The following is a 108539-nucleotide window of genomic DNA, read 5'->3' on the forward strand; positions in this document are numbered from 1 at the left end:
CATCGTCGTGCACCTTGGTGGCAAAGCCGTTCCTGTCGAGGTGCTTCACCCAGTCTTGGCAGCAGCCGCAGTTCGGGTCTTTCCAGATCTCGACCATCGGCGCGGCGGCCATGGCGGCCAGCGGCAGGCCGGCGGTGGATGCGAGCGCCAGCAGCGGGCCGGCGCGCTTCATGAAGTTTCGTCGTTGCATGAGGATCTCCTTGTTGAACCGATCAGGGCTTGGACGTGGCCGCCAGCACGCGGATGCGGCCGGCCATGCCGAGTTCGAAGTGGTCTTTCACCAGGCACGCGAAGTCGAAGTCGCCCGCGCGGTTGAAGGTCCAGACCATGTCGCCGGTCTTGCCGGCGGGCACGTGCACCATCCATGGCTCGTCGTGTTCCATCTCCGGGTGCTTCTTCATCAGGGCCGCGTGGTTCGCGATCTCTGCCTCGGTGCCGAGCACGAGCTCGTGCAGCTCTTTGCCCTTGTTCTTCAGACGCAGGCGGATGGTGTCGCCCTCGCGCACTTCGATGACCGAAGGCGTGAAGCTCATGTCGTCGGCCATCGCGATATCGATGGTGCGGCGCACGGCGCCGGGCTTGCCTGCGATGCCCCAGGGCTTTTGCTCGGGCGCGGCCGTGGCGGCGGCCTTCGGTTTCGCGCCGTGCTTTTCGTGGGCGTGCGAGCCGGTTGAGAAGGCCGCCAGCGCGAGGCAGACGGCGGCGAGCGTGGGTGTCTTGTTCATGGGTTGAACTCCGGAAAAAGAATTGAAGTGAATGGGTTCAGTGCTTGTGCGCGCCGCTGCCCGAGGGCTTGCGCACGGTCGCGTCGGTGCTGCTGCTGGCAGATGGCGCACCAGAAGATGAATTGCGCTCAGCCGGCGGCACCGAGGCCCCGGGCACTTCGCGCGCCACCGTTCCGGCCGGATGCTTGAACCAACCCGGGTCCTTGTAGTCCCCCGGCTGCTGGTCGCGCCGCACCTTCAGCAGCGTGAACATGCCGCCCATCTCGGCCGCACCGAACGGGCCGGTGCCGGTCATCATCGGCATGGTGTTGTCGGGCAGGGGCATTTCCATGGCGCCCATGTCGGCCATGCCCTTGTCGCCCATCACCATGTAGTCGGGCACGAGCTTCCGGATCTTGTCGGCCACGCCCTTGTGGTCCACGCCGATCATGGTCGGCACGTCATGGCCCATCGGTCCCATCGTGTGGTGCGACTTGTGGCAGTGCAGCGCCCAGTCGCCTTCCTCGTCGGCGATGAATTCCATCTGCCGCATCTGGCCCACCGCCACGTCCACCGACACCTCGGGCCAGCGCGCGGTGCGCGGCACGGGGCCGCCATCGGTGCCGGTCACCTCGAACTCATGGCCGTGGATGTGGATCGGGTGGTTGGTCATCGTGAGGTTGCCCACGCGGATGCGCACCCGGTCTCCACGGCGCACGTTGAGCGTGTCGATGCCCGGGAACACGCGGCTGTTGAAGCTCCAGATGTTGAAGTCGGTCATGGTGTTGACCTTGGGCGTGGCGCTGCCGGGTTCCACGTCGAAGCTGCCGAGCAGGAAGCAGAAGTCGCGCTGCACCGGCTCGATGAGCGGATGGTTTTGCTTTGGGTGCGTGACCCAGAAGCCCATCATCCCCATCGCCATCTGCACCATCTCGTCGGCATGCGGGTGGTACATGAAGGTGCCGGGCCGGCGCGCGGTGAACTCGTAGACGAAGGTCTTGCCCGGCGGAATGTGCGGCTGCGTGATGCCGCCCACGCCGTCCATGCCGTTGGGCAGGCGCTGGCCGTGCCAGTGCACGGTGGTGTGCTCGGGCAGCCGGTTGGTCACGTAGATGCGTACGCGGTCGCCCTCGACCACCTCGATGGTCGGGCCGGGCGACTGGCCGTTGTAGCCCCACATGTTGACCTTGAAGCCGGGCGCCATCTCGCGCACCACCGGCTCGGCGACAAGGTGGAATTCCTTGACGCCGGCGTTCATGCGCCAAGGCAGCGTCCAGCCGTTGAGGGTGACGACGGGGTTGTAGGGGCGGCCGGTCGGCGGTGTGAGCGGCGGTGCGGTGGCGGTGGAGCCTTGCATCACCGGCTCGGGCAGCGCGGCCATGGAGACGCGGCTGACTGTGGTGGCGGCCACGGCCGTGGCGGCGCCTGCGAAGAAGTTGCGGCGGTTCATCTCAGTGTCCTCCCGCCGCAGGCGCATCGCTGGCCGTTGCGGTTTGCAGCGCCGTCATGCCACCCGGCGAAGTGCCGGTGAGCGCGAGCTGCAGGTCCGTATCGGCCAGCCAGAAATCGCGCTGCGCCTCCATGCCCGCGTTGACGACGAGCATGCTCGCGCGGGTTTCGGCGAGCAGCTCCCACACGCTCGCGAGCATGCCGTTGTAGCGAAGCACCATCTCCTCGTTCACTTTCTTGCGCAGCGGCAGCACCTCGTCGCGGTAGCGGCGTGCCAGCGCATAGGCGGTGTTCCAGCCCTGCCAGGCCTCGCGCGCTTCGCTCGTGGCCAGCACGCCCACGTCGCGCACGCGGGCGGCCGACTGCATGTACTGCGCCTCGGCGCGGCCGGTGCGGGCCTGGCCCCAGTCGAACAGCGGCAGCGGCAGGTCGAGTTCGAAGCCGCGCTGGGTCGAGCGCGATCGGTCGGCGTCGTTGGCGAAGGTGGTGTTGCGGACACCGCCGATTTCCATCGCGTTGATGACGCTGGTGGCACGCGTGAGGCCGAGCGAATCGGCCACCGCCGTGTTCTGCGCCTGGGCCGAACGCACGTCGAGCCGGTCGCGCAGCGCGCGGGCCTGCACGTCGCCGAGCTCGGGCGCGGACTGCGGCAGCGGGGGCAGGCGATCGGGCAGGGTGTAGCCGGCGCGCTCGCCGCCGAGGCCGAGCAATCGGTTGAGTTGCTCGCGCGTGGCGACGGCTGTCTGCTCGGCGCGCGCGAGCTGTGCCGCGGCATCGGCCAGCAGCAGCTGTTCGCGTGTGCGCTGCAGCGCGCTCCAGTTGCCGGCCTGTGCCATGCGGTGTGCAAGCTCGGCGCCGGCTTCGGCGGCCTCCTTGGCATCGCGCAGGTACGCCACGCTCTGCTGCGCCGAGACTGCGCGCACCCATGCGCGGCGCGTGTCGGCAGCCAGCATCAGCACGCTCTGCGCGGCCTGCAGCTTGGCGGCCTCGTGCCGCTGGCCGGCCCATCGGGCCTGCCACGGCAGCGTGACCAGGCCGATCACGTTGAAGCTCAGCATCCGCTCGAATTCGCGCTCGCGGCCCTCTGCCAGGCGGCTGAACGACAGCACCGGGTTCGGCAGGCTCGACGCCTGCACGCGGTCGGCATCGCTCAGCTGCAGCGTGGCAAAGGCGTCCTGCACACGCGGGCTGTTGATCAGTGCGATGCGCACGGCCGCCTCGGCGTCGAGGGGCTTGGCGAGCAGGGCATCGACGCTCTTCTGCGAGGCTTCATCGGGCACGCGCTGCGCGGTGTTGCCCGCCATCAGCGGATTGCCCGCGACCAGCGCCTGCACGTCGGCAGCGCCGCCGTCGGGCGACAGGCTGGCGCACCCGGCCAGCGTCAGGGCGCTGGCGAGTGCGGCGGCGCGCTGGAGCAGCGCGCTACTTCTTCGATAGCGAGGGGGGCCGGCAAGCTGCCGGCGAACAATGGGGTTCACGCTCGATCTCCATGAGCAATACGACGGACGCCGCGAGCCGGCAAAGGCTCACCGCGGACGGACTACGGGCAGGGAGATCAGGAAATGGGCGGCTTCAGGCCCGGCACGGGCTCTGCGCTCGCGAAGCGGGCCGCGCGGGCCGCCGGTGGCGCCTGGGGGGCGCTGTGTGCGATGTCGACGAGGGGTGTGCCACCGAGGGCCACCGTGTGGCAGACCTGGCAGGCGGTGCAAGTGCCGCAGTCCTGGTGGTCGGCACCGTGGTCGTTGCTGCTGCTGCCATCGTCGTGGTGCGCCATGGTGTCCGTGCCGTGGTCGGCAGCGTCCATGGCTTCATGGCAATGCGCGTCCGCCGCCACCGAGGCCGAGGCGGCCGGCATCGAATGCCGCACCATCTCGACCGCCATGGCATCGCCCAGCCAGCCGCGGATGGGCAGCAGGGCGATCATGAGGGCGAGCAGCAGCGTGCGCATGGAGAGCGATGATAAACCTGCGTCCTAAGACACCAGCTGCCCGCGGGCCTTGTCCACCCACACCTGCAGGTTGTCGAGCAGGTCCTTCTGGCTGAACGAGCAGCTCTCCTCGCTGAAGAGCGCACTCGACTCCAGCCGGTCGAGCAGGTTCAGCAGCACCTCGCCGTAGCGCGGAGGCAGGGCGCCCAGCAGCTCGGTGCTGGCGCGGGCATCGTTCGAGAGCAAGGTGACCGAGTCCCCGCCGCCGTTCTTCAGCCCTTCGATGCGGCCGCCGAGGACCGCCAGTTGCTGCTGTGCGACGGTGCTGCTCATGACGGGACCTTGCCGGAGGGCGGCAGCGACAGGCCGCGTTCGCGCACCAGGTCGCGCAGCGTGTCGGGGTAGTCGGTGATCAGGCCGTCCACGCCCCAGTCCATCAGCCGCTGCATGTCGGCGCGCTGGTTCACGGTCCAGGGCAGCACCTTCATGCCGAGCTTCTGGGCTTCCTTGATGACGGCGGGCGTGAGGTCGGCGTAGGCGGGCGACCAGATCACCGGGCCGGGCCCGTTGCTCGCGGCGGCTTTCACCATCAGCGGCACCGACGGGAAACCGGCCGCATCGAGCCCGGCGGTCCAGCGGCTGTCCTTCAGCGTGCGGGCGGTGGTGAGGTAGGCGCGCGGCAGTTGCGGCGCGTACTGGCCGACCAGCGCCAGCGTGCGCCAGTCGAAGCTTTGCACGGTCACGCGGCCGGCCATGCCCGCCTTGTCGATGTCGGCGAGCAGCGCGCGCACCATGGGTTCGGGCGCGGCGGTTTCGCCCGGTTTGTTCGGGTCGATCTTGGTTTCGATGTTGAAGCGCACCGTGGCCGCCGCGGCGCCGCGCGCCTGCACCATGGCGAACAGCGCGGCCAGCGTGGGAATGCGTTCGCCGTCGCTCGGCTGCTGCAGCGCGAACTGCCTGCCGTAGTTGCTGTCATGGTTCAGGCGGCCCACGTCGTAGGTCTGCAGTTGCGCGAGCGTGAGCGAACGGATGGCCGCGCCGCTTTTCGGCGCGAGCCAGTTGCCGCTGGCGTCGCGCGTGTGGTCGGGGTTGAGCGTGGTGTCGTGCGAGATCACGACCACGTTGTCGGCCGTGAGGCCGATGTCCAGTTCGAGCGTGGTCACGCCCAGGTCGATGGCTCTGGAGAACGCGGCCAGCGTGTTCTCGGGCGCCAGGCCCCTTCCGCCGCGGTGGGCCTGCAGGTCGAAGTGCTGCTTGGGTGTGGGCGCCAGGGCGGCGCAACCCGCGATCAGCAGCGCGGCGACGAACAGGTGGTATTTCATTTGAGCTGTACCTTGATGCCGGTTTCTTGCACCGTGATGTCACCGATTTCGTAAGTCTTGCGGCCCATCGTGAGCTCGTCGGCGCTGAAGCTGCGCAGCACCTGGCCTTGCAGCAGCTCCTGCGCGACGATGGCGCCCACCTTCTGCAGCCGCTCCGCATCGCGGCCTTCCACGCCCTGCAGTTCCAGGCGCTCGGCCTTGGGCTGGTCCAGCCGCAGGGTGCGCGTGGCGGCGTCGTAGCGCAGCGCGCTGCTCATCGACACCACGCCCTGCACCGGCGAGGCAGCCAGCAGGGGGCTGGCAATGGTCAGCGTGGCGGTGAGGGCGGCGCGGTTGGCGCCCGCATCCAGGCCCAGCTGCGGATCGCGAAGGCCGACCATGAAGATCTCCGCATAGCGCTCGGCCACGGGGAAGCGCCTGGCGATCATCGCCTGCAGCTCGTCGCGGGTGGCGGTGTATTCGCTGGTGAAGAAGTTGAAGCCGGCCAGCGCCGCGAAGGGGGCTTGCAGGGCTGCGGCGCCCAGCAGTGCGTGCAGCACCCGGCGGCGGGAGGTAAGGGGCGGTGAGCAGAGGTTCATGGCGGCGCTAGCTTGCCACAGGCGGATGGGGTCCTGCCAGCGCCGGGTGGCGACGCCGCATGTCGGACAGTCGGCGAGAAGCCGAAGCGCTCGTAGAGCCCCCGCAGCGGGGGGCGGTCGGCCACGCGCTCCTGCCGCAGCAGCAGCCGGCCTACTCCGGCCCGGCTTGTTCGATCTGCATCGTGCCGTAGCAGATCGGCGGCCTCTGGCTGCTATTGCCAGCGATAGCGCGCCGTCAACGTTGCCGAGCGACGGATGCCCTCGTAGCACTCGCCGTGGTAGCAGATCGAGTTGTACTTCTTGTCCGCCAGGTTGGAGATGTTCAGCGCGAAACGCCAAGGGCCGCGCTCGTAGTGCGCGGCCGCATCCACGAGCGTCACGCCACGCTCGAAGGTGGAGTTGGACTCGTCGTTCTGCCGCTTGCCGATGTAGCGCACGCCGCCGCCGAAGCCCAGGCCGTTGCCCAGCGTGTAGTCGAGCCACACCGAAGCGGACTGCCGGGGCACCAGCGGCGGGATCTTGCCAACCTCGCCCGGATCGGCGCTGTCGAGCACCTTCATGTCCAGCCAGGTGTAGGCAGCCGCGAGGTTCAGGCCCGGCACGAGCTCGCCCTTGGCTTCGAGTTCGATGCCGCGCGAGCGCTGCCTGCCGACCTGGCGTCCCTCGCCGGTTCCCGGGTCGTAGGTCACCACGTTGGTCTTGCGCAGGTCGAAGGCCGCGGCGGTGAACAGGGTTCGCGTGCCCGCGGGCTGGAACTTGATGCCGACCTCGATCTGCTTGCCGCGGCTGGGCTTGAAGGGCTCGCTGTTCGCGTCCACGCCGCTGTTGGGCAGGAAGGATGTGACATGGCTGATGTAGGGCGCCCAGCCATTGCCCAGCAGGTAGGTCAGGCCGGCTCGGCCGCTGAACGCGCTGTCCGATTGCCGGGTGTGGCTCGCGTCCAGGTAGTCGTCGGTGAGCTGACGCACGTGATCCTGGCGGCCGCCGAGGGTAGCGACCCAGTTCTCGCCGAACTTGATCTGGTCCTGGACGTAGAAGCCGGTCTGTCGCGTCGACTGGGCCAGGTTGCTCAGCGGGTCGGTGGGCATCGTCACGGCCTGGCCGTAGACGGGCGCGAACAGGTCGAGGTCGGGCGCCGGGCCGATGAAGCGCCGCTGCTTGCCCTTTTGGTCGCTGTAGTCGACGCCCAGCAGCACCGTGTGCTGGACCGAGCCGTACTGCAGCTTGCCCTGCACGCTGGTATCCAGTGCTGTCAGGTTCACGGGGTCGTTCCAGGTCCTCGCGCTGCGAGAGAGCGTGTGCTGGTCTTCGCCGAGCGAACCGGCCCAGACCGCGCGCCGGGCCATGTCGATCTGGCTGTAGCGGAAGTTCTGGCGCAAGGTCCAAGCGTCGTTCAGGGCCGTTTCGAAGCGATAGCCTATGGCGCTGGACGTCTGCTTCAGCTGGCCGAAGCTATGGTCGCCCACCTTGATGGGGTAGCGAACGTAGTTCTGGGTCAGGTAGTAGGGGTCTTCGGCCGTGTTGTTCCTGAGGAATTCTCCGAAGACAGTCAACGAGGTTGTTGCATTGGGCTGCCAGCGCACGGAAGGCGCGATGTAGCTGCGCGTGTGGTTCAGCTTGCGTCCGTCGGGGTACCGGTCCTGGTCGTTGCTGTCCAGGCCCACGCCGATCAGGCGGTAGCTCAGGTCTGTGTTGTTGCCGATCTGGTCGCCGAGGTCGAACGCCAACTGTTTTCGCTGGAAGCTGCCGTACTGGACTTCGATTTCGCGGATCCGCTCGCCGGGCTGCTTGCTCACGCGATTGACGATGCCGCCTGCATCCCCCTTGCCGAAGACCATCGACGAAGGGCCGCGCAGCACCTCCACGCGCTCCAGGCCGTAGGGCTCGGTCAGATAGTAGGTGGGCAGGAACGCCGGTTGGCCGAGCCCGTCCCGGTAGATGCCGGTGACGCCGGCATCGAAACCCCGCAACAGGATGTACTCCCAGCCGCGGTTGTCGGGGCCGTAGGTGCTCGTCGTGACGCCGGGCGTGTAGCGCACGGCATCCATGACGTCCTGCGCGCCGCGCGCTTCCATTTCCTCGCGGCCGATGACGGAGATCGACTGCGGCACCTCAATGAGCGGCGTGTCGGTCTTGGTGGCCGTGGCGCTGATCCGCGCGGCGTAGCCCGGCACCGGGCCGGTAGCGGTCTCGCGTTCGGCGGTCGCCGTCACCCGCACCGCAGGGAGGACGCGTGCGTCGGCGGCAGGCGCGGGATCGGCAGGCGCGGGCTGGCTGCGCAGCACATAACCGCCGCTGTCCAGTCGCACGGCCAGCAGGCCGGAGCCGGCGAGCAGGGCGGCCAGCGCCTCCTGCTGCGTGAACTGCCCGCGCACGCCGGCAGTGCGCTTGCCTTCGGTCTGCTCCGGGACGAAGCTCAGCGGCAGGTTGGCCGCGCTGGCGAAGCCGCGCAGCGCCGGGGCCAGCGGGCCCTCAGGAACGTCGTAGTTGCGGCGGCCGGCCTGCTGCGCTTGCGAGCCGGTGTCTGCGGTTGCCTGGGCGTGGCCTGTGCCCACCATGCCGGCCTGTGCGGCCACGAGCGCAAGGCCGCAGAGTGCGGACGCGGAAATTCCCTGAGCTGGATGCTTGTTTTTGTGTCTGCGCTGGCGCCCGTTGGTCGGCATGGTGGTCTCTCGAAGTGGTTGCTGAAAAGAAGCCCTCACTTGACAGGTGCCGCGAGAAATGAAATCGGGCAGGCGAAAACGAAAGAATCTTCAAAAAAGTCTGTCGAGCCTCTATCGCGCCGGTTCCACGCTCGCCCAGTAGCGGGTGCGGAGGCGCACCTGCACCGGCAGCACGCTGGGCAGCATCGCGAGGATGCGGTCGGTATCGCCCAGTGGAAACACGCCCGACAGACGCAGCCCGGCCACCGCCGGGTCGCAGCGCACGAGGCCCGGCCGGTAGCGGGCGAGCTCGTCGAGGAAATCGCTCAGCCGCATGTCGTCGGCAATGATCTGGCCGAGCGACCAAGCGGAGGTCTGCTCGTCCACCGGCACGGGTGCGGCGATGTCGCCGATGCCGAACGAAGTGCGCTCGCCGGCGCGAAGCAGCAGCGGCGGGCCCGAGGCTGCGAGCGGCGTGATCTCGACCGCGCTTTCGAGCACGGCGACGCGAGTGCGGCCGTTGTCCTGCCGCACGGTGAACCGGGTGCCAAGTGCGTGGATGCGGCCTTCGGCGGTGTCGACCACGAAGGGTGGGTTTTCGGCCAGGGCGTGGCCGGTGACGATCATCACTTCGCCTGCCACCAGTCGCACCTGCCGGCGCTGACTGTCGAATCGCACATCGACGGCGCTGGCTGTGTTGAGCACGATGCGCGTGCCGTCGTCCAGCGACACGCTGCGTTGTTCGCCGGTGCCGGTGCGGAAGTCGGCCACCGACTGCTGCCAGGTCTGGGTACGCGAGGCGAGCACGCCGGTGGCGCCTAGCCAGAGGAGGGCGCGCATCGCCTTGCGCCGGGCGGGCGCTTGACGCGCAGTCGAGAGCGCGACATGGGCGGCCGCTGGATTCAAGCCTTTGAGGCGCGCAGCGAAGCTCTCGACGTGCTGCCACGCGCGCTCGTGGTCGGGGTGGCTGCATCGCCATTGCTGCCAGCGCTGGCGGTCTTCCTCGGTGGCCTCGCCGGACATCAGCACGGTGAGCCAATCGGAGGCTTCGTCGGCAATGCGGTCGCTGAAGGATCGCGCCGCGACGCTGTTCGGTGTCACCGGCATCTCAAGGGGGCGTGCCGAAAAAACATTGCCGGTTCGCGCGCGACAGGTACTGCTTGACCGAACTGGCCGACACGCCGAGCCGTCCAGCGATCTCCGCGTAGCTCAGTCCTTCGAGATGGGCCAGCAAGAAGGCCTCCTTCACGGCGGGCGGCAGACTGTCCAGCACAAGGTCCACCTGGTGCAGTGCCTCGATGGCCAGCAACTGCACTTCGGGCGAAGGCGCCATGTCGGGCCCGATGACGGCCAGCGCCTCAAGGTAGCTCACCTCCAGGACCTGCCGGCGATGCCGGTGGGCCATGAGCCTGCGGGCGATCGTGGCAAGGAAGGGGCGCGGTTCCCGGATGTCACCCGGCCCACCGCCTGTGATCACGCTGACAAAGGTGTCTTGAGCCAGGTCGGCCGCGGCGAACGAGTCGCCCAGCTTGCGGCGCAGCCACGTCTGGAGCCAGCCGTGGTGATCGCAATAGAGCGCCCGCACCTCTTGTTGCATGGCGGACTCGGCGGCAGACATAGCATCCCTCTCGGCCAGCTGCCTGGCGCGGGTTAATTAATGAGAACGTTTCTCATTCATTTTAAATGTGCCTGAATGCCAGAGGCAACATGTGTGTCGCCGCCGTGCCGAATGACCTGGAAACTTGCCGCTTCGGAGGGCGCGGGAATGGCTGCGGGTCAAATCGAGGTCGTCGGCGGAAAAAACAGGCCTGGATGATCAGTCGTGCAACGAGGAAAGAAACTGCTTCAACTCCGCCGTCTGCGGATTCCCGAACAGCTCCCCCGGCGGCCCCATCTCGTGCACGCGTCCCTGGTGCATGAAGATCACCCGGTCGCTCACCTTGCGCGCAAAGCTCATCTCGTGCGTGACCATCAGGAGCGTCATGCCTTCGTCGGCCAGCGACTCCACCACGCGCAGCACCTCGCCCACCAGTTCGGGGTCGAGCGCGGAGGTGATCTCGTCGCACAGCAGCACGGCCGGCTCCATGGCGAGTGCGCGGGCAATGGCCACGCGCTGTTGCTGGCCGCCCGACAGCTGGTCGGGCATGGCATCGAACTTCTCGGCCAGGCCCACGCGTTCGAGCAGCTTGCGCGCCTGCGAGGCGGCTTCCAGCGACGAGCGCTTCTTCACCAGCGTGGGCGCGAGCATCACGTTCTTGCCGACCGTGAGATGCGGAAACAGGTTGAAGCCCTGAAAGATCATGCCCACGCGCTGGCGCAGCTCGCGCATGGCCATGGCGCTCTCGTGCAGCAGCGGCTTGCCGTCGACGGTGAGCGCGCCGTCCTGGAACACTTCGAGCCCGTTGATGCAGCGCAGCAGCGTGCTCTTGCCCGAGCCGCTCTTGCCGATGATGGCGATCACCTCGCCGCGCTTGACGTCCAGGTCGATGCCCTTCAGGACCTCGTTGGTGCCGTACGACTTGCGCAGCGCGGTGATGCGCACGATGGGAGCACCCACCGAGGTGGCGGGTTGTTGGGGTTCAAGCACGGCGGCCATGGGTCTTCCTCTCGAGGTTCTTGGCGTACAGGCTCACGGGGAAGCACAGCACGAAGTAAAGCAGGGCCACGCAGCTGAACACCACGAAGGGCTTGAAGGTGGCGTTCGAAATCATGCTGCCGGCCTTGGTGAGTTCGACGAAGCCGATCACCGACGCGAGCGCCGTGCCCTTGATCACCTGCACCAGAAAACCGACCGTCGGCGCAATGGCGATCTTCACGGCCTGCGGCAAGATGACGTGGCGCATCTGCTCGCCGAAGCTCAGGGCGAGGCTGCCCGAAGCTTCCCACTGGCCCTTGGGAATCGAGGCCACGCAGCCGCGCCAGATCTCGGTGAGAAAGGCGCTGGTGTAGAGCGTGAGCGCCACGCTCGCGGCGGTCCATGCCGACACGTCGATGCCGAACAGCGCAATGCCGAAGTAGGCAAGAAACAGCTGCATCAGCAGCGGCGTGCCCTGGAAGAGCTGCACGTACACGCCCACCGCCCTGTCGGCGATCTTGCCGCCCTGCAGCCGCAGGAACAGCAGCAACCCGCCCACGATGCCGCCGCCGATGAAGGCGATCAGCGAGAGCGCGACGGTCCAGCGCAGCGCCATCAGCAGGTTGCGCACGATGTCCCAAAGAGAGAAATCATTCATGACGATGGGTTCCTGCGTTCAGCGGCCGAAGAAGAACTTCGGCCCCGCCCAGTTGAGCAAACGCCGCAGCGCCACCGACAGCGCAAGGTAGATCAGCGTGGCGATGATGAAGGCCTCGAAGGCGCGGAAGTTGCGGCTCTGGATCAGGTTGGCCGCATAGCTCAGCTCCTCGGTGGAGATCTGTCCGCACACCGCCGAGCCCAGCATCACGATGATGATCTGGCTCACCATCGCGGGCCACACCTTCTTGAGCGCGGGCGGCAGCACCACGCGCAGGAACACCTGCGCCTTGCTGAGCGCCAGGCTTACCGCCGCCTCGATCTGCCCCTTGGGCGTGGCTTCGATGCCGGCGCGGATGATCTCGGTGGAATACGCGCCCAGGTTCATCACCATCGCGATCACCGACGCCACCTCGGGCGAGAGCTTCACGCCCGCGGCCGGCAGGCCGAAGAAGATGAAGAACAGCTGCACGATGAAGGGCGTGTTGCGGATCAGCTCCACATAGGTGCCCACGATGGCGCGCAGCCATGTGGGCCCGCTGGCACGCGCCCACGCGCAGAGCGTGCCCACGGCCATGCCGAGCACGGTGCCGACGGCTGTGAGGCCGATGGTCCAGGCCACGCCGCGCAGCAGCAGCGGCCATTCGGCAAGAACCGCTCCGAAATCGAATTCGATGCCCATGGCCGTGTCGGCCGATCAGACCGGCAGGTCGCCCGCGGGGCGGCCGAGCCACTTCTTGGACATGGCGTCGATGGTGCCGTCCTTGCGCGCGGCCGCGATGATTTCGTTCACCTTGGCCTTGAGCTTGTCCTCGCCCTTGGCGATGCCGACGAAGCACGGGCTGTCTTTGAGCAGCAGCTTGTATTCGGCATTGAGCTGCGGGTTCTTGACCATCATGTCGCCGGCGACGGCGGCGCTGGCGGCCAGCGTCTGCGTCTGGCCCGAGACGAAGGCGGCGATGGTGGCGTTGTTGTCCTCGAAGCGCTTGTAGTCGAGCGTGGAGGGCGCCACCTTGGCCAGTTCCTGGTCTTCCATGGCGCCGCGGGTCACGGCCACGGTCTTGCCGGCCATGTCGGCAAAGCTCTTGATGTTCATGCTCTTGGCGGCGAACACGGCCTGGAAGAAGGGCGCATAGGCCGAGGAGAAATCGATCACCTTCTCGCGCTCGGCGTTCTTGCCGAGCGTGGAGATCACCAGGTCTGCCTTGCGCGTCTGCAGGTACGGGATGCGGTTGGCGCTGGTCACGGGCACCAGCTCGATCTTCACGCCGAGCTTGGCGGCGATGAGTTCGGCCATTTCCACATCGAGGCCCTGGGGCTTCATGTTCTTGTCGACCGAGCCATAGGGCGGATAGTCGGTGGGCACAGCGATCTTGATGGTCTTGGCCTTGAGCACGTTGTCCAGGGCGTTCTGGGCATGGGCGCCGCCGGCCGCGGCCAGCATGGCGACGGAAGCGAGCGCAAGGGCGAGGTGGCGTTTGGATGCAGAGAAAGTCATAGCAGGGCTCCTAGGTAAGTCGATGAATCGGGGATGTCGTCGGGGGTGTTTTCGTGGGAAAGCGCGGCAGGTTTGCGGCGCCTGGATTTGGGCGCCGCGCTGTTCTGCAGCGGCGCCAGCGCATCGCGCAACTGCGCCAACGGATCGGTGGGCGCCTGCACGCGCAGCGCCGACTGCACCGTGCCGATGTGCGCGGCCATCAGCGCCTCGGCGGCGGCGTGGTCGCCGCGCTCGAGAGCCGCGACGATCTGCACGTGGTCTTCGCACGACTGCACCGCATCGTGCGTGCTTTGGTAGAGCATCGCGATCAGCGTGGTGCGCGCGGTGAAGTCGCGCAGCGTGTCCGCCAGGAGGGTGTTGCCCAGGCACTCGGCCAGGCACACATGAAAGTCGCCCAAAAGAAAGCTGCGGTTGCCGACGTCGCTTTCCTTCAGTGCGCTTTTTTCACGCTGAAGGTGCGCCTTCAATTGGCGCAGGGCCGCCTTGTCGAGCTTGCCGGTGCTGCCCGCGCTGCGGATCAGGCCCAGCTCGATGACGCGCCGCGCCTCGAAGGCCTCGCGCGCCTCGTCCTGCGAGGGCTCGATCACGAACCAGCCGCGCCGCGCGCTCACCGTGACGATGCCGCGCGCCGCCAGCCGGGTGAGCGCTTCGCGCACGATGGTGCGGCTGCAGTCGAAGAGCATGGCCAGCTGCTGCTCGCCCAGGCGCGAACCGGGCGCGAGCTTTTGCGCCATCACCGCTTCGACGATGCGTGCACTGATTTCGCATGCGGACGTAGACATTGGCCTGCATACCAGCAGCTTTTGTGCCAACTGGTATGCAAGATCTGTGCACCGAAATGGACCGGCGAGGTGCGCCGGTGGTGCGCACCACCACCTGCTTAGCGCCTGGCCAGGGCGCTGGCCGGCAAGGCCAGCAGCATGAGCAACGCCGACAGCACCAGCGCCCCGCTCAGCACATAGAGGCTGGCAGTGAAGCCGCCCGTCAGCGTCTTGAGCGCACCGACCATCATCGGCGCCACCAGCCCCGCGCTGCCGCCGATGGTGCTGATGAGCGCGATGCCTGCGGCCGCGGCGCTCCTGGACATGAAATTGCCCGGAATGGCCCAGAGCACGGTGAAGGCGCTGGAGATTCCCATGGATGCCAGCGAGAGGCACAGCACCGCGGCGAGGGGGCTGTGCATGAACAGCGTGGTCAGCGCGAGGCCCGCCGCACCCGCGAGCGCGCCGAGCGCAAAGTGCCACCGCCGCTCCTCGCGCCGATCGGAATGCCGCCCCACGACGATGTTGGCCGCGATGCCCGCAATCGCGGGAATCACCGCATAGAAGCCGATCTGCAGCACGCTGAGTCCCATCGACTTCAGGATGGTGGGCTGCCAGAACGACAGCGCATAGATGCCCAGGATGATCAAGAAGGACATGAAGCCGATCAGCCACACCCGTCCGTCGCGCATCGCCGCGCCGAAGGTATGGCGCCCGGTGGCGCCGTGTGCGGCCTGGTCATCGGCCAGCAGGCGCGCGATGCGCTGCTTTTCCGCCTCGGTGAGCCACGGCGCCTCCGAAGGTCTGTTCGACAGCAAGCGAAAGGCCGCGATACCCAGCCCCACGCTGGGCAGCCCTTCGAGCAGGAACAGCCACTGCCAGCCGCGCAGCGAGGCCACGCCGTCGAGGTAGGTCATCGTGAGTCCGGCGATCGGCCCCGCGACGATCGGCGCCGCCCCGAAGGCCATGAAGAAAAGCGCCGTTGCCTGTGCGCGGCGGTGCGAGGGAAACCACAGCGTCAGGTAGAACAGCACGCCCGGCGCAAAGCCGGCCTCGAACACGCCGATCAGAAACCGCAGCACGTAAAACTGTGTCGGCGTGGTCGCGAACATCATCGCCGCCGAGGCCAGCCCCCACAGGCCCATGATGCGCAACAGTGTGGCGCGCACGCCGATCTTTGCGAGCATCAGGTTGCTCGGAATCTCGAACACCGCATAGCCGATGAAGAAGATGCCCGCGCCCAGGCCGAACACCGCATCGCTGAAGCCCAGCTGGTCCTTCATCTGCAGCTGCGCATAGCCGACGTTGGTGCGGTCCAGGTAGTTCAGCACATAGCAGGCGCACAGCAGCGGCATCAGCCGCCAGGTGATCTTGCGGAAGAGCGCGGCGTCGTCGCGCGCATCGGCCGAGGCGGGCCTGCGCGCTTCGGCGGCGTCAAGGGTGGCGGTGTTCATCGGTTGTCTCCTTCTTTTTTCTTCTCAGGGCCGGGCCAGCGCGCCGAAGCTCGTCTCGCCCCAGAGGTGACTGGTCGGCGCGCCCGGGAACAGCCAGTGCGGCGAGCATTCGCTCGACGGCACGACGTTGCTGAACCCGTGCGATGCCGAAACGCCCGCCAGCGTCTTCTCCAGCACCATCGACAGGTACTGGTCGTTGCTGCTCTCCTGCGTGTTGCCGTTCAGGATCACCTCCGCGCCCGTCGCCTTCGCATAGCGGCGGATGCCGTTGTGGCGCGACTGCAGCGGCGCCCAGCTGTCGGCCGCCACGCCGTTCTCGCTGCTCACACGCAGCCCGTCGCCGGCGCGATAGACCAGCGAGTGGTTGCCTTCGGTGTGGCCCGGCGTGTGCACCAGTGCGAGTCCGGGGCCGAGCTGGATGCTCCCCTCGAAGCCGACGATGCGTTCGGCCGGAACGCCGTCAAGGCCATGCGGGCAGTACCACTCGGCCTGCACCGGCAGCAGTCCCTGCAGGTTCGCGAGTTCCTGCCGGTGCACGAGCAGCTTCGCGTTCGGCAGCAGGCCAGGCGCATCCGCGCTGCCCAGCCAACGGCGCACGTCCTGCGTGTGCAGGTGGTCGTAGGTGATGTAGTCGATCTGTTCAGGCGCCACCCCGCAGCTCGCCAGCGCCTGCGGCACGGTCTGGTAGACCGGGGCAATCGCTTTGTGCAGGAACCTGGGCGTCTGGTCGCTCAGGCGCTTGAAGTAGGGCGTTTCATTGCCCGCCTCGAAGTCGGCCGGCGTGAAGAGCAGCGTGCGGAGGCTCCCTTCGAAGTCGTCGTACTGGATCAGCACGGTGCGCGCCAGCAGGTGGACCATGTGCGGCTTGAGCAACTGCTGCGAATACACGCCGGTGAAGGCGAACCACGCGGGGTACGGAATGCGCAGCAGGTTGAAGCTGCGCGCAAAGCGCACCGGCGGCGCGTCGAGCAATTGCTCGCGGAGGGCCTCTGCACCATGGCGGATGGCGCGCAGGCGGTCTTGCGGCATCGCGGCGCTGCGCGCACCGTCGAATTGCGTCAGCTGTGCGAAGCCCGTGGGGTCGGGGTCTCGGATCATGGTCGTCTCCTGGAAATGAGGACTTGTTTTTCGATTCGATGCAGGTTGGTCGATCGCCCAGTACCCGGCGGCCTGTGCATGCGCCCTGAAAAAAGATCAGTACATGGACCTCCCGCCCGAGATATCGAACACCGCCCCGGTACTGAAAGAACAGTCATCCGAAGCCAGCCAGGCAGCCATCGCAGCCACTTCTTCGACCTCGACGAAGCGCCCCATCGGCACCCGCGCAAGCAGGGCGGTGCGCAGCTGTTCGCGATGCTCGGCGGGAATATCTGCGAACACCGCCGTATCGGCCGCCGACGGCGTGATGCTGTTCACCAGCACCCCGGACGACGCGAGCTCCTTGCCCAGCGACTTGGTCAATGCGATCAGCCCCGCCTTGGAGGCCGAGTACGCGGCGTTGAACCCGTTGCCCTCCTTGCCCGCGACCGAGGCGATGTTGACGATGCGGCCACGTTGCCGCGTCAGCATCATCGGCACGATGGCGCGGCAGCACAGCCATGCGCCGGTGAGGTTGGTGTCGAGTACGTTGCGCCACTGCGCGGGCGTGTGTTCCCACGCGAGCACCGTCGGGCCGAGCACGCCGGCGTTGTTGACGAGGATGTCGATGCCGCCGAAGTTCTCCTGCGCCTCAGAGGCCGCGCGTGCGATCTGGTCTTCGTCGCGCACGTCGACGAGTGCCGAGACCACGGTGCCCAGCGCGGCGAGTTGCCGCACTGCCTCTGCCAGCGATGCAGCTTCCACATCCCACAACGTCACGCTCGCACCGCTCGCGATGTAGCGCTGCGCAATGGCGAGGCCGATGCCGCGCGCGCCGCCCGTCACGACGGCGTGGCGGCCTTCGAGCGGCCGCGCGGTGGTCATGCGACGGCGGCCTCGGCCTCGGGCGTTGCGGCGGGCTGGCCGAGCAGCCCGGCGACCAGCGCGCCGACCATCTCGGGAGGCACGCCGACCAGCAATTGCCGCAGCATCGTCAGCGTGTCGAAGTACACGCGTTCGCACACCAGCCGTTCGCCCTCGAAGATGAAGAAGGCGTTCATGCGGCAGCGGAAGGCGTTGCCCGTAGGCGGAATGCCCTTGAGCGGGCCGCGGTGCGTGCCCAGCAGCCAGAACTCGACGATCACCGAATCGTGGGCGTGCCGCAGCTGGATGATCTCGTGCCGCTGGTCGGGGAAGGCGCGGCGCGATTCGGCGTAGTACCGGCGCACGTCGTCGGTGCCGTCATGCACTTCGCCGCTGGGAATCAGCTCGTAGTGCGGGTGCGGAAAGGTGCCGAGCACCGCGTCGAAGTCCTGTCGGGTTTCGTCGGCGAAATGGTCGAGCACCAGGCGCTCGCGGTGGGCCTGAAGTGCGGTCTGTTCAGTTTGTTCGGTCTGGTTTTTCATCGGGGTGTGCTCCATGTGACAGCAGACATCGGGTTGCCGCGATTGCGGCAATCCGGGCTCGCTGCGTACTATCGGCACCCCCTTGCACCAAGACTGTCCGTTGTTGGCATTCGCCACCCCGGACAAACCCCCGATGCCCAGCAGCGCCCGCCTACCCAGCCCAGCCGCAACCGAAGCGGCATCCATGCCGCCGCAAGCCAGCGACATGCGGCTGGCCGAAGACGTGCAGCAGCGGCTGCTCGCGGTGGCACACCGGCGCACTCTGGCGCGCGGCGAGTCGCTGTTCCACAAGGGCTCGTCGCCCGACGCGCTGTTCGGCGTGGTGAGTGGATCGCTGCGCGTGAGCGTGGTCGCGCCGGGCGGGCGCGAAGCGGTGATCGCGATGCTCGAGCCGGGGCACTGGTTCGGCGAGGTCTCGCTGCTGGTGGGGCGCGAGCGCGTCTACGACACCTTCGCGGTCGATGCGACCGAGATGGCCGTGGTGGCCGCGGCCGACTTCCACCGGCTGATCGCCGAGCACCCCGATGTGCACATGGCCTTCACGCGGCTGGTGTGCCTGCGGCTGCGGCAGGCGCTGGCCTGGATCGACGACGTGATCCTGATGCCGCTCCCCGTGCGGCTCGCGCACCGGCTGCTGACGCTGGATGTGCGGGCCGCCGTGCCGGGCGATGCGAGCGGCAGCACGCTGCTGGGCGTCTCGCAGGAAGACCTGTCGTTCATGCTTGGCGTGTCCCGCCAGAGCGTGAACCGGCAGTTGAAGCTGTGGGAGGAAGACGGCACGCTGCGCGTGGGCTACCGCAGCATCGAGCTCCTGCGTCGCGAACAGCTGGAGCGGCATGCGGCCACGCCGCGCTGAACGCCGGAAGGTCTCAATCCATCCGCGCGCCCGACGCCTTCACCGCCTTGTCCCAGCGCGGCGTTTCCGTCGCAAGAAAGCGCGCGAAGTCTTCGCTGCCCAGATAGGCCGGGTCCGCGCCCTGGCTCACCATGCGCTCGCGCACCTCGGGGCTGGTCAGCACCTGCCTGAACGCATCGCTGAGCTTGGCGACCACGTCCTTGGGCGTGTCCTTCGGTGCGAGAAAACCGTAGAAGCCCACCACCTCGAAGCCCTTGACGCCCGATTCGATGACCGTCGGCACGTCGGGCAGGGCGGGGTTGCGCTCGCGGCTGGTCACGGCCAGCGCGCGCACCTTGCCCTGCTTGTGATAGTTGGCCGCCTGCGGAATCGACTCGGCCATGAACTGCACCTGCCCGCCCATCAGGTCGGTGAAGGCCGGCGCGCTGCCGCGGTAGGGGATGTGCACCATGAAGATGCCGGTGGCGGTCTTGAACATCTCGGGCACCAGGTGGCTGATGCCGCCGTTGCCCGCCGAGCCGTAGTTGACCTGGCCCGGCCGGGCCTTGGCGTAGTCGACGAACTGCTTCAGGTTCTGCACCGGCAGCTTGGGCGTGACCAGCAGGGCCAGCGGCTGCATGGCGGTGCGCGCGATGGGCACGAAGTCGCGCTGCGTGTTGTAGGGCAGCCTGGTGTAGAGGGCGCCGTTGATGACCGCCACGCCGGTGTTGGCCAGCATCAGGGTGTAGCCGTCTGCCGGGCTCTTGGCGACCGCGTCGGCGCCCACGGAGCCGCCCGCGCCGGGCTTGTAGTCGACGATCAGCGGCTGGCCGAGCACGGCCTGCAGCTTGTCGGTGAGCAGGCGCGCATGCTGGTCGAGCGGGCCGCCGGCCGGGAAGCCGATGACCACCTTGATCGGCTTGTCGGGGTAGGCGGCGATGGCCGCCGTGGTGCCGAATGCGCCGAGGGCGAAAGAAAGGGCCGCGAGTGCGGTCCGGGTGGGCTTGTTCATGATCCGTCTCCTTGTTGTGGAGAGGATCATAAGCAGCGCGTTCAGCTCGCCAGCGTGGCCTTCAGCGTGATCTCGGGCACGCTCGCGAGCGCCTTCGACAGCGGGCAGCCGGCCTTGGCGGCGGCCGCGATCTGCTGGAACTTCGCTTCGTCGAGGTCGGGCACCGCGGCATCCAGTTCGAGCTGGATGCGGTCGATCTTGAAGCCGTCGCCGTCCTTGGCCAGCCGCACGGCGGCCTTGGTGTCGATGCGGGTGGCCGTGAGGCCTTCTTTTTCGAGCGCGAACGCAAAGGCCATCGTCAGGCAGGCCGCATGGGCCGCGCCGACGATTTCCTCGGGGTTGGTGCCGCGCCTGTCGTCCTCGAAGCGGCTGGCGAAGCCGTAGGGGTAGTCCTTGAGGGCGCCGGTCTCGGTGCTGACCTGGCCCTTGCCGGTTTTGCCGGCGCCTTCCCAGTGAACGCTTGCGTGCTTGTCTGCTGCCATGGTGGTTCCTTCGTCTGCGGTGGGGTGAAAAGACCCTCAGGTATCGCGCGGAAGGCCGCCCGTGTCTGTAGTCGCACGGCGCATGTGCATACGGTGTGCGGTATGAGAAAAATGGGCGTCGCCAAGGTGACGCTCCGGGGGCTTCCCCGATGGGAGGCGCGGCCGGGGCGGCTTAGGCTGCGGGCTGTCGTTTCATCCGCTCTCACCATGCAACAACGCCCGCATTTCAAGTTCTGGCCCAAACGCCTTCCGCATTCGATCACCGTGCCCGCCACCTCGCTGTGGCACAACCTCGCCACTTCGGCGGCCCGATACCCGGACAAGTCGGCGCTGGTGTTCTTCGGCCGCGTGATGAGCTACCGCGAGCTCGCCGACCAGGTCGAGCGGCTGGCCGGCACCCTGCATGCGCTGGGCGTGCAGCGCGGCGACCGCGTGATCCTGAACATGCAGAACTGCCCGCAACTGGTGATCGCGCATTTCGCGATCCTGCGGGCCAATGCGGTGGTGGTGCCGGTCAACCCGATGAACCGGGCAGAGGAGCTCAAGCACTACATCGTCGACCCCGACGCCAAGGTGGCGCTCACCACCGGCGACCTGGCCGGCGAATTGGCCAAGGCCAGCGACGCGCTGCCGGCCGCACAGCAGCTCGCGCACATGGTCGTGACCCAGTTCACCGATGCCTTCGATGCCGACATCGCCGGCGACGACGCACCGGCCCCGGCATGGAGCGCCTGGCTTACCACCCGGCATCCGCTGCCCGCGCTCGCCGGCGGCCAGGTGATGGCGTGGACCGATGCGCTGGCAGCCGGCCACCCGGCCCCCGCGCACGTGGTGGGCGCCAACGACATGGCGTTGCTGCCCTACACCAGCGGCACCACCGGCCTGCCCAAGGGCTGTGTGCACCACCATTCGAGCCTGATGCACAACGCGGTGTCGGGCGTGCTCTGGAGCCAGGCGACATCGGAGGCCGTGGTGCTGGCCGTGGTGCCCATGTTCCACATCACCGGCGTGGTGAGCATGATGCACACCGCCATCCTGGCGGCGGCCACGCTGGTCATCATGCCGCGCTGGGACCGCGACGTGGCGGGCCGGCTGATCTCGCGCTGGAAGGTGACCAGCTGGACCAACATTCCGACCATGGTCATCGACCTCATGGCCAGCCCCAACTTCGCCAGCTACGACCTGTCGAGCATGAGCTACATCGGCGGCGGCGGCGCGGCCATGCCGCAGGCCGTGGCGCAGCGCCTGCTGGAGCAGTACGGCCTGAAGTACCAGGAGGGCTACGGCCTCACCGAGACCGCCGCGCCTTCGCACACCAACCCCTCGGACAACCCCAAGCAGCAGTGCCTGGGCATTCCGTTCATGAGCACCGACGCCCGGGTGGTCGATCCCGACACGCTGGTCGAGTTGCCGGTCGGCGAATCGGGCGAGATCATCATCCACGGCCCCGAGGTGTTCCAGGGCTACTGGAAGCGCCCCGATGCCACGGCCGCCGCCTTCGTCGAGTTCGAGGGCAAGCGCTTCTTCCGCTCGGGCGACATGGGCCGCATGGACGAGGACGGCTACTTCTTCATCACCGACCGCCTGAAACGCATGATCAACGCGAGCGGCTTCAAGGTGTGGCCGGCCGAGGTGGAACTGCTGATGTTCCGCCACCCCGCGATCCAGGAGGCCTGCGTCATCTCGACCAAGGACGAGTACCGCGGTGAATCGGTCAAGGCCGTGGTGGTGCTGCGCGCCACGCACAAGGACACCACCGAGCAGGAAATCATCGACTGGTGCCGCGAGAACATGGCGGTCTACAAGATTCCGCGCAAGGTGCAGTTCGTGGATGCGCTGCCCAAGAGCGGCAGCGGCAAGGTGATGTGGCGGTTCCTTCAGGAAGACGAGAACGCAGTGAAGTAAGGGCCCCGGGGCTTCGGCCCCGGATTGCCGCGCCTCGGGAACCGCGGCGCAGGCACAGTGCTCACTTGGCCCGGGCAGGCCTGTTCGGTTTCTCGGGCTGCGTGCGTCCCAGCTTCTTCAGCTCACCGGCCGCATCCTCGTCGCCGAGCGCATGGGCGCGCTCCAGCCAGTACCGGGCCCAACGCAGGTCGCCTTCGTCGCGGTAGCAGACCGCGAGGTTCGAGCACCCTGCGATGTCGCCGCGCTTGGCGGCCTTGCGGTACCAGTCGCGCGCAGCGTCGGGATTCTTCTTCACCCCGATGCCGTGGTCCAGGAAGTAGCCGATGCTGTTGAACGCATGGATGTCGCCCGCCGCCGCGGCCTTCAGGAACAGCGAGAGCGCCTTGCGCAGCGCACCAGCATCCCAGGCGTCGTTCGCGGCGATGAACCAGTCGTCGTTGGTGGGGGCCTGCATGGTTCGCGGTCCTTCGAGAAAGAAAAAATCTGTGTGCCGGTCGGGGCGGGTGCGGGGATCACGTAGCCTCGCGGTGGTCACCCATTCTGCGCGGCCTTGCCGCTCTTTCCCGCTTCCTTCATGCACTTTCGCGCGCTCCCCGGCCTGCTGGCCTGGCCTCTTCTGGCTGTTCCTCTTCTGGCCTTTTCCGTGCCGGCCCAGGCCGCTCCCCGCAACTGCCTCATCGTCGGCGTGACCGACGGCGACACGCTTACCGCGCGCTGCGGCCGCATCGGTGCGTATGAGCAGGTCAAGGTGCGCATTGCCGCCATCGACGCGCCCGAACGAAAGCAGCCCTACGGCCAGCGCAGCCGCCAGGCCCTGAGCCGCCTGTGCTACGCCGAGAAGGCGCTCATCACCGAGCGTGACACCGACCGCTATGGCCGCACCGTGGCGGACGTGTCATGCCACGGCCAGGACGCGGGCAGTCGCATGGTGTCCGAGGGCTGGGCCTGGGTGTACGACTACAAGAAGATCGCAACCCGGCGCGGCGGCGGATTGTTCAGGCTGCAGGACAGCGCGCGCTCGCAGCGGCTGGGCCTGTGGGCCGACGCGACGCCGGTGCCGCCGTGGGACTGGCGCAAGAGCCAGCGCGAATCGCACTGGAGCGATGGCTTCTTCTTCTGACCACTTGCCATGGGGCATTCGCGGGTGCGCACGAACGTGGAGGCCGCTCCTCAGCAGGCACCGCCAACCCAGCACCGCAGCGAGGGCGCGAACAGGCCGACGACGAAGGTGATGGCGCAGAACACCAGCAGGATCAGCGCCGCCATGCGCAGCCCTTCGGCGGTCCAGCGCGGCGCGAAGCTGCTGACCAGACCCGAGGCGAAGGTGCCTTCGAGCCGTTCCGCGCCACCCCAGCGCAGCACCCAGAGAAGAAAGAGCGCTTCGATGGCATGAATGGCGATCCACCAGATCAGCGACATGGCCGCGGCTCCCGATTCCACGTTCAGGACTCGCTCTTGCCCTGCACATCCGCCACCACACGCGCGTTGCGCTGGAAGCTCCAGTACGCACCCGCCCAGTCCATCATCACGACGATGCGGTTGCGGAACCCGATGAGGAAGTACGCGTGCGCGAACAGCCAGAACAGCCACGCGAGCCGGCCGCTGAAGCGCAGCGGGCCGAAGGGCGTGCCCAGGTCCACCACCGCCGAGTTGCGGCCGATGGTGGCGAGGTTGCCGTAGTCCGCATAGCGGAAGGGCACCGTCGGCTGGCCGGCGATGCGCCGCAGGATGTTCGACGCTGCGGCGCGGCCCATCTGCTTGGCGCCGGGCGACACGCCGGGCACGGGCTTGGGCGGCTTGCCGGGCGCATGGCTCATGGCGGCGGCCAGATCGCCCACCACGCTGATCTCCGGGTAGCCCGCCAGGCTCAGGTCGGGCTCGACCTTGATGCGGCCCGCGCGGTCGCATTCGACGCCGGTCGTGCCGCCGAGCATGCGTCCCAGCGGAGACGCCGCGACACCCGCGGCCCACACCACGCAACTGCTGTCGATGCGGTAGCTCGCGACCGGCGCACCGTCCGCACCGCCGCCCGTCTGCACTTCGAGCCCGGTGGTGTCGATGGCGGTGACGCGTGCATTCAGCCGCACCTCGACGCCCAGCTTTTCCAGTTGTTCGAGCGCCTTCTGGCTCAGCGACTCCGGCATGGCCTGCAGCACCCGCGGACCGCCTTCGACCAGCAGCACCTGCGAACTGCTGGGGTCGATGTGGCGGAATTCGCCCGAGAGTGTGTGCTTGGCGATTTCGGCCAGCGTGCCGGCCATTTCCACGCCGGTCGGGCCGGCGCCGATCACCACGAAGGTGAGGAGGGCGCGGCGGCGTTCGGGGTCGGTGGTGGTCTCGGCGGTCTCGAAGGACAGCAGCACGCGGCGGCGGATCTCGAAAGCGTCGGCCAGCGTCTTCAGGCCCGGCGCGACCGGCGCCCATTCATCGTGGCCGAAGTAGCTGTGCGTGGCACCGGCGGCAACGATCAGGTGGTCGTAGGGCACGCTGTTGCCGCTGGCCAGTTGCACCGTGCGCAGGGCCGGGTCGATGGCGCTCACTTCGCCGAGCAGCGTGGTGATGTTGGGCTGCCGCCGGAACAGTGAGCGCACCGGCGCCGCGATGGACGGCGCGGCGAGCCCGGCGGTCGCCACCTGGTAGAGCAGGGGCTGGAACAGGTGATGGTTGGTCTTGTCGATCACCGTCACGTCGACGTCGGCGCGCTGCAGCTTGCGGGCGGCCTCGAGTCCGCCGAATCCGCAGCCCACGATGACGACCCTGGGCCGGGTCGAAGCTGTGTTCGTTTGCATCGGCCGGATGATACGCAGCCGCCCTGCACGCCCGGCCATCTTGTGCCACAGTGGCTGCCCGCCGAACTCTGGGTGCGGCCCTGCGGCGTTTTGTCCTACGGGTCGTGCCGACCGGCATGCGCTACAACTTGCGGCTGACCCGACTGGAGACCCCATGACGCTTTCCCGGCCGATCACACAGGCGGCGAGCGCACTGCGCGACAGGTTCCGCGATGTGCGCGCCACGAGCCTGGCACTTGCCGACCCGCTCTCCGCCGAAGACCAGTGCATTCAGTCGATGCCCGATGCGAGCCCGACGAAATGGCATCTGGCGCACACCACCTGGTTCTTCGAGACCGTGCTCCTGCAGCCGCATGCCGATGGCTACCGGCCTTTCGATCCGCGTTTTCATTACCTTTTCAATTCGTACTACGAGGCGCTCGGGCCGCGGCATCCGCGGCCGCACCGCGGGCTGCTCACTCGGCCGTCGGTCGACGAGGTGCATGCGTACCGGCGCCATGTCGACGAGGCCGTGGTGGCGCTGCTCGACGGCGGCGTTGCAGAGAAGGACTGGGCAGCGGTGGAGGCCATCGTCACGCTCGGCCTCCATCACGAGCAGCAGCACCAGGAGCTGCTGCTCACCGATATCCTGCATGCGCTGTCGTGCAACCCGCTGCTGCCGGCCTACAAGCCGGCGAGCGGCCCTGCGTTGCGCCTCGCCGCGGTGCCGCCCGCCATGCGCTGGATTTCGCGGCCCGGCGGGTTGGTCGACGTGGGTCATGCGGGGCAGGACTTTTCTTTCGACAACGAGACGCCGCGCCACCAGGCCCTGCTGCAGCCGTATGCGATTGCCGACCGGCTGGTGAACTGCGGGGACTACGCGCAGTTCATTGCGGACGGCGGCTATCAGCGGGCCGAGCTTTGGTTGTCGGATGGCTGGGCCGCGGTGCAGGCCCATGGCTGGCGCCATCCGGCGTACTGGATCGCGCCAGACGATCCGCGTCTGGGGTTGGGTTCGCAGCAGTCGCAGGCCACGGGCTGGCAGGTGTTCGGCCTGCACGGCGTGCGGCCGATGGAGGCCGAAGCGCCGGTGTCGCAACTGAGTTTTTATGAAGCCGCCGCGTATGCCGAATGGGCGGGCGCGCGGTTGCCGACCGAGTTCGAATGGGAAGCCGCGTTCGATGCGCCCGGCATTGCGCAGATGACCGGCCATGTCTGGCAGTGGACGCGTTCGTCGTACGACCCGTACCCGGGCTTCCGGCCGGCGCCCGGCATCGCCGCCGAATACAACGGCAAGTTCATGGTGGGGCAACTGGTGCTGCGCGGCGGTAGCGTGGCCACGCCGGCCGGCCACGCGCGGCCCAGCTATCGCAACTTCTTTCCGCCGGCGGCACGCTGGCAATTCTCGGGGCTGCGGCTCGCGAAAGACCTTTGATCATGCGCAATCCAACGTCTTCTTCTTCGTTGTCGTCGTTCGTTGCCTCGAAGGCGTCGAAGCCGGAACGCTCACCCGCGACCTCGGCCGCGCCGCAGTCGGAATTCGGGCGCGAAGTGCAGGCGGGCCTTGCGCGCACGCCGCGCAGCATTTCGCCCAAGTTTTTTTACGACGTGGCCGGCTCGCAGCTGTTCGATCGCATCTGCGACCTGCCCGAGTACTACCCCACGCGCACGGAACTGCGCATCCTGGGCGAATGCGCCGGCGAAATCGCCGAGCAGGTCGGGCCGGATGCGGAGATCGTGGAGTTCGGTGCGGGGTCGCTCACCAAGGTGCGGCTTCTGCTCGATGCGCTCGAATCGCCCAAGCGCTATTTGCCCATCGACATTTCGGGGGAGCACCTGGAGGCGGCTGCGCAGCGGCTGAAGGCCGACTACCCCTCGCTGGTCGTGCAGCCCATCGCCGCCGACTACACGATGCCTCTGGTGCTGCCTGCGCCCTTGGCGGGAGCAGGGCGGCGCGTGGGTTTCTTTCCGGGCTCGACCATTGGCAATTTCGAGCCTGACGAGGCCCTGGCTTTTCTGCAGCTGGCTGCGCGGATGCTGCGCGGCGGAGGGCTGCTGATCGGTGTCGATCTGGTCAAGGAGCCGGGACGCTTGCATGCGGCTTACAACGATGCGCAGGGGGTGACGGCCGAGTTCAACCTGAACCTCTTGCGGCGTGCCAATGCCGAACTGGATGCGGACTTCGATCTCGATGGGTTTGCGCACTCGGCGTTCTACAACGCACCTTGCCGGCGCATCGAGATGCATCTTGTGAGCCGGCGGGCTCAGCGCGTGAGCTTGAATGGCGAGACTTTCGGGTTTGCGGAAGGGGAGACCATTCACACGGAGTATTCGCACAAGTTCACTGTGGAGGGGCTTCGGGCTCTTGCTGTTCGTGCTGGGTTTCGGCCTGGGGCGGTTTGGACGGATCCTGAGAAGCTTTTTAGTGTGCATTGGCTGGCTGCCTAGGTTGTTGTTCCGGGGCCGGGTCTCGCCCCGGCGGGCGACCTACTTTTCTTTGCTTCGCCAAAGAAAAGTAGGCAAAAGAAAGGCGACCCCGCTGTCTGCGACCCCTTCGCGTTGCTACGGGGCAACCTGCGGTGCTCGCGGTTCGCGGGGTCTCGCAGAACTCGCTCCACTTCGTTGCGCTCAAACAGCTGCGAGCCCTGATCCGCGAACCGCTGCGCTCCTCGGCGCAGCCAGAGGGGTGGAGACCACACGGGCCTTTGCTTCGCTCGGCCTCTGGTTTCATTCGGGCCTTCGCTTCGCTCGGCAGCCCGGACTTGCCCCTTCCCCCGCTGGGGGAAGGTTGGGATGGGGGCAGGCAGAGCGCTCGATTAGCGACGCCGCAGACCCTCACCCCAACCCTCTCCCCGAGGGGAGAGGGAGCAAGCCGAGCGCAGCGATGGCCCGAATTGTGTTGAAAGCCGAGCGCAGCGATGGCGCATCCCAAAGCCCTTCTGTATGCGCCGAGGAGCGCAGCGTTTCGCGGATCAGGCCTCGCCCTTGTCTGAGCGCAGCGAGTTTGGGCGAGACCCCGCGAAACGCGAGCACCGCAGGTTGCCCCGTAGCGCAGCGAAGGGGTCGCAGACAGCAGGGTCGCCTTTTCTTTGCTTACGTTCTTTTGGCGAAGCAAAAGAAAGTAAGTCGGCCGCCGGGCCGAGACCCGGCCCCGGAAAACAAACACCCAAACAAGGCTCATACAGTCCCAAGGATGCATGGGTGACAAGCAACGTCACAATACCCGTTCCCTGGAGAAAACATCATGAAAGCAACCTGGAACGGCGTCACCATCGCCGAAAGCGACGACACCGTGCTCGTCGAAGGCAACCACTATTTCCCGATGAGCGCGCTCAATCGCGATCACGTCACCTTCAGCAACCACAAGACCACCTGCCCCTGGAAGGGCACCGCAAGCTACTACTCGCTGCTGGTCAACGGCGAGCTCAACACCGACGCCGCCTGGTACTACGCCGACCCCAAGCCCGAAGCCGAGGAAATTCGCGACCGCGTCGCGTTCTGGAAGGGCGTGAAGGTCGCGGCGTGACCACCGCAGCGTTCTCGCCGCCGTTCACAGCGCCTGCCGAACTGTCCGCCGCCTTGCGCGGGCAGGGCTACGCGGTGCTGAGCCCCCAAGGCGTCAGCGACTGGCTGGGCATGCCGCTCGCGCAACTCGAAGCCCTGCACGCCGACTGGAACCACCTTCCGCCCGACGACTACCTCAAGGACGGCGGCCGCTACCGCACGCGGCGGCACGCCTGCTTCACCGTCGAGGCCGACGAGCGCAGCACGCTCAGGCAGGTGCCCGATCGCGCCCACTGGCAGCCGGTGGAATACAACGCCCTGCACGGCGGCATGCAGCGCTGGTTTGCGCCGATGCTCGCCGAGACCATCGTGCAGCCGGTGTGGCAGCGTCTGCTGCAACGCCTCGCCGAGGCATCGAGCGACATGCGCGGTGCGCCGCAGAAATGGTTTGTCGAAGCGCACCAGTTCCGCATCGACACCGCAGGCGGCATCGGCCGCCCCACGCCCGAAGGCGCGCACCGCGACGGTGTGGACCTGGTGGCCGTGGCGTTGGTGGGCCGGCAAGGCATCAAGGGCGGCGAGACGCGCGTGTTCGAGGCCAATGGCCGGCGCGGCGAGCGCTTCACCATGACCGCGCCGTGGACGCTGCTGCTGCTCGACGACGCGCGCGTGATCCACGAATCGACGCCGATCCAGCCGCTGGAGGAAGGCGGCGAGGGCTGGCGCGACACGCTCGTCATCACCTGCCGCGCGCAGGGATTCCAGGGCGACTGACAGCAAGGTACCCTCTGGCGGCCGCGAGCCGTCGCTGGCACGAGTCCTACAGCCACCCACCGCCGTAGCGGTTAAATTCAGGACCCGGTTCGAATCGAGCCGTGTCTGTCTGCGAACGAAAGCGAGGTCCGCCATGTTCAATCACATCCTGGTTCCCATCGACGGCTCTGAAACTTCCATGCTCGCCGTCAGCAAGGCCAGCGGCCTCGCACTGGCCTTCGGAAGCCGCATCACGTTGATCCACGTGATCGACAACTATCCCTTCATCGGCGTGGGCGCAGACTATGCGCTCGGCCAGAACGAATACCTGGCCGCGGCCACATCGAGCGCCAATGCGGCGCTGGCACGCGGCGTGGCGGCCCTCGCGGCCGAAGGCCTGCACAGCGACCAGCGCGTGATCGACGGCCATGTGGTGCACGAAGGCATCGTCGACACCGCCATCGCCATTGCCGCCGACCTGATCGTGATGGGCTCGCACGGCCGCAGCGGCATTGAAAAACTGCTGCTGGGCAGCGTCACGCAGCGTGTGCTGCAGGACGCGACCATGCCGGTGCTCGTCGTCAAGGGCGACTGAACGGCGAGAAGTCGGGCGCGCTGTTGAAGCAAAGGGCCTGCTGCGTCACCGGGTGCACAAAACCCAGCGCGCTCGCGTGCAGCATGAGGCGCGGCGCACGCGCCTGCACCGCGGCGTCTGCGTACAACGCATCGCCAAGGATCGGATGGCCGATCGACAGCATGTGAACACGCAACTGGTGCGAGCGGCCGGTTTCGGGCTCCAGCAGCACGTGGGTTGACTCGCGCAGTTCGTCTCCTTGCACCGATGAACCCAGCGCACGCCAGCGCGTGAGACTGGGCTTGCCCGCCGGATCGGCTTTCTGCAGCGGCCGGCGCGGCCAGTCGGCCATCAGCGGCGCGTCGATGAGCGACCATTCTTCCTTGACCGGCAACACGCCGTCGACGATGGCCTCGTAGCGCTTGTGAACACGCCGCTCGGCAAAGGCCGCGCTCAGCGCGCGCTGCATCGCAAGGCCGCGTGCCATCACCACCAGGCCGCTGGTCGCCATGTCGAGCCGGTGCACGACGAGCGCATCGGGCCATTGCCGCATCGCGCGGGTGCTCAGGCAGTCCTGCTTGTCGTCGCCGCGGCCCGGCACGCAAAGCAGGCCGGCGGGCTTTTCCAGCACCAGCAGATAGGGGTCTTCGTGGATCGGTAGCAGATGCGGCGGGTTCATGGCGAAAGCCAAGTGTAGAGAGGCGCCGCAAGGGGTGGTCTTGCGCCCGCGCTCATGCGCGGCTCATGAAGCCTGGGCTATCCTCGACGCACAATGTCCGGCCCCGCTCAAGCCCCCGCGTCTTCCGCGTCTTCCGTCCAGCCCAGTTTTTCGGACCTGACGCGCGAGCGCCCGTTCATGCACATGTGGACGGCGCGGCTCTTCGGCACCGCGGCCTCGCAGATGCTGCTGGTGGCCATCGGCTGGCACATGTACGAGCTGACCAACAGCGCATGGGACCTCGGCCTGGTCGGGCTCTATCAGTTCGTTCCCGCCTTGTTGCTGGCCTTGCTGGCCGGCCATATCGTCGACCGCCACCATCGCGGCCGCATCGTGGCCGCCTGCTTCGCGGTGCAGGGACTGGTGGGACTGGTGCTGCTGCTGGCGGTGCTCGAAAAACACGACACGCGGGCGCTGCTGCTGGGGCTGTCGCTGGTGCTCGGGGCGGTGCGTGCCTTCCAGATGCCGGCGCAGCAGGCGCTCACGCCGCTGCTGGTGCCGCCCTCGATGCTTGCGCGGGCCATGGCCTTCAGTTCGGCCGGGATGCAGGGCGCGATCATCGGCGGGCCGGCGCTGGGCGGGCTGCTGTTCGTGGCGGGGATGTCGGCGGTCTATGGCGCGAGCGTGGCGTTCTTCGTCATTGCCTGCGTGCTGGTGTTGCGGCTGCGCTATGTCTACACGCCGGCCGCGCGCGAGCCGGTCACGCTGGCCACCGTGTTCGCGGGCGTGGATTTCATCTGGAAGCGCAAGCCCGTGCTTGGCGCGGTGTCGCTGGACCTGTTCGCGGTGCTGCTGGGCGGCGCGGTGGCGCTGCTGCCGATCTACGCCAAGGACATCCTGCACACCGGCCCCTGGGGACTCGGCCTGCTGCGCGGCGCACCCGCCGTGGGGGCGCTGGTGATGTCGATCGCGCTCACGCGCCGGCCGGTCGAACGCAATGTGGGGCGCACGCTGCTCATGGCCGTGGGGCTTTTCGGCCTGTGCATGGTGGTGTTCGGCATTTCAAAGAGCTTTGTCGTCTCGCTGATCGCGCTCGCGGTGTCGGGCGGGGCGGACATGGTCAACGTGGTGATCCGCCAGACGCTGGTGCAGCTGGAAACACCCGATGCCATGCGCGGGCGGGTGAGTGCGGTCAATTCGATCTTCATCGGCGCGAGCAACCAGCTCGGCGAATTCGAATCGGGCGCGACGGCGGCGCTGCTCGGGCCGGTGGGGTCGGTGGTGGTGGGCGGCGTGGGGACGATGGTGGTGGCGCTGGCGTGGTTCCGGCTGTTCCCGTCGCTGGCGCAGCGCGACCGGCTGACGGTGGCGGTGCCCGCGGCGATCAAGCCCTAGAAAACCGAGAACGCCTGCGGCGCATCGAGCGCAAGGTCGTCCAGCGCCTCCGCCACGCAGGGCAGGATCCAGCCTTCGTCTTTTTCGTCGGCGCTCAGTCCGGGCCATTCGATGATGTGGCGGACCTTGCCCGACACCATCCGGCAGATGCAGGTGCGGCAGGTGCCGTTGCGGCACGAGCTCGGCATTTCGATGCCGGCCGCCTCGGCGGCCTTCAGCAGCGTGGTGCCGGCCGGGGCGTCGAAGCCCAGGCCCGAGGGCTCGAGTCGGACCCTCATGGCTGCGGCGGTTGCGGGGGGTGTTCTTGTTGCTGCTGTTGCTCGCGGCGTTGTTCGCGCAGCATGAAGAGGTAGAGGCTCTCGACCTTCTCGCGCGCCCACGGCGTCTTGCGCAGGAACTTCAGGCTGGAGCCCACGCTGGGGTCGATCGCAAAACAACGGATGGGAACGAGCTCGCCCAGGTGTTCCCAGCCGTAATAGTCGGCCAGCGAGGTGACGATGGCCTCCAGCGTGAGGCCGTGCAGCGGGTTGCGGGGCTGGGCGGGCTTGGCCGGGGCCGGCGCGGGGCCGGCCGGTACCTCGTCGGTCACTTGTTCTTGAGCTTGCCGCGCGGGATCACCGCGGTGGTGATCGTGCGGACCGGCTCGATGCCGCCGGTGCCCACGGGCTTGGGCGGCGAGGTGTCCTTCTTCGGTTTCTTGGCTTCCTTGGTGCTGCGTTGCTGACTCTTGGCCATATCTTTCTCCAGTTGATGCTACGGATGCACCGGGCAGTTTAGCGGTGCGGCGACAATAGCCGGTTCCATCCGATTTCCCCGCATTCATGTCAGATTACGAAGTTCGCCCCGCCACCCTGCGCGACGCCAAGGCCGTCGCCGAAGTCCATGCTCTGGCCGCCAAGGCCGCCTACGAAGGCATCCTTCCCGAAGAAGAGCTGCGCGCCCTGGCCCCCGCCAGCCGCGAAGCCAAGTGGCGCGAAGCCATCGAATACAGCGAACCGCAGGTGCAGGTGGCTGTGCTTGGCAGCGAAATCGTCGGTTTCGTCGGCTACGACCGCTCGCGCGATCCCAAGACGCCGTCCACCATGGGCGAGATCTGGGCCATCTACGTGAAGCCCGAGCACTGGGGCAAGGGCGTGGGCGTGGCCCTGTGGGACGCCGCGCGCGAAGGCCTGGAGGAAGAGGGCTGTACCAACGTCACCATCTGGGTGCCCATTCGCAACGACCGCGCCATGCGCTTTCACGAACTCGCGGGCTTCAAGCGCGAGATGAAGACGGCCAAGACCACGTTGCTGGGCACCGTGCGCATCGAAGAAATCCGCCTCAAGCGCACCGTGGCCTGATGCCCCGGCGCACCTGATCCACCCCCGGGGCAAGGCCTGCAAAGCTGCCGCGCACCTTGAATTTGCGCGCGCGTGCAGCGGCTGCGGCTAAGCTTCCTGCTTCTTTTTCAGACTGACCTTTTCATATGGCCACCAGCCTGCTCCTGCTGCTCGACGACATCGCCACCGTTCTGGACGACGTGTCGATCCTCACCAAAGTGGCCGCCAAGAAGACGGCCGGCGTTCTCGGCGACGACCTTGCGCTCAACGCGCAGCAAGTCTCCGGCGTGCGCGCCGAACGCGAGATCCCGGTGGTGTGGGCGGTCTGCAAGGGTTCGTTCGTCAACAAGCTCATCCTGGTGCCCGCCGCGCTGGCCATCGGCACCTGGCTGCCCTGGCTGGTCACGCCGCTGCTGATGATCGGCGGCGCGTTCCTCTGCTTCGAAGGCGCCGAAAAGCTGGCGCACAAGTTCCTGCACAAGAAGGAACACGAAGCCGACACTCAGCGCCACGAGAAAGCCATCGCCGACCCGGCGGTCGATGTGGTGGCGGTGGAAAAAGACAAGATCAAGGGCGCGGTGCGCACCGACTTCATTCTGTCGGCCGAAATCATCGCCATCACGCTGGGCACCGTGCAGGGCCAGCCGTTCACGACGCAGCTGAGCGTGCTCGCCAGCATCGCCATGATCATGACCGTCGGCGTCTACGGCCTGGTGGCCGGCATCGTGAAGCTGGACGACGCGGGCCTCTACCTGAGCCAGCGCGCGAGCGCAGGCGCCCGGGCCCTGGGCCGCGGCATCCTGTGGACGGCGCCCTGGCTCATGAAGGCGCTGTCGGTGGCCGGCACGGCCGCCATGTTCCTCGTGGGCGGCGGCATCCTGGTGCATGGCGTGCCCGCATTCGGCCATGCCGTGGAAGACTGGGCCAAGGCCACGGGCGGCGTGTTCGGCACGCTCGGCTCGATGGGCGTGAACGCCGTCGTGGGCCTTGTGGCCGGCGCGATCGTGCTGGCGGTCGTCGAACTGGTCGGCAAGATGCGCGGCAAGAAGGCCTGAGCCCACGCGCTGCCGCTTGCTCAAACCCGCCGCAAGGCGGGTTTTTGCTTTTTCAGGGGCGCTGCTTGTTGCGCTGGAACAGGCCGACCCCGACCAGCGCGATGCCCAGCACCAGCGCGAACCAGCCCACGATATAGGCACCGGCCACCATCTCGAACCACCGCGTGCCCTGCAGGAAGCGCGGCGCCAGCAGCACGGCGGCGCCGATCGCGAGGCACAGGATGCCGCGCTCGAGCGCGCGCAGTTGTCTTTGAGGCTTGGCCATGGGTCTTTCTTCGGTGATGGAGGGAGACTGCTGCAGTCAGCCCGTCATTTTCCGCGCATCGCAGCCGGATGCCCCTGCAGCCCGAACGACTTGCCCGTGGGCACCAGCGTGTCCCCGTCCATGCGCAGGATCGTGATGTCCTGGTCGATGAAGTTGCCCACGTACAGGTACCGGCCGTCGGCGCTCCAGACCGCGCCTTCGGGCAGGCCGCGCACCACCACCTCGTTGCCGCGCGTGACCTTCTTGCCCTCGATCTTCAGCAGCACCACCGAGCCGTTGCGGTTGTAGAAGTAGGCGTTCTTCGCCGAATTGCTGCCGCGCAAGAGCACGGCCGCTGCATGCCTGCCGGTCGGGCTCACGGCCAGGCCTTCGGGGCCGTCGCCGACCACTACCTTGTCGACCACGCGCGGCGGCGTCGCTTCGAGGTCGATCACGCTCACCGTGTCGATCTGTCCGTCCGATGCACCCGAGTTGCCGTTGTCCGCGGTGAGCGCGAGCTTGCCGTCGGGCGTCACGTCCACGTTGTAGGGCCAGAGGCCGGCGGCGAGGTCGACCTTGTTGTAGCTGACCTTCTCGCCGTTCACTTCGAGCAGCGCGATCTTGTGGGTCGGAAACTTCGCGGCCAGCGCGCGCTTGCCGTCGGGCGTGAAGCGCACATGCGCCACCGAATCGTTCATGGCCACGGTGTCGATGAGCGTCACCTGCTTGCCCGCGATGCGCAGCACGCTCACCGAGTTGTCGGCGCGGTTGGCCACCAGTGCCAGGGTGCCCGCGCGGTTGATCGACAGGCCCGAGGGCTGCTTGCCCACGGCGAGCGTGTCGATCAGCTTGGGCGGCGTGGCGGTCAGGTCGATCACGAAGAGGCGGTTGTCGGGCACCTGCTTGCGCACGCCGTTCTCTTCGACCACGTTGAGCGAATTGGCGACCAGCGCCAGCGTTTCGCCGGGCGTGATCGCCAGGTTGGTCGGCGGGCCTGCGATGGTGTTGTCCAGCTGCAGCGTGCCGATGACTTTGGGCGCGAGCGGGTCGGTGCCGATGTCGAGCACCTGCACGGTGTCGAGCCCCATGGGGCCGAGGATGACGGCACCGGCGTCGTTCCACGACTGCTTCTCGTCGTTGGCGACCAGCATCAGTTGGCGCTGCGGGACGGTGGGGGTGAGGTTGGTGCAGCCCGAAAGCGCGGCCAGGGCAAGGGCGGCCAATGCGGCCGGATGAAGTTTCATGGTGCGTGTCTCCGTTGTTGTGTGTCGTTGTCGCGCGCGCCGGATGGCCGATGCGCATCGTAGCGGCACAATCGTTCGACCCAACACCCCAGATCAAGCCGCATGACCATCGAGATATCCAAGGAAGCGCGCCAGCAGGCGATCGCCTCGATCGAGCGCTACGTCAACGAGAACATGGACGAGAAGATCGGCAACATCGCCGCCGGCGCGCTGCTCGGCTTCTTCCTGGAGGAGGTCGGCCCCATCGTCTACAACAAGGCCGTAGCGGAGGTACAGGAGCGGCTGCAGTCGCGCATCTCGGAAGTCGATCTCGAGGTGCACGAGGACGAGTTCCAGTACTGGCGCAAGTTCGACAGGCAAAAGAAGGGCAAGTAGGCCCGGGCGTCGCGCGCATGCATCGCCGGCCGTTCAAAGATGCTTCCAAACGTTGCAGAATCTCAGGCCATGCAACACCAACGCCCGTTCGCCCGCTTCATGCCTTCTTGTTTCTCGTCGCTGCCGCGCACACTCGCCGTGCTGCCGCTCGTGCTGGCCGCCTCTTTCGCCACCGCCCAGCAGGAGCCGCCCTCGGCGTTCCCGCTGGACGCAGCCGGCTACCTGAACGAGGAACTGCCGCGCATGGAAGCCGCTGTCGCGGCGCGGGACCGCAGCTTCTTTCACGGCGCGATGGCGCGCACGGTGCAGTTCTCCGAGCGCTGGGGCTTCAAGGCCAAGGCCAACCCGGAGCTCGCGGCGTACGGGATGTGCACCTCGGCGGTGATGGACTATGTGGTGGTGGGCATGTGCAGGCTCACGCCCGGCGACGAAGCCTGCGAACCGGGCCTGGCGCCACGTTTCGATGCCAATGTGCGGCAATGCCGCGAGGTGGCGGCGCGAAAATAGCCGTTCCGCTTTCCAGCAAAGCCCAACGAAGAAAAAGAAGTCCTCGCTCTCCGGGGCCAGGGCGGAGACACCATGGACTATTCCCGCTACCAGACCCTCGCCATCACCCGCCGCGGCACCCACGGCGCGGTGCTCGACATCCAGATGCGCGCCGCCAACGGCAAGCTGCCCACGGCGGGCCATGACAGCCACCGCGAGCTCGCCGAGATCTGGCGCGACGTGTCGGCCGACGACACGGTGCGCTGTGCGGTGCTGCGGGGCGAGGGGATGGGCTTCTCGGGCGGCGGCGACCTCGCGATGGTGCAGGACATGACCACCGACGACGCGGTGCGCCAGCGCGTGTGGCAAGAAGCGCGCGACCTCGTCTACAACATCATCAACTGCGACAAGCCCATCGTGAGCGCGATGCACGGCCCGGCCGTGGGTGCGGGGCTGGTGGCGGGGCTTCTGGCCGACATTTCGATTGCCACGAAGAACGCGAAGATCGTCGACGGCCACACGCGACTGGGCGTGGCGGCGGGCGACCATGCGGCCATCGTCTGGCCGCTCCTGTGCGGCATGGCCAAGGCCAAGTACCACCTGTTGTTGTGTGAGCCGGTGAGCGGCGAGGAGGCCGAGCGCATCGGCCTGGTGTCGCTCGCGGTGGACGAGGCCGACCTGCTGCCGCGTGCCTACGAAGTGGCCGACCGGCTCGCGGCCGGCAGCCAGAGCGCGATCCGCCTGACCAAGTACGCGCTCAACAACTGGCTGCGCCAGGCCGGGCCGACCTTCGACGCCTCGCTGGCGCTCGAATTCATGGGCTTCGCCGGCGCCGACGTGCGCGAGGGCGTGGCGTCGCTGCGCGAACGGCGCGCGCCGAACTTCGGCTGAGGAGCGGGCCTCAGGCTTTGCGCAGGCCCTGCAGGGTCTGGAGCAAGACGACGCGCGTCTGCCCCAGCACCATGCCCTTCCACTCGTCGTTGTCGCAATAGAACGCATCGCGCAGTCCCTGGCGGATTTCGCGCTTCTGCGCATCCGGCGCCTCGGGGTGGCGGCGCAGCCAGGTGTCGGCGCGCAGGCGGGTCAGCACCTCGCCGTCGGGCAGAGTGCCGAATTCCAGGCCCATGGGCGCGATGCTCGCGTTGGGGCATTCGTCGTACGCGATGGACACCACCGGCCCCGACACGTCGGCCGAAGCCGAGTCGCCGGCAAAGGGCGCGAACACGTCGGCGCCCCACCAGGCATGTGCCTGCGCCAGATCGGCCGGCGTGTTGCGGCCCGGATAGATCTTTTCGCCGTGGCCGTAGGGGCCGAGGCCGGTGTGGATGTCGATCCAGCCGATGTGCGTGGCCGATGCCGCGTACTTGCGCAGGATCGCGCGCATCGTGCCGTTGCTCCACGACGGCGCGGTGCCGCCGTAGAACAGGCCGTCTGGCGACACGTACTGGCCCTTGGTGACGGCGGCGCGGAAGGCGCGCATGCCGTGCTTGTCGACGTAGGCGGCCACGGCGGCTTCATCGGCGGGCGTCGGCGGCCAGGTGGCGGTCAGCACCAGCGGCTCGACATTGGCGTATTCGGCGTTCACCGGCAGCGGCGCGCTGAAATCGATGTGGTTGCGGTTCAGGTCGATGTTGTCTTCGTTGGTGCGGTGCAGGTGCGAAAAGCCGTGCGGATTGACCGCGTGCACCAGCAGCAGCGCGACGCCGGCCTGTTCGAGCCGCGCGAGCAGGTCGGCGTCGTGCAGCGTCGCTACCTGTGCGCCCGAGCCGCAGAAGCCTTCGGGGCCGTGCGTGCCCGAGGTGACGAGCAAGAGCTTCTTCGCGTCCTTCGCGCCGATGAGTGCCACGTCGGTGGCCAGTTCTTCGCCGAGCGCGCCGCGGTGTGCGGGATGCACGAACGATTCGACGGCCGCGCTGCGCTGGGCGGCGGCGTCGAGAAACTTGGCGCGCGCTTCGACGTACGTGCCCGAAAAATGACGGGTGGCGGCGGTGGGTTGTGTTTGCATGGAGATTTCTTTTCCGTGAGGTAGGGGGATGTCGGTCAGCCCGCCGCGTGCGCGCCCGCGGCGTCGATGTCGCGGCCCGTATGGTCTCGCAGCCAGATCAGCCCCAGCATGGAGACCACCGTCATCCCCACCAGATACCAGGCCGGCGCCAGCTTGCTGCCTGTGGCGTTGACCAGCCAGGTGCTGATGAAGGGCGCGAAGCCGCCAAAGAGTGCCACGCCCACGCTGTACACCAGCGACATGCCGCTCGCGCGAACCCGCTTGGGGAACATCTCCGGCAGCATCGTGATGCCGGGCACGGTCTGCACCACGAGGCCGATGCTGAACACGCCCAGCACGGTGAACAGCACCAGCGGCGTCGGCGAGGCATTGAGCCAAAGGAAGCCCGGGTAGATCAACACCGCGAGCGCCACGCGGCTCCACACGATCAGCGGCTTGCGGCCCACGCGGTCCGACAGGGTGCCAACGAAGGGCGCGAGCGCGAACGAGATCAACCCGGTGAGCGCCGCGCCGAACAGCGCCACCGCGGGCGTGAGGCCGAGCTCGCGCACCGCATAGGTCGGCATGTAGAAGGTCACGACATACGCCGCCGTGGTGCCGCCGACGATCGAGAGCACGGCCGCCAGCACTGTCTTGCCGTGCTGCGTGCAGACGATCTTCAGGCTGCTTTCGCGCGGCGCGGCGGCTTCTTCGGGCGAGATGTGCAGCGATTCTTCGAGATGGCGGCGGATGTACATGCCCACCGGCGCAATCAGCATGCCGATGACGAAGGGCACGCGCCAGCCCCAGCTCTGCATGGCTTCGGGCGTGAGCGAGAAGGTCAGCGCGCCCACGACCACGGCACCCATCATCACGCCCAGGCCCTGGCTTGCGAACTGCCAGCTCGCCATGTAGCCGCGATTGGCGGGCGTGGCGTGCTCCACCAGCAGCGTGGTGGACGCGCCCACTTCACCGCCGGCCGAGAAGCCCTGGATCAGCCGCGCCAGCACGATCACGATGGGCGCCGCGACGCCGATGGCCGCGTAGGTGGGCGTGAAGGCGATGAGCGCGCAGCCCAGCGCCATCAAGAAGATGGTGAGCGTCATCGCCTTCTTGCGGCCCGCGCGGTCGGCGTACGCGCCGATCACGATGCCGCCCAGCGGCCGCATGATGAAGCCGACGCCGAAGCTCGCCACCGTCAGCAGCAGCTGGCCGTACGAATTGAAAGTCGGGAAGAACAGCTTGCCGATCACCAGCGCCAGGAAGCCATAGACCGTGAAATCGAAGAATTCCAGCCCGTTGCCGATGGTCGTCGCGACGATGGTCTGACGCCGGCGGTCGGACGGGGACTGCGTGCTCGGGATGCTCATGTCTCTCCAGTGGGTGCGCTTGTGATGTTTGCTGAATGTCTGGCGGCAAGTCGCTGGACCGCGGCGGATGCTAGAGACTCGCTGCTGTCATGAAAAGACAATAATTGGGCGATAGCGATAACTTTTGGTTGTCATGAAAGTCCTTCGATGAAACCCAACCAGCTGCACGCTTTCGTGGCAGTGGTCGAGCAGATGAGCATCCGCGCCGCCGCGCGCGTGCTGGGGCTGTCGCAGCCGGCGGTGACCAAGATCGTGCGCGAGCTGGAGCGCGAGGTCGGCGCGCCGCTGGTGGAGCGCAGCGTCAAGGGCGTGCGGCTCACCGATTTCGGCAAGGCCTTTGCGCCCCGCGCGCGGCTGCTGCTGGCCGACATGCAACGCGCCCGCGACGAGATCGCGCAGATCCGCGACGGCGCCACCGGTTCGGTGTCGATGGCCGTGAGCGCCTCGTTCGCGCTCACCGTGCTGCCCGCGGCGTTCAAGGACTTCCACACCCGCCTGCCCGCGGTCGACGTGCAGTTCAGCGAGGCCGTGCTGCCGTGGATGCTCGCGCGGCTGCGCGACGGCTATCTGGACTTTGCGGTCGCCCACGTGGTGCCCGGAACGCTCGATGCGCAGTTCGAGGCGGTCGAGCTGTTTCCGGTGCAACTGGTGGTGGGCATGCGCGAGCGCCATCCGCTGCGGGGCGCGCGTTCGCTGCACGACCTGTACGGCGGCGAATGGATCCTGCCGGGCGACGACCACGGTGGGCGCGATGCGGTGTCGCCGCTCTTCACACCGCTGGGCCTGCCGCCGCCGGCACGCATCATCCAGGGGCAGTCGGTGACGGTGGCGCTGGGGCTGGTCGGGCACATGGACCTGATCGGCCTGTTCGTCGAACCGCTGGTGAAGCTGACCTTCAAGCGGCATGGCATCCGCAGGGTCGACGTGGCGGAGTCGCTGCCGATGCTGAACGTGTGCGTGGTGCGGCGCCGCGGGCAACTGACGACGCCTGCGGCGCAGAACTTCATCGAGTGCATCCAGCGGGCGTCGGCGGCGGCGATGGCCGTTTAGCGTTGCCAATCAGGCGGGAAATCGATGCCCGTCTCGCCCGCCTTCCAGGGTGCGTACTTGTGCATGGCGCGCGCGAACACATCGCAGGCGAGCCAGCCGGACAGCCAGGACTGCAAGCGGGGCCAGGGCTGCGCATCGAACCAAGCCATGTCGACCATCGCGAACTGCCGCACGAAGGGCATGAGCGCGGCATCGGCCAGGGTGGCGTGCGCGCCGGCCAGATGGGCCGAGACCGAAAGCCTGGATTCGAGCCCGCGCAGGAACATCGCACCGCGTTCGCGCGCCGCGCCTTCCGCTTCGGCGAATCGGCCGGGGTACTTGTAGCGGTCCAGCTGCGGCTTGAAATCGTTGTCGCACAGGGCGACCAGCGCCAGCATGTCGTCCAGCGTGCCAACCTCGGGCTGCAGCCAGCGCAGCGGGTCATTGCGCCGCAGGGCCCACAGCATCACGTCCAGGCTCTGTTCGATCACCGTGCCCTCGGCCGTCACCAGCACGGGCACGGTGCCCTTGGGCGAGGCGGCCAGCATCTCGGCGGGCTTGTCGCGCAGCACGATCTCGCGCAACTCGCAGGGCGCACCGCCCGCAACCAGCGCAAGCCGCGCCCGCATCGCATAGGGGCAGCGGCGGAACGAATAGAGAACGGGGAGGGCGGTGGTGATGGCGGACGTCATGCGAGCGGACGATTTTCGGTCACGGCGAGGCGCTCGCGCCGGCCCGGGTTTTTCAACACAATGGGCCATGGCCGAACGCCTTTTCCTCCGCCTCGACGAAGACCCGCTGCATGGGCGGGAGTCGAGCACGCCCGCCGGCACGCTGCGGGCGTTTGCCGTGCGTGCGGCGCTGCAGGCGCATGTGTCGCACATCCTGCTGTATCGCGAGACCTTCGCGCACGGGCATGAGGTGCGCGAACGCGTGCTGCCCGACGGTGCGGTGCGCCTGGTCTTCAACCTCGGCGACGCGCCCTCGGCAGGCGAGGGCGCCGGGCAGCCGGTGGAAGCGATCGGCGCCTCGGCCGCGCCGGTGGTGGTGCGCATGCGGCGGAAGGTCGAGGGGCTGTCGGTCACGCTGCGGCCCGGCGCCGCGACGGCCCTGCTGGGCGTGCCGGCGGGCGAGATCGCGGGGCAGGTCGTTCATCTGGACCGGCTCTGGCAAGGCGATGCCGGCCGGCTTCTGTCGCGCATGGCCGAGGCGCCGGACGACGCGGCCCGCGCGGCCCTGCTGGAAGCCGCCCTGGCGCAGCGCTTGCGCGACAGCGGCGATGAACGGGGCCGCGTGCATGCCGCCGCGATGCATGCGGCCCGGCTGATCTCCGCATCCGGCGGCAGGCAGCCGCTGCGCGACGTGGCGGCTGCCGTGGGTGTGGGCGAGCGGCGGTTGCAGCAGCTTTTTGGGGCGCACGTCGGCCTGTCGCCGCGCACCTGGGCACGGCTCGCGCGGCTGCATGGGTGCCTGCGCGCGTTGAGGCTGCAGCCCGCGCCGGCCTGGGCGAACGTGGCGCTCGAAAGCGGCTTCTACGACCAGTCGCACCTGGTCAACGAATTCCGTGCGCTGTGCGGCGTCACGCCGACCGAATTTCTGGGCCGTGCGGTTTCGGGTTCTTCCAAGACGGCGGCTTGACCGCAGCCTATCGTGGGCGGGCATCCAGCCAACCCGATTGAAGAAGGAACCACGATGACGCAGAACGACAACACGAATCCGCTGAAGGGCCCGAAGAGCCTGGAGGGGCACGTTGCCGTGGTCACCGGCGCCAGCCGCGGCGCGGGCCGGGGCATTGCGGTGGAACTGGGCGCTGCCGGTGCCACGGTGTATGTCACCGGCCGCAGCACCCGCGAGAAGCCCGCGGACAGCTACGGCCAGATCCTGGCCCTGTCGGAGATGCAGGCGGTGCCCGGCACCATCGACGACACCGCGGAGGAGGTCACGCGCATGGGCGGCCGCGGCATCGCCGTGCGCTGCGACCACACCCGCGAAGACGAAGTGAAGGCGCTGTTCGATCGCGTCGAGCGCGAGGCGGGCCGGCTCGACCTGCTCGTGAACAACGCCTGGGGCGGCCACGAGACCTTCAACGGCGTGTTCGAGGCGCCTTTCTGGGAGCACCCGCTCGCGAACTGGGATTCGATGTTCGACCGCGGCGTGCGCAACCACCTGCTGGCCAGCCGCTTCGCCGCGCCGCTGATGGTGCGCCGACAGCGCGGGCTGATCGTGGCCACCACCTTCTGGGACCGCGACCGCTACATGAAGGGCAACCTCTTCTACGACCTCGCCAAGGCTGCGATGACGCGGCTGGCCTTCGGCATGGCGCAAGACCTGAAGCCCCACGGCGTCGCTTCCATCGCCGTGTCGCCGGGCTGGATGCGCACCGAGTTCGTGCTGGCCGGGCACAAGACCGACGAGGCGCACTGGCAGGAGCGGCCGGCGCTGGCGGCCACCGAATCGCCGCGCTACCTGGGCCGCGCGGTCGCGGCGCTGGCGGGCGATGCGAAGGTGCTGGAGAAAACCGGCGTGGTGCTGCGCGTGGGCGACCTGGCGCGGGAATACGGCTTTACCGACATCGACGGGCGGCAGGTCGAGGCTTTCGAGATGCCGGCGATGTAGCGGGACGGCGGGGTTGCACCAAGTGCAACCGTGTTGCGCCCCATTCCTATAATGCAATGCTGTTGCATCTATAGAAAGCGCACACCCCCATGAACACCGGCCTTTCCTCACGTCTCCCCGTTACCGTTCTTTCCGGCTTCCTCGGCGCGGGCAAGACCACCTTGCTCAACCACATCCTGCACAACCGCGAAGGCCGGCGCGTGGCGGTCATCGTCAACGACATGAGCGAGGTCAACATCGACGCCGCGCTGGTGCGGGGCGGCGGCGCCGAGCTTTCGCGCACCGACGAAAAACTGGTCGAGATGAGCAACGGCTGCATCTGCTGCACGCTGCGCGAAGACCTGCTGATCGAGGTGGGGCGCCTGGCGAAGGAAGGGCGCTTCGACCAGCTCGTGATCGAGTCGACCGGCATCTCCGAGCCCTTGCCCGTGGCCGAAACATTCACCTTCGCGGGCGAAGACGGCAAGAGCCTGGCCGATGTGGCGCGGCTGGACACCATGGTCACGGTGGTCGACGCCTTCAACTTCCTGCGCGACTACGGCTCGCCCGATAGTCTGGGCCAGCGCGGCCAGTCGCTGGGCGACGAGGACACGCGCACGGTGGTCGACCTGCTGATCGAGCAGATCGAGTTCTGCGACGTGCTGGTGGTCAACAAGACCGACCTGGTCACGCGCGAGGAGCGCGAGCGGCTCATGGCCATCCTGCACAGCCTGAACCCGCGCGCCCGCATCGAGGTGTCGGAGTTCGGCCGCGTCGCGCTGGACCGCGTGCTCGATACCGGCCTCTTCGATTTCGAGCAGGCCGAGCAGGCGCCGGGCTGGCTGGCCGAGCTGCGCGGCGAGCATGTGCCCGAAAGCGAGGCATACGGCATCCGCAGCTTCGTCTACCGCTCGCGCCTGCCTTTTCATCCCCAGCGCTTCTGGGACCTGGTGCAGAGCGAGTGGGAAGGCGTGGTGCGCTCCAAGGGCTTCTTCTGGCTCGCGAGCCGGGCCACGCGCGCGGGGTCGTGGTCGCAGGCCGGCGGGGCTTGCCGCTACGGCGCGGCGGGCTTCTGGTGGGCGGCGGTGCCGCGCGAGCACTGGCCGACCGACGACGATGCACTGGACCTCATCCGCAAGAATTGGGACCCCGCCACCGGCGATGCGCGGCAGGAACTGGTGCTGATCGGCATCGGGATGGACGAGGCCGCCCTGCGCGCGCAACTCGATGCCTGCCTGCTCACCGAGGAAGAGATGCGCTACGGCGCCTCGTGGTGGCAGAACCTGCCCGACCCGTTCCCGTCCTGGAACGTCTGATCGGGCCTATCGTGCGCAGTCGCCGCAGGTGCCGTGCAGGGTGAGCGCGGATTGGCGGGTGTCGATGCCCTGCTTGCGCAGCGCCCGCCCGAGCCGGCCCATCACCTTGGGCAGTTCGGGATCCGACGGCAGCGCCAGCACCTTGTGGCACTGGTCGCATTCGAAGGTGTTGCCCGACGCGGTTTCCACATGCAGCGCGAAGCGGTTGACGCGGTCGGCGCCCACACGGCGATCGCACAGGCCCACATCGACGAGGCGGTCGAGCACGCGGTAGATGGTCACCCGGTCGGGCGCCTCGCCCGTGGCGGTGGTGTAGGCCGCGGCCACTTCGTCATGCGTCAGGGGTTGCGAGGTGTGCCGGAGCAGCTCCAGCACGGTCCGGGCGGCGCGCGTCACGCGCAAGCCGCTCTCGCGCAGCATGGCTTCACTGTCGAAGGCAGCGGCGGCTGCAAGCGGGGGCTTCGGGTGCGGTGTGGTGGTCTTCATGCGAAACGCGATTGTGTTGCATCCCGGCGCCATTTGCGCTGCGCACGGGCAAATGGTTACCCGGCTAACGCGCGGTCCTTGCGAGTGCCTTGGCGAATTCCGAAACGTCTCCGTCGCGGCACACCTCGGCGGCCAGCGGCGAATGGCCGCCCGCCACCGCCACAAGGGCCATCGCTTTCTTCGGACAAAGGCCCAGGCAGGTGCATTCGACGACGCGGAGGCGCCCGGGCATGTGGGCGAGGTCGCGCTTGAGTTCCTTGCGGACCTGCCTGGCCTTGAGCCGGGTGGGGCCGTTGCTGCGTTCTTCGCAATCGCCGCAGACCAGCACCACGCCGGACAACTTGGTTTCGACCAGGGGAGGGGATGGGCTCACGCGGGGTTCCTTTGTTCCTTCGGTTCGGCACCATCTTGGTCGGGATGGCGCGGCCCGCAAGTCAGCCAACCGCTCGAATGCGCTAAGGTCCGGCCATCCCTGTCCTCGACTTACCCTGCCCGACCATGTCCCGTCTTCCGATCGAAATAGAAACCGCGCCCCATCCCACCGCCACGGTGATCCTGATGCACGGCCTGGGTGCCGATGGCAACGACTTCTTGCCGATCGCCAACGAGCTCGACCTCTCCAGCGTGGGCCCGGTGCGCTTCGTGTTCCCCAACGCGCCGGTCATTCCCGTGACCATCAACGGCGGCTACCAGATGCCGGCCTGGTACGACATCGCCGTGGCCGACCTGGCCGCGCGCGAGGACGAAGCGGGCCTGCGCCGCTCGCAGGCCACCATCGAGGCGCTGATCGCCAATGAAAAGGCCCGTGGCATCGCCGCGAACCGCATCGTGGTGGCCGGTTTTTCCCAGGGCTGCGCGATGGCGCTCATGACCGGGCTGCGCCACACCGAGCGCCTGGCCGGCATCGTCGGCCTCTCGGGTTACCTGCCGATTGCCGCCACCACCGCGGCCGAGCGCCATGCGGCCAACCACGAGACGCCGGTTTTCCTGGCCCATGGCCGGCAAGACCCGGTGGTGCCCCTTGCGGCCGCCCTTCAATCGCGCGACGCGCTCGCGGCGCTGGGTCATGCCGTCGAATGGCACGAGTACACGATGGCGCATTCGGTCTGCATGGAAGAAATCGCCGACCTCAACCGGTTCCTGCTGCGCGTGCTGGGCTGAACGGGCCGCCGTCAGCTATCAAAAAAGTAGCGCGCCGCAGGACTGCAAACCGAGGGATTCCCTGCACAAGCAGCGCCCGCGCGCCCGTGCTACCTTCCAGCCCCTCAGAAGATTGATGGGCCATAACAATATGAGCAACAGATTGCAGGAGAGGTTGGGTGCAATTTCAACCGCACGCCTCCAGGGCATGCGACGCGGCATCGAGAAGGAAAGCCTGCGCGCGCTGCCCGACGGCAAGCTCGCGCTGACGCCCCACCCCACGGCGCTGGGCTCCGCGCTCACGCATCCGCACATCACGACCGACTTCAGCGAATCGCAGCTCGAATTGATCACGGGCGTGCACGCCGGCGTCGAAGCGGCGCTCGAAGAGCTCACCCGGGTTCACCAGTTCACGTATCGCGTGCTCGACCAACTGGGCGACGAGCGCCTGTGGGTGTCCAGCATGCCCTGCGGCCTGCCCACGGACGAAACCATCCCCATCGGCCGCTACGGCTCGTCGAACGTGGGCCGCGCCAAGAGCGTCTACCGCATGGGCCTGAGCCACCGCTACGGCCGCCGCATGCAGACCATTTCGGGCATTCACTACAACTGGTCGCTGCCCGAGGTGTCCAGCGAACAGTACTTCGCGCTGATCCGCAACTTCCGCCGCCACGCCTTCCTGCTGCTGTACCTGTTCGGCGCCTCGCCGGCGCTGTGTTCGAGCTTTGTCGCGGGCCGCCCGCACGAGCTGCAGCCGCTCGGCGACGGCAGCATGTTCATGCCGCACGGCACCTCGCTGCGCATGGGCCGCCTGGGCTACCAGAGCGACGCGCAGGCCTCGCTGGCCGTGAGCTACAACAGCCTGGAAGGCTACGGCGCCTCGCTGCAGGACGCGCTCACCCGCCCTTGGCCCGGCTACGAGGCCATCGGCATCCGCAACCTGGGCGGCGACTACAACCAGCTGGGCACCAGCCTGCTGCAGATCGAGAACGAGTTCTACGGCACCATCCGCCCCAAGCGCGTGATCAACCCCGGCGAGCGCCCGCTGCATGCGCTGCGCGAGCGCGGCGTGGAGTACGTCGAAGTGCGGCTCATGGACCTGGACCCCTTCGAAACCGTCGGCATCAATGCGCAGACCATGCGCTTCATCGACGTGTTCCTGCTGCATTGCCTGCTGAGCGACAGCCCGGACGACACCCCGCAGGAAATCGCCGACCTGGCCCACAACCAGCACCTCACCGCCGCGCGCGGCCGCGAGCCGGGCCTGCTTCTGGCGCGCGGCGGCAGCGAAGTGACGTTGACCGCCTGGGGCATGGAGCTCGTCGAGGAGTGCCTGCCGCTGGCCGCCGCGCTCGATGCGGCGCAGGGCGGCACGCTGCACGCCGACGCGGTGAAGGCCGCCCGGGCCGCGCTGCAGAACCCCGACAGCCTGCCCTCGGCCCGCGTGCTCGCGGCGATCGAGCAGCAGCACGGCAACTCCTTCGTCGGCTTCGTGCGCGCGCAGTCCGAACAGACCCGCGCCGCGCTGCTGGCCTTGCCGTTCTCGGCCGAGCAGCAGGCCGGGTTCGAGCGCATGACCGCCGAGTCGATCGAGGCGCAGAAGCGCATCGAGGCGGCCGACTCCATGCCCTTCGAGATCTACCGCGAGCAGTACGTCTCGCCCGCGCGTCTGGGCATGACCCGCAGCCGTATGGCCGTCGCGGCCTAAGGGCCAGCGAAAGCCTGGAGCCGAGTGCTGGGCGACGGGCCTTCGCCGCCCGCAGACGACAGGCGTGCTGGCGTATGGCCTACAGCCATTGGCCTGCATGGCTCACCGCGCACCGGCTCGGCGCTGCGAGGATGGCTCCATGCACCTCGCAAGCCCGCACCCCGCCAGTCCAGATCCATCGGTTTTCCCATGACTTTCAAGGCCTACCTTGTCGAGGACAGTCCCATGATCCGCGACAACCTCGTTGGATTTTTGCAGGACGTGGTCGACGCCGAGGTCGTGGCCTCCGCGAGTACCGAGGACGAAGCCGTGACCTGGCTGCACCAGCACCGCGACGAGTGGGACCTGGCCATCGTCGATCTCTTCCTCAAGCGCGGCAACGGCCTGGGCGTGATCAACGCCTGCCGCAACCGCGCACCGCACCAGAAGGTGGTGGTGCTCAGCAACTACGCCACGGCCGACATGCGCGATCGCTCGGCCCAGCTCGGCGCCGATGCCTTTTTCGACAAATCCGCCGAGCTCGATCAGCTGGTGGCGTACTGCGCCGCCATGCGCCCACCGACGCACTGACGTGCCGGTACACCGGTGACGCGCCGGTGACTGTGCATGCGCCTGCGCAGGGACGCGCCGGGCTTTTATGGGGTAAAACGCCACGCTGCCGCACAGCGGCAGGGCCCGGAACATCCCCAACGAAAGCAGAGCAGAGACACCCATGAGCAGCAGCAACTCCATCGATTTCAAGGGCCGCGTGGCCATCGTCACCGGCGCGGGCGGGGGCCTGGGCCGCCAGCATGCACTGGCCCTGGCGGCGCGCGGCGCCAGGGTCGTGGTGAACGACCTGGGCGGCGCGCGCGACGGCTCCGGTGGCTCGGTGAGTGCCGCACAGGCGGTGGTCGACGAGATCCAGGCCGCCGGCGGCGAGGCCATTGCCAACGGCGCATCCGTCACCGACTTCGGGGCGGTGCAGGCGATGGTGCAGCAGGCCGTCGATGCCTGGGGCCGCGTCGACATCCTGGTCAACAACGCCGGCATCCTGCGCGACAAGAGCTTTGCCAAGATGGAAGTCGCCGACTTCAAGCTGGTGGTCGACGTGCACCTGATGGGCGCGGTGAACTGCACCAAGGCCGTCTGGGCGCTTATGAATCAGCAGAAGTACGGCCGCATCGTGATGACGACCTCGTCGTCGGGCCTGTACGGCAACTTCGGCCAGAGCAACTACGGCGCCGCCAAGCTTGCGCTGGTGGGCCTGATGCAGACCCTGAGCATCGAGGGCGCCAAGAACGACATTCGCGTCAACTGCCTGGCACCCACCGCGGCCACCCGCATGACGGAGGACCTGTTCCCCCAGGACATGCTCGAAGCCTTCCGGCCCGAGGCCGTGGTGCCTGCGATGCTGGTGCTGGCCTCGCAGGATGCGCCCAACCGCACCGTGCTCTGCGCCGGTGCCGGTGTGTTCGAAGCGGCGCACATCACGCTGACGCAGGGCGCGTGGCTGGGCAGCGGCCCGGACGCCGCCGAGCAACTGGCCGCGCGGCTGGCCGATGTGACTTCGCGCGTGGACGAGTCCGTGCCGCAGAGCGGCGCCGCTCAAGGTAGCAACGAGGTTGCGAAGGCGATCGCCGGGAGGGGCTAAGGGGGGGGGAGCGGGGGCGGGCAGCCTGACCGGGGCGCTGCCGGAAAGCGGCCGACCCCTTCAGATCTTCAGAGAAATGCTCTGACGCTTATTCGGCGACGAAGCTGCCGTCCTTGCGGATCGAATCGCGGTCGCGGTGGTTGTTCAGGCGGCCCAGCGTGCTGTCGAGCAGTCGCTTGAGCTTGTCGGCTGCGCCGCGGAAGGCCTCGTCGAGCGTGTTGGCGTGCTGTGTCACGGCCAGCGGTTTGTGATGCGCCAGGCGGGCTTCCATCACGCAGCGCTTGTCGCCAGCGCTGGCCTTGTCGTGGTTCTCGTCGCTCAAGTGCACCTCGACGCGCGTCACGTCCGCGACGAAGCGGGCGAGGTGCTGCTTGATCTCCGTGTCGGCCCAGCGCTCCAGGGTGTCCTTGTTCTCGATGCCGTTGCTCGTGTTGACCTGAATCTGCATGCAATGCCTTTGCTGAATAGATGAACGAAGACCCACTGTGCGCCCTGAAGCGCTACACCGTGCGTAGGTCTATTCCCTACCCACGCGCCGGGCAGGGTCCGAAATGCGGCGATGCGATGCAAAACAGGGGCGGGCGGGACGCGGGCTCAGCCCTGGATGTAGGTGGTCAGCTGCTCGATGGTGGTTTCGTGGTCGCTGATGATGTCGTCCATCAAGTCCTGGATGGAGATCATGCCGACCACCCGGTCGCCGTCCACCACCGGCAGGTGGCGAAACTTGCGCTGGCTCATGAGCGTCATGCAGGCACGGGTGCGGGTCTGGGGCGTGACGGTCATCACATCGGGCGTCATGATCTCCGAGACCTTCATCTCCTTGGAGTTCTTGCCCTGCAGCGCAACCTTGCGGGTGTAGTCGCGTTCGGAAAGAAAACCCACGAGCTTTTCGCCGTCCATCACCATGAGGGCGCCCACCTCGAAATGGGCCAGCGTGGCCAGCGCATCGAACACGCTGGTGTCGGGCGAGGTGCGCCAGGCGGCGGAGTCGTGGCGCTTGAGCAGTTCAGAGACGGGTTTCATCGCGGTAACTCCACAAAAAGTTCTTGATTCATACCGGCGCGCGAAGCGCCGCACTCGGTCAAATCATAGGGGCGTACTCGGCCCGCGCGGTGCATAACCCTCCAGGAAATTGCGCGCGGATCGGCGTTCGAGAACTTAAGGCGTCGGGGCCGGCACGCGGTTGAGCGCCACCGGGGTCGCCGATGGCCATGAGCACCTGCTCGCGCGTCGTGCCTGCGACGACGATGTGCGTGCCTTGCTGTTCGCGAAGGCAAAATGGGTGTCGGCAGCTATCGAAAAGATAGCGTCCAGCCACCATTCAGGTTCAGCGGCCACAATGCGTGCCCGGCCCTCTGGGCCGACCCACTCCCAGTTCTGCAGACAGCGCGAAGAAAGAGCATCCATCGATGGCGATCCAGTGGTTCCCCGGTCACATGTACACCACCCAGAAGGCCATCACCGAGCGGGTGAAGGACATCGACGTGGTCATCGAGCTGCTCGACGCGCGCCTGCCGGGCTCCAGCGCCAACCCGATGCTGGCCGAGCTCACCGCCGGCCGGCCGACCCTCAAGGTGCTCAACAAGCAGGACCTGGCCGACCCCGAGCGCACGAAGCTCTGGCTTGCGCACTACAACGCGCTGCCCGCCACCCGCGCCATCGGGCTCGATGCAAGCCTGACCACGCCGGCGCAGCAGATCGTCAAGGCCTGCCACGAACTCTCGCCCAACCGCGGTGGCATGGCCAAGCCGATGCGCGTCTTGATCTGCGGCATTCCGAACGTGGGCAAGTCCACGCTCATCAACACCCTCACCGGCGGGCGCAAGGCCAAGACCGGCGACGAGGCCGGCATCACCAAGCTGGAGCAGCGCATCACGCTGGCCGACGACTTCTACCTGTGGGATACGCCCGGCATGCTGTGGCCGCGCATCGTGGTGCCCAAGAGCGGCTACAACCTGGCCGCCAGCGGCGCGGTGGGGCGCAACGCCTTCGACGAGGAAGAGGTGGCGCTGGAACTGCTCGGCTACCTCAAGACGCACTACGCGGGGGGCATTTCCGCGCGCTTCAAGCTGGTCGAGCTCGACGCCGCCACCATCGCCGCCATGAAGGACGAGGACGTGCTCGACACCATCGGCCGCAAGCGCGGTGCGCTGCTGGGCAAGGGCCGGGTCAACCTGCAGAAGGCAGCCGAGATCGTGATGCACGAATTTCGCGCGGGCAACCTCGGGCGCATCACGCTCGAGACGCCCGAAGAGTTCGCGCAGTGGCTGGCCGAAGGGCAACGCATCGACGCCGAACGCGCGGCGAAGAAGGCGGCGCGCGGCAAGAAGAGCAAGCCGAAGCCCGAGGCCGCGCCCGAACAGGACGCGTGAAACCGAGGGGCCGCCGTGTCTTCGAGCCATGCATGGACACAGACGCTCTCGCGTCGCTTCCCTGAACTGGAGTCCGCCGCGCTGGCCACGCTGGCCGGCCAGGCGCATCGCGTGGCGCTGGACGCCAATGCCACGCTGCTTGCGGCCGGCGCGCCCTGGCAGCACGCCTTCTGGGTCGAGCAGGGGTTGCTGCGGCTTTTCTACATTGACAGCGAAGGCCGTGAGTCGAACAAGAATTTCCACGCGGAGGACGCGTTCATCTGGCCTGTGACCGATGTGCTGCGGCGCGAGCCCGCGGCTTTCTTCATCGCGGCGCTGGGGCCGGCCACGGTCTGGTGTCTTCCGTACGCCGCGCTCGATTCTTCGGTGGCGCGCCTGCCGTCGTGGACCGCGCTGCAGCTGCACGCGCTGGCCGGATTGCTCGACGACAAGATGCGACGCGAGCAGGTCTTTCTTCAGTGCACCGCGCGCGAGCGCTACGAAGCCCTGCTGCGCGAACGGCCCGAGTGGGTGCGGCGCATTCCGCTGAGGCACCTCGCGTCGTACCTGGGGATGACCGACGTCTCGCTGTCGCGGCTGCGCGCCGGCATGAAACTTATCGACGGTTAAGGCGCGCCGCCCAGGACGCTGGAACAGTGGGGGTTTTTCCAGAGGCGCGCCATGTTCCGCTTTTCATCGACCGCGCTGCAACTCGGCCTGCACGGTCTCGCGATTTTCTGGCTGGGCCTGATGGCCGGCTTTTTCTGGGCCTACAGCGCCAATGTCAACTTCGCGACGCAGCAGATGGACGGCAGCACCTATGCGCTGGTGCAGTCGAGCCTGAACCGCAACGTGCGGCATGCGATGTTCTTCAGCTTTTTCTTCGGCCCGCCGGTGTTCTGCGCGCTCGCCATGCTCGCGGCCTGGCCTCAGTGGCGCGCGCGCTGGTGGTGGTGCCTGGGGTCGGCCGGCGTGCTGTATGCGCTGGGGATCGTGGTGTTCACCGCGCAGGTCAACCTGCCGCTGAACGCGTACACCGAGTCGTGGGACCCGCGCGCGTTGCCCTCCGACTGGGCGCAGACGCGCGAGCGATGGAATGCCGCGAACCTGTGGCGCGCCGTGGCCAGCGCGGCGGCGTTTGCGCTGGCGCTGTTCGCCTTGCCCGCGCGGGCCTTCGGGGCGATTGGCCCCCAGCGCTGACCGGAAGGGGCTCGCCCACTATCATCGAAACATGCAACGTCTCACGCGCCAGCGCAACGCCGTTTTCTCCGCTTTCAGCGACGCCGGTCGGGTACTGACCGCGCCGCAGATACTCGAACATGCGCGGGCCATCGTGCCCGAGATCAGCCTGTCTACCGTGTACCGCCAGGTCTCGCTGCTGCTGGCCGACGGCGAGATCGCCAAGGTCGAACTGCCGGGAGAGCCGGCGCGCTACGAAGTGGCGTGCAGGGCCGATGCGCACAGCCATTCGCAGCCCGGCGGTGAGGCGGCCGAGAAAACCGATCACCACCATCACTACTTTCATTGCTCCGGCTGCGGCCAGGTGTTCATGCTGCACGCCTGCCCGGGACCGATGACCGACCTGGCGCCCAAGGGTTTTGAGGTCAGGAGCCATGAGGTGACGCTGCACGGGCTGTGCGCGGCGTGCGTTGCCGCGGACAGGAAGAAGAGCGCGCGCCACGCGCACTGAACGCCCGGCTGCAGGCCGAGGTCTGCTGGCCGTCAGCTTTTCGATGTTATTGAGAATTGATTATCAATAACGTATAGTCGCGGGTCCGAACTTTCTCGATTGACCCGCATGCAAGTCCTCTCCTCGCTCAAGGAAGCCAAGAAGCGTCACCGCGATTGCCAGGTGGTGACGCGTCGCGGCCGCACCTACGTGATCTGCAAATCCAACCCGCGCTTCAAGGCGCGGCAGGGCGGCGCGAAGAACAAGCACAAGCGTTGAACGCACGCCGACCACGAGTTCGGCTTTACGCCCGACCACAAGGTCGGCGCTCCCCAGTTCGTTGAGGCTGAGCTGCTCGAAGCCGGGCGTCGGGACAGACGGCCCGTAGGCCAACCGATAGCGAACGCCGGTGCGGTGATTCCCACCGCCCCTCCAGCCAAAAAACAAAACCACATCGGCGCACCCGCGCCGCCAGAGGCCTGCGCGCGTCTCTTTCTCTCCAACCGGAATCTCCTCCATGCTCCGAGCCATCGGCCTCACCAAACAGTACGGAACGCACACGGCGCTGGACCGTCTGGACCTCGATATCCGCGGCGGCGACATCTACTGCCTGCTGGGCGCGAACGGCGCGGGCAAGACGACGACCATCAACCTGTTCCTGAACTTCATCGCGCCCAGCGGCGGCACGGTGGAGATCAACGGTGTGGACGTCACGCGCCATCCGGTCGCAACCAAGCAGGACGTGGCATACATCCCCGAGCAGGTCACGCTGTACGGCACGCTCTCGGGCCTGGAGAACCTGCGCTTCTTCGCCGGCCTTGCGCTGGGCCGCGAGCTGCCGCGCGAGCGCCTGCTCGCGCTGATGACCGAGGTGGGCCTGGACCACGCGGCCGCAGACAAGCGCGTTTCCGCTTATTCCAAGGGCATGCGGCAGAAGGTGTGGATCGCGGTCGCGCTGGCCAAGGAGGCCAAGGCGCTGCTGCTCGACGAACCGACCTCGGGGCTGGACCCGCACGCCGCCGCCGAGTTCTCCGACCTGCTGCGCCGCGCCGCCGACAAGGGCGTGGCGGTGCTCACCACCACGCACGACCTCTTCCATGCGCAGCAGACGGCCACCCGCGTGGGCATCATGAAGCGCGGGCGCCTCGTCGAAAGCCTGGACGGGGAAGCGCAAATTGCGCGCACCGACCTGCAGTCGCTCTACCTCCAGCACATGAGAGCCTGAGCATGTTGCTGCTGAACTGGATCGCAAGACGCGAATTTCTCGAACGCCTGCGCGACGGCCGCCTGTATTGGGCCGGCGGGCTCGTCGTGGTGCTGCTGTTCACCGCACTGGCCGTGGGCTGGGCCCACCAGCAGGGCGCCCACGCCGAACAGACCGCCGCACAGGCGATGGACTACCGCGACTGGCTGCACCAGGACAAGCGCCATCCGCACGACGCCGCCCACCAGGGCATGCACGCCTTCAAGCCCGAGCCGCCGCTGTCGATGGTCGATGCGGGCATCAACCCCTTCATCGGCAGCACCGTGTGGCTGCAGGCGCACCGCCAGAGCGAGGTGAAGTTCAACGCCGCGCAAGACGCGACCGGGCTGCAGCGCTTCGGCAACCTTTCGGTGGGCTGGATTCTTCAGGTGCTGGGGCCGTTGCTGGTGATCGTGCTGGGCTTCAACGCATTTGCCGGTGAGCGCGAGCAGGGCATCCTGCGCCAGACGCTGAGCCTGGGCGTGGCGCCGCTGCGGCTGCTGGCCGGCAAGGCGCTCGCGCTCGCGGCCTCGCTGGCCGTGCTGCTGGTGCCCGCCGCCATCGTCGCGGCCGTTGCGGTGGCTGCCGGCGCGGAGCACGGCGGGCGGATCGACGCGCTGCTGCGCCTGGCCGCCTGGGCATTCGGCTATGCGGTGTACCTGGGCATCTTCGTGTTCGGGGTGCTGGGCGTGTCGGCGCTGTCGTCCACCTCGCGCATGGCGATCACCGTGCTGCTGGCGCTGTGGATCGCGCAGGCGGTGATGGCGCCGCGCGTGCTCTCCGAGCTCTCGCGCACCTGGTTCCCGAGCCCCACGCGGCTGGAATTCAACCAGCAACTCGGCGCGGAGCTCAAGGCCGTGTCCAACAAGGTCTGGCAGGACAACTTCGGCACCACCGAACGCTGGGGCCGCGACGTGCCCCTCAGCAAGTGGGGCATTGCGCTGCGCCTGGACGACCAGGCCTCGTACGCGGTGTACGACCGCCACTACGGGCGCTTGTGGGACACCTGGGAGCGGCAGCAGAAGGTGCAGGAGTGGAGCGGCCTGGTGATGCCGCTCCTGGCGATCCGCAGCTTCTCGATGGGCATGGCCGGCACCGACTTCTCGCACCACCGCAGCTTCACGACCGCGGCCGAACTGCATCGCCGCAACATCCAGGACCTGATGAGCCAGGACCTGGTGGCGCATGCCGACCCGCTGGGCGACCGCCATTTTTCCTACCAGGCAACGCCCGATCTCTGGGCCACCGTGCCGCCATTCGACTACCACCCGCCCGGCGTGGGGTGGGCGCTGCTGCACCAGGCGCGCAGCCTTGCCGTGCTGTGCGTGGGCCTGCTGCTTGCGGCGGCGTTCGCGGCCTTCGCCACCTTGCGCCAGCGCGCGCTCTGAGGGGCGATGAACCCCATGACCTCCATTCATCCTCCCCAGCCTCCACAACCCCATCAGGGCCGCCGCCTGCTGGCCGTGATGCGCCAGGAAGTGCGCCTGATGCTCGCCGAGCGCGGCCTCTGGGTCGTCGGCGCGCTGTTTCTGCTGCTCGTGGCCTACGCGCTGGGCAACGGCCTCGTGCAGACGGCCAAGCGCGATCGCGCACAGGCCGCCGTGGCAGAGGCCGACCGCGACACCCGCGCGGGTCAGCGCGTGCAGCTCGAAGCCATCCTTGCCGGCACCGCGCAGCCCACCCCCTTCGAGAACCCGGCCGATCCCTCGCGCATGGCGAGCGGCTACGGTGGGCAGCACACGCTGCTGCCGACCGCGCCGCTGGGCCCGGTCGCGCTGGGGCAGAGCGATCTCTTCCCCAGCCAGTACAAGGTCACGAACCAGAGCCGCGTGGTGTTCATGAACCCCAGCGACATCGAGAACCCCTGGCACCTGCTGAGCGGGCATTTCGACCTGGCCTTCGTCATCGTCTACCTGCTGCCGCTGCTGATCTTTGCGCTCAGCTACAACCTGCTGTCGGCGGAGCGCGAGAACGGCACCTTGCGGCTGCTGCTCTCGCAGCCGCTGCGCCTGCGCACGCTGCTGGCGGGCAAGCTCACGGTGCGGGCCGCGGTGCTGCTGGGGCCGGCCGTGCTGCTGCCGGTGGCGGTGCTGTGGATCTCGCGCCATGCGGGGCTCGCCGGCATGTCCGGTGCCATGGGCAGCGCCACGCTGTGGTGGGCGCTGCTGGTGGGTGCCTATGCGCTCTTCTGGTTTGCGCTCGTGGTGGCGGTCAACGCGTTCGGCGCCTCGTCGGCCACCAACGCGATGGTGCTGGTGATCGCGTGGGTCATGCTGGTGCTGGTTGCGCCGGTGCTGCTGAACCTGGCCGTCACCCGGGCGGCCCCCGCGCCTTCGCGCACCGAGCTCGCCACACGCCAGCGCGTGGTCACGGCCGAGGCGATGAAGCGCCACCAGGACCTGCTGGGTACCGAGTACCAGCATGTGGGCCGCGGCGCCATCCTGGTGCCGCGCAACGGCAAGATCGAAATCGCCGGCCGCGCGCTGGCCAACTACAACATCGAGCGCGAAGTCGACGACGCGATCCGCCCGGCGCTGGCCCGCTTCGACGCGCAGCAGGCGCGACAGCAGCAACTGCTGGGCCGTTTCAGCGCGGTGTCGCCCGCGGCGGTGGCCTACGAAGGCATGACCGCGCTGGCGGGTAACGGCGCACGCCGCCATGCGCGCTTCGAGGCGCAGACGGTCGCGCACCACGAGGCCTGGAAGGCCTTCTTCTTTCCGCGCATCGACGCGCGGGAAGCGCTCACGCCGCCCGACCTCGACCGCATTCCCGCCTTCACCTGGCAGGAAGAGCCCGCCGGCCTCGTGCGCAATCAGGCTGTGCTCGCCGTGCTGCAACTGCTGGTGCCCAGCCTGCTGCTGTTCGGCCTTGCCGCATGGCGGCTGCGCCGCTTCTCGGTGGCCTAGGCCGTCGCGCCGCATTCCTGCTTTTCGGTTTCCTTCATCAGTTCAACCAAGTCTTCCAATGATCCAGTTCACCCGCACGGCCATGGCGGTGGCCGCCGTCACGGCGTTCCAGGCCGCCTACGCACAAAACAGCAGCAGCACCACCGGCAACCAGGCCGAGTTGGGCACCGTCACCATCGAAGGCAGCCGCGACGCCAACAGCCTGCACCTGGAAGATTCGAGCGGCAGTGCCTCGCGCCTGGGCCTCTCGGTGCGCGAGACGCCGGCCTCGGTCGAGATCCTCTCGCAGGACGCCATCCAGCAGCGCGGCGCGCGCACTTTCAGCGAGGCTCTGCGCGGCATGGCGGGCCTGTCCGGCGGCGGCCCGCCGTCCTCGCCGACCACGCTTTCCACGCGCGGCTTCAGCAGCCTGATGTACCTCTACGACGGCGTTCGCAGCTCCGGCGCGGGCGTGGTCAACCGCGTGCAGGACACCTGGAACTACGACCGCATCGAAGTGCTCAAGGGCCCGGCCTCGGTGCTCGACGGCGAGGGCGCCATCGGCGGCGTCGTCAACTTCGTGACCAAGCGGCCCGACCGCAGCAACCCGCACAAGGAGGCCCTGCTTTCCTACGGCAGCTACGGCTCCACGCGCGCGGCCTTCGGCTTCGGCGGCGCGCTCGGCGATGCCAGCGCCTACCGCATCGACTACAGCCGCAACGACAGCAAGGTCGGCACCATCGACCGCAACGGCGAGCGCATCGACCACTTCACCAGCGGCCTCTCGGTCGACTTCGGCGGCTCGGTGAAGCTGGACCTGTCGTTCGACTACCTGCGCGACGACAACGACGCCTACTGGGGCACACCGCTCGTGCCGCGCAGCTTCGCCACGCAGCCGACGAACGTGGTGAGCACCCCCGACGGCCGCGTGATCGACCGGCGCATGACGCGCACCAACTACAACGTGCTGGACGACGACAACGCGTCGGAAACCTACTGGCTGCGCGCGCGCCTCACGGGCCAGCTGGACGGCGGATGGTCGTGGCGCAATGAGTTCTCGGCCAACAAGTCGAACCGCGTGTTCCGCAATTCGGAGAGCGCCACCTTCGTGGCACCCGCGAGCATCGCGCGCGACCAGACGCTGATCACGCACGACCAGGATTTCTGGCTCGACCGCATCGACGCCACGCACAAGGGCACCATCGCCGGCATGAGCAACCGCTTCGTGGTCGGCGGCGAATACAGCGAGACGCGCTTCGGCAGCCAGCGCCGCTTTTCGAACGGCAGCGCCAGCACCGCAAACCGGCTGCGGGTGCCGGTGTTCGACCCTTACGTGGGCTTCTTCAACGACGACCCGGCGCTCAGCGTGGGCGGCGGCAACCGGACCGACATGAACACCAAGGTGCGGGTCAGCTCGCTCTTCGTGGAAGACGCGCTCAAGCCGATCCGCAACCTCACGCTGGTCGGCGGCCTGCGCCACGACCGCACCGAGGTGGACCGTTCCATCACCGACCTCAACCTGGGCAGCAACACCCGCTTCGGCAGCAGCTACCGATCGACCTCCAGCCGCATCGGGGCGGTGTACGACCTGACGCCAGCGTCGAGCATCTACGCGCAGTACACCAACGCCACGCTGCCGGTGGGCTCGCTCTTCCTCCTGTCGGCGTCGAACGCGGGCTTCCCGATGTCGCGCGGCAAGCAGGCCGAGGTCGGCTTCAAGCAGAGCCTGCCCGCGGCGAATCTCGAATGGACCGCGGCGGCCTACAAGATCGAGCTCGACAACGTGCTGTCGCGCGACCCGAACAACGCGGCCAGCACGGTGAACAACGGGCGCCAGTCGTCGCGCGGGCTGGAACTGTCGGCGGTATGGAAGCCCACCCGCGAATGGACGCTCGCGGGCAACCTCGCGGCGCTCGATGCGCGCTTCGACACGCTCGTGGAGGCAGGCAACGTCTCGCGCGTGGGCAAAACGCCGCCGAACGTGCCCGAGCGCGTGGCCAACGTCTTTGCGACCTACCGGCCCGACGGCTCCAGGTTCGAATACCTTGTGTCGCTGAACCGCACCGGCCACATGTTCACCGACACCGCCAACCAGATTCGCATCAACGGCTACACCACCATGGATGCGGCCGTGAGCTACCGGTTGCAGAACGCGCTGTTGAGTTTTCGTGTGCGCAACTTGACCGACAAGCTCTACGCGACCTGGGTCGGGCGCGCCACCAGCCAGGTGCTGCTGGCGCCGCGCCGCACCTTCGAGGTTTCGGCCAAGTTCGACTTCTGAACGCCCGATGCCCTGATTGATGCGGGCGCGCGTGCAAACCGGGTGACCCGGTCTGCTGTCGCCAATGCAGCCGCAACGCCGTCGCCGGTCACCCGCGCGACGACGCGCGGGTTGCGTGCTTCGTAGAGTGGACTGTGCGCATCGCCGATGCGTCATTCATTCATTCCTCTTCAAGGAGCCCGCATGCTCGACACCATCCAGGCCATCAACGCCACTGCCGCCTTCAACCGATGGGCCGGCTTCGAAGTCACGCGTGCCGCCGACGGCGAAGCCGAATTGCGCATGCGCTGGCGCGAGGAAGACATGGGCCAGTACGCCGGCTTCCTGCACGCCGGCATGATCGCCGCGCTGCTCGACACGGTCAGCGGCTTCGCGGCCGCCACGCAGTCCGGGCACGTGCTGGCCTCGCACTTCTCGGTGAACTGCCTCTCGCCCGCCATCGGCCGCGTCTTCGTGGCGCGGGGGCGGGTGGTCAAGGCGGGGCGCAAGCAGGTGTTCGTGGCGGCGGAGCTTTTCGCGCAGCCCGACGGCAAGGGCGACAGCGAGGGGGACGGGGTGCTCAAGCTCGTCGCGACGGGGAACGCCATCCTGGTTCCGGTGGAAGAGAGTCAGGCGAAGCCAACTGCCGCTGCGCCGCCGCGCGCCTGAGCTTCAACCCGAACATCGGCCGCAGCCAGCGCACGCGGCGCACCAGCCCGTCGGTCAGCAGCCAGCAGCCGCCGATGGTCGCCGCGAGGATCAGCGCGGGTTCCAGCACCGGCCCCAGCGAGAGCGGCGCGAGCCAGACCACGGCCACGATGATCAGCGTCTGGTGCAGCACGTACCACGGGTACACCGACTCGTTCGCCCAGCGCAGCCACGGCCACGGGCGGTTGAGGTAGCGGTGGCCATGCCCCAGGATGGCGGCCATGGCCAGCCACATGTACGCGTTGCGCAGCGCCACCAGCAGCCACCTGGGCGCCGAGCCCTCGGCCCCGATCCGCAGCGCGATGAAGGCGCCGATGGCCGCCACCGCCAGCATCAGCGACACCCGGCGCAGGCGCTCCAGCGCTTGCCAGATGCCCGTGTCCACGCCCATCCAGTAGCCGTAGAGGAACACGGTGAAGTAGATGCTGTGCAGGTAGAAGTCGCCCACCAGGTTGTGCGTGGGCGGAAAGTGCGGGGCCAGCAGCAGCGCCCATGCCACGAGCGGCAGCACAGGCAGCAGCAACAGCGCCCAGCCGCGCAGCCCGTTGAAGCGTCGGCGCACCCATTGGCCCGCGCCCGATGTCCACAGCGGCAGCGTCAGCGCGACCAGCGCCGTGTAGACGAAGAGATAGGGCAGGTACCACAGGTGGTTCCAGGTGATGCCGAACTCCGCGCCGTCGAACGCACGCGCGGGCCACGGCTGGGCCATCGACAGGTAGCGCAGCAGGAAGGCGCCGAAGCCCGGCGCGACCAGCCCGTTGGCCACGCCTTGGGCATAGGCCTGGTACGGCACGATCACCAGCATGCCGAAGACCAGCGGCAACATCAGCCGCGCGCCCCGGCTGCGCAGCAGGCCCCAGGTGCCCTGGTGGCGGGCGAGAAAACCCAGCGACACGCCGGAGATCAGGAACACCAGGTCCATGCGCCAGAGGTTCAGCACCCGCATCGGCCACTGCAGCCATTCGGCCGCGTGCGGGCTCTTGAGGTGCCAGGGCCAGTCGGCCACGTAGTACATGGCCACGTGATAGAGGATGACGAACAGGAAGGCCAGGGCGCGCAGGGCGTCGATGTCGTGGCGCCGGTTCGGTTGATGTATCGGAGTCGCGGGGGTCATCGCAAAGCCTTCGAATAGGAGAAAGTGCCGCGATGGTGTGGCCCGGCGCCTCGCCGCGGGGCGCCGCCGGGACGGATGGCCCGGGGTTTGTGACGAGCGGTGATCCCCAGGGACGAAATTCGCCCGCCGCCCTGGCGGTTGGCGAGAATCCCGGCCATGCAAGAGTCCCGCAGAAACCTGTACGAGCGCTACGAGCCCATTCGCCGGTACGTGGAAGTCGGCTTCTGGATCGTGCTGATGGGCTTGCAGGCGGTGTTCAGCACCGTGGTGGCGGTGATCGATGCCCGCTCCCGCGCCGTGCCGCGCGCCACCTGGGAAATCGTGACCTGGGAAGGCTCCAGCCACCTGGTGTTGCTGCTGCTGGTTCCGGTGCTGGTGGCCGTGGAGCGCCGGCTGGCGCCGCTCGCGCCCGACCGCTGGGTGCGCTTTCTGGCGGGGCATGTGGTGGCCAGCGTCGTCATCAGCGTGGTCCATGTGGCGGGGATGTTCGCGGTGCGTTCGCTGGTCTACGCCTTGGCCGGCGGCCGCTACGACTTCGGCGGATGGGCCGGCCAGTGGGGCTACGAGTACCTGAAGGACGTGCGCGTCTACGTCTCGATCGTCTTCGGCATCTGGGCCTACCGCTTTTTCATGCTGCGGCTGCAGGGCGAGGCGCGGGTGCTCGATGCGCCGGAGGCGGGGGTGTCCGACCCGCCTGAGGCCACGCCACCGCCGCCGCCCGCCGATGCGGCCGATGCGCCTCCTGCACCCGACGTGCCTTCACCCCCACCGCCGCCCCCGGAGCGCCCGGAGCGCTTTCTGGTCCGCAAGCTGCGCCGCGAATTCCTCATTGCCGCCACCGACATCGACTGGCTCCAGGCCGAAGGCAACTACGTCGGCCTGCACGTCAACGGCCACGACTATCTGCTGCGCGCCACGCTCACCGACTTTCTCGCCCAGCTGGACCCCGCGCAGTTCGTGCGCGTGCACCGCAGCCATGCGGTCAACCTGGGCCGCATCAAGGAAATCGAGCCGCTGGACGGCGGCGACGCCCGGCTGCACATGCACGACGGCACCTCGGTGCCCTGCAGCCGGCGCTATCGCGATGCGCTGCGTTCCGGTCTGTAGCAAACTTGCCCGGCCGCACAAATCCATTCCAACAGCCGCCATGACCCAACTCCCGCCCACTTTCGAAGTCCTCCCCCGCGACCTTTCCGCCTACCGCCAGGGCAACACCGGCATCGACTACGTGCACCGTTTCGAATCGGGCAAGCCCGGTCCGCACGTGCTCATCAACGCGCTCACGCACGGCAACGAGATCTGCGGCATGACGGCCGCCACGCACCTGCTCGACAACAACGTGCGCCCCAAGATCGGCACGCTCACCGTGAGCTTCGCCAACATCGACGCCTACGAATCGTTCAAGGAAGCGTCGCCCTACGACAGCCGCCAGATCGTGCACAACCTCAACCGCATCTGGTCCCCCGAATGGCTGGACGGCGCCGAGGACAGCCCCGAGCTGCGCCGCGCGCGCGTGCTGCGCCCGGTGGTGGACGCGGCCGATCACATCCTCGACATCCACTCCACCAGCCAGCCCGTGGTGCCCTTCTGGGTGTACCCCGCGTTCGAGCGCAACGCCGAAGTCGCGCTCGCCATCGGCCGCCCGCCGGTGCACCTGGTGATGCCCGACGGCCTGGGCTCGGGCACGCCGCTCATCCAGTACGGCAGCCACGGCGGGCCGGCCGGCAAGGGCGTGGCGATGGTGGTCGAGTGCGGCCAGCACTTTCTGCGCTCCGCATCGGTGCTGGCGACCGCCGTCACCTACGACTTCCTCGCGTACTTCGGCCTCGTCGACAAGGACCCGGCCACGCCCGCGCCCGAGCCGCAGCGCCGCTTTCAGCTCCTGCAGACGCACGTCATCCAATCGGAAGACTTTGCGTTCGTGCGGCCGCTGATCGGCTTCGAGACCTTTGCCAAGGGCGAGCTGATCGCAACCAACGGCCCCGACGAAATTCGCGCGCCCTGCGACGACTGCACCATCTTCATGCCCGCGCAGCGCGTGATCGTGGGGCGCGAGGCGGTGTACCTGACCAAGCCCATCTGAGACCGGGCCACCTCCGATGCCGACCAGCCCGCCGCCTTCTGCTATGAGCCGCTGGCGCGTGGCGGGCCTGGCGTTTGTCTTCCTGTGGTTCGTCATCGGCGGCGTCGCGCACTTCGTGGCGACCGAGGCCGAGATGCGCATCGTGCCGCCCTACATCCCCTGGCCGCGCGCGGCGGTGCTGGTAAGCGGCGTGTTCGAACTGCTGGGGGCGGCCGGGTTGCTGTGGCGGCCGACGCGGCGCGTCGCGGGCATCGGGCTCTTTCTGTTGACGCTGGCCGTGACGCCCGCGCATTTCTACATGCTGCAGCGGCCGGAGCTGTTTGCGAGCGTGCCGTACTGGGCGCTGGTGGTGCGGCTGCCGGTTCAGGTGGCGCTGCTGGCGCTGATCGTGTGGAGCACCTCGGCGTGGCCGAAGAGGGCGGTCAGCAGATGAGCAGGTGCGTCGGCTTGGCGGTGGTGCTGTAGTCGGCGTGCCAGTAGTGCGGGTCGTCGCACAGGCTGAAGACGGCTTCTGCGCCCGCGTGGCGATTGTTGAAGCGGTCGCGCAGGGTGACGTGCACGGAACCTGGATCGGGCCAGTCGATGCCGACGTCGACGACGCGGTTGCCAGCAGCGACTTCGGCGGCGACGATTCTCTGCAGGGCAGGGTGCAGGCGGGTGTTGAGGATTTCGACGGTTTCGCGGCGGGCGGCGCGGGCGAATGTGGGGGCGAGGCAGTCTTCGGTGAACATGGGTTGATCGGCCATGTTCCGACTCATACCGGCACGGCGTCGCGAAGCACTTGGTCGCGACAGCGAAGCGGCAGTCCATTGGGCGTAACCACGTCCACTTCCATCCCCAGCAGATTCTTCAGCTCATGCCGGATGGCCCCGATGTCCATGAACGTCGTCTGCGCTGTGGGCTCGACCAGCAGATCGAGATCGCTGTGGGGCCCGTCCTCGCCGCGTGACGCCGAGCCGAACACCCGGACATTGACGACGTGATGGCTCAGTGCGATCTCGCGAATGCGGACGCGGTGCAGGGACAAGGCTTCGGAAGGGCGCATGGCGATGTGCGGGGCTGCAACTGACCTGGACTCAACCCGCAACAAACAACGCCGGATCCACCATCGCCCGATTCAACATCACCCCCCAATGCAGATGCGGCCCCGTCACGCGGCCGGTCGCGCCCACCGCAGCCAGCGGCTCGCCGGTCTTCAGCACATCCCCCACCTTCACATCGATGCGGCTCAGGTGGCAATACATCGTCAGCAGGCCGCCGCCATGGTCCAGCCACACCGTGCCGCCGTTGAAGAAATAGTCTCCCGTGTCGATCACCCGCCCCGGCAGCGGCGCGAGCACCGGCGTGCCCGTGCCGGCGGCGATGTCCATCCCGCTGTGCGGATTGCGCGACTGCCCGTTGAACACGCGGCGCAGGCCGAACGAGCTGGAACGGCGGCCCGGCACCGGCACGCGCATCTGCAGTGAAGCATCGGGCCGCAGCTCGGTGAGCGTGGCCATCACGCCGGCCTGGTGATCGCGCTCGCGCACATAGCGCGCTTCGTCCTCGGGCGAGAGATCGACGGTGCGCGGCGCTACGGTCAGGCGCTGCTCGCGGTATCGCTTGTCGGCCACCGTGTAGGCGACTTGTTTCTCGCCGCCGTTCTCGGTGCGCACCGTGATGCTCGCCTCGCCGGGCGTGGCCGCGAGCGGAATGCCGACCAGCGCGGTCCACTCGATCGCGTCGCCCAGCACCAGCAGGGGCACGTCGCCTGAAAAGGCCGTGGGGCGCTTGGCGCTCGGGCCGAGCGACAGGCGCGCCACGCCGCCCGGCACCTGAGATGCGTGCGGCCAGACGTCGGGGTGCGCATTTTTCGCCTTCGCAGGCGCAGCGGCGACGGCGTGCGTTGTCATGGGCAGCGCGAGCAGACCCAGCGTGCCGAGCAATGCGTGGCGGCGATTCAGCGAGGACGTCAGGAGGTCGGGCGAGGTAGGTCGGATGTTGTGCATGAAGAGATCGAATGAATGAAACAGGTGGTGTGACGTCGCGCGGCCGCGCTGCTACTCGCGCCAGGTGCCGGGCGCCAATCCATCGAGCGTGTGCGGCCCGATGGCGGCGCGAATCAGGCGAAGGGTGGGCAGCCCGACAGCGGCCGTCATGCGCCGCACCTGGCGATTGCGACCTTCGCTGATCGCCAGCTCCAGCCATGCGGTCGGAATGCTCTTGCGCTCGCGGATGGGCGGTTGCCGCTCCCACACCTGGGGAGGCGGGTCGAGCAGGCGGGCGCGGGCAGGGCGGGTGAGGCCGTCGTTGAGCTGCACGCCCTGGCGCAATGCCTCAAGCGCCTCGTCGGTCGGCACGCCTTCGACCTGCACCCAGTACGTCTTTTCCATCTTGAAGCGCGGATCGGCAATGCGCGCCTGCAACTGGCCGTCGTTGGTGAGCAGCAGCAGGCCTTCGCTGTCGGCATCGAGGCGGCCGGCGACGTAGACGTCGGGGATGTCGATGAAGTCCTTGAGTCCTCGCCAGCGGCCCTCGGGGGTGAATTGGCTGAGGACGCCGTAGGGCTTGTTGAAGCGGATGAGACGGTAGGACGAGGGCGAGTTCATGGGCGCTGGGCGTCGCGTGGCGCTTGGGCCAACTGCGGAAGATAGTCTTGCACCAGTTGCTCCACGGTGTCCGCCTGCAGACTGTCGCGCCCGGCCTTGAGCGGGTCGCGATCAGGTCGCCCGGCGAGCCAGCGCTTGAAACGCACGAAGGCGAGCGGATGCACGGTGTTCATGCGCGCCATGTGCCCGGTGGTGCCAACCACAACGGCCGAGAAACGCGGCGCGCTCACCAGTTGTTCTGCGTTGCGAGCCTGTACGACCCAGAAATCATCTTCGGCTTCGCTCAACTGCGCGGGGTGAGGGTCTTGTTCCTGCGCTTCACGGCGCAGGATGTCCACCTCGAAGCCTTTGCTGTTGACTGCGGTGTAGCGTTGCTCGTCGATCAGCGAGAAGGTCTTGTCGACTTTGCGCAGCAACGCCAGCATGGATGAATCGAGCCGCTTGAGCTGGGTGGCCAGGCGGAAGCGCTTGCGTGTGTCCCAAAGCAGATCCACGTCGCGCGTGGCCACGGCCGCGCTTTGCAGGCGCACGCCCGCTGCTGCTTCATAGCCATAGAGCGCGTGTGTGCCCACCACGGTGAAATGCTCCGCGATGTCCGCGCGCTTCAACATGTCGAGGATGTCGATGACGATGGTCGGAACGCGTCCAACGAACAACGCGCGGTTCATGCGCTGATGGCGAATCAGTGCCTCGCCAAGGTCTTTGACTCGGCCCTCGGCCTCTTCTTTTCGGCGAGCGAAACTGGCATGAATGGCTTCGGTTTCGGAACTGCGGACCCCGAGGCTTTTTTGTGCGTTGCGGGTGCTCGTGCGAATCAGGTAGTCCAGACCGTTCACACTCTTCCAGTACATGCCCCCGCGCACGCCAGCGGCCTGTGTCTCGGCGGCCTCGAGTGCTTCGAAGGTCGCTCGGGCATCGATGTACTGACGGCGGGCATCGTCGCCTATGTCCTGGAAATCCATGGATTTTCCGTGCAATAGATATAAATCGAAATTTATACGGAAAACCTTTAAAAATCAATAAGTTAAGGTGACTGATTTCGCCGCATTCGGTCCAGAGGCGCGCAAGTGACGCCGTATCGGACATAAAAAAGCCGGAGCCCATGACGGCCCCGGCCTCGTGTGCGGTGTCAGTTCGCAGCTGGGGCTACTTGCTGCCCCACCCGTCCCGCATCCCCGCAGCCCGATTGAACACCCGCTTCCCCACCGCATCCGTCTTCGTGTCCACCACGAAGTACCCATGCCGCTCGAACTGAATGCCCACCCCGGCCTCAGCCTTCGCCAATGAAGGCTCTACGAACGCCGAGCGAATCTCCAGGCTCTGCTTGTTCAGCTCCTCCATCAGCTCTCCGCTCCCCGGGTTCGCCGCCGCGAACAGTCGCTCGTACAAGCGCACCTCGGCCTGCACCGCATCCGCCGCGGCCACCCAGGTGATGTTCCCCTTCACCTTGATCGCGTCCGCCCCGGGCGTGCCGCTCTTGGTGTCGGGCACCAGCGTGGCCTGCACTTCGACGAGCTTGCCGTCGGCATCGCGCGTGGCGCCGGTGCATTCGATGACGTGGCCGTACTTCAGCCGCACCTTGTTGCCCGGGAACAGGCGGAAGAACCCCTTGGGCTGCACGTCTTCGTAGTCGGTGCTTTCGATCCACACCTCGCGGCCGAGCTTGAACTCCCGCTTGCCCATCTCGGGGTGGTGTGGGTGCACGGGGGCGGAGCAATCGTCGAGCACGTCGTCGCCGCCCATCAGCTCGCCCCAATTCGTGATGACGAGCTTGACCGGGTCGAGTACGGCCATGGCGCGCGGGGCAATCGGGTCGAGGCTGTCGCGCAGCGCGGCTTCGAGGCTGGCGTAGTCGATCCAGCCGCCCGACTTGGTGGTGCCGCTGCGCTCGCAGAACAGGCGCAGCGCCTCGGGCGTGTAGCCGCGGCGGCGCAGGCCCGCGATGGTGGGCATGCGGGGGTCGTCCCAGCCGTCGACGTGGCCATCTTCGACGAGCTGGCGCAGCTTGCGCTTGCTGGTGAGCACGTGGGTGACGTTGAGGCGCGCAAATTCGTACTGGCGCGGATGCGGGCTCGCGATGAGGCCGCCTTCGGCGAGGCGGTCGAGCAGCCAGTCGTAGAAGGGGCGCTGGTCTTCGAATTCCAGCGTGCAGATGCTGTGTGTGATCTGCTCCAGCGCGTCTTCGATGGGGTGCGCGTAGGTGTACATCGGGTAGATGCACCACTTGTCGCCGGTGTTGTGGTGATGGGCCCGGCGCACGCGGTACAGCGCGGGGTCGCGCATGTTGATGTTGGTGCTGGCCATGTCGATCTTCGCGCGCAGGATGGCGGCGCCGTCGGCGACCTGGCCGTCGCGCATGGCGCGAAAGCGCGCCAGGTTTTCTTCGGGTGTGCGGGTGCGGAAGGGGCTGTCGGTGCCGGGCGTGTTGAAGTCGCCTCGGTTGGCGCGCACCTCTTCGGCGGTCTGCTCGTCCACGTAGGCGAGGCCGGCACCGATCAGGTACTCGGCGGCCTCGTACATGAAGTCGAAGTAGTTGCTTGCGAAGTACTCGTGCGGCTGCATCGTGCCGGGGGCGCTGGGGCGGTCGGCCAGGTAGGTTTCGTAGCCCAGCCACTTCACGGCGTCGCGGATGGAATCAACGTATTCCTGGTCTTCTTTTTCAGGGTTGGTGTCGTCGAAGCGCAGGTGGCTCACGCCGCCGTATTCGCGGGCCAGCTCGAAGTTGAGCCAGATGCTCTTGGCATGGCCGATGTGCAGGTAGCCGTTGGGTTCGGGCGGAAAGCGAAGGCGGACCTTGGCGGGGTCGGTCATGCCCTGGGCGTGGTGGGCGGCGCTGCCGGGGGAGCCGCCCCATTTGCGGCCAGAATACGCGCCCTGTGCGAGGTCGTTCTCGATCACGTGGCGCAGGAAATTGCTCGGTGCAGCGGTCGTTTTGGCGCCGTTTTTGTCGGTCGGGGAGGTCATCGCCTCATTCTAGAGGGCGCCCTTTATGCGTTACCTTTGGCAACGTTCTTCACATTGGACGGTGCACCCGGTTTGCAATTGGCGCGTTCAATACACACATGGGCGGTCCAGACCCGGACAGTGCCCTCCGAAACAAGGAGTCAACATCATGAGCCTCACACGTTCTACCTTCTTCAAATGGGCCGCCGCAGGCGTGGTGGCCGCAGGTGCACTGTTTGCAACCACCTCGGCCAGCGCGCGCGGCGACGTGAGCTGGTCGGTCGGTGTCGGCCTGCCGGGCGTGGCGATCGGCGTGGGCGGCCCTGCCTACTACCCGGCGCCGGTCTATGCACCGCCGGCCCCCGTGTACTACGCACCGCCGCCGCCCGTCTACTACCGCCCGCCGCCGCCGGTCTATTACCGTCCGGCTCCGGTCTACTACGGCCCGCCGGCGTACTACGGTCCCCGCTACTACGGCGGTGGCCACTACCGTGGCGGCCATCGTCACTGGCGCTGAACAGCCACGGAAAACGTGACTGAATGAAAAAACCGGCCTTGCTGAAAGGCCGGTTTTTTTATGGGCGCGCGGCAAGCGCTTTTTTCACATGGCGCGAAACAGATGGGCGTAGAGCCGGCTGACCGGAATCTTCTCGGCCCGCCCGCGCAGCGTGAGATGCAGCTTGCCGGCTTCGTCGCGGTGCACCGATTCGATGGCCGCGCTGCGCACCACCACCGCGCGGTGCACCTGCCAGAAGGTGTCGGCGTCCAGCTGCGCGATCAACTGCTTGAGCGGCGTCCGGATCAGGTATTCATGCGTGGCGGTGAGCACGCGCAGGTACTTGTCGGCGGCCTCGAAATACAGCACTTCGTCGATGGGCACCATGCGCACGGTGCTGCCGCCGGTGTCGCTGGCGGCAATCATCTTCAGTGGGGCCGGGGCGGACGAGGCCGTGGCGGGCAGCGCGGCGCCGGCGCTTGCGGCGGTCAGCACCTCGCGCCATTGCGCCAGGGTCCGCTCCAGCGCCGCGTCGGCCGCTGCCGGCGAGGGCGAAGGCTGCTGCGCCGCCAGCGCCTGCTGCAGCCGTGCGACGGTCTTGCGCAAGCGCTCGGGCTGCACGGGCTTGAGCACGTAGTCGATGGCCTGGGCCTCGAAGGCGCGCGCGGCGTACTCGTCGTAGGCGGTCACGAACACCAGCTGCGGCATGGGCGCTTCATCGGCGGGCCAGCTGTCGGCCAGTTCGGCGGCGGCGCCCAGTCCGTCCAGGCCGGGCATGCGGATGTCGAAGAACAACACGGTGGGCAAGAGGCGCAGCGCCTCGCGCACGGCGCTGCGGCCGTCGCCGGCGGTGGCGACGATCTGCAGTTCGGGCCACGCGGCGGACAGCTCGGCTTTCAGGGCCTGCGCGAGCAACGGTTCGTCTTCGGCGATCAGGGCGGTGGGTTTCATCGGGGTTCGGGTGTTCGCGGTCTTAGGCAACGGCGGGCAGCGGAAAGCGCAGCGTGGCGCAGGTTCCGCCGGCGGGCAGGGCCGCCAGTTCCATCCGGCTCTGGGCGCCGTACATGGTGGCGAGCCGTTCGCGCACCTGTTCGAGGCCGAAGCCGCTGCCGCTTTCCGAAGGTGCCGCAGGCGCTACAGGGGCCGGGTTCAGCCCGACGCCGGTGTCGCTCACCTCGATCACCAGCTGGCCGGCCTCGGTGCGCGCGCGCACGGCGATCGTGCCGCCTTCGACCTTGGGTTCCAGCCCGTGGCGGATGCTGTTTTCCACCAGCGGCTGCAGCAGCAGCGGCGGCACGGGGAGCTCGCGCAGTTCGTCGGGCAGCGTCAGCGTGTAGCGCAGCCGGTCGCCCATGCGCACCGACATCAGTTCGAGGTAGTCGGCCAGCCGGTCGAACTCGTCCGCCAGCGGATGCGCCAGCGTGCGCGAGCCGCTGAGCGTGGCGCGCAGGTAGCTGTTGAGCCGGTCGAGCATGGCCACCGCGCGCGGCGGGTCGACGGTGATGAGCGCACGCAGGTTGGCCAGCGTGTTGAAGAGCATGTGCGGCTCCAGCTGCGTCTCCAGCAGCTTGAGCCGCGCCTCCGTGGCGTCGCGCTGCGCCAGGTCGAGCTGGCTCTGCATGTGCTTGCTCTTGCCCAGGCTGTAGAAAAAGAAGCACATGCCGATGGTGGCGGCCACCGTGATGACGATGGACGAGGTCGTCTTGCGCGCCCCCATGCTGCTGAATTCGAGCGGCGGCGCGCCGACCCAGGCATCGCCGATGGCGTTGCCGCCGAAAAAGCCCACCGTCACGCCCAGCGCCACCAGCACGAAGCCCCAGAGGCCGTGCGGCCACAGCGTCTGCTTGTGGCCGCTCAGCAGCAGGCGGCCGATGTCGATGACCAGCCAGCTGATCGTGCCGGTCGACAGCGAATACACCATCTGCGAACTCCAGCTGCCGTTGCCCGAGATGGCCAGCGCGGCGCCGATGAGGCAGCAGAAAACGACGGTGATCAGCCCGTGCCGCAGCACGTTGAGAAAGTTCTGGGCACTGAACCGGGGCAGCGATTCAGTGATCACCCACGGTCCCCCGCGCCCAGGGCACGGCGCTCGTGGGCCACCAGCCTCTCGTAGAAGCCGCCGCCGGGCGCCAGAAACCAGATCACCGCGCCGTGGATGACCAGGCCCAGCCCCCAGCCCACCAGCGGATACATCGCCCAGGTGCGGCCGTTGGCGGCCGACAGGACGACCAGGACGATGTTGACCATCACGTACACGAAGGCGTGCATGTACCAGCCCATCTTGGCGCCGGCACGGCGGCGGGCAAGCTTGTCCAGGTCGGGGCGGGCGGGGTGCGAAAAGGCGGTGTTCATGACAGCTCCTTGAATGAGACGGGAATGAAGTCGGAGGTGGGCGGCTGCATGGACGGGGAGGGCGCTGGCACCGCAGGCCGCAGCGCCGCACGCTGGCGCAGCTCCTCGGTGGTTTCGCCCGGCCCCTCTGGCCGCCACCCCGGCGGCTTGACGAGGTAGCCGACGAAGGCGCGCACCGAACGCGCCGAACGCAGGTCGCGCAGCAGTGCGCGCCAGTGCGTGAACTCGATCTCCAGGATGTTGTACGAGGTGATCGGGTTCACCAGCCCGTAGCGGCAGGGCAGGTCGGCGCGCTCGGGAATGTAGGTGCCGAAGAGGCGGTCGAACACGATCAGCACGCCGCCGTAGTTGCCGTCCAGGTATTCGAGGTTCGAGGCGTGGTGCACGCGATGGGCCGAAGGCGTGTTGGGCACCCATTCCAGCGGCCCCAGGCGCGGGATCCAGGTGGCATGGATCCAGAACTGGTACAGCAGGTTGAGCGTGAGCATCAGCAGGATCACCTTCGGCGGGATGCCCAGGAGCGGCGCCAGCGTGAAGAACAGCAGTGTGCCGGTGAGCTTGCCGGTCCAGCCGAAGCGGTAGGCGGCCGACAGGTTGAGCTGGTTGGGCGAATGGTGGATGGCGTGGGTGCACCAGAACCAGCGCACCCGGTGGGCCGCGCGGTGGTACCAGTAGTAGCAGAACTCCGCGCCGATGAAGCAGGCGAGCCACCCGCTCCAGTGGTCCATCGGCAGGGTGAAAAGGCGGTGGTTCCAGAACCAGTCCATTGCGCCGGTCCAGAAGGCCACCGGCAGCAGCCAGCGCAGCGGGTATTCGCGCACCAGGAAGTCGGACACCGAAATGCCGGCCGCCTTCCAGTCGTAGTTGGCCCTGCCGTTGCGCCAGGAGAGCACCAGCGCCTCGGCGATGGAAGCGGCCAGCACCACGACCACGGCAATCTTGAGGAGCAGATAGAGCACGGTCATGGCGGTTCCTGGCTGGGCGGGGCTTGGCTGGACTGGGCAGGGGCGGACGGCCTCGAATCTTAGGCCGGGCGGGCGCCGCTGGCGACAGCGTCGGCGGCCATGGCCAGCTTCCACAGGCGCACGGCGCGGCCCACGAAGATGCCGGTGAAGGCGCCATACAGCACGGGGATGGCGAGGGCGAAGACCGCGTGATGGCGCAGCTCCGGGTGCAGGGCCAGCGTCGCGGCCACGGCGTACTTGGTGAAGAAGATGCCCATCATGAGCATCAGCGGCACGGCGCTGCCGGCCATATGGAACTTGCGCGTTGCCGCGTCGTAGCGGGTGGTGGCGGGCAGGGGGCGCTGCAGCAGCAGTGCCATCAGCACGGCCGCGGCGGCGGCCCAGCCGAGCAGGGCGCCCGGGGAATCGCCGAAGGCCGAGATCACGCCGAACAGCGACAGGCCGCCCATGGCGACCGCCATCAGCGTGACCCGGTTGAGACTCATGCTGTTCGACAGCAACTGCCTGGCGCCGAGCCAGACGAGCAGCACGAAGACGGCGAACACCCACTTGGGCGTGTGAAGGACGATTTGCATCAGCATGGCGTTTCTCCGGGTGAAAAGATGGGTGAGGGGATGCGATGGATGGACTGTGCCGACGCCCGTCCCCGCCAGCCACCGTCATGCGACGAACTGCAGGAACACGGCGCCAGTTGCACCCAGCCGGCGCGAACGGCCCGGGCGGCGGCGGCGGGCCGGCCGGAAGGCAAAAGCTTTACCGCCGCTTTACGGCGCAGCAAACAGCGGCACTACCATTCGGCGCTGTACTCTAGGCCGCACCTTTCCGTCCCTTCCGCCCCCTCCGTCCTTTCTCCCCACGCATCCCATGGACCCCCACACCCCCCCCGAGCCCCTGCCCCCCACCGTGTCGCCCACGCATCCGCCGGTCCGCAGGCGCCGTTGGGTCGGGGCGGTGGTGACCTTGCTGCTGCTCGTCGGGCTGGGCGGCACCGCCTGGTACCTCATTCAGCGCTCCAAGACGCCGGTGGCGGGCCCCGGGGCCGGCCCGGGCGGCGGGCGGCCGGGCGCGGGCGGACCGGGCGGCCCCGGCGGAAGAGGGGGCGGCGGTGGCGCGGCTTCCAGCACGGTCGGCGTCGCCACCGCGCGCCAGGCCGACATTCCGGTGCAGCTCGAAGCCCTGGGCACTGTCACCCCGGTAGCCAATGTCACGGTGCAGCCGCAGGTGTCGGGCGTGCTCACCGCGGTGCTTTTCAAGGAAGGGCAGATGGTCAAGAAGGGCGACTTGCTCGCCACCATCGATCCGCAGCCGTTCCAGAACGCGCTGGCGCAGGCGGCAGGTGCGCGCCAGCGTGACGAGGCCCAGCTGGCCGCGGCGCGCGTCACGCTGCAGCGCTACCAGACGCTGCTCGGGCAGGACTCCATCGCGCGGCAGGAGGTCGACACCCAGGCCGCGCTGGTCAAGCAGCTCGAAGGCACCGTCGCCATCGACCGCGCCAACGAGGGCACCGCCAGGCTCAACCTCACCTGGAGCCGCATCACCGCGCCGGTGAGCGGGCGCATCGGCCTGCGGCCGGTGGACGCGGGCAACTACATCTCCACCGGCAGCACCGGCGGGGTGGCCGTCATCACGCAGATCGCGCCCATCGACGTCGAGTTCTCGGTGCCGCAAGACCGCGTGCCCGAAGTGCAGGAGCGCCTGGCGCAGGGCGCGCAACTGGAGGCCACGGCCTTCGACCGCACCCGCACCCGCCAGCTGGCCAGGGGCACCTTCTCCACGCTGGACAACCTGGTCGACACGCAGACCGGCACCGTCAAGGCCAAGGCGCGCTTCTCCAACGCCGACGGCGCGCTGTTTCCGAACCAGTTCGTCAACCTGCGGCTGCTGCTGAGCACCGTGAGCAACGCGGTCGTGGTGCCGGTGACGGCGCTGCGCCACGGACCCAACGGCGACTACGTGTACGTGGTGAACCAGGACAACACCGTCTCGCAGCGCCCGGTCACGCGCGGCCAGGCCAGCGTGGACAACGTGGCGGTCATGTCGGGCCTGAAGTCCGGCGAGCAGGTCGTGACCGAAGGCGGCGACCGCCTGAAGGACGGCGCGCGCGTGCAGACGCAGGCCGACCGGCCGGCCGTGCCGGCGTCGGGCGCCGCATCGGGTGCGCGCCGCGGCAACCGAGGCGAAGGTGGACGCCGGGGCAACCGCGAAGGCGGTCAGCGCCAGGGCGGCGGCAGCGCCTCCGGTGGCGAAGGCGGTGCGCCGCCCACCCAGCCCATCGAGTCGGCCACGCCGCCGGCCGGCTCGCCCGTGCCGCCGGCCACGCCGACCGTTCCGCCCACGCCAGCCAACGGCCCGGCACGCTGAGGCGGCCGGCCAGCAGCCCCGCGCACGATGAGCCCCTCACGCCCCTTCATTCTTCGCCCGGTCGCGACCTCGCTGTTGATGGTCGCCATCGTGCTGGCCGGCCTGGTCGCGTTCCGCTTCCTGCCGCTGTCGGCCCTGCCGCAGGTCGACTACCCGACCATCCAGGTGCAGACCCTCTACCCCGGGGCCAGCCCCGAGGTGATGAGCAACACCGTCACCGCGCCGCTGGAGCGCCAGTTCGGCCAGATGTCCGGCCTGGACCGCATGAGCTCGACCAGCGCGGCCGGCGTGTCCATCGTCACGCTGCAGTTCTCGCTCGGCCAGACGCTGGACGTGGCCGAGCAGGAAGTGCAGGCCGCCATCAACGCCGGCGGCTCGCTGCTGCCGGCCGACCTGCCCGCGCCGCCCGTGTACGCCAAGGTCAACCCGGCCGACGCGCCGGTGCTGACCCTGGCCATCACCTCCGACACGCTGCCGCTCACCGAGGTGCAGAACCTCGTCAACACCCGCCTGGCGCAAAAGATCAGCCAGGTCGCCGGCGTGGGGCTGGTGTCGCTCAGCGGCGGGCAGCGCCCGGCCGTGCGCATCCAGGCCAACACGCAGGCGCTGGCGGCCAACGGCATCGGGCTCGACACGCTGCGCACCGCCATCAGCGCGGCCAACTCCAACGGCGCCAAGGGCAGCTTCGACGGCCCCAAGCGCGCCTACACCATCAATTCCAACGACCAGCTGCTCACCGTCGAGGACTACAAGAACCTCATCGTCAGCTACAGGAACGGCGCGCCGATCCGCATGGTCGACGTGGCGCAGGTCGTCAACAGCGCCGAGAACACGCAACTGGGCGCCTGGGCGGGAACAAAGTGCCCCCCCGAAGTTGCTTCGCAACCTCCCCCCCAGGGGGGCGGCTGCCTTGGGGCGGCCCGGCGGCAGCCCGGGACGGCCGACAGCGACGAAGTCAGGCTCACCCCCGCCATCGTTCTGAACGTGCAGCGCCAGCCCGGCGCGAACGTGATCGCCACCGTCAACGCCATCAAGACCTTGCTGCCCGAGCTGCAGGCGGGCTTTCCGGCGGGCCTGAAGATCGAGGTGCTCAGCGACCGCACCGCGGGCATCCGCGCCTCGGTGCAGCACGTGGAGATGGAACTGGTGCTGGCCGTGGTGCTGGTGGTGCTGGTGATCTTCGCGTTCCTGGGGAGCCTGCGCGCCACGGTCATCGCGAGCATCGCGGTGCCCATCTCGCTCATCGGCTCGCTGGGGTTCATGTACCTCCTGGGCTACAGCCTCAACAACCTGAGCCTGATGGCGCTGACCATCGCCACCGGCTTCGTGGTGGACGACGCGATCGTGATGATCGAGAACATCGCCCGCTACATCGAGGAGGGCGAGAAGCCCCTGCAGGCGGCGCTCAAGGGCGCGACGCAGATCGGCTTCACCATCATCTCGCTGACGGTCTCGCTCATTGCGGTGCTGATTCCGCTGCTCTTCATGGGCGACGTGGTGGGGCGCCTGTTCAGGGAGTTCGCGGTCACGCTGTCGATCACCATCCTGATCTCGGGCGTGGTGTCGCTCACGCTGGTGCCCATGATGGCGGCGCGCTGGCTCAAGCACGAGCCCAAGAAGGAGCCCGGCGGCAAGGGCTTCGGCGCGCGCGCGCAGCGTTTCTTCGACGGCGTGATGGTGCGCTACGACCGCTCGCTGCACTGGGTCATCGACCACCAGCCGCTCACGCTGCTGGTGGCGCTGCTCACCCTGGCGCTGACCGTGGTGCTGTACCTCACGATTCCGAAGGGCCTGTTTCCCACGCAGGACACCGGGCAACTGCAGGGCCGCATCCAGGCATCGCAGGATGTGTCCTTCGACCGCATGGCCAAGCTGCAGCAGGAGGCGGCGCGCGCGATCTTGCAAGACCCCGACGTGGAGAACCTCAGCTCCTTCGTGGGCGTGGACGCCGCCAACAACACCATGCTGCACACCGGCAGCCTGCTCATCAACCTGAAGGGCAGCCATGACAACCAGCAGGAAGTGATGGACCGCCTGCGCGAGCGCGTGCGCCAGGTGGCCGGCGTCACGCTGTACCTGCAGCCCACGCAAGACCTGACCATCGACGCCGAGACCGGACCCACCGAGTACCGCGCATCGCTCGAAGGCGTGGACAGCGCCACCATCACCGCGTGGATGCAGAAGCTGGTGGCCAAGCTGCAGGAGCCGGCCTATGCCGGCAAGGTGCGCAACGTGAGCAGCGATGCCGGTGCGCAGGGCCTGGCCGCTTTTGTCAACGTGAACCGCGACACGGCAGCGCGCCTGTCGATCACCGCGAGCTCTGTGGACGACGCGCTCTACAGCGCCTTCGGCCAGCGCATCGTCTCGACCATCTTCACCGAGACCAACCAGTACCGCGTGATTCTCGAAGCCCAGCCCGGCATGGTGAACACCCCGCAGACCCTGGGGCAGCTGAACCTGATCGCAGGCTCGGGCACGGCCACGCCGCTCGCGGCGATCGCCGACATTTCGGAGCAACAGGCGCCGCTGCAGATCACGCACGTGGCGCAGTACCCCTCGAGCACGCTGAACTTCGACACGGCACCCGGCGTGTCGCTCGGCCAGTCGGTGGATGCGATTCGCGCGGCCGCCAAGGAAGTCGGCTTGCCCGGCAGCGTGACGATGACATTCCTCGGGGCTTCGGGCGCCTATGAGCGCTCGTTGTCGAACCAGCTGTGGCTGATTCTGGCGGCCATCGTGTGCGTGTACATCGTGCTGGGCGTGCTCTACGAGAGCTATGTGCATCCGCTGACGATTCTCTCGACCTTGCCCTCCGCGGGGGTCGGGGCCTTGCTGGCCTTGATGATCACCGGCAACGACCTGGGGGTGATCGGGATCATCGGGATCATCCTGCTGATCGGCATCGTGAAGAAGAACGCGATCATGATGATCGACTTTGCGATCGATGCGGAGCGCACGCAGGGGATGTCGGCGCGCGATGCGATTCATCAGGCTGCGTTGTTGCGGTTTCGGCCTATCTTGATGACGACTTTGGCGGCTTTGTTCGCTGCTGTTCCGTTGATGTTGAGCTTTGGTGAAGGGGCTGAGTTGCGGCGGCCACTTGGCCTTGCGATCTTTGGTGGGTTGATCGTCAGCCAGATGTTGACGCTGTTCACCACGCCGGTGATCTATCTGGCTTTTGATCGGCTTGGGGGAGGCAGCTCGCGTCGGGTGGCGATCGAGGAGGAGGCGGTTTGAATCGTTTTTCTTCTTGGGGGTTGTTTGCTTTCCGGAGCCGGGTAATCCGCCCGGCGGCGGACTTACTTTCTTTTGCTTCGCCAAAAGAAAGTAAGCAAAGAAAAGGCGACCCCACTGTCTGCGACCCTTCGCTTCGCTGCGGGCAACCTGCGGTGCTCACGTTTCGCGGGGTCTCGCCGAACTCGCTTCGCTCAAACAACGGCGAGCCCTTGTCCGCGAAACGCTCCGCTCCTCGGCGCAGCCAGAGGGGAGGGGGACGCAACGGGCCATCGCTTCGCTCGGCGCTCGACGCGATGCGGGCCGTCGCTTTGCTCGGCCTCGGGTTTTACTCCCTCTCCCCTTGGGGAGAGGGCGGGGGTGAGGGTGTCGGCCTTCGTGCGGGAAAGGCGGTGTTCCTGCGCCGTCGGCCCTCACCCCAACCCTCTCCCCAAGGGGAGAGGGAGCAAGTCCCCCCCGCCGAGCGAAGCGAAGGCCCGACTGAAACCCGAGGCCGAGCGAAGCAATGGCCCGGACGGTGCCCCCTCCCCTCTGGCTGCGCCGAGGAGCGGAGCGGTTCGCGGACAAGGGCTCGCAGCTGTCTGAGCCGAAGGCGAGTTCTGCGAGACCCCGCGAACCGCGAGCACCGCAGGTTGCCCCGTAGCGCAGCGAAGGGGTCGCAGACAGTGGGGTCGCCTTTCTTTTGCCTACGTTTCTTTGGCGAAGCAAAGAAAAGTAGGTCGGCCGCCGGGCCGAGACCCGGCCTCCGCCCCGAGCAAGGGGCACAACGATGAACTTGTCGCGACCGTTCGTCCGCCGCCCTATAGGCACAGTCCTCCTGACGATAGGCATAGCCCTCGCAGGCATAGCCGCGTTCTTCGTCCTCCCCGTCTCCCCGCTCCCCCAGGTCGACTACCCAGTCATCTCAGTAAGAGCCTCGATCCCCGGCGCCAGTCCCGAGACGATGGCAACCAGCGTGGCGACGCCTTTAGAGCGCCACCTGGGCACCATCGCAGGCGTCAACGAAATGACGTCGACCAGCTCGGTTGGCTCCGCACGCGTCACCCTGCAGTTCGACCTGAGCCGCAACATCGACGGCGCCGCGCGCGAAGTGCAGGCCGCCATCAACGCGAGCCGCGTCGACCTGCCCGCGACCCTGCGCAGCAACCCGACCTACCGCAAGGCCAACCCGGCGGCGTCGCCGGTCATCATCCTGGCCCTCACCTCCAAGACCAAGACGCCGGGGCAGATCTACGAAGCGGTGTCCAACATCGTGAGCCAGCGGCTGTCTCAGGTCGACGGCGTGGGCGACGTGGAAATCGGCGGCGGTTCGCTCCCGGCGGTGCGCATCGAGCTGCTGCCTTTTGCGCTTAATCGCTACGGCATCAGCACCGAAGATGTGCGCGCCGCGATCCAGGCCTCGAACGCCAATCGACCCAAGGGCATGGTGCAGGGCGACGGCCGCAAGCTGCAGATCTACACGCAGACCCCGGCGCTGCGCGCGAGCGACTACGCGCCGATGGTGATCGCCTGGCGCAACGGCTCGGCCGTGCGGCTGCAGGACGTGGCCGAGGTGATCGACGGCGTGGAAGACACGCGCACGCTCGGCCTGTTCAACGGCGAACCCGCGATCATCGTGCTCATCACGCGGCAGCCTTCGGCCAACATCATCGAGACCGTCGACAGCGTGCGCGCGCTGCTGCCCGAGTTGCAGGCGCAGCTGCCGCCCGACGTGGTGCTGCAGGTGGCGTCGGACAGCACCAACTCCATCCGCAGTTCGCTGCACGAGGTGGAGCTGACGCTGGTCATCTCGGTGCTGCTGGTGGTGCTGGTGGTCAGCCTGTTCCTGCGCAGCGTGCGCGCCACCGTCGTGCCTGCGGTGGCCACGGTGGTGGCGCTGCTCGGCACGTTCGGGGTGATGCACCTGCTGGGCTTCAGCCTCAACAACCTGAGCCTGATGGCGCTCACGGTGGCGACCGGCTTCGTGGTGGACGACGCCATCGTGGTGCTGGAGAACACCAGCCGGCACATCGAGGCCGGCATGTCGCGCATGAAGGCGGCGCTGTTGGGCGCCAAGGAGGTGGGCTTTACCGTGCTGTCGATCAGCGTGTCGCTGGTGGCGGTGTTCATCCCTCTGCTGTTCATGGGCGGGCAGGTGGGGCGGTTGTTCCGCGAATTCGCGATCACGCTGTCGGCGGCGGTGATGATCTCGCTGGTCATCTCACTCACCACCACGCCCATGATGTGCGCGTGGATGCTCAAGCCCGGCGGCGAGCACGACAAGAGCAAGCCGCAAGGCCGCATGGCACGCATGGCCGCACGCAGCTACGACTGGGTGCTCAAGCGCTACGAAACCAGCCTGGACTGGGCGCTCGACAGCAAGGCGCTGGTCATGATCGTCCTGCTGGCGGTGGTGGGGCTCAACGTCTACCTGTTCAGCGCAACGCCCAAGGGCTTCTTCCCGCAGCAGGACAGCGGTCAGCTCAACGGCGGCCTGCGCGCCGACCAGAGCATTTCTTCGCAGGCGCTCGCGGCCAAACTGCGTCAGGTGGTGGACATCATCCGCAAGGACCCGGCCGTGGACACGGTGGTGGGCTTCACCGGCGCCGGGCGCGCGGGCGGCGGCTTCATGTTCGTCAACCTCAAGCCCGCCAACCAGCGCACCGAAAGCGGCCTGGCCGTCATTGCGCGGCTGCGGCCGCAGCTCAACGAGGTGACCGGGCTGCGCGTGTTCCTGGGCACGGTGCAGGCCGTGCGCTCGGGCGGGCGCGCGAGCAACTCGACCTACCAGTACTCCCTCAAGAGCGACAGCCTGGCCGACCTGCGCACCTGGGCGATCAAGCTGTCCGACGAGCTGAAGCGCAATCCGCTGCTGACCGACATCGACACCGACCAGGACGAAAACGGCGTGGAGACGGTGGCCAAGGTGGACCCCGACAGCGCGCGCCGGCTGGGCCTGACCTCCAGCGCCATCGACAACGCGCTCTACAACGCCTTCGGGCAGCGGCAGGTGGCAACCATCTACACCGAACTCAACCAGTACCACGTGGTGATGGAATGGGCGCCGCGCTACACGCGCAGCCCCAACGCGCTGAGCGACGTGTACGTGCCGGCGACCCGGACCTCCGTGGTGGCGGGGCAGACGGTGACCACGCAGGTGGCTGCGGCGACGGGCACCACCACCTCGACCACCGGCGGGGCCGCATCGACGGCCACGGCCGCGAGCACCACGGTGCCGGTCTCGGCCAATGCGGGCCTGCGCGGTGCCTCCACCGGCAACGTGCTGAGCAACACGGCCACCAGCCTGGTACCGCTGTCGGCGGTGGCGACCTTCGAGGAGCAGTCGGTCGCCACCTCGGTGAGCCACGAAGACGGCGAGCTCGCCACCACCATCTCGTTCAATCTTGCCGAGGGCGCGAACCTGGGCGATGCGCGCGAGGCCATCGCCAAGGCCGAGGCCAACATTGCCATGCCCACCAACGTGCGCGGCGCGTTCGCGGGCACGGCGGCGAGCGCGCAACAGTCGCAGAGTCAGCAGGTCGTGCTGATCCTGGCCGCGCTGGTCGTGATCTACATCGTGCTGGGCATCCTCTACGAAAGCCTGGTGCATCCGATCACCGTGCTGTCGACGCTGCCTTCGGCCGGCGTGGGCGCGGTGCTGGCGCTGCTGATGTTCCGCATGGAGTTCTCGATCATTGCGCTGATCGGCGTGTTCCTTCTGATCGGCATCGTGAAGAAGAACGCCATCCTGATCATCGACTTTGCGCTCGAGGCCGAGCGCTCGCGGGGGCTCACGCCGCTCGAAGCGGTGCGCGAGGCCTGCCTGCTGCGCTTCCGGCCGATCCTGATGACCACGTTGGCTGCCGCGCTCGGTGCGCTGCCGCTGGCCATCGGCTTCGGCGAAGGCGCCGAGCTGCGCCGGCCGCTGGGCGTGGCCATCATCGGCGGGCTCATTGCCAGCCAGCTGCTCACGCTGCTCACCACGCCGGTGGTCTACCTGCTGATGGACAAGCTGCGCCGCCGCGGCAAGAACGAACACGAACTTGGCCGCGCAACGCCTGCTTGAGAACCACACCATGAACGCACCGTTTTCCTCCTTCGCTTTCTTTGCTTCTTCCAGGCGCTTCGCGCTCACCTCGCTCGCCCTGGCCGCGCTGCTGGCCGGCTGCGCCGTCGGCCCGGCCTACCAGGTGCCGACCTCCGCCGCGCCTGCCGGCTGGAAGGAGCAGCCGATTGCCGACGGCTGGCTGCCCGCCGCGCCCGCCGATGCGCTGGACCGCGGCGAGTGGTGGAAGCTTTTCGCCGATCCGGTGCTCGACGACCTGGCCGGGCGCGTGCAGGTGTCGAACCAGAACATCGCCGCGGCGGTGGCCAACTACACGCAGGCCCAGGCGCTGGTGCGGGGCGAACGCGCGGCGCTGTTCCCCTCGGTGTCGCTCAGCGGCAGCGGGCGGCGCAGCGGCAACGTGGGCAACAGCGCCGACAGCGCCAGCCCAACCAACGCGTTCTCCGCCACGCTGGGCGCCAGCTGGACGCCCGATGTCTGGGGGCGCCTGCGCGAGGCCGTGAGCAGCGCGCAAGCCAATGCGCAGGCCAGCGAAGCCGACCTGGCCTCGGCGCGGCTCTCGGCCATCGGCGACCTGGCCACCAATTACTTTTCGCTGCGCGAGACCGATGCCGAAATCGTGCTGCTCGAGGAAACCCTGCAGGGCTACCAGCGCGCCTTCGAGATCACGAGCAACCGCTATGCGGCCGGCATCGTGCCGCAGACCGACGTGCTGCAGGCGCAGACGCAGCTGGTCAACACCAAGGCCGACCTGGTGGGGCTGCAGCGCACCCGCGCCACGTTGGAGCACGCGATCGCGATGCTGGTGGGTGTGGCGCCGGCGGACTTCAGCCTGCCGGCCGCCCGATGGACGCCCACGGTGCCCGGCGTTCCGACCGGCGTGCCCTCGACGCTGCTGCAGCGCCGCCCGGACATCGCGGCGGCGGAACGCTCGGTGTCCTCCGCCAATTCGCAGATCGGCATTGCGCGCGCGGCGTACTTCCCGAGCATTCCGCTCACCGCGTCGGTCGGCAGCAACGCCAGCCGCGTGAAGGACCTGTTCAGCGCGTCCACCACGCTCTGGTCGCTGGGCTTCTCGGTGGCGCAGGTGGTGTTCGACGCAGGGGCCATCGCCGCCAACGTCGATGCCGCCAAGGCGGGGCACGAATCGGCCGTGGCGCGCTATCGCCAGACGGTGCTCACCGCGTTCCAGGCGGTCGAGGACCAACTGACGACCGGCGCCGCGCTCGCGCAGCAGGAGGGCCTGCGCCGCGAGGCCACGCTGGCGGCCGACAAGACCGAGCAGCAGTTGCTTAACCGCTACCGCGCGGGCCAGGTGAGCTACACCGACGTGGTGACGGCACAGGCCGCGGCACTGAACGCGCGACGCACGCTGGTGCAGTTGCAGGTCAACCGCCAGATCTCGGCCATCGCACTCATCCAGGCGATGGGCGGCGGCTGGCAGGCCGAGTGGATGGGCAGCGGCAATGCCGCAACCGGGCAGTCCGCCGCGCCCCGCGCGCAGCAGTAGCCGACGAACGGGGAAGGGCGGTTTCGCGATGTAGTCGCCGCCGCGTTGTCTTCAGCGCGGCGGGTCGTTCCGGGGCGGCGCAGTCGTTCAGTGCGCCGGACGGTCGATCATTCCGCCAAGGTAGTCCTTGTCGGTCACCAGCACCCAGAGGGCGAGCACCAGGATCAGCGCGGCCATCAGCACCGCGTTGGCCACCGCCACTTCCATCGCGGCAAAGCCCAGCACCCAGGGGGATGCGGCCAGCCAGACGGCGAGGGCGACTTCGGTCCACTCTTCCCACTGCTTCGGCACGAAGGTCGCCCCCAGTGCCACGGCGCCCAGCACGATGCCGGTTGCCACCATGGCCCACATGGCGGGCGCGATGCCCTGAAAGCCCAGTACCCAGGGCGAGACGATCAGCCAGGCGCCGGCGACGACGTTGACTGGGTCTTGCCAATGCTTCACTTGCTTCATGGTCATTACCTCCTGTCGCGACAAGGCGCCGCGACAGGGGTTGGACACCTGCGTTCGGGCGGGGTTCCGCCAACGGTCGACCGTGCGGTGCGCGCCCTGCGGCGCTCAGTGTGAGCCGCCGTAGCCGATGGCGTTGACCAGCGTGGTCATCGCGATCTGCGCCGCATCGCTGCGGCCCAGCATGCGGCGCACACCTGTTTCGCAATCGGTCGCTTCCAGGCCTTCGGACAGGCGGCGGTAGATGTCCGACGACGGCATCGTGGCTGCCGTGCCCAGCGCGTCGCAGTAGGTATCGTTCAGGAGGCCGGCGAGCTGCTCGCTCTGGTCGTTCGACAGCTTCATCGCATCGCCGCTGAACACGGCGGCGATGCAGTGCATCAGGTAGGCCTGCGTTTCCAGCGAAAAGCCCTGTTGCCGCACATAGGCCTCGACCGCCGTCCAGAACAGCGGATCGGAGGTGCGGCGCCAGCTCTCCAGCACCTTGCGGGCCTTGGCCACCAGGTCGGCATGTGCGTCGCCGGCTTCGCTGGGCCGCAGCGCCAGGCCCTGCAGCGTGAGCGCCGCCACCGGGCCGGCCGCGCCGAGGATGAAGCTCCAGAACTTCCAGCGCGCGTACCACTTCTTGTCGTGCGCGGGGTTCAGGGGCTCGAGCAGGCCCAGGTCGATGCGCTGGCAGGCGTCGGCCTGCGGGTCGGCTGCGCCGCCGCTGCCCAGGTCGAGGGAGCGGATCTCGGCTTCCATACGGTCGGCCGCGATGTTGCCCTGCGCGACGATGGCCGCGCTCGAGCCCGTGCGGTCGATCTCCACCAGGCGCTGCATCAGCAGCCGCAGTTCGCCGGCCGACGCGCCGGTGGCCTCGGCCACGCGGCGCATGGATTCGCACTGCTCCTGCTCGATGGCCAGTGGATTCTTGCGGCGGTCCTGGCCGAGATCGTCGGCGGTCGATGCGTGCCCCTGTGCAGGGGGGAACGTTGGCATGGCAGGACTCCTTGGGGCGCATGAACAGTCAGCGTGCAATATGTGTCGATGCGTTCGCGCTGACCATCCCTAAAACTAGGTATTCGGTACTCCAGAGTCCCTGAACCCGGGCTGACCGGTGCCCTCGCCATAATTGACCTTCTTTGAAGGAGCACGCGTGGATATTGTTTTGCTGGTCAAGGCCGCCGTCATGGGCATCGTGGAGGGGTTGACCGAGTTCCTGCCGATCTCTTCGACAGGCCATCTGATTCTTGCGGGGTCGCTGCTCGGCGGCTTCGGCGACAACCGGGGCAAGGTGTTCGAAATCGCCATCCAGACCGGCGCGATCTTCGCGGTGATCCTGGTGTACTGGCAAAAGATCAAGTCCACCGTCGTGGCGCTGCCGCGGCAACCCAAGGCGCAGCGCCTGGCGCTGAACATCCTGATCGGCTTCCTGCCCGCGGTGGTGCTGGGCCTCTTGTTCGGCAAGGTCATCAAGGCGCACCTGTTCATTCCGACCGTGGTGGCCAGCACCTTCATCATCGGCGGCTTCATCATCCTGTGGGCCGAGAAACGGCCCCCCGGTTCAGTGCGCGTCGAGCATGTGGACGACCTCACGCACTGGGACGCGCTCAAGGTCGGCCTGGTGCAATGCTTCGCGATGATCCCGGGCACCAGCCGCAGCGGCTCGACCATCATCGGCGGCATGCTGCTGGGGCTCTCGCGCCAGGCGGCGACCGATTTTTCTTTCTTCCTGGCCATTCCCACGCTGATCGGCGCCGGGGTGTACAGCGTCTACAAGGAGCGCGCGCTGCTGTCGGCGGCCGACATTCCGCTGTTCGCCGTGGGCCTGGTCTTCTCGTTCATCAGCGCGTGGCTGTGCGTGCGCTGGCTGCTGAAGTTCATCAGCACCCACAACTTCATTCCCTTCGCCTGGTACCGCATCGCCTTCGGCATCGTGGTGCTGGTGACGGCGTGGACCGGCGCGGTGGTCTGGGCGGAATGACGGCGCGCCGCTCAGGCGGCTGAGCCCGCGCCGGGGAGCGGCATCTGAAGCGTCAGTTGCGTTTCGCCGGGCCGTGACTGCAACTGCAGCTCGGCCCCCAGCCGACGCGCCCGCGCCCGCAGGCTGCGCAAGCCGGCGCCCGCGCCCGGGTCGTCGCTGTCCACCACGAAGCCGCGGCCATCGTCGCGCACGCTGAGCTTCAGTTGGGCGTCATCGCGCACCACAGCCACGTCGACGCGCCGGCCCGCGCTGTGCTTGAGCGCATTCGTCAGCGCCTCCTGCAGAAAGCGCAGCAGCTCCAGGCTCTGCGAGGGCGCCAGCTCCAGCGTCTCGATGTTCGACACCTGCCAGCGGCAGTCGATGCCGTTCGCGTCGAGCAACTGCGAGGTGCGGTGCCGAAGCGGCGCGAGCAGTTCGCCGAACGCGCGCGGGCCGTCGTGCCGGCCCGTGGCCTCGATGATCAGCCGCAGGTCGTCGCGCAGGCTCTTGAGCATCGCGAGCAGTTCGGGCGCCGAGAGCGTGCCGGGCGCGCGCTCCAGTGTGGCGATGCTGCCCACCAGCATGCCGCCCAAGCCGTCGTGCAGGTCGCTCGCAAGGTTCACGCGCTCGCCGATGCGCGCATGCGCGAGCTCCAGCGCATGCTGCTGCGCGAGCGTGGCGGCCAGTTCGGCCTTGGCGGCGTTCACTTCGCCGATGAGCTCGGCGTTGAAGTTCTCGATGCGCTTCAAGCTCTGTACGAAGCGCGCGGCCAGGGTCAAGGCCATGCCCAGCAGCAGCAGGTACGACGAGATGGTCGTGTAGTAGACGTTGCTGTCGATCACCTGCGTGAACACCAGCAGATCGTGCGCGCCCGCAGCCGCCGACACCGCCATGAAAGGCGCGAGCGAGCGCATCGGGCTCGTGCGATGGCGCACGGCATGCGCGATCGCCGCGCCGTTCACCGCAAGGATGGTGAGGCCGCCCACCAGCGTCCAGATGGCGCGATGCACCGGCAGCGACGCGCCGCCGGCAAGCCAGAGGTCCAGCACGCCGGCCAGCGCCACCGCCAGGGCCGCGGCCTCCAGCCTGGGCATGCGGCGCGCGCAGAAGCGCAGCGCAAAGACCACGTACGACACGCAGAAGACCAGAAACAGCGAGGTATTGAGCGCCTGCCAGCCGTGGTTGCTCGCAAAGGGCCAGGGGCTGGTCGCGATCTGGTTGTAGCCGAACAGCAGCCACAGCACCGACATCGCCGCGAACCAGCCGTAGGCGGTCTCGCGCCGGCGCAGCACCCACAGCGCGGCGAAGAAGGCCGACACCGCCGCGCTCACCGCAAGGCCCAGCACCTGCAGGTCGCGGCGCACCAGGTGCTCCTGCGCGTATCCGGCCTGCATGGCCGCGGGAGTGCCCAGGCTCACCGGCCCCAGACCCGCCTGGTAGGCGAACAGGCCCGACACGCGCACCAGCAGCGTGTTGGTGGCGCCCGGCCGGAGCAGCGGCGGCGCCAGCAGCCAGTAGCGCGGCACGTTCCAGGCGCGGGTCAGCGGCTCGACCAGGCTGCGGTCGCGCGAGATCGCCGTGCCGTTGAGCGACACCTCGCCGGCCATGTTGAGGTAGTGCAGCAGCAGGCCGGCCTCCTGCACCTCCCGCGGCTGCTGCCAGGTGAGCCGGTACCAGACCACGCCGTCGAACGCGGGCCAGCGTTCGGCCCAGGTGTCGGGCAGCGCGGCGGGCACCCAGCCGTCGGTCGGCGGGGCGGTCTCGTTCCAGCCGGTGCCGCGCACCGCTTCGACGTGCAACGGGGGCGCAAAGGGCTGCTGCGCCAGTGCGGGACTGGCCAGAAGGAGGAGGGTGACAAAAAAGGCCAAGGCGCCCATGGTCGCAACCCGCCATGCGCGTGCGCCGGCCGGCGTCCGATGTGCGTGCTGTGGCATTCCGCTGGCGACGAAGCGGGACATGCGCTGCTCAGGGCAGCAACCCGTGCTTTCGTCCCTGATAAACCGCCTCGGTGCGCGAGGTGACGGCCAGCTTGCGGTAGATGTTCTTGGTGTGACACTCCACCGTCAGCCTGGAGATCGACAGCGAATCGGCCATGTCGCGGTTGCTCAGCCCCTGCGCGACCAGCTCCAGGATCTTGCGTTCGCGGGGCGTGAGCGCCACGGGCGGCGGCGCCAGCGCATCGGCAGCCAGCACCGCAGGCAATGAAGGCTGCTGCGCCGCGAGCCATCCGAGGATGCGGCGCGCGATGGCCGGATCGATGGGCGCGCCGCCCTGCTCGATACTGCGCAACGCGATGCTCAGCTCCAGATCGTCGCGCTCCTTCAGCAAATAGCCGATGGCGCCGGCACGCAGCGCCGCGAAGATCACTTCTTCGGTCCGCCAAGCCGAGATCACCACCGCGGGCACCTGCCGGTGGTGCGTGCGCATCCAGTCGATCAGCTCCACGCCGCTGCCGTCCGGCAGCCCGATGTCCACCAGGGCCACGCCGAAATACCGTGCGTCCAGCAGCGCCTTGGCCGCGGCCACGCTGTCGGCCCAGGCAATCTGCGGCTCGTCGCATCCCAGGGTGGACAACACATAGCCCAGCCGCTCGCGCATGGCCGGGTCGTCTTCGACCACCAGGGCGGGACTCAACGAGACGGCTTCGACGTCTTCGATCTGTGAATGGGGCATGCGGCCGGAATTCTGATTCGGTGGAGGGCGCAGTGGGACGTTTTTTCTTATAAGAAAGAACGCGATTGTTACCGAATATTGTTTTTTGTATCACCGAGTCGCCCAATTGCCGTCAGGGGGATTGGTGGACGTGCGGGGCGCTCAGTCCAGCGTCACACCGCCGCTCAGGTTGAGCACCGCACCGGTCATTGCGCTGGCGTGCGCCGAGGCCGCGAACACCGCCGCGCCCGCCAACTGGTCCAGCGATGGCAGCCGCTTCACCAGCAACCCGGCCGGCTTTGCCGCGAGCATCTCCTCGACCGTCATTCCCATGCTTTCGGCCACCGGGCGAAACACCTCGCGGCTGTGCGAGCCCGCCGCGGCGGCTTCGGGAATGGCGTGCGAGCGGATGCACATGCTGCGGATGTTGAAGGCCGCCAGCTCGCCCGCCATGTGGTGCGTGAGCGCCTCCACGCCCGCGCAGGCCACGGCGTGCCCGAGGTAGCCCGGCCCCGTCATCCGGGAGGCTGGCGTGGACACTGAAATGATCACGCCGCCGCCGGCCTTCGCCATGTGCGGCGCAACCGCCCTGGCGGTGAGGAAGTTGCTGCGCGTGTAGGTCTGTACCGGAAGAAAGTAGTCCGCCAGCGAAAGCGCCGACAGCGGCACGCCCTGCACATGCAGCACGCCCACGGCGTTGAAGGCGATGTCGATGCCGCCTGCCCGCCCGGCCACGTCGGCGGCGTGGCGCAGCATGGCTTCTTCGTCCAGCGCGTCCACCACCGCCACCTCGGCAGAGCCGCCGCCCGCGGCGATGGCCTGTGCCACCGCAGCGAGCCGGGCGCGGGTGCGGCCGGCAAGAAACACCTTCGCGCCCGCGGCCGCAAAAGCCCGTGCCACCGCGCCACCGATGGCGCCGCCGGCACCGTGAACGACCGCGCGCTTGTCCTGCAATGGATTCGATGACATGAACTGCTCCTTGGTTTTCGCCCGGCGACATGCAGGGCGTTCGAACCAAGGACGGCGCGCGGCCGCGCCACCCGACAGCGTCGCCGCTTTTTTTTCGCTCAGACCTGCGGGATGCGCGCCGCGATCGTGCCCGGGTCGTACCAGGTGATCGGCCGGATCTCGAAGGTGGCGCCCTCGAAGTCGAGCCGGCGGGCGGCGTCGTGCGCTTGTGCGAGCGTGTCGCAGTCGACGATGTAGATGCCCATCAGCTGCTCCTTGGTTTCGGCGAACGGGCCATCGGTGACCAGCGGATGGGCGTCGCGCGGGCGGCGCACCGTGGTGGCGGTGCCGGGCATCAGGCGCAGCACCGTGCCCAGCCGGCCCTGGGCCTGCAGGTCGTCGCGCAGGTCGGCATGCCGCTCGAGCATTTCGTCGAGCACGCCCGGGTCCCAGGCGGCGACGGCGGATTCACTGCCGTAGATGAGGATGGAATAGAGCATCGGTGGTGTCCTTCGGTGGTGATGGCGTCAGGAATTCAGGGCGCCAGGGAAGATGCAGCGGGCGCGGCCAGCCGGTCGATCAGGCCGCGGATGTGCGCCGCCTCGGCGGCGGTGCGGGCGAGGGCGAGGGCTTGCGAGAAGGCGGCGTGCGCCTCTTCCGTGCGCCCCAACTGCATCAGCAGCCCGCCCTTGAGGCCATGGAAATGGAAGTAGGCCGACAGCGGCCCGGCCAGCGGCCCGATCATCGAAAGCCCCGCCGCCGGCCCGCGCAGCCTGGCCACCGCCACCGCGCGGTTGAGCGTGACCACCGGCGTGGGCTGCAGCACTTCGAGCACCGCATAGAGCCGGTCGATCTCGGCCCAGTCGGTGTCCGCCGCGTGCGCTGCCTGCGCGTGCATGGCCGCAATGGCGGCCTGCAGTTGATAAGGCCCCGGCTGCCCGCGCCGCAGCGCGGCCTCGACCAGCGCGAGACCTTCGTCGATCAGCGTGCGCTGCCAGCGGCTGCGGTCCTGGTCTTCGAGCAGCACCACCATGCCCTCTGCATCGAGCCGGGCGCCGGCGCGGGCATGCTGCAGCAGGAGCAGGGCGCTCAGGCCCATCAGCTCGGGATCGTCGGGAAACAGCTCGCGCAGCAGGCGCGCCAGGCGTATGGCTTCCTCGCACAGCGGGGCGCGCACATGCTCGGTGCCGCCGCTGGCCGCATAGCCTTCGTTGAACAGCAGGTAGACGGTGGTGCGCACCGCGGCCAGCCGCTCGCCGCGCTCTTGCGCGCCGGGCGCATCGAAGGCAATGCCGGCCGAGGCAACGCGTTTCTTGGCGCGTGTGATGCGCTGCTCCATCGCGCTCTCGCCCACCAGGAAGGCCCGCGCGATCTCCTGCACCGAAAGCCCGGAGACGATGCGCAGCGCCAGCGCGATCTGCTGCGTCAGCGGCAGCGCCGGATGGCAGCAGATGAACAGCAGGCGCAGCACGTCGTCGCGGTAGTGCGCATGGTCGAGCTGCTCGATGAGGCGGGCTTCGGCATCGTCGACATCACTTGAACCGCCGATGCCGGCTTCGTCTTCGGGCAGCGCGTCGTACCGGTTGCGGCGGCGCACTTCGTCCAGCGCGGCGTTGCGGCCGACGAAGATCAACCAGGCCAGCGCGTCGCGCGGCGGGCCGCCGCCCGGCCAGTGCTGCAGGGCGCGCAGGCTGGCTTCCTGAAAGGCCTCCTCGGCCGTGTCGAGGTCGCGAAAGTAGCGCAGCAGCGCCGCCACCGCGCGCGGGCGCGAGGCGGTGAGCGTGGTGGCGATCCAGGACATGTCGGTCATGTGCGGCGGGTTCCGTCTTTCGTGGTGGCCCCAACCAAGGACGAACGAGTATCCGCCTGGCCGACAACGGGGTGCAAAAAAAAGTCCCAAGCACAATCCCCCGCATGCCCGATCTCCACGAACTGACCCGCCAATTCGCCCGGCCCGGCCGCCTCGACGCCATCTTGCTGCGCCCCGCGCGGCGCGCGCCCGTGCTGTCGGTGAAAGACGCAGTCGCCGTGCAGGGGCGCGGGCTCGAAGGCGACCGCAGCAGCAGCGCCGCGCGCCCGGGCGGCAAGCGGCAGGTTTCGCTGATCCAGCAGGAGCACCTGCCCGTGATCGCCGCGCTCACCGGCCGTGCGCAGGTGGAGGCCGAAGGGCTGCGCCGCAACCTCGTCGTTTCGGGCCTGAACCTGCTGGCGGCGCGTGCGCTGTTTCGCGACCAGCCGCTGGTGCTGGCCATCGGGGCCGAGGTGCTGCTCGAAATCAGCGGCCCTTGCGAGCCCTGCTCGCGCATGGAGGAACTGCTGGGCCCCGGCGGCTACAACGCCATGCGCGGCCATGGCGGCGTGACGGCGCGGGTGCTTCGGGGTGGTTGGCTGCGGGTCGGCGACGGCATCGCGTGCCGCCCAGCCTCACAGGAAGTTGCGTAGCGCCGCTTCGACAGCCGCCGCCGTGGCCAGCGGCTTTTCCATCGGAAAGAGATGCGTGCCGTCGAGCATCGCGATGCGGCCCTTGGTCACCTGCTCGGTCATCGCCATGCCCACGCGCTTCATCTCGGCCGACTGCCGGCCGCCGATGAACGCCGCCTTGCACTTGAGCGGGTGCTTGCGCAGCAGCGCGGCCAGGTTGTGGGGCAGGGTGTTGTAGATCGCGGTTTCCACGTCGCGGTCGAAGCTCAGTTCGCGGCTGTCCTCGCCCGCGGCGATGCCGTCGAAGGTGCCGTGGTCGATGTAGTCGTGCAGCACCTGCTCGTCCCACTTCGCAAAGGCCTTCTTGCTGCGGAAGTGCTCGAACACCGCCTCGCGGTGTGCCCAGCTGTTCTTGCGCTTGCGGCTGATAGCGCCCGGCGAAATGCTCTTCATGAGCGGCGTGCGCTTGACCACGTTGAGCGTGTTCGCGCGCCAGCCGCCGAGGATCGGCGAATCGATCAGCACCACGCCGCGTGCCAGCGCCGGGTGCAGGGCGGCGCACATCAGGCTCAAAAATCCGCCCAGCGAATGGCCGACCAGGAACACCGGCCCGCCCGCGCGGTCGGCATGCACCTGGGCAAAGTCGGCCAGCTGCTGCACCAGGTGCGGCCAGTTGTCGGTGACGGGGTACTTCGGGTCGTGCCCGAATTTCTCGATGGCATCGACCTCGAAGCCGCGGTTGCGCAGGCTGTCGAGAACGACGCGGTAGGTGCTCGCCGGAAAGCTGTTGCCGTGCGAGAAGACGATGGGCGGCATCAAGGCCGCCGCCGGGCCGCCCCAAGGCGGCCGAGCCTCCCCCTCGGGGGGTGGAGAAGCACACGCAGTGGCAAGCCGGGGGGCATCATCTTTTCAGATGAGCTTTTCGTCGGGCGTGGAAATTTTGCGCAGCGCGCTGTGCCGCGTGGCCGGCATTTTCAGCGGATGCTCGGTGGCCGAGTCGTCCCACACCGGGTCTTCGATGCTGTCGAACACCTCGCGCAGCTTCTGGCCCCAGCTGTTGTGCATCATGCGGTAGTAGGGGTTGTCGGCGTCGATGCAGATCACGCGGTCGGTCTCGAGCTTGTTGGCTTCGTACACCACGAGGTCGAGCGGCAGGCCCACCGACAGGTTCGACTTCATCGTCGAGTCCATCGACACCAGCGCGCACTTGGCCGCTTCGTCCAGCGGGGTTTCGGGCGTGAGCACCCGGTCGAGCACCGGCTTGCCGTACTTCGATTCGCCCACCTGGAAGTAAGGCGTTTCGGTGGTCGCCTCGATGAAGTTGCCCGCGGCGTAGACAAGGAATAGGCGCATGCCCTCGCCCTTGACCTGCCCGCCGAAGATGAAGGACACGTTGAAGTCCAGCCCCGCGTGCTTCAGCGCCTCGGCGTCGCGGTCGTACACATGGCGCACCGCCGAGCCCAGCACGCGGGCGGCGTCGAACATGCTCTTGGCGTTCCAGATGGTGATCGGGTCGCCCTGCGAGCCGTCTTCACGGGTTTCGCGCAGCTCCTCGATCTGCAGGATTTCGCGCACCGACTGCGAAATACTCAGGTTGCCCGAGGACAGCAGCACCATCACGCGGTCGCCCGGCTGCTCGTACACGATCATCTTGCGGAAGGTGCTGATGTGGTCCACGCCCGCATTCGTGCGCGAGTCGGAGAGAAACACCAGGCCGGCGTTGAGTTTGATGCCTACGCAATAAGTCATGAGTTCGTCTCGCATGAATCAGGCCCGCTCAGGCGGTGCTGCGTTCACGCGTGTTCAGTTTCTGGAGGGCATAGAGCGCGTCGAGGGCCTCGCGCGGGCTCATGGTGTCGGGGTCTAGCGCGGCCAGGGCGGATTCTACGGCGCTGCTCAGCGGCGTCTCGGCCACCGGAGGAGGGGCGAACAGGTCCACCTGTGCGCGCGTTTGCGCATGCTGCGATTCGAGGGCTTCCAGCGCCTGGCGCGCATGGTTGACCACCGCCGCCGGCATGCCCGCGAGCCGCGCCACCTGGATGCCGTAGCTCTTGCTGGCCGGGCCCGGCTGCATTTCGTGCAGGAACACGATGTCGCGGCCCGCCTCGGTGGCGCTCACGTGCATGTTCACCGCGCCATGGTGCGTGGCCGGAAACTCGGTCAGCTCGAAGTAGTGGGTGGCAAACAGCGTGAAGGCCTTGCTGCGGTCGTGCAGCTGCGCCGCGATGCCGGCGGCCAGCGCCAGGCCGTCGAAGGTGCTGGTGCCGCGGCCGATTTCGTCCATCAGCACCAGCGATTGCGCCGTGGCGCTGTGCAGGATCTGCGCGGCCTCGGTCATCTCGAGCATGAAGGTCGACTGCGCATTCGCCAGGTCGTCCGCCGCGCCGATGCGGGTGTGGATCGCGTCGATGGGCCCGAGCCTGCAGGCGGCCGCCGGCACGTGCGAGCCGATGGAAGCCAGCAGCACGATGATCGCCACCTGCCGCATGTAGGTCGATTTACCGCCCATGTTCGGGCCTGTGATGACCTGCATGCGCTGCTGCGGGCCGAGTTGCGTGTCGTTGGCGATGAAGCCGCCCGACGACTTCTCCGCCAGCCGCGCCTCGACCACCGGATGACGTCCCTGCTGGATTTCGATGCAAGGGTGCGACACGAAGGTCGGCGCGCGCCAATGCAGCGTGTGCGAGCGCTCGGCCAGCGCGCACAGCGCATCGAGCGTCGCGATGCCGCCGGCCAGCTGCGTGAGCGCGGGCACCGAGGGCTGCAGCGCATCGAGCAGTTGTTCGTAGAGCCACTTCTCTCGGGCGAGTGCGCGGTCTTGCGCGCTCAGTGCCTTGTCTTCGAAAGCCTTGAGTTCGGGCGTGATGAAGCGCTCGGCATTCTTCAGCGTCTGGCGGCGGCGGTAGTTGTCGGGTACCTTGGAGAGCGCGCTTTGCGTCACCTCGATGTAGAAGCCGTGCACCCGGTTGAACTGCACCCGCAGGTTGCTGATGCCGGTGCGCTCGCGCTCGCTGATTTCGAGCTTCAGCAGAAAGTCGTCGCAGTTCTCGCTGATGGCGCGCAGCTCGTCGAGCTCGGCGTCGTGGCCGGTGGCGATCACGCCGCCGTCGCGCACCAGCGCCGACGGGTCGGGCTTGATCGCGCTCGTGAGCAGGTCGGCGCAGCCCGGCGGCGGCGCGAGCCGTTCGGCGATGCGGGCCAGCAGCGGGGCGGATGCCGGAAGAATCGGTGCCAGTTGCTCGGCCTTGTCGAGCGCAAGGCGCAGCGCCAGCAGTTCGCGCGGGCGCACCTGGCGCAGTGCGATGCGGGCCGCGATGCGTTCCACGTCGCTCGTGTTCTTCAGCTGCTCACGCAGCGTGCGCCACGGCGCGGCCGTGCCGCCCAGCACCGTGGACTGCAGCGCGCCGATGGCTTCGAGCCGCGATTGCGCCTCGCTGCGGTCGCGGCGCGGCGAGAGCAGCCAGCGCTTGACGAGGCGGCTGCCCATGCCCGTCATGCAGGTGTCGAGCAGCGAGAACATCGTGGGTGCGTCTTCGCCGCGAAGCGTCTGCACCAGTTCGAGGTTGCGCCGCGTGGTGGGCGGCAGCTCGATCAGGTCGCCGTCGCGCTCGACCGACAGGCGCTGCACGTGCGAGAGCGCACGGCCCTGCGTGTGCTCGGCATAGCCCAGCAGCGCGGCCGCTGCAGCGTGTGCGTTGGTGAGCGATTCGGCGTTCCAGGCGGCCAGGCTGTTGCTGCCCATCTGCTCGCTGAGCTTGCGCTCGCCCAGGCCGCCGTCGAACTGCCATGCGGGGCGAATCGACAGCGTGAACGGCGTGGCCGCACGCGCGGCCTTCAGGCGCTGCTCGAACGCGGGCGTCACTTCGGCGCTGTAGAGCAGTTCGCTGGGCGCGATGCGCGCGATCCAGGTTTCGAGCGCATCGGCCGGGCACTCGGCCAGTCGCAGTTCGGCGCCCGTCACGCTCAGCCACGCGAGCCCGCAGAAATTGCGCGTGCCTGCATGCACCGCGAGCAGCAGCGATTCGCTCTTGTCGCTCAGCAGTTCGGAGTCGGTCAGCGTGCCGGGCGTGACCACCCGCATCACCTTGCGCTCCACCGGCCCCTTGCTCGCGCCGACTTCGCCCACCTGCTCGCAGATGGCGACCGATTCGCCCAGCTTGATGAGCCGCGCGAGGTAGGTATCGACCGCATGAAAGGGCACACCGCACATCACCACGGGCTGCCCGGCCGACTGGCCGCGCTGGGTGAGGGTGATGTCGAGCAGGCGCGCTGCCTTTTCGGCATCGGCCCAGAACAGCTCGTAGAAATCGCCCATCCGGTAGAAGAGCAGGGTGTCCGGATGGTCCGCCTTCAGGCCTAAATACTGCGCCATCATCGGCGTGTGCCCGGAGAAGTCGCTGGTCGAGGGGGTGGGGGTGGCAGGCGTTGTTTTCACTCGGGGGATTATCGGGGACGGGCAGGACTCAGCCGACAACCAGCTTCACCGGCTTGCCGATCCGGCTGAGCATTTCAACCAGCGTGTCGATGGTGAACTTGGCTGTCTTCCTGTTCACCACGTCGGACACCCGAGGGCGGGACACCATCAGGATTTCAGCCGCTTCGGCCTGCTTCAGGTGATGCTCCGCGATCCAGGCCGACAACGCTTCCGTGAGTTGCTGTTTCAGCAGCCGCGTGTCGTTGATCTCTTTTTGCGACGCCGCCTGCAAGCGTTTGGCCTCGGCGGGCGGAAAGCCCAGTTCGAGGAAGAGATTGGCGCCCGGCTTGGTGACGTGGCGGATGGCGGTGTCGGTCTTCATGGTCGATTCTTTCGTTCCTCGATCGTGGCGCGATAGCGCGCCTCGGCGATGGCCTTGTCCTGCCGGCTGGTCGCCTGTGTTTTCTTCTGGAAGCAATGCAGGACGTAGATCGCTTCGTCGAATCTGGCAACGTACATCACGCGATAGATGCCGCTCGTATCTCTGAGCCTGATTTCCTGCGTGCCCGGTCCCACATCGTTGAATGGCTTCCAGTCCGTTGGGTCCAGTCCTGCTTGCACTTTCCCCAATTCGAAACCGGCCGCACGGCGCGGTTCCATGGGAAAGGCCAGCAGATCCATATACGAAGACCCTACCCACCGGATTTCCTTCTCATCCATCGACACGCCATTTTGTATAAGATTTTATACGCGAAACCAAATGCGACCTGCGCGCAATGGCTCCCCCCTTTTTTTGATTTCGCATTGTCGACAAGGCCCGAATGGGTTCGCCCAGCTGAGTGCCGTCTCGATCCCGATGACCCACACCCCCCGCTCTAAAATCCCCCGGCGCAAACCCCGCGTGAAAACCAAGGCGCCCATGGCCCCCCCGGAAGAAATCAAAGGCCCTGAAGCGAACGCGCTCCCGGACTCCGCCACCTTGCCCGCGGAGCTCGCAGCCCTCTACCTCTGCATATCGCCGGCCCAACTCGCGGACCTGCGCAAGTCGAAGCGTCCCGAGGGCCGCACGGGCAGCAACAGCAACCCGTCCGTCATCCGGCCCGTCGAGGGCGGCGCGGCCGGCCCCAAGGACCCGGTGCTCTACCAGCTGGGCACCCTGCGCGAGTACGCAAAAGCACACCCCGGCCCCTCCGCCTTCGACACCGCGCTCAACAGCGGCCTGCTGGGTTGGGTGTCCGCAAAGCTGCCGTTCTTTGCCGAGCGCGAACCCCGCATCAAGCGCGGCAAGCGGGTGCTCATCGGCGGCGCGTGGGACCGGGCCGACCCGCTGCGCGAACAGCGCTTCATCGCGCTGGCCAAGGGCCGCATCCGATTCACATCGCTCACCTGCGCCGAAGCCGCCGTGAGCCTGTGGGCCAATGTGGCAAGCCACGCTGCGTTCGCTGAAAAAGGCCTTGCGCTCTTGCGCAGCGAAACGCAGGCCATCGAGTCCTCGCTGGCCGCCACCGCCCAGCTGGCACAGACCCATCCCCAAGACTGAACCCGGACGAACTCCCATGCTGATCAACTGCGTGGCCTACGAAAACGGCGCCAAGCTCGCCGACATTGCCGTCGAGGACATCAGCGAGTACATCACCCGCCCGGGTTGCTTCGTCTGGGTCGCGATGAGCGACCCCGCACCCGAAGAGCTGGCCGAGATGCAGGCCGAGTTCAACCTGCACCCGCTGGCTGTCGAAGACGCCCACCACGGCCATCAGCGGCCCAAGGTCGAGGAATACGGCGACTCGCTCTTCGTGGTCATGCACCTGGTGGAGCCCTCGCCCGAAGGCGAGCACTGCACCAACGTGGGCGAGGTCGACATCTTTGTGGGCCGCAACTACGTGCTGTCGGTGCGCAACCGCAGCCAGCAGGGATTTTTGGGCGTGCGCGAGCGCTGCGAGCGCGAGCCCGATCTGCTGCGCAACGGCGCTGGCTTTGTGCTGTATGCGCTGATGGACGCGGTGGTCGACCGCTACTTTCCCGTGATCGACGCGCTCGAAGTGGAGCTGGAAGCCATCGAGCAGCAGATCTTTGCCCAGAGCGGCGCGGCGCGCGACAAGATCAAGCAGCTGTACGACCTGAAGCGCCGCAGCATGATCCTGAAGCGCGCGGTGGCGCCGCTGGTCGAGGCGGCGAGCAGGCTGTACGGCGGGCGCGTGCCGCATGTGTGCATGGGGTCGCAGGAGTACTTTCGCGACGTGGGCGACCACCTGGGCCGCATCAACGGCTCGATCGACGCGATGCGCGACACCATCGGCACGGCGATTTCGGTGAACCTGTCGATGGTCACCATCGAAGAGAGCGAAGTCACCAAGCGCCTGGCGGCCTGGGCCAGCATCTTCGCGGTGTGCACCGCGTTCGCAGGCATCTGGGGCATGAACTTCGAGCACATGCCGGAGCTGAAATTCAGGTACGGGTATGCGGTGGCGCTGGGGCTGATCGTGACGACTTGCAGCTACCTGTACTACAGGTTCAGGCGCGCCGGCTGGCTGTGAGTTGGTCTTTCTCCCTCCCCTCCCGGGGGAGGGTTGGGGTGGGGGGCTCGCGGCGTGTCTATCACCGCAGGCTTTCAAAGGCCGCTTGCCCCCATCCCAGCCTTCCCCCGGGAGGGGAAGGAGCAAGAAAAAACCGAAGCGCTTACTCGTCGTGCGAATCGTGCGTGGCCGCAGTGCCGCGCCGCCAATAGCCTGACGCCCGTATCCACTTCGGATTCGCGCCGCGCTCGCCCACCAGATGCGCGCGCAGGGCCTTGGCGATCGCCGACTCGCACCCCACCCATGCATGGAAGTCACCCGCCGGCAGCGTCAGTGCGCGCAGCGCATCGACCAGCACCGGGCTCACCCCCGGCTCGGCCCCGCGCCGATGCACCCACTGCAGCGTGAGCTCGGCCTGCGTCTCGAACGGAATCTGATCGGCTTCGCCATCGACCTCCGCCAGCACCACCACCCGCGCACCGGCCGGCAGCTCGGCCAGGCGGCGTGCAATGGCCGGCAACGCCGTGTCGTCGCCGATCAGCAGATGCCAGTCGAACGCGGTCGGCACGATGAACGAGCCGCGCGGCCCGCCCACGCCCAGCGTGTCGCCGGGCTTGGCCTGCTCGGCCCATTGGGTGGCGGGGCCGGCGTCGTGCAGGGCGAAGTCGATCTCCAGCGTGTTGGCTTGCGCGTCGTGCCGGCGCGGCGTGTAGTCGCGCATCGTCGGGCGGCCGCTCGCGGGCCAGACGGGGCCGTCGGGCCCGGCGGTCGGCAGCGTGAGCTTGCCGGTGGCCGCATCGGGAAAAAAGATCTTCGCGTGGTCGTCGAAGCCCGGGCTCGTGAACCCCGCCAGGTCGTCGCCCGTGAGCACGATGCGGATGAGGTGCGGCGTGACACGCTGCACCGTCTTCACCGTCAGCTGGCGAAAGCGAAGCTCGTGGCGCACGCGGCGCGGCGTACGGTCGGGGATGTTGGAAGTGGTGGTTGTGAAGTCGGTCATGTCAAAAGAAGAAGTTCAGATGCGCTCTAGCTGTTGAGCGGCGCTGTCGAGCACCGCGGCGAATTCGTGGGCTTGTTGTTCGGTGAGGGGCGTGCCCGTCAGGCGCATGCGCATGGCGAGCTTCAGGTTTTCGATGGCGCGCGTGACCTGCGGCGGGCGTCCGCCGCGCGGGCCTGCGCCGTCCACGCCGCCCGTCATGCGGGCCATCATGGCGTCGGCCGTTTCTCGGTTGGCGGCCAGAAACTCCTGCCCGCTCGCGGTGATGCTGTAGCGCTTGCGGCCGCCGTTGTCGGCCACTTCCACGCTCAGGTAGCCCAGCTCTTCGAGCAAGGTGAGCGTGGGGTACACCACGCCGGGGCTGGGCGCGTAGCTGCCGCCCAGGCGGTCTTCGATCGCCTTGATGAGTTCGTAGCCGTGCGAAGGCTTGTCGGCGATGAGCTGCAGCAGCACAAAGCGCAGGCCGCCATGGCCGAAGACGCGTCCGCCACCGCGACCGCCTCGGCCGCCGTGCATGCGGTCTTCGCCCAAATCGCCGCCGCCGCCGCCGCCATGGCGGCCCCGGCCTCCGGACAACCCGTCGTCGTGCTCGCCGCGCGCGGCACGGCAGTGGTGGTGGTGATGGCGGTCAGCGTGCAGATGCTTCATGGTGGCGTCCTTGAAAGTGCGTATCGGAGTTAATTCTAGATATATCTAAATTGAGTCGAAGATGTATTTTTTGAAGACCACGGCGAGTGCATGGACAACCGGTCTTCGCTTCCGCTGCGGCCTGCACCTACAGCCCAAGCCGCAAACCCCGACAACACCTCCGCCTGCGCTGCTGCAGCATCGACACGTCGGCAAATCGGCTGTTTTGAACCCGTTCGCGTTGTCCGCGTCCAAGACGGCCTATGGCGGGAGACATTCATCGACCGCCACACCCACCACACCGCCCATGCCAAATCCAAAACCGCGTGAGGACTCGTGCCCGCCCCAGGCCGCCGAGCCGCAGTTGCCCGCGCCCGGCCTGGACAAGCTCATCGATGCCGCCATGCACGACGTACGCAACTCGCTCTCGGCCATCCGGCTGGGCGTGGAACTGCTCCATCGGCGCGGCGACACGCAGGATCTGGGCGGCGTGCTCGCGCATGTGGACAGCGCCGCGCTGCGCGCCCACGAGCGGGCCGAAGAAGTGGCCGACCTGTCGCGGCTGGCGGCGGGCCGCGACATCGGCATTTCGGCAAGCCGCTTTTCGCTGCACGCCGTGGTCCGCCAGACCATCGACGCCGTGATGCCTTCGCGCGCGAACACCGTGTACGAGCACGACCGGCTGGGCGAGGGCGACTGCTTCGGCGATGCGGCGCGCATCGGGCAGTTCGTGGCGTTGAGCCTCGAGGAACTGGCCGACGCCGCGCCGGCGGCCTTGCTGATCGTGGTGTGCGAAGTGGCGGGCGAGCACTACCGCGTGGCCGTGCATGTGGACCCCAGGCAGCGCCACGATGTGCGCGAAGCACCTGACCTGCACGAAGAGCGAAAAAAGGCGACGCCGTCGCGCGTCCGCCGGCAAGTGCTGCTGCACGGCATCGCGCGTGCGCACCAAGGACAGGTGCGATTCGACCTGGAGCGGCCCGGCTGCAGCCCGTCCATCGAAGGCCGCTTCATGAGTGTTCGGCCCGGTCCGCGCGCGCTTTGATTGCGTGGTTCGACGGCGCGTTCGATTGCGCTACTTCGCTCGGCCAGCTACGGCCGTAGCCGCTTTCACGCACTGAGCAGCAGATCGTCTTCCTGCAGCAATGGTTCGTCTTCAACGCTCACTGCCTCACCCCCAACGCCCGCAACCAAGCATCGACCTGCCCGAACGCATCCTGCTGCCACTGATCCGGGCTTCGATTGCCGAGCACTTGGGTCTCCTCGACAAACTGCCGCACGCACGTCGGTCCGAAGCCGTCCGGCGTGTCGAACTTCTGTGCAATGAAGCCGAACCCGGCCGCTCCGCTCGCATGCTCCAGCAGCGGGCGGCACGCTTCGGCCAGGGCCTCGGTGCCGCCGACGTAGTTGCGAACGCAGTAGTAGATGTCGTAGGCGTCCTTCTGTTTGTACCGCCCGTTGACTGCGTAGCCCTTCATTGCGAGCAGGGCAGGTATGGAGCAGACCGCGATTTCGACGCGGTTGGTGCCACCGTCGGGCATCGGCCCGCTGATCGCCACCATTTGGTAGAAGCGCGTGGCCAGGTCAGCGCCGTCGGCTTTCTGCACCGCAAAGTTGCTGATCAAGGGCGGGTCGTTCTTGACGATGCTGGCGTCCCTTGGCATCAGGAAATCGACGACGACCTTGATCGGGCCGCCGCCGTCTCTCGTTGCAACCTCGCGCACCAGTTGAAACCGGCGCAGGCCTGCGCCCTGGTGGTATCCGTGCCCAAGCAGCGCCTCGATGAGCAGGGCGTATTCGCCGTCACCCAAGGCCTTGTCGTCCAGGCCCACATCCACGTCGATCGTGCCGACGTGGGGCATGTCGCTGTTTTCCAGCAGGAGCCACGGAACAGCGCCGCCGATGATGGCGAATTTGCCTTTGAAGCTGCCGAGGATCTGGCCCATTTCAATCAGCACGGCCTTCACGGCAGCAGTGGTGCGATCGTCGTAGTCGGCGGCGGACTGCGCCTCGCCCGGTGTCATTTCAGCCATTGGAGTGCCTCTTGCCGCAGATGGTCGGCGGACTCGCGCCCGCGTTCGCCGGCGCTGGAAAGATCGAGATAGGTTTGAACCGCACCGGTGCAGAACGCACCGGGCGCTGGCTCCACCGCATCGAGGAACAGGCCAGGCTCTTTCAAGACGTTCACGACCACGTTTTCGCCCTTGAGCGCCGGGGACAGCTTGAGCGCCGACGCCAGCCGCTGCAGGCCCGGCTCGTCTGCATGGAAATACTGCGTTCCCGTTCTTCCGTACGGCGCAAGCCAGTGTGCCGCGGAGAACGAGGCAAAGACCGCCCGGCCCGCCTCGCCTTCGGCGCGCAGCACCTGCCGCGCCGCATCCTCGAATGCGCTGCCGTGCAGCGCCGTGTAGAACCCCTGGCGTTTGCCGGCAGGTGGCTCGTAGGCACCCCGCCAGTCATCGAGCAGGGCATCCGGCTCGGAGAGATACAAGCCTGCGTCGGACACGCTTGCCCATTCCCGGTCGAGGAGGCTGTTGCGCACGTTGCTGACGTGGCCCAGACTCACGTCGGCCGCCTCAGCCAGTTCAGTCACTCGCCATGCGCGGGCGGGGTCTCGGAGCATCACGCGCAGCACCTGGGCGGACTTGGGCTTGAACATGGACCGAAGCTCGCGCCGCTCGGTCACCGGTTTGCTCGCGACCTGGCGCTCGATGAAGATGCCGTCGAACACGATGCGCACATTGCCCTCCAGGTCCAGGAAGCTCACGTCCTGTTCCCTGCACAGGGCTTGCGCTTCGGGCGACAGGTACGGCGCGATGAGGACGGGTATTGCCGCCGGTGTTTGTGTGCGATGGGCCTGGGCGTTGCGCAGCTGAAGCAGGGTATTGCGAACGTGGCGTGGCTGTCCGCTGGCGTTCACCTCGCAGGCGAGGGTTTGCGGCTTGCCGCTCACCTTGAAGTGCACCGCTATGGCAACTTCATCGCGATGGACAAAGGGCTCGAATCGCATGTCCACGGCAGTGATGGCTGGCACTTGCTCAAGCACTGTGCGCAAAGCGGCCGCAGCTTCTTCCTCCCGAGTTTTCATCGCAATTGACGTTTTCAGCATTTGTTGAAGATAGTTCTTCTGGTGAAATTGTCAAGAATTTCATTGAAATAATCAGTTTCAACATTTGATGAAATGCCGGTTTTCAATGAAATTAGGCAATGCGGGCCAGTGAACCCACCCGCCTGATCTCACCTCTGCCTCCGCCCCGCCATACCGCCTTTGGCGGATGCGCTCCCCACCCCCGCCCTGCTAAAACCGCCGCACAAATCCGCGGCATCCGCCGGAGCGAGGAGCACCCATCCATGGCCCATCGATTCGTCAGCCTGCGCACGGACGGCAGCCCCATCCATCTCTACGAAGAAGACAGGAAGAAGAAATTTCGCGAGGTGATTTGGGGCGACTACCTCAAGGTCAAGAGCAATCCGGGCGACGGCTGGCTGCAGATCGACTGGGCCGCGCGCTCGCCGACCAAGCGGCGCACGCTCTACATCCGCGAAGAAGACACGGTCGTGCGCCGGCCGCTGGAGATCATCTTTCTGGACGTGGGGCAGGGCGACGGCGCGGTGCTGATCTCGCCCGAGACCGGCAGCCAGGAGCGCATCGTGGTCATCGATGCGGGCGAGGGCGGCAACATGCGCGCCTTTCTCGCGGCCAGGTTTCAAACGTATCGCGGTTTCGACTTTGCCGCCGCCGTGATGACGCACCCCGACCAGGACCACTACTACGGCTTCAAGGACGTGTTTGCCGACCCCGGCATCGGCTTCGGCACGGTCTATCACAACGGGCTGGTGGAGCGGCCCGTGGCGGGCACCTGGGAAAAGCTGGGCGGCAAGCCGGTGAAGAAGGCGGGCTCTTCGCTCGCCTACATCGGCGACCTGGCGGTGGACCACGCAGCGGTCAAGAAAATCTTTGCGAATGCCGGCAGCAATTTTCTGTTTCCGCAGGTCATGAAGGCCGCGCTCGCGAATCCGAAGATCCACGACATCCGCATGCTCTCGGTGCAGCATGCGGCGATGGAAGACGACGCCGCGTGGATGCCCGACTTCGCCCCGTCCGACAAGCGCGGCTACACCATCCAGGTGCTGGCGCCGGTGGTCGAAGAGGGGCCCGGTGGCAAGCCTGCGCTGCGGCAGCTGGGCTCTTACAACGAAACCAAGAACGGCCACTCGGTCATCCTGCGGCTGCAGTACGGCAAGTTCAGCGTGCTGTTCGGCGGCGACCTGAACGAGGGCGCCGAAAAGTTCTTGCTGCAGCACTACACGGACACAAGCCCGTTCCCCAAGACGGCCACGCCGGCCTACGACGACATGGTGGCGAAGGCGCGCGACACCTTCAGGTCGGACGTGATGAAGTCATGCCACCACGGCTCCGAGAAGGTGACGGATGCGTTTCTGGATGCGGTGAATCCTGCGGCCTTCATCATTTCGTCGGGCGACGAGGAGGGGCACGTTCACTCCAGGCCCGACCTGCTGGGTCGGCTGGGGCGCTTCGGCCGTGGCGGCGCGCCGGTGATCCTGTCGACGGAACTGCAGCGCTCCTCGCGCGAGCGCGAAGACCCGGGCGCGGTCGGCAAGCTGCTGGCCAGCATCGACAAGCTGGCCGCGGGCACGCTGGCGCCCGCGCAGGCCGAACAACTGAAGGCCAGCGTCAAGGCCGACGTGCAGGCGCTTGCGCGCAGCAACGTCGAGGTGTACGGCGCGATCTACCTGAAGACCGACGGCGAACGGCTGATGACGGCGTTTCGCATCGAGACCGGATCGGAAACCAAGAAGTGGTTCAGCTTCAGGTATCGCTTCGAAGGGGACGTGCTGGTGCGGGAAGACTGACGCCGCCCTGCACGATATGCCAGCGCTGCGTGGCGACGGCATTCGCCATGTCGTCGTCGTGCGTTACCAGCATCAGCGCCGCGCCGCGCTCGTCCAGCGCATCGAGCAGCACGGCCATCGCTTCCTGCTGCGACACGGGGTCCAGCCGCGAGGTGGGCTCGTCGGCGAACACCAGGGCGGGCTGCACAGTCAGCACACGCGCGAGCGCGACGCGTTGCAGCTCGCCGCCCGACACCTGCGCGGGCCGTCGCGCCAGCAGTTCGTGCGGCACACCCATGCGGTCGAGCAGCCGCAACACCTCTGGCCATGCGCAGCGATGGCGCGCTGCCACGTCGCGCAGCGACTGCGCCAGGCTGACCTGCGGCGCGAACGAGGCAACGGGGTCCTGGTAAAGCTTCTGGAAAGCCGTGGCATGCAGGCCGGCTGCGCGGCGGACCGTGCCGCGGTCGGCCGGCATCAGGCCCAGCAGCACGTTGCCCAGCGTGCTCTTGCCGGTGCCGCTCGCGCCCTGCACCACGAAGCGGTCGCCGGCGCGGATCTGCACATCGAGGCCGTCGAAGAGCGGCTTGCCGCCGAAGCCTTTGGAGAGGCCTTGTGCGCTGAGGACCGGCGCATCTGTTGAATCGGCCGCATGGGCTTTTGCGGCTGAAGCGCGTCGGGGCCAGCGCGCCGGATCGGCCGCAACCAGCCGCCGCGTGAACGCATGCTGCGGGTCGGCCAGCACCGCGCGGGCATCGCCGCGCTCCACGACATCGCCGGCGCACAGCACGATGAGCTGGCCTCCGAGCGCTTGCGCCACGCGCAGGTCGTGCGTGATGACGACCACGCAGCCGCCGCCGCGCTGCACGCCTTGCAGCATCGCCACGGTGTGGTCGCGCCAATGCGCGTCCAGGCCCTTGGTAGGTTCGTCCGCCAGCAGGATGCGCGCGCCGCCCGCGCACGCCACGGCGGCGGCGGCGCGCTGCGCCATGCCGCCGGAGAGCTGCCACGGGTATTGCCGCGCGGACGCCGGCAGGCCCGCGGCCTGGAGGTCGCGCAGGGCCGCGGCCTCCGCATCGTCGAATGAAGCGCCGCGCACCAGCTCGTGCGTTTCCGAAAGCTGCGGCGCGATGCGCATCAGCGGGTCGAGCGCAAGGCTGGGCTCCTGGGGCAGCAGCGCCAGCGTGCGTCCCCAGCGCGGGCGTCGCGCGCGGGCGTCGTCGGCGCGGCTTTGTGTGCCGTCCAGCGTGACGCTGCCGCTGGCGCGCAATGCGGACGGCAGATTGCCCATCACGGCCTGTGCGAGCAGCGATTTGCCGGCGCCGCTTTCGCCGAGCAGGGTGAGCACGTCGCCGGGGCGCAGGCTGAAGGACACGTCGCGCAGCAAGGCCTTGTTGCCGACGTGCACGCCGAGGTTGTCGGCCGCGAGCAGAACGGAAGCGCTCATGCCGTTTCTCCGTCGCCGGCCAGCAGCATCATGCCGAGCACCACCGCCATCAGCAGCGCCACGGGCGCCGCAATGAGCCAGGGCGCTTCTTCGTAGTGGGGGAGAAACTCCGTCATCATCAATCCCAGTTCAGGCGTAGGCGGCTGCAGCCCCACGCCGATGAAGCCCAGCGCGGCCAGCGCCAGCACCGCCTGCGCGGCGCTGAAGGCGAGCAGGGTGGCCAGCACGGGCGCGAGCGCGGGCAACAGGTGCCTCTTCAGCACATAGCCCGCGCCGAAGCCGAGCAGGCGCGAGGCCTGCACCGCGTCGCCCGCGAGCACCTGCCGGCTCGCCGCGCGGCACACGCGAAAGTATTCGACCCACAGCGACAGCGACAGGCCGATGTACAACGCCCAGTGCCGCCCCGGCGCCAGCGCGGCGAACAGCAGCACCAGCAGCAGGCCCGGCACCGAGAGCACGGCGTCGGCCAGCATGACCAGCGCACGTTCGGTGCGCCCGCCGCGCCAACTCGCGGCCACGCCCAGCAGCACGCCGGGAACGGCGG

114 protein-coding genes (2 of these 114 cut by a window edge) are annotated in these 108539 nt (G+C 67.8%); 46 read left to right on the forward strand and 68 right to left on the reverse strand.

Annotated features, from left to right (window positions below; all coding sequences use genetic code 11):
* The 20 genes from ABIC90_RS00450 to ABIC90_RS00545 form a co-directional block, all read right to left on the reverse strand.
* On the reverse strand, positions 1-190 hold the beginning of the coding sequence (locus ABIC90_RS00450; RefSeq protein WP_354352071.1) for a DUF411 domain-containing protein. Its footprint begins 278 nt before the window's first position; the window shows 190 of its 468 coding nt (coding positions 1-190); the start codon lies at positions 188-190; its stop codon lies off the left edge, out of view.
* Positions 191-212: 22 nt separating this feature from the next.
* Positions 213-725, reverse strand: coding sequence for a cupredoxin domain-containing protein (locus tag ABIC90_RS00455; protein ID WP_354352072.1), 513 nt, complete (start codon positions 723-725; stop codon positions 213-215).
* Between the two features lie 37 nt (positions 726-762).
* Complete coding sequence (locus tag ABIC90_RS00460) at positions 763-2154, reverse strand: multicopper oxidase family protein (RefSeq protein WP_354352073.1); 1392 nt, start codon at positions 2152-2154, stop codon at positions 763-765.
* A 1-nt stretch (position 2155) separates the two neighbouring features.
* Complete coding sequence (locus ABIC90_RS00465; RefSeq protein WP_354352074.1) at positions 2156-3631, reverse strand: TolC family protein; 1476 nt, start codon at positions 3629-3631, stop codon at positions 2156-2158.
* A gap of 77 nt (positions 3632-3708) precedes the next feature.
* Positions 3709-4101 (reverse strand): DUF2946 family protein, encoded by a 393-nt coding sequence (locus ABIC90_RS00470; protein WP_354352075.1) that lies wholly within the window; start codon positions 4099-4101, stop codon positions 3709-3711.
* A 24-nt stretch (positions 4102-4125) separates the two neighbouring features.
* A complete protein-coding gene (locus tag ABIC90_RS00475; protein ID WP_354352076.1) occupies positions 4126-4413 on the reverse strand; it encodes a hypothetical protein in 288 nt (95 codons plus the stop codon).
* Positions 4410-5402 carry a glycerophosphodiester phosphodiesterase gene (locus ABIC90_RS00480; RefSeq protein ID WP_354352077.1) on the reverse strand — a complete coding sequence of 331 codons (993 nt, stop codon included), beginning with the start codon at positions 5400-5402 and terminating at the stop codon, positions 4410-4412. The genes ABIC90_RS00475 and ABIC90_RS00480 overlap by 4 nt, the downstream gene beginning before the upstream one ends.
* Positions 5399-5980: a DUF1439 domain-containing protein gene (locus ABIC90_RS00485; protein WP_354352078.1), complete on the reverse strand. Its 582-nt coding sequence runs from the start codon at positions 5978-5980 to the stop codon at positions 5399-5401. Before ABIC90_RS00485 ends, ABIC90_RS00480 begins: the two co-directional genes overlap by 4 nt.
* A 212-nt stretch (positions 5981-6192) precedes the next feature.
* Positions 6193-8556: a TonB-dependent siderophore receptor gene (locus ABIC90_RS00490; protein ID WP_354352079.1), complete on the reverse strand. Its 2364-nt coding sequence runs from the start codon at positions 8554-8556 to the stop codon at positions 6193-6195.
* A 198-nt stretch (positions 8557-8754) separates the two neighbouring features.
* The gene (locus tag ABIC90_RS00495) at positions 8755-9729 is read right to left on the reverse strand and encodes a FecR domain-containing protein (RefSeq protein WP_436318153.1); all 975 of its coding nucleotides are present in this window, start codon (positions 9727-9729) and stop codon (positions 8755-8757) included.
* A 1-nt stretch (position 9730) separates the two neighbouring features.
* Complete coding sequence (locus ABIC90_RS00500) at positions 9731-10240, reverse strand: sigma-70 family RNA polymerase sigma factor (RefSeq protein WP_354352081.1); 510 nt, start codon at positions 10238-10240, stop codon at positions 9731-9733.
* Between the two features lie 198 nt (positions 10241-10438).
* Positions 10439-11218: an amino acid ABC transporter ATP-binding protein gene (locus ABIC90_RS00505; protein WP_354352082.1), complete on the reverse strand. Its 780-nt coding sequence runs from the start codon at positions 11216-11218 to the stop codon at positions 10439-10441.
* On the reverse strand, positions 11202-11855 hold the full coding sequence (locus tag ABIC90_RS00510) for an amino acid ABC transporter permease (RefSeq protein ID WP_354352083.1): 654 nt from the start codon (positions 11853-11855) through the stop codon (positions 11202-11204). The genes ABIC90_RS00505 and ABIC90_RS00510 overlap by 17 nt, the downstream gene beginning before the upstream one ends.
* 18 nt (positions 11856-11873) lie before the next feature.
* On the reverse strand, positions 11874-12536 hold the full coding sequence (locus tag ABIC90_RS00515) for an amino acid ABC transporter permease (protein WP_354352084.1): 663 nt from the start codon (positions 12534-12536) through the stop codon (positions 11874-11876).
* 15 nt (positions 12537-12551) lie between these two features.
* On the reverse strand, positions 12552-13352 hold the full coding sequence (locus tag ABIC90_RS00520) for a transporter substrate-binding domain-containing protein (RefSeq protein WP_354352085.1): 801 nt from the start codon (positions 13350-13352) through the stop codon (positions 12552-12554).
* Positions 13349-14134, reverse strand: coding sequence for a GntR family transcriptional regulator (locus tag ABIC90_RS00525; protein ID WP_354352086.1), 786 nt, complete (start codon positions 14132-14134; stop codon positions 13349-13351). The genes ABIC90_RS00520 and ABIC90_RS00525 overlap by 4 nt, the downstream gene beginning before the upstream one ends.
* Positions 14135-14232: 98 nt before the next feature.
* Entirely contained in the window at positions 14233-15567 is a 1335-nt protein-coding gene (locus ABIC90_RS00530) for an MFS transporter (RefSeq protein ID WP_354352087.1), read from the reverse strand.
* 24 nt (positions 15568-15591) lie between these two features.
* On the reverse strand, positions 15592-16665 hold the full coding sequence (locus tag ABIC90_RS00535; protein WP_354352088.1) for a hypothetical protein: 1074 nt from the start codon (positions 16663-16665) through the stop codon (positions 15592-15594).
* Between the two features lie 96 nt (positions 16666-16761).
* On the reverse strand, positions 16762-17529 hold the full coding sequence (locus tag ABIC90_RS00540) for an SDR family NAD(P)-dependent oxidoreductase (protein ID WP_354352089.1): 768 nt from the start codon (positions 17527-17529) through the stop codon (positions 16762-16764).
* On the reverse strand, positions 17526-18050 hold the full coding sequence (locus ABIC90_RS00545) for an ester cyclase (RefSeq protein WP_354352090.1): 525 nt from the start codon (positions 18048-18050) through the stop codon (positions 17526-17528). The genes ABIC90_RS00540 and ABIC90_RS00545 overlap by 4 nt, the downstream gene beginning before the upstream one ends.
* A 184-nt stretch (positions 18051-18234) precedes the next feature.
* On the opposite strand from ABIC90_RS00545, the gene ABIC90_RS00550 reads away from it, so the two are divergent.
* Entirely contained in the window at positions 18235-18906 is a 672-nt protein-coding gene (locus tag ABIC90_RS00550; protein WP_354352091.1) for a Crp/Fnr family transcriptional regulator, read from the forward strand.
* A 13-nt stretch (positions 18907-18919) separates the two neighbouring features.
* Here ABIC90_RS00550 and ABIC90_RS00555 read toward each other — a convergent pair whose 3' ends face one another.
* On the reverse strand, positions 18920-19897 hold the full coding sequence (locus ABIC90_RS00555) for a Bug family tripartite tricarboxylate transporter substrate binding protein (protein WP_354352092.1): 978 nt from the start codon (positions 19895-19897) through the stop codon (positions 18920-18922).
* A 41-nt stretch (positions 19898-19938) separates the two neighbouring features.
* Positions 19939-20379, reverse strand: a complete 441-nt coding sequence (locus ABIC90_RS00560; protein ID WP_354352093.1) for an OsmC family protein — start codon at positions 20377-20379, stop codon at positions 19939-19941.
* A 207-nt stretch (positions 20380-20586) separates the two neighbouring features.
* Here ABIC90_RS00560 and ABIC90_RS00565 point away from each other — a divergent pair, with 207 nt between their 5' ends.
* A complete protein-coding gene (locus ABIC90_RS00565; RefSeq protein ID WP_354352094.1) occupies positions 20587-22284 on the forward strand; it encodes a long-chain fatty acid--CoA ligase in 1698 nt (565 codons plus the stop codon).
* A 61-nt stretch (positions 22285-22345) separates the two neighbouring features.
* On the opposite strand, the gene ABIC90_RS00570 is transcribed toward ABIC90_RS00565, so the two are convergent.
* Positions 22346-22738: a tetratricopeptide repeat protein gene (locus ABIC90_RS00570; protein ID WP_354352095.1), complete on the reverse strand. Its 393-nt coding sequence runs from the start codon at positions 22736-22738 to the stop codon at positions 22346-22348.
* 120 nt (positions 22739-22858) lie between these two features.
* Between ABIC90_RS00570 and ABIC90_RS00575 the strand changes: the two genes are divergently transcribed.
* Positions 22859-23404 carry a thermonuclease family protein gene (locus ABIC90_RS00575; RefSeq protein WP_354352096.1) on the forward strand — a complete coding sequence of 182 codons (546 nt, stop codon included), beginning with the start codon at positions 22859-22861 and terminating at the stop codon, positions 23402-23404.
* A gap of 50 nt (positions 23405-23454) precedes the next feature.
* On the opposite strand, the gene ABIC90_RS00580 is transcribed toward ABIC90_RS00575, so the two are convergent.
* Together ABIC90_RS00580 and ABIC90_RS00585 are read right to left on the reverse strand one after the other, a co-directional pair.
* A complete protein-coding gene (locus ABIC90_RS00580) occupies positions 23455-23724 on the reverse strand; it encodes a hypothetical protein (RefSeq protein WP_354352097.1) in 270 nt (89 codons plus the stop codon).
* 2 nt (positions 23725-23726) lie between these two features.
* Positions 23727-25073 carry an NAD(P)/FAD-dependent oxidoreductase gene (locus ABIC90_RS00585; RefSeq protein ID WP_354352098.1) on the reverse strand — a complete coding sequence of 449 codons (1347 nt, stop codon included), beginning with the start codon at positions 25071-25073 and terminating at the stop codon, positions 23727-23729.
* Between the two features lie 154 nt (positions 25074-25227).
* Between ABIC90_RS00585 and egtB the strand changes: the two genes are divergently transcribed.
* The 5 genes from egtB (at position 25228) to ABIC90_RS00610 (ending at position 29904) form a co-directional block, all read left to right on the forward strand.
* Entirely contained in the window at positions 25228-26487 is a 1260-nt protein-coding gene (gene egtB, locus ABIC90_RS00590; protein WP_354352099.1) for an ergothioneine biosynthesis protein EgtB, read from the forward strand.
* Positions 26488-26489: 2 nt separating this feature from the next.
* Complete coding sequence (gene egtD, locus ABIC90_RS00595) at positions 26490-27500, forward strand: L-histidine N(alpha)-methyltransferase (protein WP_354352100.1); 1011 nt, start codon at positions 26490-26492, stop codon at positions 27498-27500.
* Positions 27501-28296: 796 nt separating this feature from the next.
* Positions 28297-28578 carry a DUF427 domain-containing protein gene (locus ABIC90_RS00600; protein ID WP_354352101.1) on the forward strand — a complete coding sequence of 94 codons (282 nt, stop codon included), beginning with the start codon at positions 28297-28299 and terminating at the stop codon, positions 28576-28578.
* The gene (locus ABIC90_RS00605; protein WP_354352102.1) at positions 28575-29330 is read left to right on the forward strand and encodes a 2OG-Fe dioxygenase family protein; all 756 of its coding nucleotides are present in this window, start codon (positions 28575-28577) and stop codon (positions 29328-29330) included. The genes ABIC90_RS00600 and ABIC90_RS00605 overlap by 4 nt, the downstream gene beginning before the upstream one ends.
* A gap of 133 nt (positions 29331-29463) precedes the next feature.
* On the forward strand, positions 29464-29904 hold the full coding sequence (locus tag ABIC90_RS00610; RefSeq protein WP_354352103.1) for a universal stress protein: 441 nt from the start codon (positions 29464-29466) through the stop codon (positions 29902-29904).
* Here ABIC90_RS00610 and ABIC90_RS00615 read toward each other — a convergent pair.
* Entirely contained in the window at positions 29891-30562 is a 672-nt protein-coding gene (locus ABIC90_RS00615) for an RluA family pseudouridine synthase (protein ID WP_354352104.1), read from the reverse strand. The two genes, ABIC90_RS00610 and ABIC90_RS00615, sit on opposite strands and share 14 nt — an antisense overlap.
* 93 nt (positions 30563-30655) lie before the next feature.
* Here ABIC90_RS00615 and ABIC90_RS00620 point away from each other — a divergent pair, with 93 nt between their 5' ends.
* Positions 30656-31936: an MFS transporter gene (locus tag ABIC90_RS00620; RefSeq protein ID WP_354352105.1), complete on the forward strand. Its 1281-nt coding sequence runs from the start codon at positions 30656-30658 to the stop codon at positions 31934-31936.
* Here the strand turns inward: ABIC90_RS00620 and ABIC90_RS00625 are convergent.
* From ABIC90_RS00625 to ABIC90_RS00635, 3 genes are read right to left on the reverse strand one after another with little or no spacing between them, the layout of a single operon-like run.
* Entirely contained in the window at positions 31933-32214 is a 282-nt protein-coding gene (locus ABIC90_RS00625) for a 2Fe-2S iron-sulfur cluster-binding protein (RefSeq protein ID WP_354352106.1), read from the reverse strand. The genes ABIC90_RS00620 and ABIC90_RS00625 overlap by 4 nt on opposite strands.
* Entirely contained in the window at positions 32211-32525 is a 315-nt protein-coding gene (locus ABIC90_RS00630; protein WP_354352107.1) for a VF530 family protein, read from the reverse strand. The genes ABIC90_RS00625 and ABIC90_RS00630 overlap by 4 nt, the downstream gene beginning before the upstream one ends.
* Positions 32522-32671, reverse strand: a complete 150-nt coding sequence (locus ABIC90_RS00635; RefSeq protein WP_013542593.1) for a hypothetical protein — start codon at positions 32669-32671, stop codon at positions 32522-32524. Before ABIC90_RS00635 ends, ABIC90_RS00630 begins: the two co-directional genes overlap by 4 nt.
* Before the next feature lie 86 nt (positions 32672-32757).
* Between ABIC90_RS00635 and ABIC90_RS00640 the strand changes: the two genes are divergently transcribed.
* Positions 32758-33276, forward strand: coding sequence for a GNAT family N-acetyltransferase (locus ABIC90_RS00640; protein ID WP_354352108.1), 519 nt, complete (start codon positions 32758-32760; stop codon positions 33274-33276).
* Positions 33277-33401: 125 nt separating this feature from the next.
* Positions 33402-34310, forward strand: coding sequence for a DUF808 domain-containing protein (locus tag ABIC90_RS00645; protein ID WP_354352109.1), 909 nt, complete (start codon positions 33402-33404; stop codon positions 34308-34310).
* A 52-nt stretch (positions 34311-34362) separates the two neighbouring features.
* Here ABIC90_RS00645 and ABIC90_RS00650 read toward each other — a convergent pair whose 3' ends face one another.
* Positions 34363-34575, reverse strand: a complete 213-nt coding sequence (locus ABIC90_RS00650; protein WP_354352110.1) for a hypothetical protein — start codon at positions 34573-34575, stop codon at positions 34363-34365.
* Positions 34576-34619: 44 nt separating this feature from the next.
* The gene (locus ABIC90_RS00655) at positions 34620-35798 is read right to left on the reverse strand and encodes a YncE family protein (RefSeq protein ID WP_354352111.1); all 1179 of its coding nucleotides are present in this window, start codon (positions 35796-35798) and stop codon (positions 34620-34622) included.
* Between the two features lie 102 nt (positions 35799-35900).
* On the opposite strand from ABIC90_RS00655, the gene ABIC90_RS00660 reads away from it, so the two are divergent.
* From ABIC90_RS00660 to ABIC90_RS00670, 3 genes are all read left to right on the forward strand, one after another.
* Positions 35901-36173, forward strand: coding sequence for a DUF2164 domain-containing protein (locus ABIC90_RS00660; protein ID WP_354352112.1), 273 nt, complete (start codon positions 35901-35903; stop codon positions 36171-36173).
* A gap of 69 nt (positions 36174-36242) precedes the next feature.
* Positions 36243-36680 (forward strand): hypothetical protein, encoded by a 438-nt coding sequence (locus tag ABIC90_RS00665; protein ID WP_354352113.1) that lies wholly within the window; start codon positions 36243-36245, stop codon positions 36678-36680.
* A 72-nt stretch (positions 36681-36752) separates the two neighbouring features.
* Positions 36753-37550 carry an enoyl-CoA hydratase/isomerase family protein gene (locus tag ABIC90_RS00670; protein ID WP_354352114.1) on the forward strand — a complete coding sequence of 266 codons (798 nt, stop codon included), beginning with the start codon at positions 36753-36755 and terminating at the stop codon, positions 37548-37550.
* A gap of 10 nt (positions 37551-37560) precedes the next feature.
* Here ABIC90_RS00670 and ABIC90_RS00675 read toward each other — a convergent pair whose 3' ends face one another.
* Together ABIC90_RS00675 and ABIC90_RS00680 are read right to left on the reverse strand one after the other, a co-directional pair.
* The gene (locus tag ABIC90_RS00675; protein WP_354352115.1) at positions 37561-38664 is read right to left on the reverse strand and encodes a M14 family metallopeptidase; all 1104 of its coding nucleotides are present in this window, start codon (positions 38662-38664) and stop codon (positions 37561-37563) included.
* A 35-nt stretch (positions 38665-38699) separates the two neighbouring features.
* Positions 38700-40013: an MFS transporter gene (locus tag ABIC90_RS00680; RefSeq protein ID WP_354352116.1), complete on the reverse strand. Its 1314-nt coding sequence runs from the start codon at positions 40011-40013 to the stop codon at positions 38700-38702.
* 147 nt (positions 40014-40160) lie between these two features.
* Here ABIC90_RS00680 and ABIC90_RS00685 point away from each other — a divergent pair, with 147 nt between their 5' ends.
* The gene (locus tag ABIC90_RS00685) at positions 40161-41063 is read left to right on the forward strand and encodes a LysR substrate-binding domain-containing protein (protein WP_354352117.1); all 903 of its coding nucleotides are present in this window, start codon (positions 40161-40163) and stop codon (positions 41061-41063) included.
* Here the strand turns inward: ABIC90_RS00685 and ABIC90_RS00690 are convergent.
* Positions 41060-41734, reverse strand: coding sequence for a glutathione S-transferase (locus ABIC90_RS00690; RefSeq protein WP_354352118.1), 675 nt, complete (start codon positions 41732-41734; stop codon positions 41060-41062). The genes ABIC90_RS00685 and ABIC90_RS00690 overlap by 4 nt on opposite strands.
* 67 nt (positions 41735-41801) lie before the next feature.
* On the opposite strand from ABIC90_RS00690, the gene ABIC90_RS00695 reads away from it, so the two are divergent.
* From ABIC90_RS00695 to zigA, 3 genes are all read left to right on the forward strand, one after another.
* Positions 41802-42680 carry a helix-turn-helix transcriptional regulator gene (locus ABIC90_RS00695; RefSeq protein WP_354352119.1) on the forward strand — a complete coding sequence of 293 codons (879 nt, stop codon included), beginning with the start codon at positions 41802-41804 and terminating at the stop codon, positions 42678-42680.
* A gap of 54 nt (positions 42681-42734) precedes the next feature.
* Entirely contained in the window at positions 42735-43658 is a 924-nt protein-coding gene (locus tag ABIC90_RS00700) for an SDR family NAD(P)-dependent oxidoreductase (protein ID WP_354352120.1), read from the forward strand.
* A gap of 89 nt (positions 43659-43747) precedes the next feature.
* On the forward strand, positions 43748-44953 hold the full coding sequence (zigA, locus tag ABIC90_RS00705) for a zinc metallochaperone GTPase ZigA (protein ID WP_354352121.1): 1206 nt from the start codon (positions 43748-43750) through the stop codon (positions 44951-44953).
* Between the two features lie 6 nt (positions 44954-44959).
* Here zigA and ABIC90_RS00710 read toward each other — a convergent pair whose 3' ends face one another.
* On the reverse strand, positions 44960-45439 hold the full coding sequence (locus tag ABIC90_RS00710; protein WP_354352122.1) for a Fur family transcriptional regulator: 480 nt from the start codon (positions 45437-45439) through the stop codon (positions 44960-44962).
* 64 nt (positions 45440-45503) lie between these two features.
* Complete coding sequence (locus tag ABIC90_RS00715; RefSeq protein WP_354352123.1) at positions 45504-45812, reverse strand: hypothetical protein; 309 nt, start codon at positions 45810-45812, stop codon at positions 45504-45506.
* A gap of 125 nt (positions 45813-45937) precedes the next feature.
* On the opposite strand from ABIC90_RS00715, the gene ABIC90_RS00720 reads away from it, so the two are divergent.
* The 4 genes from ABIC90_RS00720 (at position 45938) to ABIC90_RS00735 (ending at position 49920) form a co-directional block, all read left to right on the forward strand.
* A complete protein-coding gene (locus ABIC90_RS00720) occupies positions 45938-46600 on the forward strand; it encodes an alpha/beta hydrolase (RefSeq protein WP_354352124.1) in 663 nt (220 codons plus the stop codon).
* 130 nt (positions 46601-46730) lie between these two features.
* Positions 46731-48287, forward strand: a complete 1557-nt coding sequence (gshA, locus tag ABIC90_RS00725; RefSeq protein ID WP_354352125.1) for a glutamate--cysteine ligase — start codon at positions 46731-46733, stop codon at positions 48285-48287.
* Between the two features lie 189 nt (positions 48288-48476).
* Positions 48477-48857 (forward strand): response regulator, encoded by a 381-nt coding sequence (locus ABIC90_RS00730; RefSeq protein WP_354352126.1) that lies wholly within the window; start codon positions 48477-48479, stop codon positions 48855-48857.
* Positions 48858-48999: 142 nt separating this feature from the next.
* Positions 49000-49920 carry an SDR family NAD(P)-dependent oxidoreductase gene (locus tag ABIC90_RS00735; protein ID WP_354352127.1) on the forward strand — a complete coding sequence of 307 codons (921 nt, stop codon included), beginning with the start codon at positions 49000-49002 and terminating at the stop codon, positions 49918-49920.
* An 88-nt stretch (positions 49921-50008) separates the two neighbouring features.
* Here the strand turns inward: ABIC90_RS00735 and ABIC90_RS00740 are convergent, their stop codons facing one another.
* A complete protein-coding gene (locus ABIC90_RS00740; RefSeq protein ID WP_354352128.1) occupies positions 50009-50368 on the reverse strand; it encodes an HPF/RaiA family ribosome-associated protein in 360 nt (119 codons plus the stop codon).
* Between the two features lie 146 nt (positions 50369-50514).
* Positions 50515-50943, reverse strand: a complete 429-nt coding sequence (locus ABIC90_RS00745) for a CBS domain-containing protein (RefSeq protein WP_354352129.1) — start codon at positions 50941-50943, stop codon at positions 50515-50517.
* A 386-nt stretch (positions 50944-51329) separates the two neighbouring features.
* Here ABIC90_RS00745 and ylqF point away from each other — a divergent pair, with 386 nt between their 5' ends.
* The 10 genes from ylqF to ABIC90_RS00795 all read left to right on the forward strand — a co-directional run bounded on the left by ylqF (position 51330) and on the right by ABIC90_RS00795 (position 60997).
* The gene (ylqF, locus tag ABIC90_RS00750; RefSeq protein ID WP_354352130.1) at positions 51330-52292 is read left to right on the forward strand and encodes a ribosome biogenesis GTPase YlqF; all 963 of its coding nucleotides are present in this window, start codon (positions 51330-51332) and stop codon (positions 52290-52292) included.
* A 15-nt stretch (positions 52293-52307) separates the two neighbouring features.
* Positions 52308-52901, forward strand: coding sequence for a Crp/Fnr family transcriptional regulator (locus tag ABIC90_RS00755; protein WP_354352131.1), 594 nt, complete (start codon positions 52308-52310; stop codon positions 52899-52901).
* 51 nt (positions 52902-52952) lie between these two features.
* Entirely contained in the window at positions 52953-53471 is a 519-nt protein-coding gene (locus tag ABIC90_RS00760) for a DUF1772 domain-containing protein (RefSeq protein WP_354352132.1), read from the forward strand.
* A 31-nt stretch (positions 53472-53502) separates the two neighbouring features.
* Positions 53503-53961 (forward strand): Fur family transcriptional regulator, encoded by a 459-nt coding sequence (locus ABIC90_RS00765; RefSeq protein ID WP_354352133.1) that lies wholly within the window; start codon positions 53503-53505, stop codon positions 53959-53961.
* Positions 53962-54069: 108 nt separating this feature from the next.
* Complete coding sequence (ykgO, locus tag ABIC90_RS00770) at positions 54070-54219, forward strand: type B 50S ribosomal protein L36 (protein WP_125951190.1); 150 nt, start codon at positions 54070-54072, stop codon at positions 54217-54219.
* A gap of 238 nt (positions 54220-54457) precedes the next feature.
* The gene (locus ABIC90_RS00775) at positions 54458-55165 is read left to right on the forward strand and encodes an ABC transporter ATP-binding protein (protein WP_354352134.1); all 708 of its coding nucleotides are present in this window, start codon (positions 54458-54460) and stop codon (positions 55163-55165) included.
* A gap of 2 nt (positions 55166-55167) precedes the next feature.
* Positions 55168-56571, forward strand: coding sequence for an ABC transporter permease subunit (locus tag ABIC90_RS00780; RefSeq protein ID WP_354352135.1), 1404 nt, complete (start codon positions 55168-55170; stop codon positions 56569-56571).
* A 15-nt stretch (positions 56572-56586) separates the two neighbouring features.
* Entirely contained in the window at positions 56587-58089 is a 1503-nt protein-coding gene (locus ABIC90_RS00785; RefSeq protein ID WP_354352136.1) for an ABC transporter permease subunit, read from the forward strand.
* Between the two features lie 58 nt (positions 58090-58147).
* On the forward strand, positions 58148-60349 hold the full coding sequence (locus ABIC90_RS00790; protein ID WP_354352137.1) for a TonB-dependent receptor: 2202 nt from the start codon (positions 58148-58150) through the stop codon (positions 60347-60349).
* Between the two features lie 183 nt (positions 60350-60532).
* Positions 60533-60997, forward strand: coding sequence for a PaaI family thioesterase (locus ABIC90_RS00795; protein WP_354352138.1), 465 nt, complete (start codon positions 60533-60535; stop codon positions 60995-60997).
* Here the strand turns inward: ABIC90_RS00795 and ABIC90_RS00800 are convergent.
* On the reverse strand, positions 60909-62150 hold the full coding sequence (locus ABIC90_RS00800) for an acyltransferase family protein (protein ID WP_354352139.1): 1242 nt from the start codon (positions 62148-62150) through the stop codon (positions 60909-60911). The two genes, ABIC90_RS00795 and ABIC90_RS00800, sit on opposite strands and share 89 nt — an antisense overlap.
* A 156-nt stretch (positions 62151-62306) precedes the next feature.
* Between ABIC90_RS00800 and ABIC90_RS00805 the strand changes: the two genes are divergently transcribed.
* From ABIC90_RS00805 to ABIC90_RS00815, 3 genes are read left to right on the forward strand one after another with little or no spacing between them, the layout of a single operon-like run.
* A complete protein-coding gene (locus ABIC90_RS00805; RefSeq protein WP_354352140.1) occupies positions 62307-63257 on the forward strand; it encodes a LytTR family DNA-binding domain-containing protein in 951 nt (316 codons plus the stop codon).
* A 40-nt stretch (positions 63258-63297) separates the two neighbouring features.
* Positions 63298-64233 (forward strand): succinylglutamate desuccinylase/aspartoacylase domain-containing protein, encoded by a 936-nt coding sequence (locus ABIC90_RS00810; protein ID WP_354352141.1) that lies wholly within the window; start codon positions 63298-63300, stop codon positions 64231-64233.
* 43 nt (positions 64234-64276) lie between these two features.
* Positions 64277-64666 (forward strand): DoxX family protein, encoded by a 390-nt coding sequence (locus tag ABIC90_RS00815; RefSeq protein ID WP_354352142.1) that lies wholly within the window; start codon positions 64277-64279, stop codon positions 64664-64666.
* On the opposite strand, the gene ABIC90_RS00820 is transcribed toward ABIC90_RS00815, so the two are convergent.
* The 6 genes from ABIC90_RS00820 to ABIC90_RS00845 all read right to left on the reverse strand — a co-directional run bounded on the left by ABIC90_RS00820 (position 64656) and on the right by ABIC90_RS00845 (position 69785).
* Positions 64656-64979: a hypothetical protein gene (locus tag ABIC90_RS00820; protein WP_354352143.1), complete on the reverse strand. Its 324-nt coding sequence runs from the start codon at positions 64977-64979 to the stop codon at positions 64656-64658. The genes ABIC90_RS00815 and ABIC90_RS00820 overlap by 11 nt on opposite strands.
* Positions 64980-64987: 8 nt before the next feature.
* Positions 64988-65278 (reverse strand): nucleotidyltransferase family protein, encoded by a 291-nt coding sequence (locus ABIC90_RS00825; protein WP_354352144.1) that lies wholly within the window; start codon positions 65276-65278, stop codon positions 64988-64990.
* A gap of 31 nt (positions 65279-65309) precedes the next feature.
* Positions 65310-66221, reverse strand: coding sequence for a peptidoglycan DD-metalloendopeptidase family protein (locus ABIC90_RS00830; protein WP_354352145.1), 912 nt, complete (start codon positions 66219-66221; stop codon positions 65310-65312).
* A gap of 51 nt (positions 66222-66272) precedes the next feature.
* Positions 66273-66821, reverse strand: a complete 549-nt coding sequence (locus ABIC90_RS00835; protein ID WP_354352146.1) for an rRNA large subunit pseudouridine synthase E — start codon at positions 66819-66821, stop codon at positions 66273-66275.
* The gene (locus ABIC90_RS00840; protein ID WP_354352147.1) at positions 66818-67783 is read right to left on the reverse strand and encodes a GSU2403 family nucleotidyltransferase fold protein; all 966 of its coding nucleotides are present in this window, start codon (positions 67781-67783) and stop codon (positions 66818-66820) included. The genes ABIC90_RS00835 and ABIC90_RS00840 overlap by 4 nt, the downstream gene beginning before the upstream one ends.
* Before the next feature lie 184 nt (positions 67784-67967).
* Complete coding sequence (locus ABIC90_RS00845) at positions 67968-69785, reverse strand: glutamine--tRNA ligase/YqeY domain fusion protein (RefSeq protein WP_354352148.1); 1818 nt, start codon at positions 69783-69785, stop codon at positions 67968-67970.
* 148 nt (positions 69786-69933) lie between these two features.
* On the opposite strand from ABIC90_RS00845, the gene ABIC90_RS00850 reads away from it, so the two are divergent.
* The gene (locus ABIC90_RS00850) at positions 69934-70281 is read left to right on the forward strand and encodes a hypothetical protein (RefSeq protein ID WP_354352149.1); all 348 of its coding nucleotides are present in this window, start codon (positions 69934-69936) and stop codon (positions 70279-70281) included.
* A gap of 84 nt (positions 70282-70365) precedes the next feature.
* Here the strand turns inward: ABIC90_RS00850 and ABIC90_RS00855 are convergent, their stop codons facing one another.
* From ABIC90_RS00855 to ABIC90_RS00875, 5 genes are read right to left on the reverse strand one after another with little or no spacing between them, the layout of a single operon-like run.
* On the reverse strand, positions 70366-71211 hold the full coding sequence (locus ABIC90_RS00855; protein ID WP_354352150.1) for a LytR/AlgR family response regulator transcription factor: 846 nt from the start codon (positions 71209-71211) through the stop codon (positions 70366-70368).
* Between the two features lie 22 nt (positions 71212-71233).
* Entirely contained in the window at positions 71234-72319 is a 1086-nt protein-coding gene (locus tag ABIC90_RS00860; protein WP_354352151.1) for a sensor histidine kinase, read from the reverse strand.
* Positions 72316-72612 (reverse strand): 2TM domain-containing protein, encoded by a 297-nt coding sequence (locus tag ABIC90_RS00865; RefSeq protein WP_354352152.1) that lies wholly within the window; start codon positions 72610-72612, stop codon positions 72316-72318. The genes ABIC90_RS00860 and ABIC90_RS00865 overlap by 4 nt, the downstream gene beginning before the upstream one ends.
* Positions 72609-73577, reverse strand: coding sequence for a sterol desaturase family protein (locus ABIC90_RS00870; protein WP_354352153.1), 969 nt, complete (start codon positions 73575-73577; stop codon positions 72609-72611). Before ABIC90_RS00870 ends, ABIC90_RS00865 begins: the two co-directional genes overlap by 4 nt.
* A gap of 59 nt (positions 73578-73636) precedes the next feature.
* The gene (locus tag ABIC90_RS00875; protein ID WP_354352597.1) at positions 73637-74230 is read right to left on the reverse strand and encodes a DUF6622 family protein; all 594 of its coding nucleotides are present in this window, start codon (positions 74228-74230) and stop codon (positions 73637-73639) included.
* Between the two features lie 211 nt (positions 74231-74441).
* Here ABIC90_RS00875 and ABIC90_RS00880 point away from each other — a divergent pair, with 211 nt between their 5' ends.
* The 4 genes from ABIC90_RS00880 to ABIC90_RS00895 all read left to right on the forward strand — a co-directional run bounded on the left by ABIC90_RS00880 (position 74442) and on the right by ABIC90_RS00895 (position 84727).
* A complete protein-coding gene (locus tag ABIC90_RS00880; protein ID WP_354352154.1) occupies positions 74442-75938 on the forward strand; it encodes an efflux RND transporter periplasmic adaptor subunit in 1497 nt (498 codons plus the stop codon).
* A gap of 27 nt (positions 75939-75965) precedes the next feature.
* On the forward strand, positions 75966-79175 hold the full coding sequence (locus ABIC90_RS00885) for an efflux RND transporter permease subunit (protein WP_354352155.1): 3210 nt from the start codon (positions 75966-75968) through the stop codon (positions 79173-79175).
* Between the two features lie 766 nt (positions 79176-79941).
* On the forward strand, positions 79942-83217 hold the full coding sequence (locus ABIC90_RS00890) for an efflux RND transporter permease subunit (protein WP_354352156.1): 3276 nt from the start codon (positions 79942-79944) through the stop codon (positions 83215-83217).
* A gap of 10 nt (positions 83218-83227) precedes the next feature.
* The gene (locus tag ABIC90_RS00895) at positions 83228-84727 is read left to right on the forward strand and encodes an efflux transporter outer membrane subunit (RefSeq protein WP_354352157.1); all 1500 of its coding nucleotides are present in this window, start codon (positions 83228-83230) and stop codon (positions 84725-84727) included.
* 87 nt (positions 84728-84814) lie between these two features.
* On the opposite strand, the gene ABIC90_RS00900 is transcribed toward ABIC90_RS00895, so the two are convergent.
* On the reverse strand, positions 84815-85180 hold the full coding sequence (locus ABIC90_RS00900) for an SPW repeat protein (protein WP_354352158.1): 366 nt from the start codon (positions 85178-85180) through the stop codon (positions 84815-84817).
* Between the two features lie 105 nt (positions 85181-85285).
* On the reverse strand, positions 85286-86158 hold the full coding sequence (locus ABIC90_RS00905; RefSeq protein ID WP_354352159.1) for a hypothetical protein: 873 nt from the start codon (positions 86156-86158) through the stop codon (positions 85286-85288).
* 157 nt (positions 86159-86315) lie between these two features.
* Between ABIC90_RS00905 and ABIC90_RS00910 the strand changes: the two genes are divergently transcribed.
* A complete protein-coding gene (locus tag ABIC90_RS00910; RefSeq protein WP_354352160.1) occupies positions 86316-87143 on the forward strand; it encodes an undecaprenyl-diphosphate phosphatase in 828 nt (275 codons plus the stop codon).
* 11 nt (positions 87144-87154) lie between these two features.
* On the opposite strand, the gene ABIC90_RS00915 is transcribed toward ABIC90_RS00910, so the two are convergent.
* The 5 genes from ABIC90_RS00915 to ABIC90_RS00935 form a co-directional block, all read right to left on the reverse strand.
* Entirely contained in the window at positions 87155-89080 is a 1926-nt protein-coding gene (locus ABIC90_RS00915; protein ID WP_354352161.1) for a sensor histidine kinase, read from the reverse strand.
* A gap of 7 nt (positions 89081-89087) precedes the next feature.
* Positions 89088-89795, reverse strand: a complete 708-nt coding sequence (locus ABIC90_RS00920; protein ID WP_354352162.1) for a response regulator transcription factor — start codon at positions 89793-89795, stop codon at positions 89088-89090.
* Positions 89796-89936: 141 nt separating this feature from the next.
* Positions 89937-90743: an SDR family NAD(P)-dependent oxidoreductase gene (locus tag ABIC90_RS00925; RefSeq protein WP_354352163.1), complete on the reverse strand. Its 807-nt coding sequence runs from the start codon at positions 90741-90743 to the stop codon at positions 89937-89939.
* 98 nt (positions 90744-90841) lie between these two features.
* Entirely contained in the window at positions 90842-91222 is a 381-nt protein-coding gene (locus ABIC90_RS00930) for a YciI family protein (RefSeq protein WP_354352164.1), read from the reverse strand.
* A gap of 35 nt (positions 91223-91257) precedes the next feature.
* Positions 91258-92532: an RNA polymerase sigma factor gene (locus ABIC90_RS00935; protein WP_354352165.1), complete on the reverse strand. Its 1275-nt coding sequence runs from the start codon at positions 92530-92532 to the stop codon at positions 91258-91260.
* A gap of 104 nt (positions 92533-92636) precedes the next feature.
* On the opposite strand from ABIC90_RS00935, the gene ABIC90_RS00940 reads away from it, so the two are divergent.
* The gene (locus ABIC90_RS00940; RefSeq protein WP_354352166.1) at positions 92637-93164 is read left to right on the forward strand and encodes an MOSC domain-containing protein; all 528 of its coding nucleotides are present in this window, start codon (positions 92637-92639) and stop codon (positions 93162-93164) included.
* Here ABIC90_RS00940 and ABIC90_RS00945 read toward each other — a convergent pair.
* The 5 genes from ABIC90_RS00945 to ABIC90_RS00965 all read right to left on the reverse strand — a co-directional run bounded on the left by ABIC90_RS00945 (position 93147) and on the right by ABIC90_RS00965 (position 98277).
* Positions 93147-93959, reverse strand: coding sequence for an alpha/beta hydrolase (locus tag ABIC90_RS00945; RefSeq protein ID WP_354352167.1), 813 nt, complete (start codon positions 93957-93959; stop codon positions 93147-93149). The two genes, ABIC90_RS00940 and ABIC90_RS00945, sit on opposite strands and share 18 nt — an antisense overlap.
* A 93-nt stretch (positions 93960-94052) precedes the next feature.
* Positions 94053-94892 (reverse strand): proteasome-type protease, encoded by an 840-nt coding sequence (locus ABIC90_RS00950; protein WP_307657573.1) that lies wholly within the window; start codon positions 94890-94892, stop codon positions 94053-94055.
* Between the two features lie 28 nt (positions 94893-94920).
* A complete protein-coding gene (gene mutS, locus ABIC90_RS00955) occupies positions 94921-97578 on the reverse strand; it encodes a DNA mismatch repair protein MutS (RefSeq protein ID WP_436318154.1) in 2658 nt (885 codons plus the stop codon).
* Between the two features lie 28 nt (positions 97579-97606).
* Complete coding sequence (locus ABIC90_RS00960; protein ID WP_354352168.1) at positions 97607-97939, reverse strand: helix-turn-helix domain-containing protein; 333 nt, start codon at positions 97937-97939, stop codon at positions 97607-97609.
* Positions 97936-98277: a type II toxin-antitoxin system RelE/ParE family toxin gene (locus ABIC90_RS00965; RefSeq protein WP_354352169.1), complete on the reverse strand. Its 342-nt coding sequence runs from the start codon at positions 98275-98277 to the stop codon at positions 97936-97938. Before ABIC90_RS00965 ends, ABIC90_RS00960 begins: the two co-directional genes overlap by 4 nt.
* Before the next feature lie 199 nt (positions 98278-98476).
* Between ABIC90_RS00965 and ABIC90_RS00970 the strand changes: the two genes are divergently transcribed.
* Both ABIC90_RS00970 and corA read left to right on the forward strand, forming a co-directional pair.
* On the forward strand, positions 98477-99097 hold the full coding sequence (locus tag ABIC90_RS00970) for a hypothetical protein (protein ID WP_354352170.1): 621 nt from the start codon (positions 98477-98479) through the stop codon (positions 99095-99097).
* Between the two features lie 16 nt (positions 99098-99113).
* A complete protein-coding gene (gene corA / locus ABIC90_RS00975; protein WP_354352171.1) occupies positions 99114-100091 on the forward strand; it encodes a magnesium/cobalt transporter CorA in 978 nt (325 codons plus the stop codon).
* Positions 100092-100233: 142 nt separating this feature from the next.
* On the opposite strand, the gene ABIC90_RS00980 is transcribed toward corA, so the two are convergent.
* Positions 100234-101070: a siderophore-interacting protein gene (locus ABIC90_RS00980; RefSeq protein WP_354352172.1), complete on the reverse strand. Its 837-nt coding sequence runs from the start codon at positions 101068-101070 to the stop codon at positions 100234-100236.
* Between the two features lie 15 nt (positions 101071-101085).
* Complete coding sequence (locus ABIC90_RS00985) at positions 101086-101715, reverse strand: PadR family transcriptional regulator (protein WP_354352173.1); 630 nt, start codon at positions 101713-101715, stop codon at positions 101086-101088.
* A gap of 286 nt (positions 101716-102001) precedes the next feature.
* Here ABIC90_RS00985 and ABIC90_RS00990 point away from each other — a divergent pair, with 286 nt between their 5' ends.
* Positions 102002-102739 (forward strand): hypothetical protein, encoded by a 738-nt coding sequence (locus ABIC90_RS00990; RefSeq protein ID WP_354352174.1) that lies wholly within the window; start codon positions 102002-102004, stop codon positions 102737-102739.
* A 118-nt stretch (positions 102740-102857) separates the two neighbouring features.
* Here ABIC90_RS00990 and ABIC90_RS00995 read toward each other — a convergent pair whose 3' ends face one another.
* Positions 102858-103727, reverse strand: coding sequence for a nucleotidyl transferase AbiEii/AbiGii toxin family protein (locus ABIC90_RS00995; RefSeq protein ID WP_354352175.1), 870 nt, complete (start codon positions 103725-103727; stop codon positions 102858-102860).
* The gene (locus ABIC90_RS01000; protein WP_354352176.1) at positions 103715-104803 is read right to left on the reverse strand and encodes a hypothetical protein; all 1089 of its coding nucleotides are present in this window, start codon (positions 104801-104803) and stop codon (positions 103715-103717) included. The genes ABIC90_RS00995 and ABIC90_RS01000 overlap by 13 nt, the downstream gene beginning before the upstream one ends.
* A gap of 242 nt (positions 104804-105045) precedes the next feature.
* Here ABIC90_RS01000 and ABIC90_RS01005 point away from each other — a divergent pair, with 242 nt between their 5' ends.
* Entirely contained in the window at positions 105046-106569 is a 1524-nt protein-coding gene (locus ABIC90_RS01005) for a ComEC/Rec2 family competence protein (protein WP_354352177.1), read from the forward strand.
* Here the strand turns inward: ABIC90_RS01005 and ABIC90_RS01010 are convergent.
* The gene (locus ABIC90_RS01010; protein ID WP_354352178.1) at positions 106526-107995 is read right to left on the reverse strand and encodes an ABC transporter ATP-binding protein; all 1470 of its coding nucleotides are present in this window, start codon (positions 107993-107995) and stop codon (positions 106526-106528) included. The two genes, ABIC90_RS01005 and ABIC90_RS01010, sit on opposite strands and share 44 nt — an antisense overlap.
* Positions 107992-108539: the 3' portion of an ABC transporter permease gene (locus ABIC90_RS01015; RefSeq protein ID WP_354352179.1), read on the reverse strand. 289 nt of this gene lie beyond the right edge of the window; only the last 548 of its 837 coding nucleotides appear in the window; its start codon lies off the right edge, out of view; it ends in the stop codon at positions 107992-107994. Before ABIC90_RS01015 ends, ABIC90_RS01010 begins: the two co-directional genes overlap by 4 nt.

Origin of the sequence: Variovorax boronicumulans (genome assembly GCF_040544675.1) — a bacterium.
In the GTDB taxonomy this organism is placed as follows: domain Bacteria; phylum Pseudomonadota; class Gammaproteobacteria; order Burkholderiales; family Burkholderiaceae_C; genus Variovorax; species Variovorax boronicumulans_D.

What these genes read in the sequence shown, in the direction of transcription:
- ABIC90_RS00455 (WP_354352072.1), bottom strand. Translation starts at nt 725, where the DNA reads ATGAACAAGACACCCACGCTCGCCGCCGTCTGCCTCGCGCTGGCGGCC.
- ABIC90_RS00460 (WP_354352073.1), bottom strand. Translation starts at nt 2,154, where the DNA reads ATGAACCGCCGCAACTTCTTCGCAGGCGCCGCCACGGCCGTGGCCGCC.
- ABIC90_RS00470 (WP_354352075.1), bottom strand. Translation starts at nt 4,101, where the DNA reads ATGCGCACGCTGCTGCTCGCCCTCATGATCGCCCTGCTGCCCATCCGC.
- ABIC90_RS00475 (WP_354352076.1), bottom strand. Translation starts at nt 4,413, where the DNA reads ATGAGCAGCACCGTCGCACAGCAGCAACTGGCGGTCCTCGGCGGCCGC.
- ABIC90_RS00480 (WP_354352077.1), bottom strand. Translation starts at nt 5,402, where the DNA reads ATGAAATACCACCTGTTCGTCGCCGCGCTGCTGATCGCGGGTTGCGCC.
- ABIC90_RS00485 (WP_354352078.1), bottom strand. Translation starts at nt 5,980, where the DNA reads ATGAACCTCTGCTCACCGCCCCTTACCTCCCGCCGCCGGGTGCTGCAC.
- ABIC90_RS00495 (WP_436318153.1), bottom strand. Translation starts at nt 9,729, where the DNA reads ATGCCGGTGACACCGAACAGCGTCGCGGCGCGATCCTTCAGCGACCGC.
- ABIC90_RS00500 (WP_354352081.1), bottom strand. Translation starts at nt 10,240, where the DNA reads ATGTCTGCCGCCGAGTCCGCCATGCAACAAGAGGTGCGGGCGCTCTAT.
- ABIC90_RS00505 (WP_354352082.1), bottom strand. Translation starts at nt 11,218, where the DNA reads ATGGCCGCCGTGCTTGAACCCCAACAACCCGCCACCTCGGTGGGTGCT.
- ABIC90_RS00510 (WP_354352083.1), bottom strand. Translation starts at nt 11,855, where the DNA reads ATGAATGATTTCTCTCTTTGGGACATCGTGCGCAACCTGCTGATGGCG.
- ABIC90_RS00515 (WP_354352084.1), bottom strand. Translation starts at nt 12,536, where the DNA reads ATGGGCATCGAATTCGATTTCGGAGCGGTTCTTGCCGAATGGCCGCTG.
- ABIC90_RS00520 (WP_354352085.1), bottom strand. Translation starts at nt 13,352, where the DNA reads ATGACTTTCTCTGCATCCAAACGCCACCTCGCCCTTGCGCTCGCTTCC.
- ABIC90_RS00525 (WP_354352086.1), bottom strand. Translation starts at nt 14,134, where the DNA reads ATGTCTACGTCCGCATGCGAAATCAGTGCACGCATCGTCGAAGCGGTG.
- ABIC90_RS00530 (WP_354352087.1), bottom strand. Translation starts at nt 15,567, where the DNA reads ATGAACACCGCCACCCTTGACGCCGCCGAAGCGCGCAGGCCCGCCTCG.
- ABIC90_RS00535 (WP_354352088.1), bottom strand. Translation starts at nt 16,665, where the DNA reads ATGATCCGAGACCCCGACCCCACGGGCTTCGCACAGCTGACGCAATTC.
- ABIC90_RS00540 (WP_354352089.1), bottom strand. Translation starts at nt 17,529, where the DNA reads ATGACCACCGCGCGGCCGCTCGAAGGCCGCCACGCCGTCGTGACGGGC.
- ABIC90_RS00545 (WP_354352090.1), bottom strand. Translation starts at nt 18,050, where the DNA reads ATGAAAAACCAGACCGAACAAACTGAACAGACCGCACTTCAGGCCCAC.
- ABIC90_RS00550 (WP_354352091.1), top strand. Translation starts at nt 18,235, where the DNA reads ATGCCGCCGCAAGCCAGCGACATGCGGCTGGCCGAAGACGTGCAGCAG.
- ABIC90_RS00555 (WP_354352092.1), bottom strand. Translation starts at nt 19,897, where the DNA reads ATGAACAAGCCCACCCGGACCGCACTCGCGGCCCTTTCTTTCGCCCTC.
- ABIC90_RS00560 (WP_354352093.1), bottom strand. Translation starts at nt 20,379, where the DNA reads ATGGCAGCAGACAAGCACGCAAGCGTTCACTGGGAAGGCGCCGGCAAA.
- ABIC90_RS00565 (WP_354352094.1), top strand. Translation starts at nt 20,587, where the DNA reads ATGCAACAACGCCCGCATTTCAAGTTCTGGCCCAAACGCCTTCCGCAT.
- ABIC90_RS00570 (WP_354352095.1), bottom strand. Translation starts at nt 22,738, where the DNA reads ATGCAGGCCCCCACCAACGACGACTGGTTCATCGCCGCGAACGACGCC.
- ABIC90_RS00575 (WP_354352096.1), top strand. Translation starts at nt 22,859, where the DNA reads ATGCACTTTCGCGCGCTCCCCGGCCTGCTGGCCTGGCCTCTTCTGGCT.
- ABIC90_RS00585 (WP_354352098.1), bottom strand. Translation starts at nt 25,073, where the DNA reads ATGCAAACGAACACAGCTTCGACCCGGCCCAGGGTCGTCATCGTGGGC.
- egtB (WP_354352099.1), top strand. Translation starts at nt 25,228, where the DNA reads ATGACGCTTTCCCGGCCGATCACACAGGCGGCGAGCGCACTGCGCGAC.
- egtD (WP_354352100.1), top strand. Translation starts at nt 26,490, where the DNA reads ATGCGCAATCCAACGTCTTCTTCTTCGTTGTCGTCGTTCGTTGCCTCG.
- ABIC90_RS00600 (WP_354352101.1), top strand. Translation starts at nt 28,297, where the DNA reads ATGAAAGCAACCTGGAACGGCGTCACCATCGCCGAAAGCGACGACACC.
- ABIC90_RS00610 (WP_354352103.1), top strand. Translation starts at nt 29,464, where the DNA reads ATGTTCAATCACATCCTGGTTCCCATCGACGGCTCTGAAACTTCCATG.
- ABIC90_RS00615 (WP_354352104.1), bottom strand. Translation starts at nt 30,562, where the DNA reads ATGAACCCGCCGCATCTGCTACCGATCCACGAAGACCCCTATCTGCTG.
- ABIC90_RS00620 (WP_354352105.1), top strand. Translation starts at nt 30,656, where the DNA reads ATGTCCGGCCCCGCTCAAGCCCCCGCGTCTTCCGCGTCTTCCGTCCAG.
- ABIC90_RS00625 (WP_354352106.1), bottom strand. Translation starts at nt 32,214, where the DNA reads ATGAGGGTCCGACTCGAGCCCTCGGGCCTGGGCTTCGACGCCCCGGCC.
- ABIC90_RS00635 (WP_013542593.1), bottom strand. Translation starts at nt 32,671, where the DNA reads ATGGCCAAGAGTCAGCAACGCAGCACCAAGGAAGCCAAGAAACCGAAG.
- ABIC90_RS00640 (WP_354352108.1), top strand. Translation starts at nt 32,758, where the DNA reads ATGTCAGATTACGAAGTTCGCCCCGCCACCCTGCGCGACGCCAAGGCC.
- ABIC90_RS00645 (WP_354352109.1), top strand. Translation starts at nt 33,402, where the DNA reads ATGGCCACCAGCCTGCTCCTGCTGCTCGACGACATCGCCACCGTTCTG.
- ABIC90_RS00650 (WP_354352110.1), bottom strand. Translation starts at nt 34,575, where the DNA reads ATGGCCAAGCCTCAAAGACAACTGCGCGCGCTCGAGCGCGGCATCCTG.
- ABIC90_RS00655 (WP_354352111.1), bottom strand. Translation starts at nt 35,798, where the DNA reads ATGAAACTTCATCCGGCCGCATTGGCCGCCCTTGCCCTGGCCGCGCTT.
- ABIC90_RS00660 (WP_354352112.1), top strand. Translation starts at nt 35,901, where the DNA reads ATGACCATCGAGATATCCAAGGAAGCGCGCCAGCAGGCGATCGCCTCG.
- ABIC90_RS00665 (WP_354352113.1), top strand. Translation starts at nt 36,243, where the DNA reads ATGCAACACCAACGCCCGTTCGCCCGCTTCATGCCTTCTTGTTTCTCG.
- ABIC90_RS00670 (WP_354352114.1), top strand. Translation starts at nt 36,753, where the DNA reads ATGGACTATTCCCGCTACCAGACCCTCGCCATCACCCGCCGCGGCACC.
- ABIC90_RS00675 (WP_354352115.1), bottom strand. Translation starts at nt 38,664, where the DNA reads ATGCAAACACAACCCACCGCCGCCACCCGTCATTTTTCGGGCACGTAC.
- ABIC90_RS00680 (WP_354352116.1), bottom strand. Translation starts at nt 40,013, where the DNA reads ATGAGCATCCCGAGCACGCAGTCCCCGTCCGACCGCCGGCGTCAGACC.
- ABIC90_RS00685 (WP_354352117.1), top strand. Translation starts at nt 40,161, where the DNA reads ATGAAACCCAACCAGCTGCACGCTTTCGTGGCAGTGGTCGAGCAGATG.
- ABIC90_RS00690 (WP_354352118.1), bottom strand. Translation starts at nt 41,734, where the DNA reads ATGACGTCCGCCATCACCACCGCCCTCCCCGTTCTCTATTCGTTCCGC.
- ABIC90_RS00695 (WP_354352119.1), top strand. Translation starts at nt 41,802, where the DNA reads ATGGCCGAACGCCTTTTCCTCCGCCTCGACGAAGACCCGCTGCATGGG.
- ABIC90_RS00700 (WP_354352120.1), top strand. Translation starts at nt 42,735, where the DNA reads ATGACGCAGAACGACAACACGAATCCGCTGAAGGGCCCGAAGAGCCTG.
- zigA (WP_354352121.1), top strand. Translation starts at nt 43,748, where the DNA reads ATGAACACCGGCCTTTCCTCACGTCTCCCCGTTACCGTTCTTTCCGGC.
- ABIC90_RS00710 (WP_354352122.1), bottom strand. Translation starts at nt 45,439, where the DNA reads ATGAAGACCACCACACCGCACCCGAAGCCCCCGCTTGCAGCCGCCGCT.
- ABIC90_RS00720 (WP_354352124.1), top strand. Translation starts at nt 45,938, where the DNA reads ATGTCCCGTCTTCCGATCGAAATAGAAACCGCGCCCCATCCCACCGCC.
- gshA (WP_354352125.1), top strand. Translation starts at nt 46,731, where the DNA reads ATGAGCAACAGATTGCAGGAGAGGTTGGGTGCAATTTCAACCGCACGC.
- ABIC90_RS00730 (WP_354352126.1), top strand. Translation starts at nt 48,477, where the DNA reads ATGACTTTCAAGGCCTACCTTGTCGAGGACAGTCCCATGATCCGCGAC.
- ABIC90_RS00735 (WP_354352127.1), top strand. Translation starts at nt 49,000, where the DNA reads ATGAGCAGCAGCAACTCCATCGATTTCAAGGGCCGCGTGGCCATCGTC.
- ABIC90_RS00740 (WP_354352128.1), bottom strand. Translation starts at nt 50,368, where the DNA reads ATGCAGATTCAGGTCAACACGAGCAACGGCATCGAGAACAAGGACACC.
- ABIC90_RS00745 (WP_354352129.1), bottom strand. Translation starts at nt 50,943, where the DNA reads ATGAAACCCGTCTCTGAACTGCTCAAGCGCCACGACTCCGCCGCCTGG.
- ylqF (WP_354352130.1), top strand. Translation starts at nt 51,330, where the DNA reads ATGGCGATCCAGTGGTTCCCCGGTCACATGTACACCACCCAGAAGGCC.
- ABIC90_RS00760 (WP_354352132.1), top strand. Translation starts at nt 52,953, where the DNA reads ATGTTCCGCTTTTCATCGACCGCGCTGCAACTCGGCCTGCACGGTCTC.
- ABIC90_RS00765 (WP_354352133.1), top strand. Translation starts at nt 53,503, where the DNA reads ATGCAACGTCTCACGCGCCAGCGCAACGCCGTTTTCTCCGCTTTCAGC.
- ykgO (WP_125951190.1), top strand. Translation starts at nt 54,070, where the DNA reads ATGCAAGTCCTCTCCTCGCTCAAGGAAGCCAAGAAGCGTCACCGCGAT.
- ABIC90_RS00775 (WP_354352134.1), top strand. Translation starts at nt 54,458, where the DNA reads ATGCTCCGAGCCATCGGCCTCACCAAACAGTACGGAACGCACACGGCG.
- ABIC90_RS00780 (WP_354352135.1), top strand. Translation starts at nt 55,168, where the DNA reads ATGTTGCTGCTGAACTGGATCGCAAGACGCGAATTTCTCGAACGCCTG.
- ABIC90_RS00785 (WP_354352136.1), top strand. Translation starts at nt 56,587, where the DNA reads ATGACCTCCATTCATCCTCCCCAGCCTCCACAACCCCATCAGGGCCGC.
- ABIC90_RS00790 (WP_354352137.1), top strand. Translation starts at nt 58,148, where the DNA reads ATGATCCAGTTCACCCGCACGGCCATGGCGGTGGCCGCCGTCACGGCG.
- ABIC90_RS00795 (WP_354352138.1), top strand. Translation starts at nt 60,533, where the DNA reads ATGCTCGACACCATCCAGGCCATCAACGCCACTGCCGCCTTCAACCGA.
- ABIC90_RS00800 (WP_354352139.1), bottom strand. Translation starts at nt 62,150, where the DNA reads ATGACCCCCGCGACTCCGATACATCAACCGAACCGGCGCCACGACATC.
- ABIC90_RS00805 (WP_354352140.1), top strand. Translation starts at nt 62,307, where the DNA reads ATGCAAGAGTCCCGCAGAAACCTGTACGAGCGCTACGAGCCCATTCGC.
- ABIC90_RS00810 (WP_354352141.1), top strand. Translation starts at nt 63,298, where the DNA reads ATGACCCAACTCCCGCCCACTTTCGAAGTCCTCCCCCGCGACCTTTCC.
- ABIC90_RS00815 (WP_354352142.1), top strand. Translation starts at nt 64,277, where the DNA reads ATGAGCCGCTGGCGCGTGGCGGGCCTGGCGTTTGTCTTCCTGTGGTTC.
- ABIC90_RS00820 (WP_354352143.1), bottom strand. Translation starts at nt 64,979, where the DNA reads ATGGCCGATCAACCCATGTTCACCGAAGACTGCCTCGCCCCCACATTC.
- ABIC90_RS00825 (WP_354352144.1), bottom strand. Translation starts at nt 65,278, where the DNA reads ATGCGCCCTTCCGAAGCCTTGTCCCTGCACCGCGTCCGCATTCGCGAG.
- ABIC90_RS00830 (WP_354352145.1), bottom strand. Translation starts at nt 66,221, where the DNA reads ATGCACAACATCCGACCTACCTCGCCCGACCTCCTGACGTCCTCGCTG.
- ABIC90_RS00835 (WP_354352146.1), bottom strand. Translation starts at nt 66,821, where the DNA reads ATGAACTCGCCCTCGTCCTACCGTCTCATCCGCTTCAACAAGCCCTAC.
- ABIC90_RS00840 (WP_354352147.1), bottom strand. Translation starts at nt 67,783, where the DNA reads ATGGATTTCCAGGACATAGGCGACGATGCCCGCCGTCAGTACATCGAT.
- ABIC90_RS00845 (WP_354352148.1), bottom strand. Translation starts at nt 69,785, where the DNA reads ATGACCTCCCCGACCGACAAAAACGGCGCCAAAACGACCGCTGCACCG.
- ABIC90_RS00850 (WP_354352149.1), top strand. Translation starts at nt 69,934, where the DNA reads ATGAGCCTCACACGTTCTACCTTCTTCAAATGGGCCGCCGCAGGCGTG.
- ABIC90_RS00855 (WP_354352150.1), bottom strand. Translation starts at nt 71,211, where the DNA reads ATGAAACCCACCGCCCTGATCGCCGAAGACGAACCGTTGCTCGCGCAG.
- ABIC90_RS00865 (WP_354352152.1), bottom strand. Translation starts at nt 72,612, where the DNA reads ATGAACACCGCCTTTTCGCACCCCGCCCGCCCCGACCTGGACAAGCTT.
- ABIC90_RS00870 (WP_354352153.1), bottom strand. Translation starts at nt 73,577, where the DNA reads ATGACCGTGCTCTATCTGCTCCTCAAGATTGCCGTGGTCGTGGTGCTG.
- ABIC90_RS00880 (WP_354352154.1), top strand. Translation starts at nt 74,442, where the DNA reads ATGGACCCCCACACCCCCCCCGAGCCCCTGCCCCCCACCGTGTCGCCC.
- ABIC90_RS00885 (WP_354352155.1), top strand. Translation starts at nt 75,966, where the DNA reads ATGAGCCCCTCACGCCCCTTCATTCTTCGCCCGGTCGCGACCTCGCTG.
- ABIC90_RS00890 (WP_354352156.1), top strand. Translation starts at nt 79,942, where the DNA reads ATGAACTTGTCGCGACCGTTCGTCCGCCGCCCTATAGGCACAGTCCTC.
- ABIC90_RS00895 (WP_354352157.1), top strand. Translation starts at nt 83,228, where the DNA reads ATGAACGCACCGTTTTCCTCCTTCGCTTTCTTTGCTTCTTCCAGGCGC.
- ABIC90_RS00900 (WP_354352158.1), bottom strand. Translation starts at nt 85,180, where the DNA reads ATGAAGCAAGTGAAGCATTGGCAAGACCCAGTCAACGTCGTCGCCGGC.
- ABIC90_RS00905 (WP_354352159.1), bottom strand. Translation starts at nt 86,158, where the DNA reads ATGCCAACGTTCCCCCCTGCACAGGGGCACGCATCGACCGCCGACGAT.
- ABIC90_RS00915 (WP_354352161.1), bottom strand. Translation starts at nt 89,080, where the DNA reads ATGTCCCGCTTCGTCGCCAGCGGAATGCCACAGCACGCACATCGGACG.
- ABIC90_RS00920 (WP_354352162.1), bottom strand. Translation starts at nt 89,795, where the DNA reads ATGCCCCATTCACAGATCGAAGACGTCGAAGCCGTCTCGTTGAGTCCC.
- ABIC90_RS00925 (WP_354352163.1), bottom strand. Translation starts at nt 90,743, where the DNA reads ATGTCATCGAATCCATTGCAGGACAAGCGCGCGGTCGTTCACGGTGCC.
- ABIC90_RS00930 (WP_354352164.1), bottom strand. Translation starts at nt 91,222, where the DNA reads ATGCTCTATTCCATCCTCATCTACGGCAGTGAATCCGCCGTCGCCGCC.
- ABIC90_RS00935 (WP_354352165.1), bottom strand. Translation starts at nt 92,532, where the DNA reads ATGACCGACATGTCCTGGATCGCCACCACGCTCACCGCCTCGCGCCCG.
- ABIC90_RS00940 (WP_354352166.1), top strand. Translation starts at nt 92,637, where the DNA reads ATGCCCGATCTCCACGAACTGACCCGCCAATTCGCCCGGCCCGGCCGC.
- ABIC90_RS00945 (WP_354352167.1), bottom strand. Translation starts at nt 93,959, where the DNA reads ATGCCGCCCATCGTCTTCTCGCACGGCAACAGCTTTCCGGCGAGCACC.
- ABIC90_RS00950 (WP_307657573.1), bottom strand. Translation starts at nt 94,892, where the DNA reads ATGACTTATTGCGTAGGCATCAAACTCAACGCCGGCCTGGTGTTTCTC.
- ABIC90_RS00960 (WP_354352168.1), bottom strand. Translation starts at nt 97,939, where the DNA reads ATGAAGACCGACACCGCCATCCGCCACGTCACCAAGCCGGGCGCCAAT.
- ABIC90_RS00965 (WP_354352169.1), bottom strand. Translation starts at nt 98,277, where the DNA reads ATGGATGAGAAGGAAATCCGGTGGGTAGGGTCTTCGTATATGGATCTG.
- ABIC90_RS00970 (WP_354352170.1), top strand. Translation starts at nt 98,477, where the DNA reads ATGGCCCCCCCGGAAGAAATCAAAGGCCCTGAAGCGAACGCGCTCCCG.
- corA (WP_354352171.1), top strand. Translation starts at nt 99,114, where the DNA reads ATGCTGATCAACTGCGTGGCCTACGAAAACGGCGCCAAGCTCGCCGAC.
- ABIC90_RS00980 (WP_354352172.1), bottom strand. Translation starts at nt 101,070, where the DNA reads ATGACCGACTTCACAACCACCACTTCCAACATCCCCGACCGTACGCCG.
- ABIC90_RS00985 (WP_354352173.1), bottom strand. Translation starts at nt 101,715, where the DNA reads ATGAAGCATCTGCACGCTGACCGCCATCACCACCACCACTGCCGTGCC.
- ABIC90_RS00990 (WP_354352174.1), top strand. Translation starts at nt 102,002, where the DNA reads ATGCCAAATCCAAAACCGCGTGAGGACTCGTGCCCGCCCCAGGCCGCC.
- ABIC90_RS00995 (WP_354352175.1), bottom strand. Translation starts at nt 103,727, where the DNA reads ATGGCTGAAATGACACCGGGCGAGGCGCAGTCCGCCGCCGACTACGAC.
- ABIC90_RS01000 (WP_354352176.1), bottom strand. Translation starts at nt 104,803, where the DNA reads ATGCTGAAAACGTCAATTGCGATGAAAACTCGGGAGGAAGAAGCTGCG.
- ABIC90_RS01005 (WP_354352177.1), top strand. Translation starts at nt 105,046, where the DNA reads ATGGCCCATCGATTCGTCAGCCTGCGCACGGACGGCAGCCCCATCCAT.
- ABIC90_RS01010 (WP_354352178.1), bottom strand. Translation starts at nt 107,995, where the DNA reads ATGAGCGCTTCCGTTCTGCTCGCGGCCGACAACCTCGGCGTGCACGTC.